Raw genomic sequence first — 112,084 nt, 5'->3', positions numbered from 1 at the left:
GGCTGGGCATGCTGGGCATGCACGGCACGCTGGAGGCCAACCTGGCCATGCACGAAGCCGACCTGGTGATCTGCGCCGGCGCGCGCTTCGACGACCGCGTCACCGGCAAGCTGGCGCACTTCTGCCCGCAGGCGCAGGTAATCCACGTCGACATCGATCCCGGCTCGATCGGCAAGGTGGTGCGGACCGACGTCCGCCTGGTGGGCGATTGCGGAGAAGTGCTGGGCGAGCTGGCGCGCCGCCTGGAGCGCCTGGCGCCGGACCCGGGACTCACCTTGCCGTGGTGGCGCCGCATCGCCGAGTGGCGCCGCGCGCACTGCCTGGCTTTCGGCGAGCAGGGCGAGGCCATCGTGCCGCAGCGCCTGATGCAGGCCCTGGCCGGGCCGCTGGCGTCGAGGAATGCGATCGTGGCGACCGACGTCGGCCAGCACCAGATGTGGGCGGCCCAGCACCTGAGGTTCGAGGCGCCGCGCCGCTGGCTGACCTCGGGCGGAGCGGGGACGATGGGCTATGGCCTGCCGGCCGCGATCGGCGCGCAGATCGCGCATCCCGAGGCCCTGGTGGCCTGCATCAGCGGCGACGCCTCGATCCTGATGAACATCCAGGAGCTGGCCACGGCGGTCCAGCACCGCTGCCCGGTGAAGGTCATCTTGTCCAACAACGGCTGCATGGGCATGGTGCGCCAGTGGCAGGAACTGCACCACGGCGCGCGCTACAGCCACAGCTATTCGGAAGCCTTGCCCGACTTCGTCGCGCTGGCGCGCGCCTTCGGCTGGCAGGCGCGCCGTGTCGAGCGCGCGAGTGAACTGGAGGGGGCGGTCGCCGAGTGCCTGGATTCCAGCGGCCCGTTCTTCCTGGACGTCGTCGTCGAGCAGGCGGAGAACTGCTTCCCCATGATCCCGGCCGGCTGCGGCCACCATCAGATCATGCTGGACAAGGATCGCTGGTACGACGAAGCTTCATAGCCGCGGGCGACCGACGCGGCCGACCGGGAAATCACTGCGCGGCCTCAAAGTCGAAAGCGATTGCGCGAACCCGAAGCCGGGCGTAATGTTCTTATGCTGAGTTGTCATCCGTCCAACCTGAAAGAGACCTTGAAGGAGCTAGCTATGACTGCAGGCAGCACGACCAAACCGATGGAAGAGGGCATGCACACCGTGACGGCGCACCTGGTGTGTGAGCGCGCCGTCGACGCAATCGATTTCTTTGTGCGCGCCTTCGGCGCCGAAGAAGTGATGCGGCTGCCCGACCCCGAGGGCAAGCTGGCCCACGCGGCGGTGCGCATTGGCGATTCGATGGTGATGCTGATGGATGAACACCCGAACTGGGACGCGCGTGGTCCCAAGTCGCTCGGCGGCACGTCGGTGACCCTGCACCTGTCGGTCCCTGACGTGGACAGCGCCTTCAGGCGCGCGATCGAGGCCGGGGCCGTATCGCGCATGGAGCCGGCCGACATGTTCTGGGGCGACCGCTACGGCGTGGTCGAGGACCCCTTCGGCCACCGCTGGTCGATGGCCACCCACATCCGCGACGTTCCGCCGGAGGAAATGCAGAAGGCCATGCGGCAGCAGAACTGTCCCGACGCCTGAAGCGGCCCCGGCAGGGCGCCGGCGGCCCCGCTATCATGGCGGTTTCTCACCACTAGAGGGACTGTCCATGAACGCGAATCTCCATCCGCAGCTCGAGCAGGTGCTGCGTATCGCCGCTTTCGACGATGCCGGCCAGGGCGGCAACCCGGCCGGTGTCTGGATCGGCGCGTCGCTGCCTCCGGCTGCCGAGATGCAGGCCCTGGCCCATGCAGTGGGCTTCTCGGAAACCGCCTTCGCCGCGCGCGAAGGCGAGGGCTGGCGCGTGCGCTATTTTTCGCCCGAGTCCGAAGTGCCGTTCTGCGGCCACGCCACCATCGCGCTGGGCGCGGCCCTGGCGCGCCAGGGCGGCGACGGCCGCTTCGCGCTGCAGCTGAATGCGGCCGCGATCACGGTCGAGGGGCATTGCGAAGCCAGGGGCGAGGGCGAGGGCGAGGGTGGGCGCATGTTCGCAGCCCTGCAATCGCCGCCCACGCGTTCGCGTCCGGCGCCAGAGGCGATGCTGGAGCAGGCCCTGGCCCTGTTCGGCTACTCGCGGGCCGATCTCGATCCGCGCCTTCCTCCCGCGCTGGCGCACGGCGGGGCCGATCACCTGGTGCTGGCCCTGAACAGCCGTGCGCGCCTGGCGGCCATGGCCTACGACCTGCAGGCCGGCCGCGCCTTCATGCTCGAACACGGCCTGGTGACCGTGGTGCTGGCCTGGGCGGAAACCGCGCAGCTGTTCCACGCACGTAATCCTTTCGCGTCGGGCGGCGTGTACGAAGACGCCGCCACCGGCGCCGGCACGGCCGCGCTGGCCGGCTATCTGCGCGACCTGGGCTGGCCACACGGCGGGCGCATCGATGTCGTGCAAGGCGAGGACATGGGCATGCGCTCGCGCCTGCGAGCAGAGTTCGGTCCGGAGCAGGGCGGGTCGATCCGCGTGTCCGGCTCGGCGCGAATGATGTAGCTATGTTAGGTGGCGCACAGAAGTTTTGCGTTAAATCAAATAGGGGGATAAAAGCACGCCTGCTCAGCAGTTAGATTAATGTATGCCGGATTGATAATTTGAACCAGACAAGTTTTGTTTCATTTAATCAATTAGGAGTACCGTCATGGAGCTGTTCCCTGCAGCCGTCTTCAACCCACCGAAAGCCTCCCGTGCACGCACCGCGCGCGAAGCGGCTGCGGGACGCATCATCGAACGCCTGCCGTTCACCGTCCGCCGCGTGGAGACCGAGGCGGACCTGCTCAAGGCGGTGCAGATCCGCCACGCCGCCTATGCGCGCCACGTTCCGGACTTCGCCCGCACCCTGGCCGAGCCGGAGGCGGCCGATTACGAGGACGACACCATCGTGCTGCTGGCCGAGTCCAAGCTCGACGGTTCTCCGCTCGGCAGCACCCGCATCCGCACCAATCTCTACCGTCCGCTGGGCGTCGAGGAATCGATCGTCCTGCCCGACTGGCTGCAAGGCAAGCGCCTGGTCGAGGCGACCCGCCTCGGCATCGACGAAGGCCGGGTCGGCCGCATGGTCAAGATTGCACTGATCAAGGCCTGCTTCATGTATTGCGAAGACAACGCGATTGACTATTCGGTCGCAACCGGCCGCCCGCCGGTGGATCGCCAATACGAGCAAATGATGTTCATCGATGTGTTCCCGGAGCAGGGTCCGGTCCCGCTGCGCCACGTCGGCAATATCCCGCATCGCATCATGGCCTTCGAGATCGCGACCTTCGAAGAACGCTGGACCCAGGCGCGCCATCCGATGTTGAATTTCTTCTTCAACACCCATCATCCGGACATCGACATCGGACCGAGCGCGCCGCCGCCGGCCCTGGCCCTGCCTGGCCGCTTTGATACTGAACGCCCGTCCGAACGTTGTGAATTGGCAGTCGCATGAGGTAATTAGACCCCGTCAGGGTATTTATTGCATGACGGCATCAAATTTACGCTGTATCCTTGCGCCTTGAGCCGCCGCGGCGACGCGGTGGCGATTTGTTCGCACTGATACCGCTTATGCCCAATTCCACACCCAAGCTCCGTACTTCTCTGCCGGCGGCCGCGCACGCGGCCGTGGAGCTGGTGTTAAAGCTGTTCGGGTACTACCTGATCCCGATCGGCATCGGCATCGTTTCGCTGATCGCGCTGATCTTCTTCCATGACGAGTACCGTGTCGCCGGCGAAGTGCCGCTGGCGATGCACGTGAGCGTGCAGGACGACACGCGGCAGCTCACGCCGGCCGAGGCCCTGGCCCGCACCGCGCCGCAACCGCTGATCAATACCCACGAAACCCACTTGTCCGAAGCGCCGGTCTGGTTCGCCTTCGAACCGATGCCGCGCAGCGGCGAACAAGTGATCGAATTCCCTTCGCGCCACTCGCTCGACGTCGCCTGCTGGGACGGCGCCACCCTGGCGCCGCTGGGCAGCGCCTCCCGTGCCGGCGCCGCCGGCGCCGTCGAGGCGGCCAAGGCCGGCTTCGTGCTGCGCGCCAGCCCGCTGCCGCGCCAGCTGCTGTGCCGTTCCGGTCTGTCCGGCCCGGCCCGCCTGTCGGTCCTGCAATGGCCGGCCGAGCAGTTCGACAAATCGGTCGAGCAATACCATCGCAAGTCGGGCCTGCTCGACGGCGGCATGATCGTGCTGGCGCTGTTCGTCCTGATCACCGCCCTGATCAACCGCCAGCCGCTGTACGTGCTGTTCGCCGGCTGGCTGATCCTGAACCTGCGCGTCGGCGCGCTGTCGGCCGGCTGGGACATCCAGTGGCTGGGCCAGACCATCCCTTCCGACTGGCTGCTGCGCAGCCGCTCGGTGACCATCACCCTGTACGGCATCGCCACGCTCACCCTGTACCAGGCGCTGCTGAAGGACCACCTGGCCGAGATGCGCTATGTGCTGCCGATGCGCGTCATGCAATGGCTGTGCATGCCGATGCTGGCCGCCGCCATCCTGCTGCCTTACCGCATGTACCTGCCGCTGATGTGGGTGATCGTGGTGTGCTGCTTCGCCATGATGACGATTGGCCTGTTCAAGATCATCGTCGAGTCGCGCAACCGCGTCGCCGCCTGGTTCGCGGCCTCGTTCGCGCTGACCTTCCTGGCCTCGATGGCGGAAGTCGCCGCCGCGGCCCTGGGCCTGCGCGAGCTGCTGGGCATCATCAACAGCGTCACCGCCGCCCTGGCCTCCAGCCTGCTGGCCGCGCTGGCGGTGGCGGAGCAGATGCGCAGCGAAACCGAAAAGCGCCAGGAAGCCCAGGAAGAGCTGGAGCATGCCTACAAGGCAATGCCGGTGGGCTTGTTCACGCTCGACATGTACGGCCACTTCCTGAGCGTCAACCCGGCGCTGCAGAAGATGCTCGGCATCCACGCCTTCGTGGCCGGGCGTACCGCCTGGCGCCAGTTCTTTACCGAAAGCAGCTGGACCGAGCTGCACGAGCAGGTGCATGCCAAGGCCGAGGCCGAGATGGAACTCACCAGCCGCGACGGCAGCCAGCGCTTCCTGGTCAGCGCCACCCTGGCGCGCTCGCGCATCGAAGGCGTGCTGCAGGACACGACCGAAAAGCACAAGGCCACCGAGCAGCTGCGCTTCATGGCCGACAACGATCCGCTGACCAAGGTCTACAACCGGCGCGGCCTCGAAAAGGAATTCGTGGCCGCCGCCGCCAGCCTGGCCGTGGGCCGCCCGATGGCGCTGGCCTACGTCGACCTCGACCGCTTCAAGCTGATCAACGACCTGTTCGGCCACGCCGCCGGCGACGAAGTGCTGCGCCAGGTGTGCGAGCGCATCGGCACCATGCTGGCCGGCGGCCAGCAGATCGGCCGCGTGGGCGGCGACGAATTCGTGATCGTGATGCCGGAGACGGCGATCCCGCTCGCATCCATCATCTGCCGCGGCATCGTCGATCGCCTGGGCAACACGCCCTACCGGGTGGGCGACAAGGCTTTCCATGTGCGCGGTTCGGTCGGCCTGATCGAAGTGGTGCCGGACATGGCCATGAAGGATGCGGTCTCGACCGCGGACCGCGCCTGCCGCGAAGCCAAGACCGGCGCCGGCGACGGCCTGGTGGTGTACGAGCGCGGGGCCGACGCCTTCCGCCAGCGCGCCGCCGAGCTCGACCTGGTGGCGCGCCTGTCGGGTCCGAACGCGACCGACAACCTGCTGCTGGAAATGCAGCCGATCATGTCGCTCAAGCACCCGGAAGAGTCGCTGAATTTCGAAGTGCTGCTGCGCATGCGCGAGTCGGACGGCCGCGTGGTGCCGGCCGGCCCGGTGATCGCCGCGGCCGAGAAGAGCGGACGCGCCAGCGTCATCGACCGCTGGGTGCTGTCGACCACCCTGGCCTGGATCGCCGAGCATGCCGACCAGCTGTGCAACACGCGCTTCGTCTGCATGAACTTGTCGGGCGCCTCGCTCAACGACGAGCGTTTCGTCCAGGACACCTTCGACATCCTGGGCCGCTATGTGCACGTGGCGAGCCGCCTGTGCCTGGAGATCACGGAAAGCGTGGCCCTGCACGACCTGGACAACACGCGCCGCTTCATCGACCAGGCGCGCAACTTCGGCGTCAAGGTGGCGCTGGACGACTTCGGCGCGGGCTACACCTCGTTCTCCTACCTGAAGGAACTGCCGGCCGATGTGCTCAAGATCGACGGCAACTTCATCGTCAACATCAACGCGCACCCGGCCAACGTGGCCATCGTCGAGGCGATCGTGAGCCTGGCGGTGAACCTGGGCATGAAGACGATTGCCGAGTGGGCCGAGGATGCGGCCACGGTGCAGACCCTGCACGAGATCGGCGTCGATTACGTCCAGGGCTGGGTGGTGGCGCGTTCGCAGCCGCCGGAGCGTATTCTGGAGGCCAGGTCGTCGGCCAGCTTCATCAAGGATGAGGATTTGCTGGAACTGCTGCGCGAACTGGCGGCGCCGGCGGTGCCGCATCTGGCGAGCGTGACGCGGCTGCACTAGCCGCTAACCGCAAGACCGTCGCCCCGGGACTCGGCGTCCCCCTCGGCCGGGGGTCAAGTTCGTGGCGCAGCGGTAGCGCGTGCAAACTTGGGTTCCGGCCTCCGCCGGAACGACGTATCGGGGCAGCGGGACTGCCCGATTACATCAATGTAGCGCAACCACCGTCGACTTGATGCTGCTATCCATCAGCAAGAACTGCGCACGCGCCTCCTTCAAGGTGGCAACATCACGCTGCATCGGCTTCGCCTTGTCGCGCTGCGGCGCCTTGCGCACGGCAGGGCGCGGCGGCGGCACGCTGGCGCGCTCGACGGTGAGCGGGTAGGGCTGGACGGTCGCGTCGCCCTCGGCAGCCGGCATCTTCGCCATCCGTACCGTGGTCGTGCCTTCGCCGCAAGGCTGGTCGGTGAGAGTCACGTGGCCGGTGCTGTCGATGCACTTGACGATCTCGGCTCCAGCGAAGGCCGCGGGTGCGGATGCCGCGGCCGCGGCGATCAGGCTGAGTTGGCACAGAAAACGCTTCATGGTCGGCTCCTTCTTGTGAGCCTTGATTCTGCGCGCCGGTCCCGGCTGCTTCTGTTCGTTGACTCACCGTGTGCGCGGTTTGCTTTTTTACAAGCGCCAAGTGCTTCGCTACAATGCAGGGCGACCCCTCTGACAAGGATGCTTCCATGAATCTGTTTTCGCTCCCCACTTACGATGATGTCGTCCAGGCCGCCGGCCGCATTGCCGGGGCCGCCAACCTCACGCCGGTGCTGACCTCGCGCACCGTCAACGAGGAGTTCGGCGCCCAGGTGTATTTCAAGTGCGAGAACATGCAGCGCATGGGCGCCTTCAAGTTCCGCGGCGCCTACAACGCGCTGTCGCGCTTCAGCCCCGAGCAGCGCAAGGCCGGCGTGGTCGCATTCTCCTCGGGCAACCACGCGCAGGCGGTGGCCTTGTCCGCACGCCTGCTGGGCATGCCGGCCACCATCGTGATGCCGCATGACGCACCGGCGGCCAAGGTCGCGGCCACCAAGGGTTATGGCGGCAATGTCGTGTTCTACGACCGCTATACCGAGGACCGCGAGCAGATCGGGCGCGAGCTGGCCGAGAAGCATGGCCTGACCCTGGTGCCGCCCTACGACCACGCCGACGTGATCGCGGGGCAGGGCACGGCGGCCAAGGAGCTGTTCGAGGAGACGGGGCCGCTGGACGCCTTTTTCGTGTGCCTGGGCGGCGGCGGCTTGCTGTCCGGCTCGGCCCTGGCCACGCGCGCGCTGGCGCCGAACTGCGATCTGTACGGCGTCGAGCCGGAGGCGGGGAACGATGGGCAGCAATCCTTCCGCTCGGGGGAGATCGTGCATATCGATACGCCCAAGACCATTGCGGATGGGGCGCAGACCCAGCACCTGGGCAAGCTCACCTTCCCGATCATCCAGCGGGATGTGGATGACATCCTGACGGTGTCGGATGATGAGCTGGTACAGTGCATGCGCTTCTTCGCGGAGCGCATGAAGATCGTGGTGGAGCCGACCGGGTGCCTGGGGTTCGCGGCGGCGCGGCGGATGAAGGAGAGCTTGAAAGGGAAGCGGGTCGGGATTCTGGTTAGTGGGGGGAATATTGATTTGGCGAGGTTTGCTGGGTTGATTGCTTGAGCAGGTGGCGGCGGTGCGAACTTGGGTCCCGGCGCAGGCCGGGACCCAAGTTTTGCGTGAGTAGCCGTCAGCCTTCGAGCTCACCCACCAAAATCAGCGACACAGGCTTTCCACTCTCCGGATGCACCGGCTCGCGCATCTCGACGATCCGCAATCCGTGAGCGGCGAATAAAGTCACCCAACTGCCCACCGTCCTGAAGTACCACGGCGGCGCATCCTTGAATTCACTGCTGAACCCCGCCCAGCTCCCCTCGCGCCAGCCATCCACATACGGCTGCTCCCCGCAGGCCGCCAGCGGATGCAGCGTTTGCACGATCAGCGCGCCGCCCTTGCGCAGATAGCTCGGCGCCGCCCGGAACAAGCCCTCGACGGCTTCTTTCCCGATCAGCGAGAAATTGCAGACCGCCACATCGGCCGCTAGCGCCAGCCGCCCCTGCGCGATCTCCTCGTAGGACATCACCCGGAACTCCCCGCCGCCGGCTTCGCGCGCCGACTCGACCAGTCCGGGAATCGCATCTACGCCCACCATCTCGACTTCCGGCAGCGCCCGCACCAGCCAGCCTTCGCCGCAGCCCAGGTCGACGCCGGACCGCGGCCGGCGCGCCCGTACCGTGTCCACGATGGCCGCATTGGTCACCAGCACGCGCGAGGCGATCTCGCCGCCGCGCACCGCGCCGACCCAGGGATCGGCATTGTGCGACCACGCATCCAGCACCTGGGCGTCGGATCGGATAGTCATGGTCAGCCCGCCAGCGGCAGTCCGATCTGCAGCAGCAGGCCGCCTTCGTCGCGGTTGCGCACCGTCAGCTGGGCGTTGTGGCGGGTCAGCACGCGTTCGACGATGGCCAGTCCCAGGCCGGCGCCGTTGGCCTGGCCGCGCGCGGTGTCGAGACGGGTGAAGGGCTTGAGCAGCTGCGCGATCTGGTCTTCCGGCACGCCCACGCCGTGGTCGCAGATGTCGACTACCGCGCAGCGGCCATGGGCGGTCGATTTCACGCGCAGCAGGATCGTGATCTCGGTGTAGTCCGCGCCCGGCGTCTTGCCGTAGCGGCGCGCGTTCTCGATGATGTTGTTGACCACGCGCCGCAGGTCGGTCGCGTTGCCCAGCACGTGCACGCCCGGCATCAGGTCGGTCTTCACGCGCAGGTCGCGGATGCGCGCCGCCTCGCGGCCCACGTCGGCCAGCATCTCCGACAGGTTCACGGACACGAAGGTGGAGGCGTCGGTCGGCTTGGCGTAGTCGAGGAACTGGCCGATGATGGCGTCCATCTGGTTGATGTCCGACTGCATGCCTTCGCGCGCGTCCTGCGACAGGTTGGCCATCTCGACCTCGAGCTGCATGCGCGCCAGCGGGGTGCGCAGGTCGTGCGAGATGCCGGCCAGGATCACGGCGCGGTCCTTTTCGACCTGGGCCAGGTCCTCGACCATCTGGTTGAAGCTGCGGTTGGCCTCGATGATCTCCTGCGAGCCTTTCTCGGGCAGCGGGGTGGGATGCTCGCCCTTGGCGATGGCGCGCGCGGCCGCCGTCAGGCGCGCCAGCGGCAGGTTCACCAGGCTGGAGATCAGGGCCGCGCCCACCAGCGACAGCAGGCCGACCAGGGTCGCCCAGCCCAGCCACTGCACGCGGGTCAGGCCGGCCAGGCGCTCGCGCTCCAGCATCAGCCAGTACTTGTCGTCCTCGATGGTAAAGCTGATCCAGAAGCCCGCCACGCCGTTCACGCGGCTCGAAAAGCGGGTGTCCTTGCCCAGCTTCTCGCGCACCTTGGCGGCGATCTCGGGCATCAGGGGATTGCTGGGCGGCGGCTCGACCACGTCGCTGTCCTCGAGCGTGAAGATGCGGATGCCTTCGTTCGAGACCAGCTCGAACAGCAGCTCGCGGCGCAGGTCCGGCGCAGAGTGGGTGAGGGCGGCCTTGGTGATGGTCACCACCGACACCACCAGCTCGGCGGTCTGCTCCACCTGCGGGCCGCGCTGGTAGACGTTGAGCATGCCGATCCACGAGCCCATCGACAGGGCCGTGAGCACCGACAGCAGGAAGAAGGTCCGCCAGAACAGGCCGCTCTTGTACCAGGCGAAGCGCGCCGCCCGGCGCGCCGCCGAGAATGGTGCGAACACTAGCGCGGCTGCCCTTCCGGAATGAACACGTAACCCAGGCCCCACACGGTCTGGATGTACAGCGGGCTCGAAGGATCAGGCTCGATCAGCTTGCGCAGACGCGAGATCTGCACGTCGAGCGAGCGGTCGAAGACTTCGTATTCGCGGCCGCGCGCCAGTTCCATCAGCTTCTCACGCGACAGCGGCTGGCGCGCATGGCGCGCGAACACCTTGAGCACCGAGAATTCGCCGGTGGTCAGCGGCACGGTCTCGCCGTTCTTCTTGAGGGTGCGGGTGCCCAGGTCGAGCACGAAGTCGCCGAACTCGAAGGTCTGCGGAGTCTCGCTCGGCGCGCCCGGGATCTCGTCCGGGCCCTTGCGGCGCAGGACCGCGCCGATGCGGGCCACCAGTTCGCGCGGATTGAAGGGCTTGGGCAGGTAGTCGTCCGCGCCCATCTCCAGGCCGACGATGCGGTCCACGTCCTCGCCCTTGGCGGTCAGCATGATGATCGGGGTCTGGTCGCCCGCGCCGCGCAGGCGGCGGCAGATCGACAGGCCGTCCTCGCCCGGCAGCATCAGGTCCAGGACCAGCAGGTCGTAGCGCTCGCGCAGCCACAGCTTGTTCATGGCCGGCGCGCTCTCCGCCGTGACCACCTGGAATCCCTGTTCGGTCAGGTAGCGGCGCAGCAGGTCGCGCAGGCGCACGTCGTCGTCGACGACCATGATCTTCGCGGAATGGCCGCCTTGCGCGCCCGGGGCCGCGCTGTTTCCGGTATTCGAAGTCGATGCACTCATTTGGCTTCCAAATTTGTCAGGAGAATGTCGCTATGGTAACGTCTTATGCCTAGGCATTTCGACAACATGCCTCATCCATTACAATGTGTTACAAACTTTACCCAATCAGGCTTACACCTCGGACGGTATGCACCTACACTGGCGGCAAGTGGTCATCACAGCTTATCTGTTTATAAGGCATCACGGAAGAGGAACACCCATGAAAGAAGCGCTCAACAAGACCCAAGCAGTAGCCGGCGGCAAAGGCCGTCTGGTCCGGCTCGTGCGCCACGGTGTGCTCGCCTGTGTGCTGGCTGGTGTCGGCGCCGGTGCGCTGGCCCAGAGCTACGACCGCGGCGCCCAGCGCCAGGAAGCCCAGCAGTACCGCGAGCGTTTCCAGATGCAGGGACAGGATCTGCGCGGCTTCGACGACCGCCAGCGCGCCTACGACGAAGCACGCCAGCGCGCCTTCGAAGACCAGCAGCGCCGCCAGATGCAGATGGACCGCGAACAGCGCGAGCCGCGCGGCGAGCGCCGCATGACGCCGGACGAGCGCAGCGACCTGCGCCGCCAGATCAACGAGGCGCGCAAGGACCTCTACCCCAACGCCCAGCGCCGTTGAACGTAGCAACGCTTCCGTGACCGATACGGCGCCTTCGGGCGCCGTTGTCGTTTACGCTATCGCCCGGCCGGTTTCATTCCAAAATTTCTTTACAGAAAGTTAGTTGCTATATATTTATTTATTATGCACAACGTGTTACGCTAGCCGTCGCTTTACCTTGGCGTCGATACCGATGCCGGCTTCCCTGAGTTGACTGGAGCGTGAACGTGACCGATCCCGCCGCACACCTTGCTGCGCCTGCCGCTGCGCCCGCACCCCGTTTTGCGGGAACCGGACCGGAACACTGCATCGCCAAACGTGCCGACGGCGTCTATGCCGATCCCCAAGTCCTGGGCACGACCCTGGTGGCCGCGATCGACGGCATCCTGCTCGCCAACAACTACTTCCTCGGGCTCGATTATCCGGTCCTGATCAAGGCCTTGTACGGCCACGGTCCCGAGCTGCCGCGCGATGCGCAGGGGCGGGCGCTGGTCCGGATCGCCGACGACATCGTGCCCTTCGACCCGGTGCGCCGCGCCCTGTACCGGGCCGTCAAGATCTCGGACGGCGAAGCCGGCTATTACTTCGAGCCGGTGTTCCTGCCGGACGAAGAGGGCAAGGAGGCGCCGACCCGGCTGAGCGTGGACGAATTCATCGCCGACATGTGGATGAAGGGTATCCGCTTCGGCATCGACGCCGACGCGATCGCCGAGGCCATCGACACCGGCGCGGCCGGCCGCATCGCGGTGGCGCGCCGTCTCGATCCGCGTCCCGGCATCGATGCGCGCGTGGTCGAGGTGTCCAGCGACCTGCACCGCAGCGACGCGCCGCGCCAGCTCGCCAACGGCAAGCTCGACCTGATGAGCTTCCAGAACCGCTTCCCGCAGATCCGCCAGGGCGAGCGCCTGCTGCAAAAGCTGCCGCGCGAAGCGGGCGAGCCGGGCTTCGACCTGTCCGGCATTCCGCTGGCGCCGGACCTGCCCAAGGACCTCGAGCTCGGCGCCTATGCGGGACCGGGCACCAAAGTCGAGCAAATGCTTGACGGCGAATTCCTGGTGGCGCAGCAGGACGGCTTCCTGAATGTCGATCCCAAGACCAGCCGCATCGCGGTGGACGACAAGATCGTCAGCCACGACGGCGTCAGCGCCAAGACCACGGGCAACCTGAACCTGACGGGCGACTACGAGGAATTCGGCGAGGTGCAGGAGCAGCGCATCCTGGAGGGCGAGGGCATCACCGTGCACGCCGACGTGTTCGGGCATGTGGTCTCGCGCGGCGGCGCGATTGTCCTGAACCGCAACCTGGTGGGCGGCAGCGCGCGCAACGCGGGCGGCTCGATCACGGTGCAGGGCGTGGCCTCGCGCGCCGTGATCCAGACCGCGAACGGCGAAGTGCGCATGACGCGCGCCGAGAACTGCATCATCTCCGGCACGCGGGTGGTGGTGGAACAGGCGATCAATTGCGAGATCCTGGCCGAGGAAGTCGAGGTGGAAGTCGCCGAGGGCAGCGCCATCGGCGGCCTCAAGGTGACGATCGGACGCGCCGGTCCGCGCCGCCAGAACGAGATGCTGGTGTTCGTGCTGCGGCCCGACTGCAGCCGCTTCACCGACGCCATGGCCCAGATCCGCGAGCGCGTCGGGGAGTTCGGCGAACTTGCGAGCCGCCGGCGCGCCGAGATCGAGGCACTCGGCGCGCGCGCCGACATGCGCAAGTACCTGCAGCTGGCGCCGCGCATCCGCAAGGGCGAACTGGTGCTCACCGCCGACCAGCAGACGCAGTTCGCCCGGCTGTCGCAAGCCGTGCTGCCGGCGCTGCGCGAGCTGGGCAAGCTGACGCAGGAACTCAAGTCGCTTGAGGCCGAGCAGCAGGGCGGCATGGCGATCCTGGCCCAGCTGGAAGCCCAGCGCAGCGCGCGTGCGGGCGCCTCCAGCGTCGCCGTGGGGCAGCTGGACGGCGACGTGCAGGTGCGTGCGCTGCCCTATGAACCCGACGCGGGCAGCGTGCACGACCTGCCGGCGCGCGACGTCAAGGCGCGCCTGCGCGAGTCGGTCGGCGCCGAGATCCTGTTCGCCGGTTCGAGCGGCGAGTACCGCTGGGACCATACGGCAGCCGAAGCCAGCGCATAGCGACGGGAACACTTGACTGCAGTCAACGGGTCAAGGGCGGTGCGGCCTTAGCATGGAGGTCGCTTCAAGAATCGCCGAAAGGACCGCCATGTATGCACATACCTCTGTGACGCCGCAGGAATTCCTGAGTTTCACCTTGGGTGGCCTCGAGTATGGGCTCGATTGCGCCAAGGTCCAGGAGCTCAAGCCGCTCAAGTCGCTCGAGCGCTTTGCCGCCGACGGCGAGATTATCGGCGGCGTCGCGCTCTCGCGCGGCGTGATCCTGCCGGTGGTGGACCTGCGAGCGGCCCTCGCGCCGGGCGTGGGAGCGCCGCATCCCGATACCGACGTCATGATCGTGCGCCTGGCATCCTGCCTGGCGGGGCTGGTGGTGGAGCAGGTCAAGGAGGTGGTGCAGCTGGCGCCGTCGCAGATCGTGCCGCTGCCGGGGGCGCATCATGCCGATTACCTGATCGGGATGGGGGTGCTGCAGGAGCGGCGGCTGGTGCTGGTGGATATCGACCGGCTCATGTCGCTGACGCCGAAGCAGCCGAAGCGGGCTGCCTGACGGACATTTGGCCAAGGTGTGAACAAGCGAGGATTTTTGGGGGCGGATTAGCGTTAAGCTGGCGGCACCCTTGATTCCCTATGGATGCCACGCATGTTCCGCTCCGGCCCGCTCGTTCTCCTTCCGCTCGTCCTCTCCCTGCTGTCCTTGCCGGCCCTCGGCCAGGCCGAGACCCCGTATCCGAATACCGCCACGTTCGGCGTGCCGTTCTCCGAGGACGAGGCGTGGTACCGGCAATGCAAGCGCGTCGAGCATCGTGGCGCGACCGATGCGGGCGCGAGGGCGGCTGGTGCGGCGCAGTGCGAGGCCAGTGGCTTGTATTACGACGCGCGCAGCCAGGCCAGGGCCTCGGCGGCGCAGTGGCAGGCGGTACGCGAGTGCGCGCTGGCCAGTGGCGACAGGCCGGTCCTGATGATGCTGTATGCGAATGGCTTTGGCGTGGAGCGCGACCTCGACGTCGCCATGCATTACGCTTGCAGCCTCGATTTTTCCGCCAAGGCCGAGATGGAAGCGCGCATCGCCCATCTGGCGTCCATGCGGCCCGGCAGCCCGGTATTCGACCAGTGCGACGATATCACCAGCGGCCACATGGGGACGATCTGCGCGGACATCCGCGAAACGCAGGCCGGCCGCGTGCGCGATGCCCGCCTGGCGCAAATGGTGCGCCAGCTTCCCAAGGCTGCGCGCGACCGGTTCGAAGCGCTGCGGACAGCCGCCGAGCGCTATGCCGGCGCCGGCTCCGCCGAAACCGACATGCAAGGCACCGCGGCGCCGGGTCTCGCCATTGCGCGCCACGGCAGGCTGCGCGAGCAATTCATGCAGGCGGCGCTGGATGCCGCCGCGGGCAAGCTGCCGCCATCGTCGGCGGAGCAGGTGGCGCAACTGGACCGTGAACTGAACCGGGTCTACGGGGAAGTCATGGCGCTGCCCTCGTCGCAGGCGGAGCAGCCGGAGCGGATTGGCGAATCGACCATCAGCCGTGCGGACGTGCGCGAAGCCGAGCGCCGCTGGATCGCCTACCGGAATGCTTTCCTGGCGTTCGGCGCGCAGCGCTCGAGTGGCTCGGATATCCACGCCATCCACGCGCACTTGCTGCGCCAGCGTATCGAGGCATTGCGGCGTATCGCGCGCTACCGGTAGCGTACGCAGCGGCTAGAATGTCGGCATGCCCAAAAAGTCTCCCATCTTTCCCGGTCCCCGAACCGCGCGCGGCGCCGTGCTGGCGGTGCTGCTGTCCAATGCCGACCAGGCGGGCGCCGAGCCGCTGCGCGGGCGCGTGACCCTGGCGGCGATCGTCAGGGCGCTCAAGCGCAAGTACAACTGGCCGATCGAGACGACCAGTTTTCCGTCGAATGCGGTGGATGGAAGGGCGACTTGGGCGACGGTGTATAGCTTGCCGCCGGAGGTGATCGCGGCGGCGATGGATGCGCGTGGGAGGGATTGGTTGAGGAGTGCCCAAGCAAGTAAAGTTTAATCGGTCTCCTCACCACGTCGTTCCGGGACTCGGCGTCCCCCTCGGCCGGAACGACGGTGTGTTTAGGCTGCCAATCCTTCAAGCTGTTCCTGCAGCTCCAGCCATTCCATCTCCAGCTGCTCCAGGTCGCGCGTCGCAAACGCCTGGTCCGCCACCAGGGTCTTGAGCTTGTCCTTGTTCTCCGCCTCGTAAATCACCGGATCGAGCAGCTGGGCGTCGATTTCCGCCTTCTTCGCATTCAGCTTCGCCATCTGTTCTTCCAGCCGCTTGATGCGGTTCTCGATCGGCTTGCGCAGGGCGGCCAGGCGCTGGCGCTCCCCGGCTTCGAGGCGCTTCTGCTCCTTGCGGTCGGCCGGCGCGGCGGCAGGCGCCGATGCGGCCGCAGCGGCTTTGGCCTGGCTCGGCGCCGGCAAGGTGTCGGTACCTTTTCCCAGCTTGGTCTGGAACAGCCATTCCTTGTAGTCGTCCAGGTCGCCGTCAAAGGGCTGCAGCTTGCCGTCGGCGACGATGATGAACTCTTCGGTGGTGGCGCGCAGCAGGTGGCGGTCGTGGGAGACCAGCACCAGGGTGCCCTCGAACTGCGCCAGCGCCATGGTCAGCGCCTCGCGGGTTTCCAGATCCAGGTGGTTGGTCGGTTCGTCCAGCAGCAGCAGGTTGGGGCGCTGCCACACGATCAGGGCCAGCGCCAGGCGCGCCTTTTCGCCGCCCGAGAAGGGCGCGATCTTGCTGGTCACCATGTCGCCCGGGAAGTTGAAGCTGCCCAGGAAGTTGCGCAGCTCCTGCTCGCGCACATTCGGCGCGATCTTCATCAGGTGCCACAGGGGCGATTCGTCGTGGCGCAGCATTTCCACCTGGTGCTGGGCGAAGTAGCCGATCGACAGGCCCTTGCCGAGCGTGGCGGTGCCGTTCAGGGGCGCCAGCTCGCCGGCGATGGTCTTCACCAGGGTGGATTTACCGGCGCCGTTCACGCCCAGCAGGCCGATGCGCTGGCCGATCTGCAGCGAGAAGTTCACGCGGTGCACGATGGTCTTGCCGTCCACCCGGTCGCCGTGGGCGTCGAGGATGGGATAGCCGGCGTCCACGTCTTCCATCACCAGCAGCGGATTGGGGGCCGACAGCGGCTCGCGGAATTCGAAGGAGAACTCCGCGGCGGCGCGCAGCGGGGCCAGTTCTTCCATCTTGGCCAGCGCCTTCATGCGGCTCTGGGCCTGGCGCGCCTTGGTGGCCTTGGCCTTGAAGCGGTCCACGAAGGATTGCAGGTGCGCGCGGGTGCGCTGCTGCTTCTCGTAGGCGGCGGCGGCCAGCACCAGGTGGGCGGCGCGCTGGCGCTCGAAGCTCGAATAGTTGCCGCCATAGCGCTTCAGCTTGCGCTCGTCGATGTGCACGATCACGTTCACGATCTCGTCGAGGAAATCGCGGTCGTGCGAGATGATGATCAGGGTGCCGGGATAGCGCTTGAGCCAGTCCTCGAGCCAGATGATGGCGTCCAGGTCCAGGTGGTTGGTCGGTTCGTCCAGCAGCAGCAGGTCGGAAGGGCACATCAGGGCCTGCGCCAGGTTCAGGCGCATGCGCCAGCCGCCCGAGAAGCTGGCCACCGGCTGCTGCATCTGCTCCAGCGAGAAGCCCAGGCCGATCAGCAGCTGCTCGGCGCGCGACTGCACCGTGTAGGCGTCGGCGTCGGCCAGCGCGCCGTGGATCTCGCCCAGGCGCATGCCGTGGGTGTCGAGGTCCGGATGGGCCTCCAGCTCTTCGAGTTCGGCCTGCAAACGGCGCAGGTTGACGTCGCCGTCGATCGCGTATTCCAGCGCCGGGCGGTCGAGCGCCGGGGTCTCCTGGGCCACGTAGGCCATGCGCCACTTGGCCGGGAAGTCGATCGCGCCCTGGTCCGGATGCAGCTCGCCGCGCAGCATGGCGAACAGGCTCGATTTGCCGGCGCCGTTGGCGCCGATCAAGCCGATCTTGTCGCCGGGGTTGAGGGTCAGGTCGGCGTCCTCGAGCAGCGGCTTGGTGCCGCGCATCAGGCTGACATTCTGGAATCGGATCATGACGGTACGGGAGGAAGCAGTGAGCGAAGAAGCGGTGGACGCGCGCCGCGGGACGGCGCGCGGAGGAGATGATTACTGTGCGTTCTGCAGCTGTTCGGCGGTCAGGAGGAACACGGCGTCGTCGCCGGTGCTGGTGGTCAGCCAGGTCAGGCCCAGGTCGCCGAAGGCGGCTTCGGCGTATTCGCGCTCGTTGCCGATTTCGACGATCAGGAATCCTTCCGGGGTCAGGCGCTCTGCCGCGCCGGAGACGATCTTGCGCACCAGGTCCATGCCGTCTTCGCCGCCCGCCAGCGCGATCTGCGGCTCGCGCAGGTATTCCGGCGGCAGCTTGCGCATCGAGTCCGAATTCACGTAGGGCGGGTTGGTGACGATGACGTCGTACTTCTTGAAGGGCACGTTCTCGTACAGGTCCGATTCGATCGGGTTGACGCGGCCTTCCAGCTTGTACTCGCGGATGTTGTGCTCGGCCACGGCCAGCGCATCCTTCGAGATGTCGACCGCGTCCACGACCGAATTCGGGAAGGCGTCGGCCATCATGATCGCCAGGCAGCCGCTGCCCGTGCACAGTTCCAGCACGTTCTCGACGCCGTCCGGATCGACGATCCAGGGGCTGAACTGCTGCGGAATCAGTTCGGCGATGAAGGAGCGCGGCACCAGCACGCGCTCGTCGACGTAGAAGTTATAGCTGCCCAGCCAGGCTTCCTTGGTGATGTAGGCGGCCGGCACACGCTCGGTGACGCGGCGCTCGATCACGGACAGCACCTGCAGCACTTCTTCCTGGAGCAGCTTGGCGTCCAGGAAGGGCTCCAGCTTGTCGAGCGGGAGCTTGAGGGTGTGCAGGATCAGGTAGGCGGCTTCGTCGAGGGCCTCGGCGCTGCCGTGGCCGAAGAACAGCTTGGCGCCGTTGAAGCGGGTGACGGCATAGCGCAGCAGGTCGCGCGGCGTGCTGAAGGAGGTCGTAGTCATGGCCTTGTTCTCGTGTTGGTGGGCTCAGGCAGCCAGCAGGCGTTCCAGCGTACGGCGGTAGATGTTCTTCAGGGGATCGATGTAGCGCATTTCGATGTGCTCGTCGATCTTGTGAATGCTGGCGTTCGGTGGGCCGAATTCTATCACCTGGGGGCAGATCCGGGCGATGAAGCGCCCGTCCGAGGTGCCGCCGGTGGTCGACAATTCGGTCTGCACGCCCAGTTCGTCGCGGATCGCGTCGCACAGCGTGTCCGACAGGGTGCCTTTCGGGGTCAGGAAAGGCTGGCCGGACAGGGTCCATTCCAGGTCGTAGTCCAGGCCGTGGCGGTCGAGGATGGCGTGCACGCGCGCTTCCAGGCCGTCGGCGGTGCTGGCGGTGGAGAAGCGGAAGTTGAAGTCCAGGGTCATGTGGCCCGGAATCACGTTGGTGGCGCCGGTGCCGGACTGGATATTCGAGATCTGCCAGCTGGTGGGGGCGTAGTATTCGTTGCCTTCGTCCCAGACTTCGGCGGCCAGTTCCGCCAGCGCCGGCGCGGCCTGGTGGATCGGGTTGCGCGCCAGGTGCGGGTAGGCGATGTGGCCCTGCACGCCCTTGATGACCAGGTGGCCGGACAGCGAGCCGCGGCGGCCGTTCTTGATCATGTCGCCCAGCACGTGGGCGGAGGTCGGTTCGCCGACTAGGCAATAGTCGAGCGTTTCGCCGCGCTCTTCCAGGCGCTCGCAGACGACCACGGTGCCGTCCACGGCCGGGCCTTCCTCGTCGCTGGTGATCAGGAAGGCGATCGAACCCTTGTGGTCTGGGTGCGCGACAACAAATTCTTCACAGGCAACGACCATGGCGGCGATCGAAGTCTTCATGTCCGAGGCGCCGCGGCCGTAGAGCTTGCCGTCGCGGCGGGTCGGTGCGAAAGGCTGCGAATGCCACTGGTCGAGCGGGCCGGCGGGGACCACGTCGGTGTGGCCGGCGAACACGAAGACGGGCGATTCGGTGCCCTTGCGGGCCCACAGGTTGGTCACGCCGTTCGATTCGATGGTCTCGCAGCGGAAGCCCAGCGGCGCCAGCAGCTCGATCAGGCGCTGCTGGCAGCCCTTGTCGTGCGGGGTGATCGAATCGAGGGCGATCAGCTCTTCGGTGAGGAGCAGGGTGCGCGAGGCTTTCATCATGCGTTCCCGAAGATGGCGCGGTACTGGTCGGCGGAGAAGCCGACGTTCAGCGGGCCGGCGCCTTCCAGGACCGGGCGCTTGATCACGGACGGGTTCTCCAGCATCAATTCAAGAGCGCTGGCCTTGTCGACGATCTGGGCCTTGCGCTCGTCGCTCAGGTTACGCCAGGTCATGCCCTTGCGGTTGACCAGGGTTTCCCAATCGAGCTGTTCCAGCCAGCCGTTCACCAGTTCACGGCTCAAGCCCTGCTTCTTGAAGTCGTGGAAGCTGAAGTCGTGGCCGTTGTCGGCCAGCCAGGTGCGGGCTTTCTTGACGGTGTCGCAGTTGGGAATGCCGTAGAGGGTGGTTTTCATGAGCGTAAATCGTTGCGTCCGCGCGGGCGCGCAGGATGATTGAATTTTGGAAACGCGGGAGGATAGCACAAGCTCCGCATTGGGAGATTGTACACAGGGATGGTTTTGGGAGGCGGTACGGTGGAGGGGGCGGGTGTGCGGGCGAACTTGGATTCCAGCCCGCGTCGGAACGACGTCCAAACGTAGCAGGCAGCCACCGCATTCGTCAGTCCGGTCTCCCTGCATGTCGTTCCGGCGACGGCCGGAACCCAAGTTCCTTGCCCAGCCGGCGGTCTGTTTCATCGAAGACGACAGCGTGAACTGGATGAAATGACACCTGTTGAGGTGTTTATTCAGAACTAGCAGCTCACCGTGCCAACACTGTCGCCCGTCCGCAGATCGATACCGATCCAGCAGCGATAAGGTCCTTCTTTGCTAGCCTTGTCCCGGACACTATACGAACAATAAACCCCTTTTTTGTCTCGAACGCGATCACCTTTCTCACCAGAGCAGCTCTCTGGCAAGTCGGGACCGATAGCATCGAACATTTCTTTTGCTGGGGGGCCATCCACCACAATAGATAGCTTACGGTCGCGAACCGTGGCAGGCTGACGATCTGCCAGCGAGCCCCCGTGAATCAGATAAATTGCTCCAGGAATCGATTTCCATCCATGAATTGGTTCAGCCGCAAGCGCCGGCGAAAGTGCGCTCGCACCAATCAGTCCCGCGGACAGCAAAGTAGCGGTACATAGCTTCAGCATGAGTCAGCCTCGCAGTTTCAGGTGGAAGTGGTCGTCGTGACGAACGGCTCTCCTTGCAAACACGATGTCCGGGTCGTTGAAAAACACAGTAACGACCGGCGCGAATGTTCTGAACAGATCGATCAGCTGTGCCGTACCTTCCTTGTCGTATTGCGATTCCCACCAGCGGACCGGTTGTTCGAGTCCGTCCTTGCGCAAGGGCCGGATGTCCACTTCAAGACCGCTGCGATGCGATTCATGGTCCGGCGTCCAAACACCATTTGCGAGACTGATGTCACCAATTCCGAAGCGCCGTTTGTCACGTGCCTGCCACTGCAAGGCGACGCGCAGAATGGCGGTCATCATGATCGGATGAGCATATTGGTACGCGCCTCGCGCAGGCCGCCCGAGGAGATTGCCATAAACATAATAGCCGGAATCTGCAGGTGCTTGCGGGAGCAGGAAAAAGCCCCGGGCGTCCTGAGGTGGGGCGGAACTCGGTTGTTGACAGCCATGACGACCCTCCGTTGATGACGGTGAGTCGCAATTGTTGTCGAGCTTAATGTGACGGCAGTTGCCAGCCGTCAAAACAGGGGGCTGCGCATCCTCAAGCGGAGGGTGCGCAGACTGCCATTCGGTCGAGGAGCTCAGGAGTTCAGCGTAAATTCCGTAAACGACGCCTCCTGCGTCTCCGCAGGCTTGTTCTGCTCATCCTGCTGCGCCTGGCTCTCCGGCCCATTGTTGAGCAGCCAGAGCAGATTGGTCGCCGAATCCGCATTCGCCAGCGCCTCGTCCTGCGTCACCAGCCCTTCGCGCACCAGGCGGAACAGGGCGGTCTCGAAGGACTGCGAGCCCGGCGACAGGCTCTTGTCCATCGCTTCCTTGATCTGGCTGATCTCGCCTTTCTCGATCAGGTCGCCGATGTAGCGGGTATTGAGCATGACTTCGACCGCCGCCTGGCGCTGACCGCCGGCGGCCGACTTGACCAGGCGCTGCGAGACGATGGCCTTGACGCTCGACGCCAGGTCCTGCAGGAGAGCAGGGCGGTTCTCGATCGGATAGAAGCTGATGATACGGTTTAGCGCGTTGTAGCTGTTGTTGGCGTGCAGGGTGGCCAGCACCAGGTGCCCAGATTGAGCGTAGGCGAGGGCGGCCGCCATCGTCTCGCGGTCGCGGATCTCGCCGATCAGGATGCAGTCCGGCGCCTGGCGCATCGAGTTCTTCAGCGCAGTATAAAAACTGGTGGCGTCGCTGCCGATCTCGCGCTGGTTGACGATCGATTTCTTGTTCTTGAACAGGTATTCGATCGGGTCTTCGAGCGTGAGGATGTGGCCGGTGCGCTGTTCGTTGCGGTGGTCCAGCATGGAGGCGATCGTGGTCGACTTGCCGGAGCCGGTGGCGCCGACCACCAGCAGCAGGCCGCGCTTTTCCATGATCAGCTCGGACAGCACGGGCGGCAGGCCCAGTTCGCCCAGCGGCGGGATGTTGGCAGGCACGAAGCGGAACACGGCCGAGATCGAGCCGCGCTGGCGGAAGGCCGACAGGCGGAAGCGGCCCAGGTTGGGCACCGACACGCCCATGTTCAATTCGTTCTCGCGTTCGAGTTCGGCCATCTGCTCGGGAGAGGCGATCTCGGACAGGAGAGAGTGGATGTTCTCGGGTTCGAGACGATGCTGGTTGATCGGGATGAGGTTTCCGTTGATCTTGATGTGGACCGGCGAATTCACCGCGAAGAACATGTCGGACGCGTTCTTCTCCTTCATCAATTGGAACAGGCGTTCCATGGCCATGGCATCGTCTCCAGCGTTATGGTGTTTTAAAGCCGGTTGAACGCGTGGACGGGGGACCCGTCCACCCTACGGCGCATCAGGTAGGGTGGACGGCTTGTCCGTCCACGCGTTCAACCATCCGATGCAATGCCGCGGAATCAGTCGCCGCGCAGCAGCTCGTTGATGCCGGTCTTGGCGCGGGTCTGCGCGTCGACGCGCTTGACGATCACGGCGCAGTACAGGCTGTACTTGCCGTCGGCGGACGGCAGGCTGCCCGAGACCACGACCGAACCCGAGGGCACGCGGCCGTAGGTGACTTCGCCGGTTTCGCGGTTGTAGATCTTGGTCGACTGGCCGATGTACACGCCCATCGAGATCACCGAGTTCTCTTCCACGATCACGCCTTCGACGATTTCCGAGCGCGCGCCGATGAAGCAGTTGTCTTCGATGATGGTCGGGTTGGCCTGCATCGGCTCCAGCACGCCGCCGATGCCCACGCCGCCCGACAGGTGCACGTTCTTGCCGATCTGGGCGCAGGAGCCGACGGTGGCCCAGGTGTCGACCATCGCGCCTTCGTCGACGTAGGCGCCGATGTTGACGTAGGACGGCATCAGCACGACGTTCTTGCCGATGAAGCTGCCGCGGCGGGCGACGGCCGGCGGCACCACGCGGAAGCCGCCCTTGGCGAAGTCTTCGGCGGTGTAGTCGGCGAACTTGGTCGGGACCTTGTCGTAGAACTGCATGCCTCCGCCCGCCGGGACCTGCACGTTGTTTTCGAGGCGGAAGGACAGCAGCACGGCTTTCTTGATCCACTGGTTGACGACCCAGCTGCCGGTGTCCTTCTGCGCCACGCGCAGGCTGCCGTTGTCGAGGCCGGCGAGGACGTGGGCGACGGCGTCGCGCACTTCGGCGCTGGCGTTCGACGGGCTGATCTCCGCGCGCTGTTCCCACGCGGTCTCGATGATGTTCTGGAGTTGTTGAGTCATGATGCTGGTCTGTTTTGGAGGAGGGGGGATTCAGGAAAGGCTCTTGCAGAACTGGACGATGCGGTTCGCGGCTTCCAGCCCTTCGTCGACGCCGGCCACGAGGGCCATGCGGATACGGTTGCGGCCCGGGTTGGCGCCGTGCGCTTCGCGCGCGAGATAGCTGCCCGGCAGGACCGTGACATTATAGTCGGCGTACAGACGGCGTGCGAACTCGGTGTCCGACAAACCGCTTCGGCGCACATCGGCCCACAGGTAGAAGCCGGCGTCGGGCAGCTCGACGTCCATCACTTCCTTGAGCAGCGGTGTGATGAGCTGGAACTTTTCCTTGTACAGCGTGCGGTTGTCCTGCACGTGGTGCTCGTCGTTCCAGGCCGCGATCGAAGCCGCCTGCACCGGCGGCGACATCGCGCCGCCGCAGTAGGTGCGGTAGAGCAGGAACTTCTTCATCGCTTGCGGGTCGCCCGCCACGAAGCCCGAGCGCATGCCCGGCACGTTGGAACGCTTCGACAGGCTCGAGAAGACGATCAGGTTGGCGTAGGGACGCTCGCCCTCGCTGCGGCCGAGCTGGTGGGCCGCTTCCAGCGCGCCCAGCGGCGGCGTCGAGCCGCAGTAGATCTCGGAATAGCACTCGTCCGCCGCGATCAGGAAGTTCCAGCGGTCGGCGAGCTCGAACAGCTGGCGCCAGTCGTCCAGCGTAAGCGTGGCGCCGGTCGGATTGCCCGGCGAGCACACGTAGAGCAGCTGCACGCGCGGCCAGACCTCGTCCGGCACGCTGGCGTAGTCGCAGGCGAAGTTGCGCGCCGGTTCCGAGTTGACGAACCAGGGCTCGGCGCCGGCCAGGTAGGCCGCGCCTTCGTAGATCTGGTAGAAGGGGTTCGGGCACATCACCAACGCGTTCGGCTTGCTGCCGTCGATCATGCACTGGGCGATGGCGAACAGCGCTTCACGCGAACCGTTCACCGGCAGCACCATGGTCGCCGGGTCCAGGGCCGGCACGCCGTAGCGGCGTTCCAGCCAGCCGGCGATCGCCGTGCGCAGCGGCTCGCCGCCGTGGGTGCTCGGGTAGCTCGACAGACCCGACATCGCATGCATCAGGGCTTTTTCGATGAAGGCCGGCGTCGGATGCTTCGGTTCGCCGATGCCGAGGCTGATCGGCGCATACGCCGGGTTCGGGGTAACGCCGGCAAACAGCTGGCGCAGTTTTTCGAACGGGTAGGGATGGAGTTTGTCGAGATGGGGATTCACGGCTTTATCCAATTGGTGCTTTGCAATAATCTTTTGATTATAACCGTGTTGAACAGCCGGGGTTGGACACTTCCTGAAAGCGTCTGCGGCCTGGGGCAAACGGAAAAACGGCCTGGTCGGTTACCCGACCAGGCCGGCGCTGCGTCAGCTAGAACCAGTCGATGACGAGTGTCTAGTTGGGTAGCAGTCCTGTCGAAGTCACGCTTAGTTGTTGCAGCCCATCGTGGCAATGCGGTCGTAAGCCGCCTTCGCCCTGACCAGGCCATAGCCATATTTGTCGTCGCGGCCTTCGGTGCCGAGATCTTCCGCCGACTTGACGAGCGTATTGCGGATCTGGGCAGCGTTACAATACGGGAAGTAGCTCCAGACCAAGGCGGCCACGGCTGCGGCGTGCGGCGTCGCCATCGAGGTGCCATTGAAGTAGGAGTAATTGCCGACCTTGACCGACAGGTTCGCCATTTGGCCAAGCTGTGCGAGCATCGCTGCGCCTTCCGCCTGCGATGCCGCGACCGAAGGGATCGTCGTGACGGTATCGCCCAGGGTTGGGCTCAGGCTGCCTGCCACGTTGTTGTACAGGATGGCTCCCACGCCGCCGCTGGCCTGGCAATTCGCAACCTTGACGCCGAAAGCCAGGCCCGCACCGCGCGAAATCAGGCAGATCTTGCCCGCCATCGCAGGATTGACCGCGCCGCCGAAGCCGAAGTCGGCCAATGGCGCATTCGCCGCCCCGCGTGGCGAGCCGGTGACCGAACCTACTTCATATGTGCTTGCGCCCACAGTCAGCGAGGATACCAGCGCGGTGCCCATTGGCACGGTCGAGAGAACGCGCACGCCGGGCGCCGACAGTTCGACCTTCGGATTGTAGTTCGAGAACGTTGCCCAGTTCTTGCTGCTGTCGAGCGCACCGACAGAGACGACGCTCTGGTAGCCTGCAGGCCAGCGCGGTGCGGTGGTGCCGGCATTGCTGGACGCGGCAAACGACAGGATGCCCTTGGCCGCAAGCGCGTCGAACACCGCCTGCTCGGTATCGCTCGGTTCCGGGCCGCTCAGCGACATGCTGATGATGTTCGCACCAGCGTCGGCGCAGCGGTTGGCGGCGTCGGCCAGCTCGGACGAATAGGCCCAGCCGTCGGCGCCGAAGACTTTGACGATATGCAGTTTCAGCTGGCGATTGGGGATGACGCCCACCACGCCGACGCCGTTGTTGTTGACCGCGGCAATGGTGCCGGCGACGTGGGTGCCATGACCGTTCTCGTCGGTGTGCCACCAGCCGGTGCCGGAATCGTATTCGCCGGTGACCACGCCATTGTTGTTCAGGTCCTCATGGCTGCGGTCGTAGCCCGAGTCGATAATGCAGATCTTGCGGTTGCCGGCCTTGGCTCCGCCATTCGGCAACTGGTCCGCCTGCGTCATCGTGATGCCGTAGGGGATGACCTGCCCCAGGTAATAGCTCTTTCCGGACGCCGGGTTCGCCGCAGCGCTGAGTTCGGTCGAGCTCTCATAGCCGGCTTTCATTTCCATCGACGGCAGATAGCGTGGCGGATCGGCCTCGACATACGAAACGTTCTTGTCGGCGCGCAGTGCTTCGACCTGGTCCGCGGCGACTTCGACCGACATCGCGTTCATCCCGTGGATCTTGCGCTTGACGTTACCCCGTGCGCGAACGACCGCGGCACTGACATTATTGTCCGCGCCTGCTTTGAAGCCGACGATATAGCGGGTTTGCGGTGCGGCGCTCGCAGTACTGGAAGCCAGGCTGAGCGCGGCAACCGAGCACAGCATTGCGAGGGCGCTCATCGGCAGCGCGGTAGTGTGACGATTCATGTATGTCCCCAATTTTGTATGGATGAAAAGGCAACTGAATATCGCGCCGGTCATTGCACGCCTGGTAAGCATGCCGGGCTCAGCGCTAACCGATCCTATGTGCATACATGTGGCATCGTCAACAACATTGTTGGCCGTTTTGGAATGACGAGTTTGAAAGCGACACTTATGCAAAGCGATTGACAACAAGTTTTATTCGGGTTACGCCTGCGAGCAGATGGCGCAGCGTGTCGAGCGGGATGGATGCTGGGGTTAGGGATTCACGGCTGGTCCACTTGGTGCATTGAAGTTATCTTTCGATGAACGCCGTGCTGAAACGCCGGGCCACATGCGGCCTGGACCTCACTCGTATAGATGTGCGGTAACATGAACGCAGAAATTCCTGGAGTTTTTCCGCCATGCCGATCCAGTATGCGCGCAGCCTCGCGGGGCACGACCGCACCCCATCCGCCAACCACCACCTGGGCGTGGCGCTCGCGTTCGTCGCGGGCGCGATCAACGCCGGCGGCTTTCTTGCCGTCGGCCAGTACACCTCGCATGTAACGGGCATCGTGTCCGGCGTGGCCGATCACCTGGTGCTGGGCGAGGTGATGTTGGCAATGGCCGGACTGGGCGCCGTGCTCAGCTTCCTGCTGGGGGCGGCCTGCACCGCGGTCATGATCAACTACGTGCGGCGCCGCGGACTGCGTTGCGAGTACGCGCTGCCGCTGCTGGCCGAAGCGGTGCTGCTGCTGGCATTCGGCGTGCTGGGTGCGCGCCTTGCCATCGCCGGCGCCGTGGCGATTCCGCTGACGGTGATGCTGCTGTGCTTCATGCTGGGGCTGCAGAATGCGGTCATCACCAAGGTTTCGCGCGCCGAGATCCGCACCACCCACATGACCGGCACCGTGACCGACATCGGCATCGAGCTCGGCAAGCTGCTGTACTGGAACGCCGACCGCGGCGCCGTGCAGCCGAAGGTGCTGGCCAACCGGCGGCGGCTGGCGCTGCTGGCATCCTTGCTGGTCGCCTTCCTGGCTGGCGGCATGGCGGGAGCGCTCGGCTTCAAGCACCTGGGCTACCTGTCGACCGTGCCGCTGGCGGCGCTGCTTGGCTTGCTGGCGATCGTTCCGACGGTCGACGAGGCGGTGCGCCTGTTTGCCCGGCATTCGCAAGGCTGACGCTACTATGTCATCCACAACATCCGGTAAATAACGCATATTTGCACATGCCATTCACTCCATTTCACCTCGGCCCGGGAGCGTTGTGCAAAGCCATCGGCGGCCGTCATTTCAGCTTCATGGTGTTCGGCGGAGCACAAGTCCTGATGGATATCGAGCCGCTGATCGGCTTGATACAGAACCGGCCTGTACTGCATGGCTACACGCATACCCTGGCGGGCGCCTTGCTGATCGGTTTGGTAGCCGCACTGACGGGACGCCCTGTCAGCGAGAGGGTATTGCGCGGCTTGTCGATCCCCCATTCCCCGTTGACATGGCGCGCGGCGTTTGCCGGCGCATTCATCGGCACCTATTCCCATGTCTTGCTGGACGCCGTGATGCATTCCGACATGAATCCGTGGTGGCCGCTGGCAGCCGGAAACGGGCTTCTTGGACTGATTCCGCTCGGCTTGCTGCATCAGGTGTGTGCAGGCGTCGGAGCCGTCAGCGCGGTGTTGATTGCATTGGCGGCGCGGCGCCGCGCTGGAAAAGCGCCCTGAGCCGACGCAGGGACCAGGTTGCGTATTGGCAGCGGGAAAGTAACCGCCCGCCGGCCTGCAGGTGTGCTAGCCTAGCCATGCATCGATACCGGATCCACAGGGAGCACCCATGGGAGATTCAGGACGGCATGTATGCCTCGGATTCACGGATGAGCCCTATCCGGAAGGGGCGCATCTCTGCTACCTCTACAACAGCGACGAGGAGCGCCGCCAGATCCTGCCGCTGTACGCGCGCGAGGCCCTGGCCGGGGGCGAAGGATTCAATTACGTGGCCGATGTGCCGAGCCAGGCGGACTTGCCGCGGGTGCTGGAACGGCTCGACCTTGCCTTTGCCCTGCGCGAACGGCCGGGCCAGGCGGAAGCCGTCATTTCGGCAGAAGGATATTTTCCGGATGGCCGCTTCGATCCCGACGACATGATCGCCCGGCTGCGCGAGGCCTACGTGCAATCCCAGGCCAACGGCCTGTCCGGCGCCCGCTTCGCCGGGGAGATGACCTGGGCCCTGCGCGGCATACCGGGCGCCGACCGCATCCTCGAGGCCGAGTCGCGCATCAATGAGCTGATCAAGGAGGCGCCGATGACCATCATGTGCCAGTACGACCTGAACCAGTTCGACGGCAGCCTGATATTCGACGTCCTGAACGTGCATCCGCTCGTCATCATCGGCGGCCACGTGCTGCGCAATCCCTTCTACCAGCGCTACGGGTAGACCGATGAGCACCGTCGAACAGCCGGAAACGGCAGCGCCGGAAGCCACTGTGCTGGGGCGCCTGCTCGTGATCCAGCAGGCGATCGACGCGATGCCGGACGAAAGCCATATCGCCAGTTTCGTCTCGCGCGCCTTGTCGACCTTGCCGGGCGTGGATGAGGCCTGGGTCGACCTCGAGGGTAGCCCGGTTGCGCCGAGCGCACGGATGGCGGCATTGAAGCAGCGTTGCGAACGCGAGATTTCACCGGTTCCGGTACTGAATTTCATGCGCCATCTCGGGTCCGGCGTGCAATGCTTTCCCATCGATGCGCCGGCGCGGCGGCTCGGCTGGCTGCTGCTCACGGTACACGACGAGGACGCGCTGCGGCCCTACGTCGCTTTCCTGGGCAATATCGCCGGCACGATGGCAAGAATTCTGTTGGGACGTCACTACCAGGCGCGCCTGGCCCAGGCCAACGAGGAACTGCGCGAGGCCCGCGACGGCCTGGAGCAGCGCGTGGCCGAGCGCACGCGCGAACTCGAATACCGGGCCACCCATGACCAGCTCACCGGCCTGGCGAACCGTGCGCTGCTGGTCGACCGCCTGCAGGCCGCGATCGGCAATGCGCAGCGCGAGGGGCGCCTGATCGCCGTCGTCTATCTCGACCTCGACAGCTTTACCTTCCTGAACACCGGCCTGGGCAATGCGCTCGGCGACGATTTCCTGCGCGAGACCGCCAGGCGGCTGCGGCGCCTGGTGCGCGACGGCGACACGGTCGCCCGCATCGGCTCCGACGAATTCGTGATCCTGCTTACCGGCCTCGACAGTGTCGAGCGCAGCAGCGTGCGCCTGAGCGCGATGCTGGCGGCCGTGCGCGAGCCGGTGCCGCTGGCGGGCAAGGAAACGGTGGTCACCTGCAGCATCGGGGCGGCGGTCTATCCGCTCGATGGAGAGGAGGGGGAGCTGCTGCTACGCCGCGCAAACTCAGCGATGCTGCGCGCCAAGAATTCCGGGAAGGACAGCATCCAGCTGTATGCAAGCACGCGGGATGCGGCGGTCGCCGAACGCATGGAACTGGAAACCGAGCTGCGCCGGGCCATTCCCGCCGGCGAGCTGGTCGCGCACTACCAGCCCAAGCTCGACCTGGCGACCGGCGAGCTTTCCGGCGCGGAGGCCCTGGTGCGCTGGAATCATCCCAGGCTGGGATTGCTTGCGCCGTCGCGCTTCATCCCCATCGCCGAGGATTCGGCCCTGATCGCCGCGCTGGGAGAGCGCGTGCTGCTGCAAGCCTGCCTGCAGGCCAGGATCTGGCAGGAGGCCGGCCTGGGCAACAAGACCGTGGCGGTGAACCTGGCCGCGCGCCAGCTGCGCGACGACAGCATCATCGCGACGGTCGGGCAGGCGCTGCATTCGACCGGCCTGATGCCGTCCATGCTGGAACTGGAGATCACCGAGAGTTCGATCGTGCACGACATCGGCCACGCGACCTATCTCCTGCATCAGCTGAAAGACCTGGGCGTGGCCATCTCGATCGACGACTTCGGCACCGGCTATTCCAGTCTCAGCACCCTGCGCAACTTCCCCGTGGATAAGCTGAAGATCGACCGCTCCTTCATCCACGAGATCGATACCGTCCCCAGCGCCGCGGCTGTCGTGCTGGCGGTGATTTCCTTCGCCAGGACCCTGGGGATGCGGGTCATCGCGGAAGGCGTGGAAACCGCCGACCAGGCGGCCTTCCTGCACCGCCATGGATGCGACGAGATCCAGGGCTACCTGGTGTCTCATCCGCTTCCGCCCGAGCAGCTCATGCTGCGGCTGCGCGAAGCGACGCCGATGCCGTGGGCGGCGCCGTGACCATCGGTGAGAATTGACCCCATCCCAGTCGATATACTGTTCCGCGCATCCGTTTCGCATGGCCCGGCCTGACGCCGCGCGCCGGCGAACGCGGCGACGAAGCGGCCGTATGCCGCACATAAGACGACTGGGGAAAACATGAAGGAATCGTGGTGCAAGGACGGCGGGGCTGGGAAGGTCCCGGTGACGCAGGCGGCATGGACGCCGGTCGGTGTGCAGGAAGAGTTCGCCAGTGTCGGCGCTGGCGGACAGGACGCTGTCTCGGCTCGAGCCGTGCTCGATTATCCGATGGCCACGCCCTGGAAGCGTTGGTGCGCGCGGCTGTTCGACTTGTGGTGGGAAAACGCCGTCATCGGCATTGTCGCCGTCTATGTGCTTTCCTGGATCTGGCCGGCGTTCCTGATCTGGATCGAGTCGACCTTCGCGAGCAAGCTGTTCGACATCGCCTGCCTTCCGCTGGCCTTGGTGCTGGACGCAGCCGTGCATGCGCTTGCCGGCAACACGCCGGGCAAGGCGATCCTCGGGCTGCGGGTTGGCCTGGTCGACGGACGCCGGCTCAGCTTCGTCCAGCACCTTCGGCGCAACCTGGGTGTATGGGTCAGCGGCCTCGGTTTCGCGATTCCGCTGGTCTGTCTGTTCACCATGGGACGCCAGCATGGCCGGCTGAACGAGGGACAGCCGGCCAGCTATGACGGCGAACGATACCGCGTGCGCGCCAAGTCGATAGGATGGGGCAGGCGCGCCGCATTCGGCGCCGTCTTCATTCTCCTGTTCGCCGCCTTGACGGGCGCGGAGATCGCCGACCGGGTCGAGAGCAGGAAAACCGCGGCGCGGCTGAAGGGGCCATCCTTCAGCTGGACCAATCCGGCGACCGGCCGCAGCGCGAGCGTCTCGCCGCATTGGGAACATACCGAGCAAACCAGCGAGGATGGACTGGTGCTGCACCAGTTCACCCAGCACAGCGACCACGCCGTGGTGATCATCGCGCCCGAAGACAGTGGCGGCATGAGCCTGCCGCAGTATGCCGGCGAATTCACGCGCAGCCGTTCAGCCGACTGGCGGATGCGGGAAGGCTTCCTGGAAGACTTCCGTGGACAAGCGTCGTGGACCGCCATCGGCGAGCAGGACGACGGCAAGCTGCGCCTTCAGGTGCGACTGGTGCAAAAGGGAGGCACGGTCTGGCGGGTGGTGGTAGTGCAGTCGGCGCCGATGGAGCATACCGACGAACTGGTGAACGAGTTGACCGGCAAGCTGTGGGATACAGTCGTCCCGGGCCAGGATCAGGCGCCTTAGAGCGCCTGCTCGCGCCAACTGCTGGGATTCATCCCGCTCCACTCGCGGAAGGCGTGCGTGAACGCGCTTTGTTCCTGGAAGCCGAGCAGGAAAGCGATATCCACCAGGCTCAGCTCGCGCTGGCGCAGGTAATCCCGGGCCAGCGTGTAGCGCGCCCCGTCCAGCACCTGCTGGAAGCTCGATCCCGCCTCGGCCAGCTTGCGCTGCAGGGTGCGCACCGACATGCCGAGATCCTCCGCCACCACCGCCAGGCGCACGCCGTTGTTGGGCAGCCGCCGCAGTACCGCGGCGCGTACCTGTTCCACCACGCCGCCGCCTTGCGCACGCTCGCCGAGCAGGCGCTCCGCGTGCTGGCGAAGCAGCGGATACAGGCTGACGTCGGCGTTCGGCACCGGCAGGGACAGGATCGCCGCATCGAAATGGGCCGCGTTGGAGGGCGCGCCGAACTCTGGCGCCACGCCCAGGATGCGCCGGTACTCGCCAAGACTGGCATTGCTCTCGTGCGCGAATGCGACGCGCGAGGGCGTCAGCGGCCGCCCGGCCAGCCAGCTCCCGAACACGCGGATGCCCGCGAACACGCTTTCCACCAGGTGCCGGCTGGCTTGCGGATAGTGGCTATCCCAGCCGTAGACCGCGTCCGCGCCATTCACCGTCACGCGCGTGCGCCCCAGGTCGTGGGCCAGCTGCTCGTAGCGCCGCGTCTGCGAAAGCGCCTGGCCGAAATCGCTGCAGGCCAGCAGCATCATGCCGTAGGCGCTGAAGGTGCCCGGCCTGACCTTTTCCCCGACGTGCAGGCCGAAATGCGGATCGTTGGCCAGGCGCGCGCCGGCGTCGAGCAGGGCGATGTAGTGGCGCGCGGGCAGGGTCTCGGGAAGCACGCCGAGCAGGCCCGGAGCGAGTCCGGCCCCGGCGGCCAGCTCCTCGGCGCCGACCTGGTGCTCGGCCGCGGTTTCCAGCAAGGGCTGGAGATAGGCGCCGGTCACCCGTCCGCTATCGGGCGGGGGCGCAGTGGCACGGGCGGCACGGGGGCGCGCTGGCGTCTTGGAACAAGGCTTTGTCATGAAAGCACAATACGGAGACGGACTTCGGTCTTAAGCTTGCACCATTGAGCTGGCAAGAATGGCAACAACGAGTATAACGGGAAAACAAGCATGCGGCGCTGGAATGGTTGGGGTGAAGAGTCGATAGAAATGGAGCTGGGCGCGGAGGCGCGCGCCTTCCTGGCGCAGCGCGTCGGCAAGGGTACGCCCCCAAGCGACGCCAGCTTCGAGCAGGCCTGCGCGGCGCTGCCGCCGGGACGCCTGCCTGCCCATCCCCTGATCGACGCGAGTGCGCCCACCCGCGTCCTGCACGCGCTCGGACAGAGCCTGCCGGACTGGCTGCGCCTGCGCCACGGGCGCATCGGCAAGGCGCCGGACGGGGTGGCGTTTCCGGAATCCGCCGAGCAGGTGCGCGAGCTGCTGGACTTCGCCGCGCTCTGCCGCGCCGACGTGATTCCCTATGGCGGCGGCACCAGCGTCGCCGGCCACCTGGAAGTGGGGGAGGCGACGCGCCCGGTCCTGAGCATCGACATGCGCCGCATGCGCGCCCTGCTCTCGCTCGACCGCGAGGCCCAGCTGGCCAGCTTCTGCGCCGGCGTGGCCGGGCCGGACCTGGAAGCCCAGCTGCGCGCCCACGGCTACACGCTCGGGCACTTCCCGCAATCCTTCGAATACTCGACCCTGGGCGGCTGGGTCGCCACCCGCTCTTCGGGCCAGCAATCGCTGCGCTACGGGCGCATCGAACAGCTGTTCGCGGGCGGCCGGGTGGAGACGCCGGTCGGCACGCTCGAAATCCCGACATTTCCCGCTTCCGCCGCCGGAATCGACCTGCGCGAGATGGTGCTGGGATCGGAGGGCCGGCTCGGCATCCTGACCCACGCCACGGTGCGCGTCAGTCCCTTGCCGGAGCACGAAGCCTTCCATGCGGTCTTCTTCCCGGACTGGACCCAGTCCGTGGCGGCGGTGCGCGGCATCGCGCAGGCGCGCCTGCCGCTGTCGATGCTGCGCCTGTCGAACGGTCTTGAAACCGCCACCATGCTCACGCTCGCAGGCCATCCGCGCCAGGTCGGAATCATGGAGCGCTACCTGCGCTGGCGCGGCTGCGGCGAGGGCAAGTGCATGATGCTGGTCGGCGTCAGCGGCGCGCGCAGGCAGTGCAGGCAGGCGCTGGACGCGGCACTGGCGCTGGCGCGCGTGCGTGGCGGGGTGCACATGGGACGGATGCTGGGCGAACGCTGGCGCCGCAACCGCTTCCGCAGCGTCTACCTGCGCAATGCGGCCTGGGCCCACGGCTATGCCATCGACACGGTGGAGACGGCGCTCGACTGGCCGCGCGTCACCCCGGCGATGGAGGCGATCGAGCAGGCGGCGGCGCATGCGCTCGAACCCTTCGGCGAAAAGGTGCACGCCTACACCCATTTGTCGCACCTGTATCCGCAGGGCGCCAGCGTGTACTCGACCTTCGTGTTCCGCCTGGACGGCGACTATGGCGTGAACCTGGCGCGCTGGCGCCAGCTCAAGGACCGCGTCTCCGACGCCATCGTGGCCAACGGCGGCACCATCAGCCACCAGCATGGCGTGGGCACGGACCACGCGCCCTGGCTGGCGGCGGAGAAGGGCGAACTGGGACTGAGCGCGATGGCGACCCTGTTCCGTCACTTCGACCCGGACCGCCGCATGAACCCCGGCAAGCTGGTGAACCGGTGAGCGCCCCAATTCTCGACGCTCGCACGCTGGCGGCGCGCGAGTGGGACCTGCTCGTGGTCGGCGGCGGCATCACCGGCGCCGGCATCCTGCTCGAGGCGGCGCGCCGCGGCCTGCGCGCGCTGCTGGTGGAGCAGCACGACTTCGCCTGGGGCACCTCGAGCCGCTCGTCCAAGCTGGTGCACGGCGGCCTGCGCTACCTGGCCGAGGGCCAGCTGCGCCTCACGCGCGAATCGGTGCGCGAGCGCGAGGCCCTGCTGCGCGAAGCGCCCGGACTGGTCGAGCCCCAGGGTTTCGCCTTCGCCGACCACGGCGCGGGCTGGGCGCAGCGCCTGGGCTTCCTGGCCGTGCTGCGCGTCTACGACCGCCTGGCCGGCCGCCGTGAGCCGCACTGGGAAAGCGCCGACGGCTTCGCCATGCTGGCGCCGAACGTCAGGCGCGAGGGACTGTTGGGCGGCGTGCGCTACACCGACGCCAAGACCGACGATGCGCGCCTGGTGCTGCGCGTCCTGGACGAGGCTCGCTCCCATGGTGCGGCGGCGCTCAACTACGTCGCGGTGCGCGGCCTGGTGCGCGAAGGCGCCCGCGTCATGGGCGCGCGGCTGCTGGACGAGCGCAGCGGCCAGGAGCACGCCGTGCGCGCCAGGGTGGTGGTCAATGCCTCCGGCGCCTGGGCAGGCGCGCTGGCCGGCGCGTTGACCGGGAACGGCGCCGGCCCGCGCCTGCGTCCCCTTCGCGGCAGCCACCTGATCCTGCCTTCGTGGCGCCTGCCGCTGGCGCAAGCCGTCAGCCTGCGGCATCCCGAGGACCGCAGGCCGGTGTTCGCCTTTCCCTGGGAAGGCGCCACCCTGGTGGGCACCACCGACGTCGACCACGGAGAAGGGCTGCACCTGGAAGCGCGCATCACGCGCGCCGAATTCGATTACCTGATGGCGGCGCTGCGGGCGGCGTTCCCGCAGCTGTCCTTGCACGACGAGGACGTGATCGCGACCTACGCCGGCGTGCGGCCGGTGATCGACGGCGGCAGCCACGGCGCGCCGTCGAAGGAAAAGCGCGAGCACGTGGTGTGGTCGGAGCCAGGCCTGGTGTCGGTCACCGGCGGCAAGCTGACCACCTTCCGCGCCATCGCCCTCGATACCCTGCGCCACGCGCTGCCCCAGCTGCCCGGCTGGCGGCCCGACCTGGCGCCGCAGCCCGTGTTCGCGCCGGTCCCGCTGCCGGTGAGCCGCCTGCTTCCGGCCGGCGTGCTGCGGCGCCTGGCCGGGCGCTACGGCGCGTCTGCCCAGGACCTGGTCGACGCCGCCGGCGAGGGCGAACTGGACCCGATTCCCGGCACCTGCACGCTGTGGGCGGAGCTGCGCTGGGCTGCCCGCGCCGAGCAGGTGCGCGCGCTGGGCGACCTGCTGCTGCGCCGCACCCGGCTCGGCATCCTGCTGCCCAAGGGCGGGGCCGCCCACCTCGAGCGCGTCCGCGCCATCTGCCAGCCGGAGCTCGGGTGGAGCGACGACGAATGGCTGGCGGAACAGGCCGCCTACATGGCATCATGGCGCGAGTGCCACGGCATCCCTGCCGCATCTTCATCACCAGAACATCGATGCCTGACCCGCTGATCCTCGCCATCGACAATGGCACCCAGAGCGTGCGCGCGCTCCTGTTCGACCTGCGCGGCGATATCGTCGCCAAGTCGCAGGTCCACCTGCAAGCCTATTTCTCCACCCATCCCGGCTGGGCCGAGCACGACGCCGACGGCTACTGGCAGGCGGTGTGCCAGGCCTGCCGCCAGCTGTGGGACATGCCCGGCGCGGACCGCGCACGCGTGGCCGGCGTGGCCGTGACGACCCAGCGCGGCACCGTGGTCAACCTGGACCGGGAAGGGCGGCCGCTGCGCCCCGCGATCACCTGGCTCGACCAGCGCCGCACCGAACAGGTGCCGCCCATCGGTCCCTTGTGGCGCACCGCCTTCAAGCTGGCGCGGGTGGCCGACACCATCGATTACTTTCGCGGCGAAGCCGAGATCAACTGGATCGCCGCCCACCAGCCCGAGGTCTGGCAGGCGACCGACAAGTTCCTGCTGCTGTCGGGCTGGCTGAACTACCGCCTGTGCGGGCGCTTCGTCGATTCGTCCGGTTCCCAGGTGGCTTACCTGCCTTTCGACTACAAGCGCCGGCGCTGGGCCGCGGCGCGCGACTGGAAGTGGCAGGCGCTGGCCGTCGCGCCGCACATGCTGCCGGAGCTGGCCGAGCCGGGCACGCGCATCGGCAGCGTCACGGCCGCCGCCGCGCAGGAGACGGGTATTCCCGAAGGCCTGCCGCTGCTGGCCGCCGCCGCCGACAAGGCCTGCGAGGTAATTGGCGCGGGCTGCCGCGAGCCGCACGTGGGCTGCCTGAGTTACGGCACCACCGCCACCATCAACACGACGAGCTCGCGCTATGTCGAGGTGACGCCCTTCGTGCCGCCGTATCCGGCCGCGATTCCCGGCGCCTACAGCACCGAGGTGCAGGTCTTCCGCGGCTACTGGATGGTCAACTGGTTCAAGGAGCAGTTCGGCCACCACGAGCAGGCGCGCGCCCTGCAGGAGGATGTGGCGCCGGAGCGGCTGTTCGACGAGCTGGCCAACGCCGTGCCGCCCGGCTCGATGGGCCTGATGCTGCAGCCCTACTGGACGCCCGGCATCCGCGTGCCGGGCAGGGAAGCGAAGGGCGCCATCATCGGCTTCGGCGACGTGCACACCCGCGCCCACGTCTACCGCGCCATCCTCGAAGGACTGGCGTATGCGCTGCGCGAAGGGAAGGAACGCATCGAAAAGCGCAGCGGGACGCCCATCACCGAGCTGCGCGTCTCGGGCGGCGGCTCGCAGAGCGACGCGGCGATGCAGCTCACGGCCGACATCTTCGGCCTGCCGACCTCGCGCCCGCACGTCTACGAGACCTCCGGCCTGGGGGCGGCCATCGATGCGGCGGTGGGACTGGGACTGCATCCGGATTTCACCAGAGCCGTGAACGCGATGACGCGAGTCGGCCGGGTGTTCGAACCGATTCCGGAGAACCGCGCGATCTACGAGCGGCTGTACCGGGAAGTCTATGTGAAGATGTATCGACGCCTGCAGCCGATGTACCGCGACATCGCGCGGATCACGGGCTATCCGCGCCAGGCTTGAGCGATCAGACGATCTTCATCCGGTCGGCCAGCAGGGCCTCGTAGGTCATGTTCTGCAGCATGGTGAAATGCACGGGATCGAGGTCCAGGAACTGCACGCCGTAGCTGTAGATCTCGCCCCGGCTCGCGGCCGACTTGTCGATCGTCACGTTGCGCACGATGGCCATGGTGTCGATCCGGGTCTCCTGGTTGGCGGCCGGGATCGCGATCGTGAACTGCATGCCGACCACTTCCTCGCCGTGCGGGAAGGGCAGGGGCGAATCGACCCTGGCGCCCGTGACCGAGACATTCGTGAGCGTGCAATCGATGGGGGCGGCGGCGGGCTGCGTCGTGCTCCTGACGCGCGCCGGCAGCTCGGTCTTGACGCGCATGGCGCCGCGCAGGCTGGTGCCCTGGATCGAGGTCGGGAAGGACAGGTGCACATAGAGCAGCGGACGTCCGAACACGCGTTCGACCGTACAGGCGAAGGAGCAGACGTTGACGCCGGAGAAAACGCGCACCGTGACCCTTTCGCCTTCGATCAGGCCGATGGGCGTTCCATTTTCGATCGGAATCTTGACGATGATGTACTCGTCCTTCACATAGCCGATCAGCGTCGAGAAGTGGGAAATCGGTTTGACGCTGCGATGCGTCACCACCTGCAGGCGTACGCCGACCTGCAGGTTGAGAGTCTCGAACTGGAATTCCTGGGACTTGAGTTCCTGGGTCGCTGCGCCGGTCATGTCTTTACAGAGAGCAAGTGTTGCAAAAAAGAAATTGCGGCCATGATAACACCGCTTGCATATGCATGGTGCACGCATTCGGGACGAATCCGCCGCTTGACGGGACGAGGGACGGCGGATGGCCGGCATTGCGCTGCTATACTCCGCGCACCATGAACCAAGCTCTTCCACGCGCGCCTCTTCCTCCGGTCGGCAAGACGATCGCGTGCGCCGTGCTCGTGTGGACGGCGATCAGCGCGCTCGGCGCCCTCCAGACCTTCAGCGACAACCTGCGTGCGGGCATGGACAGCCATTATCCCGCGCTGCTGGTCACCTGGTTCATCGAATACGCGGTGCCGCTGATCGTCCTGAGCGCGGGCCTGAGCATCGCCCTGGCGCGCTGGCCGGTCCTGGTGGCGCGCCCGCGCCAGGTGGTCGCCCTGTTCGTCGGCCTGATGGCGGTATTCCAGCCGCTGCAATGGATCTACATGGCCTGGCTGCGCGGCTACCTGCCCATCGCGACCCTGGAGGAAGCCAGGCAGCTGCTGATGAAGATGCTGCTGGTCGGCTGGTTTTCGACCACCGCCACCTTCGCCGCCATCCTGGCGATCCATTACTGGCGCCACGCCATGGAGCGCGAGCTGGCCTGGCAGCGCTCGCAGACCGATATGCTCAACCTGCGCCTGGCGCTGGAGGAGCAGCGCATGCAGGCGCTGCGCGCCCAGTTCGAGCCGCACTTCCTGTTCAATGCGCTGAGCGCGATCAGTGCGCTGGTCCGCGCCAACGACAAGGCATTGGCGCTGGGCGGCATCTGCCGCCTGAGCGACCTGCTGCGCTACGCGCTGTCGGCCAGTGCGCGCAATACCGCCACCGTGGCCGAGGAACTGCAGTTCGTCGAGGACTACCTTGGCCTGCAGCGCCTGCGCTACGAAGACCGGCTGCAGGTGAGCATCGAGGGCGCCGGCGGCTACCTGCACGAAGTCACCTGTCCACCCCTGATCCTCCAGCCGCTGCTCGAAAATGCGCTGCGCCACGACCTCGATTGCCGGGAAGGCCAGGGCGACATCCGCGTGCGCTTCGCGCGCGAGGACGGCGCGCTGTCGATCCGCGTGACCAATCCCGCCAGCGGCCAGGCCTCGCCGAACCGCGGCGCGGGCCTGGGCCTGGCCAACACGCGCGACCGGCTGCGCCTGATGCACCCGGCGGCATCGCTGGCGGCAGGGCTGTACGAAGGCCTGTTCGTGGCCGAGATCCGCCTGCCGCTGGCCGGGCAGGACTAGCGCGATGCCGGTGCGTTACCTGATCGTCGACGACGAAGCGCGCAGCCGCACCAACCTGCGCCTCGCGCTGCTGGATGCCTGCGACTGGGAGCTGGCGGCCGAGTGCGACAGCGCCGCCGGCGCGCGCGGCGCCATGCAGCTTCACGAGGTCGACGTCGTTTTCCTCGACATCCAGATGCCGGGCGAATCGGGGCTGGCGCTGGCGCGCGAGATCGCCGCCCGGCCCACGCCGCCCCTCGTCATCTTCGTGACCGCCTACAGCGAACACGCCATCGACGCCTTCGAGGTGTTCGCGCTCGACTACCTGCTCAAGCCGGTGGGCGACGCGCGCCTGGCGCAGGCGGTGGAGCGGGCCAGGGCCATGCTCGGGCAGCGCCAGCGCGACAGCTACGGCGCGGCCCTGCGCGACTACGCCGATGCCGATGCAGCGCAGCGCATGGACCACGTGAACGTGCGCTCGGTGGGCTCGATCGAACAGATCCGCTTTGCCGAGATCCTGTGGATGCAGGCGGCCAGCAACTACGTCGAGCTGCACCTCGAGGCGCGCACGGTGCTGCACCGGATCACGCTCAACCGCCTGGAGGCGCTGCTGCCGCCCGCGGACTACCTGCGCGTGCATCGCAGCACCATCGTCCGGCGCGACCAGATCGCGCGCCTGGCGACCAGCGGCGACGGCGCCTGGCGGCTGGGCTTGCGCTGCGGCGCCGAGGTGGCGGTCAGCGAACGCTATCTTCCCGCCCTCAAGTCGGCCATGTGACGAAATCCCGCGCGCCTGGGACGGCTGCGCTGTTCGCCTTCCGGGGCTCTCCCTATACTTTTTGGGTCAACCACCAACGGGAGAATTCCTTGCGCATGAAGTTCGCATCCCTGTCACGCATGGCGCTCGCCTGGGCCTGCCTCTTGCCATTTGCCGCTCATGCGGCCGACGATGCGGCCGTCCGCGCCGCCGCGGACCGGGCGATCCGTCCGCTGATGGACGAATACGGCGTGCCGGGCGTAGCGGTCGGCGTGACCGTCGACGGCCGCACCCTGTTCTTCAATTACGGCCTGGCCTCGAAGGAGGAGGGCAAGCCGGTCACGGAACATACTCTCTTCGAACTCGGTTCGATCAGCAAGACCTTCGCGGCGACGCTCGCGCTCTACGCCCAGGCCCAGGGCAGGCTGTCGCTCGGCGATCATCCCGGGAAGTACCTTGCCCAGCTCAAGGGCAGCGCCATCGACAAGGCCACGCTGCTCCATCTCGGCACCTACACGGCGGGCGGCCTGCCTTTGCAGTTCCCCGACGGGATAGCCGGCGAGCGCGGCATGCTGGGCTGGTTCGGCGCCTGGAAACCCGACGCGGCGCCGGGCATGCAGCGCCGCTATTCCAATCCCAGCATCGGCCTGCTCGGCCATGCGACGGCGGCCGCATTGGGTGTGGACTTCGGCGAAGCGGCCGACCGGCAGCTGTTCCCGGCGCTCGGCCTGAGCGAGACCTTTGCGCAGGTGCCGCAGCAGGCCATGGGCCGCTACGCCTGGGGCTACGACCAGCACAACGCGCCGGTCCGTGTCAGGCGCGATGTCGCCGACGTCCAGGCCTATGGCATCAAGTCGACTGCCGCCGACATGATCCGTTACCTGCAGGCGAACATCGAGCCCGCGCGCCTGGCGGGACCGGCGCGTCGTGCGGTAGAAGGAACCCAGCTCGGCTACTACCAGGTCGGCGAGATGGCGCAGGGGCTGGGATGGGAGCAGTACCGTCCGCCCGTGACGCTGGAGCGCCTGCTGGCCGGGAACGCCGCCGGCATCGTCTTCGAGCCGAATCCGGCCACGCCGCTGGCGCCGCAGGCCGCGCCGCCCGGCACCCTGTTCAACAAGACCGGATCGACCAGGGGCTTCGGCGCCTACGCGGCCTTCGCGCCGAGCCACAAGGTCGGCATCGTCATCCTGGCCAACAAGAACCTCCCGATCCCGGCCAGGATCAAGGCGGCCCAGGCGGTGCTGGCCGTGCTTGTGCCGGAGGCCGTGCAATGAGGATCGCGAAGCCCCTCGCCGCCTACCTGCTGCTTGCCCTGTGCGCCCTGGCTGGCGCCGCCGCTGCCCCCGCACCGGCCGGCTACGCCCTCGAGAATACCGAAGTGCGCGACATCCGTGCTCAGGCCCTGCGGCGCGATTACCAGCTCTATGTCGCCTTGCCCGACTCCTACAAGGACGGCGCCAGGCGCTATCCGGTGCTGTTCGTGGCCGACGCCAACTATGCGTTTCCGGTGGTGCGCAACATCGCCCAGCGCCTGCACAAGCATGCCGGCATGGAGGAGGTGATCGTGGTCGGCCTGTCGTATGCGAAGGGCGACAACGGCATGCACAGCCGGCGGCGCGACTACACGCCCAGCGTCCCGCGCAAGCAGTCCTACAGCCCGGTCATGCCCGGCCGTCCGCCGGAATTCGGCCAGGCGGCGGCCTATGGCAAGTTCCTGACCACGGAAGTGCTGCCGCTGGTCGCGCGCCACTATCGGGCCGACATGCGGCGCAAGGTCTTCGTCGGCCATTCCTACGGCAGCCTGCTGGGCCTGGAGATGCTGCTGGGCGAGCCGCGCAGCTTCGATCACTACATCCTCGGCAGTCCGTCGCTGTGGTTCGATGCGGGAGTGATGTTCGAGCGCGAGAAGGCCTACGCGGCCCGCCACAAGGACCTGCCGGCCTCGGTGTTCTTCGGCATCGGCGGGCTGGAACGGCTGGCGCCGGGGAAGCAGCGCTCGCGCAGCGAGGAAGACGCGGACATGGTCGAAGACCTGCGCGAGTTCGACGCTGTGCTCAGGACGCACCGCTATCCGAACCTGAAGACGCAGTTGCGCGTGTTCCACGAAGAGGACCATGCGAGCGTGTTCCCATCCGTGCTGACCCACGGCCTGCGCAGCTACCTCAGCTCGTCGAAGTAAGCGGGTGGCGATGCCGCCTCAGTGCGCGACCGCTTCGCGCACCGTATCCCAGGCCGCGCCCGCGCACACCGACACCACCCGGTTGCGGCCGGCCGACTTGGCCTCGTACATGGCGCGGTCGGCGGCGATGAAGAAGGAACGCAGGTCGTCGAACAGGGTCGGGACGATGGTCGCCACGCCCACGCTCACCGTCACCATCTCGGAGGTGGTGGAACGCGGGTTGGGGATCGCCAGGCGTTCGACGTGGGCGCGGATGGCTTCGGCCAGGCCGGCCGCGCCGTCGCCGGCGGTTTCCGCCAGCAGCACCACGAATTCCTCGCCGCCGTAGCGCGCCGCCAGGTCTGTGGGGCGCACCGCGTGCTCCTGCAGGACCTCGGCCACCATCTGCAGGCACTGGTCGCCGGCCGCGTGGCCCAGGCTGTCGTTGTAGCCCTTGAAGTGGTCGACGTCGAGCACGATCAGCGACAGCGGCTGGCCGCTGCGGATCGCGCGATGCCATTCCTTTTCCAGGGCGCTGTCGAAGTGGCGGCGGTTGGCGATGCGGGTCAGCGGATCGACCAGCGCCGCGCGCTGCAGCGCCGTTTCGGACTGCTTGTGGTGGGTGATGTCGTGCAGCAGGGCGACGTACAAGGGCTCGGTGCCGGCCATCGGCGTCAGGCTCAGGTCCATGGCCTTCAGCGCGCCGTCGCGCTGGCGCACCACCACTTCGCGTGTGCCGCGGCAGCGGGCGGCGAGTTCGGGATCGTCGCGGTCGGCGAAATAGGCCGCGTAGTATTCGTCGGAAGGCTCGGCCAGCAAGTCGGCCAGCGCCATGCCCGCCAGTTCCCTGATCGACCAGGCCGCGAAGCGCTCGCTGGCCGGGTTGGCGTAGACGATGCGGCCGTCGCCGTTCACCAGCATCAGGCCTTCCTCCATGCCGTCCAGGATCATCTGGAGGCGGTCGGTCTGCTGCTGCTGGCTCACGCTGTTGCTGCGGAAGCGCAGGTGAGCGCTGACGCGGGCGCAGACTTCGGCCAGGCGCACCGGTTTCGAGATGTAGTCGACCGCGCCCGTATCGAAGCCGGCCACGATGTCCTCGGTCTCGCCGCAGGCGCTGATGAAGATGACGGGAATGTGGGCGGTGTCCGGCTGGCGCTTGAGGCGGCGGCAGATCTCCAGGCCGTCGAGATCGGGCAGGATCACGTCGAGCAGGATCAGGTCGGGCTGGACGCGGGCCGCGATATCGAGGGCGCGCTTGCCGGTATTGGCGACGAAGGTCTGGTAACCCTGCTGGCGCATGATCTCCTGCAGCAGCCCGAGGCTGTCAGGGGCGTCATCGACGATCAGGATCGCGGACTGGCGCACGGGCGCGGAGAACGCGAGGGCAGGGGGAATCATGAGAGTGCTGGTCAAAACGGCATGGGCGACCAGACGATCATACAACTAAAATGAATCCGTGAGGCAACTTTTATTGCCGGTTATTCACGGGCAATGTTTAGTTATAGGCGGGTGTGTTGCAAATCTGCCACTTCAGTTGCAGATTTGCTACTCCAGGCAGGAGCGGCGGGATGCCGCGGGGGGGGGGGGGGGGCGGCCCCCCCCCCCCCCCCCCCCCCCGGCGCCCCCCCCCCCCCGCCCCCCCCCCCCCCCCCCCCCCCCCCCCCCCCCCCCCCCCCCCCCCGCGGCAAGCCGACCCTGATCGTCAAGGCCGGGCGCGGCAAGGACGCCGCACGCGCGGCCTTCAGCCATACCGGTGCGCTGGCCGGCTCGGACCTGGTCTACGACGCCGCGCTGCGCCGCGCCGGCATGCTGCGCGTGCTCACCACGGACGAACTGTTCGACGCGGTGGCAATGCTGGCGCGCACCCGGCCGCTGCGCGGCGAGCGCCTGGCGATCATGACCAATGGCGGCGGGCCCGGCGTCATGGCGACCGACGCGCTGGCGGACGCGGGCGGCGTACTGGCCCAGCTCGCGCCGCCCACGCTGGCCCGGCTCGGCGACGGCCTGCCGCCGCTGTGGTCGCACGCCAACCCGGTCGACATCGTGGGCGATGCCCCCGCCGAGCGCTACCGCCATGCGCTGGCCGTACTGCTGGACGCGCCGGAGACCGATGCAGTCCTGCTGATCCATGCGCCGACGGCGATCGTACCCAGCGCCGAGATCGCCCGCATCCTGCTGCCCCTGATGGCCGGCGCCGCCCGCCCGGTGCTGTGCTGCTGGCTGGGCGGCCCCAGCGTGGCCGAGGCCCGCCGCCTGTGCATCGAGGCCGGCGTCCCGGTTTTCGACACCCCGGAGGAAGCCGTCAAGGGATTCCAGCAGCTGGTCGATTACCGCCGCAACCAGGCCGCCCTGATGCAGGCGCCGGGACCGTGCGAACTGGGCGCTCCCGACCGCCCGGCCGCCCGCGCCCACATCGACCGGCTGCTGGCCGGCGGCACGGATCCGAACGGTGCGGTCGGGGAGCGCGCCACCAAGGCCCTGCTGGCAGCCTACGGCATTCCCGTGGTGGCAACCGAGTTCGCCGCCGACGCCGCCAGTGCGCTCGCCGCCGCCGGCCGCCTCGGCTATCCGGTGGCGCTCAAGATCGTGTCGCCGGACATCGTCCACAAGTCCGATGTCGGCGGGGTAGCGCTCGACCTGGCCACCCCGGAAGCGCTTGGCGCGGCGCTCGACGCCATGCTGGAGCGCGTGCGCGGCCGGCTTCCGCACGCGCGCGTGGACGGCTTCACGGTCCAGGCGATGGCGCGCCGGCCGCAGGCGCTGGAACTGATCGTCGGCCTCAGCACCGACCCCGTGTTCGGGCCGGTGGTGCTGTTCGGCCACGGCGGCATCGCCGTCGAGGTCACGGCCGACCAGGCGGTCGCACTCCCGCCGCTGAACCGGGTCCTGGCCGGCGAGCTCGTCAGCCGTACCCGGGTGGCACGCCTGCTGGCGGGCTACCGCGGCCGGCCGCCGGCCGACATGGAAGCCCTGTACGATGTGCTGGTCCGGGTGGGCCAGCTGGCGGCCGACCTGCCGGAACTGGCCGAGCTCGACATCAATCCTCTGCTGGCCGACGCCGGCGGCGTGATCGCGCTCGACGCCCGCATGCGGCTGCAGCCGGTTCCCGCCGGGTGCGACAGCCATGCGCGGCTGGCGATCCTGCCCTATCCGGAACAACTGGAACGCCAGGTGGACAGCGCGGCAGGCAGGCTGACGCTGCGTCCCATTCGTCCCGAGGACGCCGCCGCGCACGTGGCCTTCTTCCATGCACTCACGCCGCAGGACGTCCACATGCGCATGTTCGGCCTGATGCGGGAGCTTTCGCCCCAGCAGCTGGCGCGCTTCACCCAGATCGATTACGCGCGCGAGATGGCCTTCATCGCCACCCGCCCGGATCCGGCCGGGAATGGCGAAACGCTGGGCGTGGCGCGCGTCGTGATCGACCCGGACGACGTGCGCGGCGAGTTCGCGGTGACGGTGCGTTCCGACCTGAAGGGACGCGGTCTCGGGCGGCTGTTGATGGACTGCCTGCTCGACTACTGCGCGCAGCGCGGCGTGGCCGTCGTCGAAGGGGTCGCCCTGCCGGAGAATGCCGGCATGCATGGGCTGGCGCACGCGCTGGGTTTCGACGTCCATGCCGGCGCGGACGGGATGGTGACGATGCGGCGCATTCTCGATGCCGGCCGGGCCGCGTGATGAGCAAGCACATCCTGATCATCCAGGGGCACCCGGACGGCGCCCGCCAACACCTGTGCCACGCGCTTGCCCAAGCCTACGCCGACGGCGCACGCGCCGCCGGTCACGTCGTCGAGACCATCGAACCGGCGCGCCTCGATTTCAGCCTGCTTTCCGATGCGCAGCAGTGGCAGGATGGCGCGCCGCCGGCGGCGCTGCTGCCGGCGCAGGAAGCGATCGCCCGCGCCGCGCATATCGTGCTGGTCTATCCGCTGTGGCTGGGCGACATGCCTGCGCTCTTGAAAGGCTTCCTCGAACAGGTGCTGCGGCCCGGCTTCGCGCTGGCGCGCACTCCCGCGAATCCGCTCAAGGCCGGGCTGCTCGGCGGCCGCAGTGCGCGCGTGATCGTCACGATGGGGATGCCCTCGCTGTTGTACCGCTCGTTCTACCGTGCGCACAGCGTGCGCTCGCTGCGCCGCAATATCCTGCACTTCGTCGGCATCGCTCCGGTATCCACGACCATCGTCGGCGGCGCCGGCGCCATGACGCCCGAGCGGGCCGCCCGCTGGTGCGCGCGCCTGGGGCGCCTGGGCGAGCGCGCCGCCTGAGCAGCGGTTTCCCGCCGGCAGGCGCACGCTTGCCCGGCCGTTTAATCTGCAATTAATGTTCGCTGCATAGGCTTCTTCCAATGCAACAAAGAAATGGAAGAAGCCCTATGCCTCCCGCCCTCGCCGAGCCGGTCTTTCCGCGTGCGCAAGCGCCGCACGCCGCGCGCCCTCCCCGCTACCAGATCGAAACCGTCAGCCGCGGCGACAGCCGCCGCGCAGGCCTGGAAGCTTTTATCGCCCAGACCTTCCTCGCGAGTTACGGCTCGCGCGTACACCATTTCAGCACCACCCTGATCGGCTGCGCCGACGAGGATGGCAACTGGATCGCGGCGCTTGGCTACACCCCCGCCGCCGCGGGCCCGGTCTTCCTCGAGCAATACCTGGACGCGCCGCTGGAATGCGAGATCGCCGCCCGGACCGGACAGCCGGTCGACCGCGCCGGCGTGGTCGAAGTGGGCAACCTGGCCGCCATCCACGCGGGCGCGGCGCGCGCGCTGATCGTGCATACCACCCACTTGCTGCACGGGCTGGGCCTGCGCTGGGTCGCGTTCACGGCCACGCCCAGCCTCCTGAATTCCTTCCGGCGCCTGCGCCTGCAGCCGCAGTTGCTGGCGCAGGCCGACCCGGCGCGCCTGCCCGACGGCGGGCGCGACTGGGGAAGCTACTACGACACCCATCCTCAAGTAATGTTCGGCGACATCCGTTATGGCCATGACAAGCTTTCCTGAACCTTTCCCGCCCGGCCGCGCCCTGCTGAGCGACGGCGTCCGTACGCTCGACCGCGCCGCGCTGGCGCAGCGCATCGCCACCCTGCTGGAGGCATTGGCGGCGCGCACGGCGCCGCGAGCCCCGGTGGCGATCCTGGCCGACAACAGCCCGGAATGGCTGGCGATCGACCTGGCCACCCAGCGGGCCGGCCTGACCCTGGTGCCGCTGCCGCTGTTCTTCACCCCGGCCCAGTGGCAGCATGCGATCACCGCCAGCGGCGCGCAAGCCCTGTTCTGCGCCGATCCCGCCCAGGGAGCCGCGCTCGGCTTTACCGGGACCGTCGCCCTGGACGGCCCGCTGGCGCTGTGCCAGCGTCCGGGCGCGGCCTCCCCCGATCCCGCGCCGGAACTGGACGGCGTGCAGAAGATCACCTTCACCTCCGGCACCACCTCGGCGCCCAAGGGCGTCTGCCTTGATACGGCCCGCCAATGGGAAGTGGCCCAGGCGCTGCACGCCGCCGGGCTGGGCAGGCTGGGTGTCGAGCGCCACCTGTGCCTGCTGCCGTTCGCGGTACTGCTGGAGAACATCGCCGGCCCCTATACGGCCTTGCTGAGCGGCGCCACCACGATCTGCCCGCCGCTGGCGGAGGTCGGGCTGTCGGGCGCCAGCGGTTTCGATCCGCAGCGCTGCCTGGACGCGATCGCCCGCCACCAGGCGAACAGCGTGATCCTGTTGCCGCAGATGCTGGCCGCGCTGCTAGCCGCCAGCGCCCCTGGCGACCCGCGCCTCGCCAGCCTGCGCTTCGCCGCCGTGGGCGGCGCCAGGACGCCGGCGCGGATCCTGGCCACGGCCCGCGCGCGCGGGCTTCCCGTATACGAAGGCTATGGCCTGTCCGAATGCAGCTCGGTGGTCGCTCTGAACCTGCCGGGCGCGGCGCGCGACGGCAGCGTCGGCCGCCCGCTGGCGAACCGCAGCCTGCGCATCGCGCCGGACGGCGAAATCGAGGTGCGCGGAGCCCCCGCTCGCTACCTCGGGCAGCTGGACGGCGCGGCCGGCGCCGGCGAGTGGTTCGCGACGGGCGACCTCGGCCACCTCGACCCGGACGGCTACCTGTATATCGACGGGCGCAAGAAGGACATCCTGATCACCGGCTACGGCCGCAACGTGTCGCCCGAATGGCCGGAGTCGGCGCTGCTCGGCACCGGCAGCATCGCCCAGGCGCTGGTGGTGGGCGACGGCCAGCCCTGGCTGGCCGCCCTGCTGGTGCCGGCGGCCCCCGGCCTCACCGCGCAGCAGCTGCAGGAAGCGGTCGACCTGGCCAACCGCGAGCTGCCGGACTACGCGCAGATACGGCGCTGGGCGCCGGCGGCGCCGTTCACCCCGGCGAATGGCCTGGCCACCGCCAACGGCCGTCCGCGCCGCGCGCCGATCCAGCAGCAGTATGCGGACCGCATCGCATCCCTTTTCGACCAGACGGAGCACGCATCGTGAATTTTTTCGACAAGCTCAAGGCAGAGACCGAGCAGGAACGGCAGCAGCTGTTCTCCATCCCGATCATCCAGGACGCGCTGCAAGGCAGCGTGACGACCGGCCAGTACATCGCCTTCCTGACCCAGGCCTACCACCATGTCAGGCACACGGTGCCCCTCATGATGGCCTGCGGCAGCCGCCTGGACGAGCGGCACGAGTGGCTGCGCCAGGCGATCGCGGAATACATCGAGGAAGAGATCGGGCACCAGGAGTGGATCCTGAACGACATCGCCGCCTGCGGCGGCGACGCCGCGGCGGCGCGCGCCTCGCGCCCGCACGCCAGCACGGAACTGATGGTCGCCTACGCCTACCACCAGGTCGATCGTGGCAATCCGGTGGCCTTCTTCGGCATGGTGCATGTGCTGGAAGGCACCAGCACCGCGCTTGCCACCCACGCCGCCGACACCATCCGCGGCGCCCTGGCGCTGCCGCCGGAGGCGTTCAGCTATCTCAGCTCGCACGGCAGCCTCGATCTTGAACACGTGGCCTTCTTCGAGAAGCTGGTGAACCGTCTCGACGACCCGCGCGACCAGGATGCGGTGGTACATATGGCGCGCATGATGTACGGCCTGTACGGCGGCGTGTTCCGCAGCCTGCCGCGCGGCGCGGCCCTGTTCGCGGAGGCGCCGTGAGCGGCGCGCGCTACCGCGCCGTGATCACGGGCGCCGGCGGCGGCATCGGCGCGGCGATCGCACGCGCCATGGCGCCCACCGCCGACGCCATGGTGCTGGTCGGGCGCCGGCGCGAACCGCTGGACGCCCTCGCCTCCGGACTTGCTGCGCCGGTGCGGATCGTCTGCGGCGACCTGGGCGAGGAATCGACCCTGGCCGCCGTCGAAGCCGCCGGGCGCGCCGCAGGCGGCATCAACCTGCTGGTCAACAACGCCGGCATCAGCGACTTCCACGCCTTCGAGACCCAGTCTCCGGCACGGATCCGCGCCATGCTCGAGACCAACCTGCTCGCGCCGATGCTGCTGACGCGCCAGCTCTTGCCCCTGCTGAAGGAGGCGTCCGCGGCCCAGATCGTCAACGTCGGCTCGGTCTTCGGCCAGCTGGGCTATCCGGGCTTTGCCGCCTATGGCGCCAGCAAGGCCGGCATGCTGACGTTTTCCCAGGCGCTGCGGCGCGAGCTGCTCGATACCACGATCACGGTGCGCCATTTCGCGCCGCGCGCCACCCGCACCGCCATCAACAGCGGCGCGGTGGACGCCATGAACCGCGAGCTCGGCACCGCCGAGGATACGCCCGAGGCGGTAGCGGCCGCGTTCATGGCCTTCCTCGGCGGCAGCGCCTTCCAGCGTACGCTGGGCCGCAAGGAGAGCTTCTTCGTGCTCGTCAACAAGCTGCTGCCCGGCCTGCCGGACGGCGGGATCCGCAAGCAGCTGGCGGTCATCCGCAAGCATTTGCCCGGCTGAAAAGCCTCGCCCATCACCAGGAGTAAAACGCCATGAACCTATTCGCCCGATTCGCCATTGCCCTGCTGTCCGCCGTCGCGCTGTCGGCCGCGGCCGCGCCGCCGGAGGAAGTTTCCCGCCTGCAGGGCGCCTGGGAGCAGATCAAATACCAGACACCGGCCAACCAGCAGGAAAAGCAGTTCGAGCAATTGACCGGGCAGGCGCGCCAGGCCGCCCTCCAGAATCCCGCGAGCGCCGAGGTATTGATCTGGTATGCGATCATCGAGTCGACCTATGCAGGCGCCAAGGGCGGACTGGGGGCCCTGTCGCACGTGAAGAACGCCAAGAAGACGCTGGAGCAGGCGCTGGCGATCGACCCGCAGGCCCTGAACGGCTCGGCCTATACCAGCCTGGGCTCGTTGTATTATCAGGTGCCGGGCTGGCCGATCGGCTTCGGCGACGACAAAAAGGCGCTCGAGAACCTCAGGCGCGGGCTGGCGATCAATCCGGACGGCATCGACCCGAATTATTTCTATGGCGACTACTTGTTCCGCAAGGGCGACTACGAGGGCGCCGAACGCGCCCTGCGCAAGGCGCTGCAGGCGCCGGCGCGTCCTGGCCGCAAGCTGGCCGACGAAGGACGGCGCGGCGAGATCGCGCAGCTGCTCGAACAGATCGCTGCGAAGCGCCGGTAATTCAAGCAGGGGGAGAATGTGAGGCTGTTTCTGGTCGAAGATGATGAACTGCTGAGCAGCGGCCTGCAGGTCGCCCTGCGCCAGGCCCAATATACGGTCGAACACGTCGGCACCGGCGAGGCCGCTCTGTCGGCGCTGGCGCACAACGATTTCGACATGATGGTGCTCGACCTCGGCCTCCCCGGGATCGACGGCATCGCGGTGCTCAAGGCACTGCGCGCCGCCGGCAATCCGATCCCGGTGCTGATCCTGTCGGCGCGCGACGCCACCCGCGACCGCATCGCCGGCCTCGACCTGGGCGCCGACGACTACCTGATCAAGCCCTTCGAGCTGGACGAGCTGCTGGCGCGCTTGCGGGTGCTGGCGCGCCGTCGCAACGGGCGCCAGGTGAACCAGCTGACCCTGGGCGCGCTGGCCATGGACATGGGCAGCCTGAGCGTGCGCTGGCGGGGCGAGCCGGTCGAGCTGCAGCGCCTGGAATTCATGCTGCTCAAGCAGATGGCCGAGCACCCCCAGCGCGTGTTCAACCGCGCCCAGCTCGAGGAATCCCTGTATGGCTGGGGTGAAGGCAGCGAGAGCAATACCATCGACGTGTACGTGCACCACCTGCGCCGCAAGCTGGGGCCGGAGGCGATCAAGACCGTACGCGGAGTCGGCTACCGTATCGGCGACCTGGCCGCATGAGCGGGCGCCCGTATTCAGGCCGGCGCCGCCTGGTGCTCGGCACTCTGGCCTGCATCCTGCTGATCTTCGCCGGCATCGGCGTCGGCGCCCACAAGGTGGCGCGCCACGAATCGGTCGAGCTGTTCAGCGCGCGCCTGGCCACCTCGGCCCGGGTGCTGGAGGCGCTGGTGGCGCAGCAGCTGGCGTCGGCCACGGTCGGCCGGCCGATCGTGATCTCCTTGCCGCAGGAGCTGGAAACCAGCACCAGCGACTTGCCCGAGTTCTTCGGCCACCGCTACGAGACCAAGATCGCCTTCCAGGTCTGGCGCGATGGGGCGCTACTGGTGAAGTCGGCCGCCGCGCCGGAAGCGCCGCTGGCGCCGCTGCGGCCGGGATTTTCCGAGCATGACATCGGCGGCGTGCTGTGGGAGGTGTTCGTCCTGCGCTCGGGCGACGTCTGGATCATGGCCGCCGAGAAGGAGGAAGTGCGCGAAGAACTTTCGGAAGGCATCGGCATGTCGATCCTGGCGCCGCTGGCGCTGGGCGCCCTGTGCCTCCTGGCGGTGCTGAACTGGCTGATCCTGCGCAGCACCCGCCCGCTGTCGGAACTGGCTACCCTGATCGCGGCGCGCAAGCCCGAATCGCTCGATCCGGTCGAACTGCACGCCGCGCCCCTGGAGCTGATGCCGATCGTGACCGAGCTGAACAAGCTGATGGACCGAATCCGCGCCTCGATGGAACGCGAGCAGCGTTTCCTGAACGCGGCCGCCCACGAGATCCGCACGCCGATCGCGGCCGTGCAGCTGCACCTGGAAAATGCGCTGCGCGCGGGAGACGAAGGCCAGCGCACCGGATCGCTGGAGTCCGCGCTGGCGGCGGCGCGCCGGACCAGCCGGCTGACGGAACAGCTGCTCACCCTGAGCCGGATCAGTTCCGGCGGCGACGCCGCGCCGCTGGAGCGCCTGTCGCTGATGGCAGTCTGCTGCGACGTGATCGGCACCCTCGAACCGCTTCTCGACCAGCGCGGCCAGAGCATCGGCCTGGAAGCCTTGCAGGACTGCCACGTGCTGGGCGAACCGGCCCAGCTGCGGCGCATGCTGCAGAACCTGATCGACAACGCGTCGGTGCACGGCGCCGCCGGCGGCGACATCCAGGTCACCCTGGCGCGGCGCGGGCAAGCCGCCGTCCTGACGGTATCGAACGACGGCGTGCCGATCCCGGAGGCCGAGATCGCCAAACTGTTCACGCCATATTATCGCGTGCAGGGCGCTCCCGCAGGCGGTTTCGGCCTCGGGCTGGCGATCGTGAAGGAAATCGTCGACCAGCACGGCGGCCAGGTCCGCATCAGGCGCAAGCCGGACGGCCAGGGCACGGTCGCGGAAATCAGCTTGCGGATCACCTGAGCCGCGTGCCCTCCCACAGCGCCTCGGCCCGCATGCCGGTACGGCAGAAGCCGAGGACCGGCTTGGGCGCGCTTGCATAGCAGGCGGCAAAGGCGTCGAGGTCGGCCTGCGTGATCCTGCCCGGCGTGACAGGCAGGTGCAGCGCCCGCATGCCGTGTTTCATCGCTTCCGCCTCGATCTCGGCGAAGGAGGGCTGGCCGGGGCCTTCGCCGTCCGGCCGGTTGCAGACCAGGGTGGCGAAGCCCTGCTCCTTCAGCCGCCCGACGTCCGCGGGCGTGATTTGCAGCGCCACTGCGTAGTGCGTGCCGAGATAACGGATCGTCATGTTGCTCTCCTGTGCGTCGATAAATTACATTATATTGAAAAATAGATTGTTTGTCGATATAATGTAATTCAATAGATTGACGGAGAACCTTATGCGCGACACACAACAACTCGACTTGCAGCAGATGCGCGCCGCCGCCGCCCAGGCCTGCGCCCTCCTCAAGGTCCTGGGCAATCCGGACCGGCTGATGCTGCTGTGCCAGCTGAGCCAGGGCGAACACGCCGTCGGCGAGCTGGAGTCCCTGCTGGGGATCGGCCAGCCGACCTTGTCGCAGCAGCTCACCGTGCTGCGCAAAGAACAGCTGGTCGGCACGCGGCGCGAAGGAAAGCAGATCTTCTACCGAATCGACAGCAATGAAGCGCTGGCGCTCATGCAGGTGCTGTACCAGCAGTTCTGCCTGCCATCCCAAGGAGTCACACCATGAACATCGACTGGATCCACTTCACCCCCTGGAGCTCGCTCGCCGGCGGGCTCATCATCGGCGCGGCGGCCGCCGCCTTCATCCTGCTCAACGGCAGGATCGCCGGCATCAGCGGCATCCTGGGCGGGCTGCTCCGTCCCGCGCGCGGCGACATCGGCTGGCGCCTGGCCTTCCTGCTCGGCCTGGTAAGTGCGCCGCTCGCCTACGCGCTGCTGGCGGCGCCGCCCGCCGTCACCGTGGAGGCCGATGGGCCGACCCTGGTCGCCGCCGGCCTGCTGGTCGGCGTGGGCACCCGCTATGGCGCCGGCTGCACCAGCGGGCATGGCGTGTGCGGCATCTCGCGCCTGTCGCCGCGCTCGCTGGTGGCTACCGCCGCCTTCATGCTGGCCGGCTTCGCCACCGTATTCCTCACGCGCCACCTGTTCACCTGAGACTGGAGACACCGCCATGCACATCCTTAGCGCACTCATCGTCGGACTGGTGTTCGGCATCGGCCTGATCGTCTCGGGCATGACCGACCCGTCCAAGGTGCTCGGTTTCCTCGACCTGGCCGGGAACTGGGACCCCTCGCTCGCCTTCGTGATGGGCGGGGCGATCCTGGTCGGGCTGCTTGCCTTCCGCGTGGCCGGCAGGCGCGAACGCTCGCTGCTGGGCGAGGCCATGCGCCTGCCGAGCGCGACCCGGATCGACCGCCGCCTCGTGCTGGGCTCGCTCGCCTTCGGGGCCGGCTGGGGCCTGGCGGGCTACTGCCCCGGCCCGGCGCTGGCCTCGCTGGCGAGCGGCAGCGCCAAGCCGCTCGTGTTCACGGCCGCGATGGTCGCCGGCATGGGGGTGTTCGAACTGCTCGAACGGCTGGGCGCCGCCCGCGCCGCCGCCAAGGCCTGAGGCGGACGCCATGATCCCTGCCCTGCTCGGCCTCGCGGTCGGCCTGGTCCTGGCGCTGACCGGCGCAGGCGGCGGCATCCTCGCCGTGCCCCTGCTGGTGTTCGGCACCGGCATCGGGGTCGCCCAGGCCGGTCCGATCGGCCTGCTGGCGGTCGGGATGGCGGCCACGCTGGGCGCCATCCTCGGGCTGCGCGCCGGGCAGGTGCGCTACCGCGCCGCCCTTCTGGTCGCGGCAGCCGGCATGCTGCTGGCGCCGGCCGGGCTGTGGGCGGCGCGCCTGGCCGACGCCCGCTGGCTGGGCCTGCTGTTCGCCCTCACCTTGCTGTATGTGGCGGCCAGGACCTGGCGCCAGGCCGCCCTACCCGTCCCGGGCCAGTCCGCGGCTGCGCCGGTATGCCTGCGCGGCGAACAGACCGGCCGCTTCGTCTGGACCCGCCCCTGTGCGCGGGCGCTGGGCCTGTCCGGCGCGCTTGCCGGTTTCTTGTCCGGCCTGCTCGGAGTGGGCGGCGGCTTCGTCATGGTGCCCGCCCTGCAGCGCTATACCGACCTGCCCATCAAATCGGCGGTCGCGACCTCGCTGGCCGTGATCGCCATCATTTCCGCCGCCGGGGTCGCGGCGTCGGCGGCCCAGGGCGGCATCGATTGGCCGATGGCGGTCCCGTTTGCCGGCGGCGCCCTGGCCGGCATGCTGGGCGGCCGGTCGCTCGCCGCCAGGGTGGCGGGACCAGCCTTGCAAAAGGCCTTCGCCGCGGTCTCGGCCCTGGTAGCCGCCGGCATGATCGCAAAGGCCCTGCTCGCCTGAAATGCAGCCTCCCTTCCTTTTGGAGAACGATATGAACCTGAATCCCATCCAGCTGTTCGACACCGAATCCTCGACCTTCACCTACATCCTGGCCGCACCCGGCGAGACGGAGGCCGTCATCATCGATCCCGTGGAGCGCCACTGGGAGCGCGACCTGCGGCACCTCGAGCGCCTGGGCCTGAAGCTGCGCTACGTGCTCGAGACGCACGCCCATGCCGACCACGTGACCTCGGCAGGCCGGCTGCGCGAACTGACCGGCGCCGCCGCCGCGGTGCCGGCGGGCTGCGGCATCGCACCCGCCGAGCTGCAACTCAAGGACGGCGACGTGCTCCGCTTCGGCGCCGGCGAGGAGATCGCCGTCCTCCATACCCCGGGCCACACCGCCGGCAGCATGAGCTATGTCTGGCGCGGCAACGTCTTCACCGGCGACACCCTCCTGATCGACGGCTGCGGGCGCACCGACTTCCAGAGCGGCAGCGCCGACGCGCTGTACGACAGCGTCAACGCCAAGCTGTTTACATTGCCGGACGACACGCGCGTGTGGCCGGGCCACGACTACAAAGGCCAGGCGGTATCGACAATCGGCTGGGAAAAGCGCCATAACGCGCGCCTGGCCGGCCGCAGCCGCGCGGATTTCGTCAAGCTCATGGGCGAACTGAACCTGCCGAAGCCGAAGCTGATCGACGTGGCCGTGCCCGCCAACCAGAACCTGGGCCTGCCGCACGGGGCCTGATTCGCCTAGGATGTCAAGGCATGGTAGAGCTCTTCCTCCTGGGCGAAATGCAATCTCAGGATGGAGTCGAGTGCATACAGGGTCCGGCGCAACTCGCGCCTGGACTCGCCGGCTTCGCCGTCCTGCGGCGTGGCGCTGGCGAGCCGCTCGATGACACGGCTCAGGTGAAAGATCGCCCGATGCGTACTGCTCATGGATGCCATCGGGTCCTCGCCGCCCAGCATCCGCGCCAGCTGCGGGTACAGCGCGGCGTCATCGTTCGACTCATGGGGAAGTATGCGGTCACGAAGCGCTGCATTCACCTGCGAGATTTCGCTTCGCAGCACCTCGGCCGGCATGCCGTCCACCCGGTCGGCCAGCCAGCCCACGTGATCGATGACCGGCATCAGTCGCTGATGTTCCTCCTTCAAGCGGCTGGCTTCGCGGGGCGGCATCTGTCGTCCGGCGTCTCCCGTGTCCAGGCGCAGGACGCGCAGCGCGTTCAGGATGACGGCGACGTCGATCAATTCCTGCAGGAGTGCGCCGGCGACCGGGGGCAGATAGCCGAAAGCCGCAACGATCATGGCGATGATCGACAGGCCCATGCCTCCAATGACACTCTGCAGCGCAATGCTGCGGGTCCGCTGGGCGATACGGATCGCAAACACCAGGCGGTCGAGACGGTCGACCAGCAGCACCACCTGCGCCGACTCGGCCGCAGCGGCGGCGCCGCGCGCTCCCATGGCGACGCCGATGTCGGCGGCGGCCAGCGCCGGGGCATCGTTGATGCCATCGCCGACCATCATCGTCACCCCGTCGATCCGCGCCGCGGAGATGGCGGCAAGCTTCGATGCCGGCGTCTGCTCAGGCAAGATGGTATCGATCCCCAGTGACGCCGCGATCGTCGCGGCGACGTCGCTACGGTCGCCGGTCAGCATTGCGATCCGGGTGACGCCCGAGGCCCGCAAGAGGCGCAATGCCCGGGGTGAATCGAGCCGGATCTCATCGGCCATCAGCAAGACGCCGCTCAAGCGCCCGCCGATGGCGACGCAGACCACGGCAGCGCCCTCATACCTGGCGCGTTCGAGGACGCTGGCGGCCCAGCCCGGTTTCTCCGCATCCCCCGAGACGTAGCGATAGGTGCCGACGCGCACCAGCGCTCCGTCCACGAACCCGGAAAGTCCCGCGCCGGCCTCCTCGCTCACCTCTTCGGGGAGCGACAGGACCGCTCCCCGTTCGAGCGCCGCGCCGACCACCGCTTGGGCAATCGCATGGCCGGACATCTGTTCCAGGGATGCCGCCAGCCTGAACACGTGCTCCGGCTGCAGCAACGGATCGGCCGCGATAGCGGCCAGCCGGGCCTTGCCGCCGGTAAGCGTCCCCGTCTTGTCAAAGAAGATAGTGTTCACCTGCGCCAGCTTTTCCAGCGCACCGCCGTGCTTGATCAGGATGCCCCGTTGGGCGCAGCGCGACATCGCGCTGACGATCGCGACGGGCACGGCAAGGATCAGGGGGCACGGCGTGGCGACCACGACCACGGCCAGGGCCCGGTTCGGGTCCCCCGTCGCGAGCCATGCGATCGCGGCGATCCCGAGTGCCAGGGGAACAAACAACAGCGCATACCGGTCCGCCAGGCGTGCCGCAGGCGCCCTGGATTCCTGGGCCGCGCGCACGAGACGGATGATGCCGGCAAAGCTGCTGTCCTCCGCCGTGGTCGTGGCAAGCAAGTCAAAGGCATTGCCGGCATTGACGACACCGCTGCCTACCGTGTTTCCAGGCCCGTAAGTCACCGGCAGGGCCTCGCCTGTGAGGCTCGATTCATCGACCGTGGCGCCAGTGAGCAGCGTACCGTCCACCGGCACGGTCTCGCCCGGCCTTACCAGGAGCCTGTCGCCCGGCTGTACCGCGGCAAGCGCCACTTGCACCACCGAGCCATGTTCATAACGGTTGGCCAGCTTCGGCGCCCGGCTCAGCAGTGCGGACATCTCGTCCTGCGCCCGCTTTTCCGCGTAGTCCTCCAGCGCGCGCCCGCTCGCAAACATCAAGGCGATGACCGCCGCGGTCAGGGCCTCCTGGAGCGCCACGGCGCCGACGATCGATACCAGCGCGATGAGGTCGAGACCGAATTTCTTCTGCCACAAGAACAGTTCGCACTTCCGCCCCTCGCGGCGCTGGCGGAGCTGGCGTCGGGAGGCAGGCCCGCGAACGCCGCCGAGATCATCTGGATGTCAGCTTTTCTGCAGGGCGATATGCCTGCCATGCTGGCGGAACACCGGGCGATTGCGCAGGCCCTGGACCGGCTGCGCGCCGCCGGCCGAAAAGAAGGAAAGAAGGAAGCTGTGGCGTTCGCCGCACACTTGAAGGCGCATGCGCGGCAGGAGGAGGAAATCCTCTATCCGACTGCAATCCTTGTCGGCCGGTATCTGAAGCTCCAACAACAATAGCCGCCCTGTTGTCGCTGACAAGCCCTTTACCGCCTGCGCGCGAGGCGGAGCTTGCGCAGCTCGAGACCCGCCAGCGCGAGCATTGCGGTCAGCCCGGCGACGCCCAGCATGGCCGGTGCCGGCGGCGCCAGCAGCAGCATGGACGCCGCCGGAGGCGTGAATACGGCAAGTGCCAGCAACAGCAGCGCCACCCCGGCAATCGTCCAGAACACCGGATTGGCTGTGCGCAGCGTCCCTCGGACGCCGCCTTGCTGGCGGTTCGACAACAGCAGGGCAAGGCTGCACAGGATCAGCCCCGCGAAGGCGACCGCGCGTGCTTCGGCTTCCGGCAGCTGCGACAGCGCCCAGGCGTACAGGAGGGTCAACAAAGCCAGTACCCACGTGCCCTGCGCCACTGCGCCGAGAATCGCTTCACGCCCGAACAGCGCATCGTCGAGCGCCCGCGGCGGCCGCCGCATCATGTCGGGTTCCGCCGGTTCGTTCTCGAAGGCCAGCGAGCAGGCGGGATCGATCACCAGTTCGAGGAACACGATGTGCAAGGGATAGAGGAGGACGGGCCAGCCCAGCAGGACCGGCAGCAAGGCCATGCCCGCGATCGGCACATGCATCGCCATCACGTAGCACATCGACTTGCGCATGTTGCCGAATATCCGGCGCCCCGAGGCGATCGCCTCGACCAGCGAGGCGAACCGGTCGTCGAGCAGGGTCAGCTCGGCCGCCTCGCGCGCGACGTCGGTGCCGCGCCGCCCCATCGCGACGCCGACGTTGGCCGCGCGCAGCGCCGGCGCGTCGTTGACGCCGTCTCCCGTCATCGCCACCACGGCGCCATTGCGCTGCAGCGCCTGCACGATGCGCAGCTTCTGCTGCGGCGCGATGCGTGCGCAGACGTCGACGCCATCGAGCCGGCGCGCCAGCGCCTCGCCGTCGAGGCTTTCGATCTGCGCGCCGGTCAGCACCTCGCCGCCGCCGAGGCCGGCCTGGCGCGCGATCGCACTGGCAGTCTGCGGGTGGTCGCCCGTGATCATGACGATGCGCAGCCCCGCTTCGCGGCAGGCCGCGACCGCGTCCGGTATATCCTGGCGCAGGGGGTCGGCCAGCGCCGCCAGGCCGAGAAGCTCGAAGCCGAAGCCGGCGGGATCGTCCGGCCATGGCCCGCCCCCGGCTGGCGCGCGGGCGACGGCCAGAACCCGCAGTCCCGCGCCCGCCATCCGCGCCGCCGCGCCGAGGACAGCGTTCCTGCGGGCCTCGTCCGTGCGGCACATCGCGGCGATCGCCTCCGGCGCTCCCTTGGCGGCCGCCAGTCCGGTACCGTCGCCCCGGTCCCAGATGTGGACCAGCGCCGGCCGCTGCGGGGTCAGGCCGTACTCGTGCACCAGGGACCAGCCGCGCGGCGTCGCGCCGCCGTCCGGGAGCGCGTCGGCAGCCAGGCGCCAGAACGCCGCCTCCATTGGATCGCTGCCGAGCTCCCGGCTGGCGCGCAGCGCGTACGCCAGCAGTTCCCGGTGCAGCGCCGGCATCGGAACGCCGGCGGCCGGCTCATGGGGGACTCCGTCGCGCCACAGCGCCGCCACCGCCATCCGGTTCTCGGTCAGCGTGCCCGTCTTGTCCACGCACAGGACCGAGGTCGAGCCGAGGATCTCGATAGCGGCCAGGCGCCGCGTCAGGACCTGCTGCCGGGCCAGCCGCCAGGCACCGATGGCCGGAAACACCGTGAGGATGACAGGAAATTCCTCCGGAAGCATCGACATCGAGAGCGCAATCCCTGCCAACAGGGCTTGCAGCCAGTCGCCGCCGCGCGCGACCAGCAGCAGCACCAGCGAGAGGCTGACGACCGCGCCCAGCAGCGCAAAACGGCGGGCCAACAGCGTGGTCTCGCGCTGCAGGCGCCCGCGCGGCGGTTCGATATGGCCGAGGGCTGCGCCAATGCGCCCGATCTCGCTGCGGATACCGGTGGCGCTGATCCGCGCCAGGCCATGGCCTTGCACCACCAGGGTGCCCGAATAGACCCAGGGCAGATCGGCGCCACCCGGGGCGGCCGGGGCACTCCCCTGCGGCGCCGCCAGCTTGCCGACCGGGACCGACTCCCCGGTGAGCAGGGATTCGTCGACCAGCAATCCGGCCGCGGACAGCAGCAGGCCGTCGGCAGGAACCCTGTCCCCCTCGCCCAGCTCGACCACGTCGCCTTCGACCAGGGCAGTGGCCGGCACGCGCTGCACCCGCCCATCGCGCCACACCAGGGCGTTCGGCGAACTCAAGTCGCGCAGTGCCTGCAACGCGCGTTCGGTACGTCCTTCCTGGAACAAGGTCATGCATAGCATCAGGCACACCATGCCCAGCAGGAAGGCGCCTTCGCGCGGCTCGCCGAGCAGCAGGTAGAGTACGGCCGCACCCGCAAGCAGCAGGTACATGGGCTCGCGCGCCGCGTCAGCAGCGATGCGCCGCCACCGCCGTCGCCCCGCATCCGGCAGGCGGTTGGGCCCGTCTCGCGCCAGGCGCCGCGCCGCATCTTCGCTGCTCAGCCCCTCGGGTGCCGCGGCGGCGTCAGCCTCCATGGATGCCCAGCCACGGCCGGAGCCCGCTTGCAATGTAGGGGCGTGTGCCCGCGCAGATCCGAACCAATTCACGCATTGCTTTCTCGCTGTCGCATTCAACCGACGTGGTCGGATCGACTGTAAATCCTCCGCGCGCGGAAGTCATGCATCTGAATTGACCGAGATCAAATTGCGCATAGATAAAGGGAGCCGTTTCCTGAGCTCACCATACGCTGCCCGCGGGGAAACTCATCCGTATTTCCGCTTGCCCCTTCGGGGACTTTGCCAGATACTGGTCAAGCGTGGCCTTCGTGGTCCTTCAAGGGGGAACGGATGAATCACATGAGCATTCCTCGCGTCCTGCGTACGCCCGTCCCGGTTCCGCAGTCCGCCCATTGTCCTCGCTGTATCGTCCGCGATGCATGCGCGCCTGCGGGTGCCGATGCCAGCGGGGCCGGGGCATTCGATGTGCTCGCCGGCTATCGCCGCCGCCTGGAACGCGACGAAACCCTGTTGCGCAGGGCCCAGCCTTTGGTGGCGCTCTATGTGGTGCGCCTGGGACACCTGAAGGCCACGCGTCCCGACCGCCACGGCCAGCCACACGTTACCGCATTCCATATGGCTGGAGACCTGATCGGACTGGACGCCATCTGCGCCGGGCATCACGCATGCACCGTGGTGGCGCTGGAAGACAGCGAAGTATGTGCGATCCCCTATCCCGAATTTCAGGATGCCTTGCGGGCATCATCGCAGTTGATGCAGCGCTTCCACTGCGCCATGAGCCATGAAATCGTCCGCGAGCAGGCCGCGCTCATACAGGCGAATACCCCGGCGGCCGAACGGCTGGCAGGCTTCCTGCTGAGTCTCTCGGCAAGATATGCCGAACGTGGCTTGTCCCCGAACCGGTTTCGCCTGCACATGTCGCGCGCGGATATCGGCAACCACCTTGGACTGGCGCTGGAAAGCGTCAGCCGGCTGCTGACCCGTTTTCGCGACCTGGGGTGGATCGAGCTCGACAAGCGTGAACTCGTCCTGCGCGACCCGGACAAACTCGAGGCGCTGCTGACCGCCGTCCCCGCTTAGCTGCCAGGGTTAGTATCCAGGGCCAGTTCGATGCGGTTCCGCCCGCCCGACTTGGCCCGGTAGAGGGCGGCGTCGGCCTCGGCCAGCAAGGCGTCGAAATGCGCATGGCCGGGCCCGAGCGCCGCGACGCCGATGCTGATCGTGCACGCGACGCTGCCCTGGGGGAGTGCGAGCCGGATGGCCGCCACAGCCTCGCGCATCCTCTCGGCGCAAGCGAGCGCATCTTCCACTTGCGTCTCGGGCATGACGCAGACAAACTCTTCGCCTCCGACGCGGCCGAAGTAGTCGCTGGCGCGCAGTTCGGCCGAACATGCCTTGCCGACCGCGCGGATCAGTGCGTCGCCCGCCGCATGGCCGAAGGTGTCGTTGATGCGCTTGAAGTAGTCGATATCGAGCATGCTGATCGTCAACGGCCTGTTGTACCGCCGCGCCAGCGCGAGATCATGGGTGGCGAGCTCGATCAGGTAGCCGCGCGCCAGCAGTCCGCTCAGGCTGTCGTGGCGGGCGGCATACTCGAGCGCATGCTCCGCCGCGAAGGCGCCGCGCCGCAGGCGGCCATGCGCGACGGCGATGGCCACCGCCAGCCCAAGCGTGAGCAGGTAGAGCAGGAGGCTGCTGGTGAAGAGCTGCTGTGGCAGGACGGCGGCAGCCAGCACGGCAAACAGCAGCGAAGGGAACGGGAACAGGTACAACAAGCGATGCAGGCGCGGCTCGACCAGGGCCGCCAGGAACATGGCCCCGGTAATCGCCGGCAGTGCGAGCACCAGGCCGCCGGGGAGGAGTGCCGAACTCAGGATCATGGCGCCCGTATGCGTGCCGTACACGAAGCCGCAGCGCCAGGCGACGGGGATGGCAGGGTGCCACTCGGCGTAGCCTGCCGCTCCGGCCAGCACCAGCGCCAGGCGCACGAGGCAAGTGGCGCCTGCGCGCTCCGGATCGAGCCAATAGTCCCAGGCGCTGAACAGGATCACGGCGATGCCGAACACGGCCCCGAGCGCGGGCAGCATGCCGGATATGCTGCGGTCGAGGGCGACGCCGAACTCGCGCTCGAGGGGCGGGTCGAGCGTGCCCAGGATGCGCGTCCGTGCAGCGCGCCAGCGCTGCCCCAGACCAGGACGAGCACCGGCCTGCACCTCGCCCCTGCCGGCAAGCTTCGCGTGGCTTGCAAGCATGCGCCATGCCTGCCACTGTGGATGGAAACGCACTGGCTGTCCCTATCGCGTGGAATGCTCGGCAGGGCACGGACGCGCGAACCCCTGCGCACGTTCGTCGTCCGGAACCGGACGCAACACCATGACCGGGACCGGTGCATACGCGAGAACGGCCTGCGTGACGCTGCCCGCCAGCAGGCGGCTCAGCCCGCGCCGGCCATGCGAGCCCATGAAGATCAGGTCGCACGCCTGCTCGCGAGCAGTACCGACGATCACCTTACCGGGATCCATGGACAGTTCGACGCGCTCGGTACACGTCACGCCCGCTTTCCGCGCGCGTGCGCAGACGGCCGCGACCTGGGCTTTCGCCTCCTCGAGCAGGACGTCGACCTCCAGCCCCGCATCGACCACCATCGCGGCCTCGGCCGACTGGATCGCCGGCTGGGGCATGGCGACGGAGAGCGCCACGATCTCGCCGCCGCAGGCGCGGGCAAAGTCGATCGCGGCGGCGACGGCGTTCTCGGAGACGGCAGAGCCGTCGGTAGGAACGAGGATACGCTTGTACATGGCTGTCGTCCTTTCTGGCGCGGCGGCGCCCTAGCGGTGCACCATCACGGGGATCGCGCTGTGGACGAGCACCTTCTGGGTCTCGCTGCCCAGAAGCAGTCCCTTGATGCCCCTGCGTCCGTGGGAAGCCATCACGATGAGATCGCAGTGCTGCGCCCGCGCGGTGGCAATGATGGCCTCGTAGGGAGTATCGGATACCACTTGCAGGCAGGTGCAGGGCACACCCGCATCGCGCGCGGCCTCGGCGACCTCGTCCAGCAGACGCCCCGCCCGCGCCTTGCTGGCCTCCGCATACTGGGGCGCGGTTTGCTCCAGCATTTCCGCGTCCGTGGTGAAGGTATGGAACTCGGGTACCGCGGTCATGGCGACCAGTTCGGCCCCGACGCTCCTGGCGAAGCCGACGGCGGCCAGGGCGGCTCGTCCCGAAGCTTCGGAACCGTCGGTCGGAAACAGAATTCGCTTGTACATGTCCACTCCTGGATGAAGTTGTGGAAGGGGCCGCCTGCCGGTTTTGTTAAGCGGGTTCGACGCTCCCCCGGTACAGCATGACCGGCAAGGGGGAATAGGCGAGCACCAGTTGAGGCACCCGCGCGGCGATCAGCTTGGTCAGGCCTCCCTGTCCATGTGTCGCCATGAAAATCAGGTCGCAATGTCGTTCAAGGGCGATTCGGATGATTTCCTCGTACTCCGGCGATCCGGCGGAGGTGAGCTCGCTATGCGGCACCCCCGCGTCCCCGGCCAGGCGGGCGATTCTAGCGGCGCGGCGCGCAGCCAGGTCAAGCGCCCGCTCGCGCCCCGTCGGGGAGCCTGGCTCGGCGATAGACAAGGCGACGATTTCAGCGCCACAACCGCGCGCGAGCGACACCGCAGCCTTACCCGCGGTGTCGGACAAGGGCGAGCCATCGGTAGGAACCAGGATTTTGCGGAACATGATCGCCTTTCCTGTCCGTCTGCGTTGAAGGACTTTTAGCGCAAGTCTGTACGGCTCAATCAAAAAAATATTTGATGCAGGTCAAGAGACAAGTAATTTCGCAGGTGTTGATCGCCGCCGGGCCAAATGCCGGCCCAGCCCAAGGACCAACAGCCCTGCCGCCATGAGGGCGAGCGGTGCCGGCTCCGGCACCACACCCACCTGGACGGACAGCCTCGCATCGGTGGTGGAGGACATCTGCCAGTGGAGTGGCACATCCGGATTGCTCGGAAAAACATCGATCGCGTAATACCCATAGATGCCATCGCTCGAGTCAGCCTGGAGCGGGCTCAATGGTCCAGTTGATTCCGGGTTGTGCGGCAGGTAGGTCAGCGTATGAGAGAAACGGACCGTGTAGTTGGCGTCCGGCGGACCTGGAGTGTTAAACAGGATCGTGTGGCTGTACGCGTCGAAGCTGGGGGACTGGCCGGTCCGATTGACCGAGCTGTTGGCGCTGCCGCCGTAGTGGTAGATCTGGTCTCCGATCCGGAAGTCGATCGCCACCGCGCCTCCGTTGTTGTCGGCCCGGTTGGAAGGCATGGCGTCCGGCTCGAACGCCGACGTGAGTGTCAGTTCAAAAGGAAGCAAGGGCGCCGGCGTGGCGCTGTTCAAGCCGAGTGCGAACAGGACGGTGCTGTCGACATCGCTGGTACCGGCAGAATGCGTGGTGACGACGACCGGATCGGCCAAGGCCACGACCGGCAGTCCTAGCAGGATCATGCAACTACGCTTCATCAGGGCTCTCCGCAGGATTGTCATCGAACTCGGCATGTGATCGGCAACATCAGGCCCGTTCGAGGCTGCTCAGGGAAGGGATGCGGGCCACGTTGCCTAGGGCGAACGATCCCCACACCGGGCCTCTCTGTAGAAATCGATGCGGTTTCACCCATGGCATCCAATGGAGCACTGTTCACCGGAAAGTCTGCGGGGACATCCAGGTCTACCGCCGATGCATACTTTTCGCTGTCAATAGAGTGTCGCCATTAGCCGGTGACCGCGTCTGTGGCCAAGCCTGGCAAGCAGCGCTCAATGGCTCGCCACAGCCAGCTTTCCGGGAAGTGCCAGGCCGGGGCCCACCGTTGCGTCATCCCGATGCTTCTTCGCTTGGCCTTCCATCGGCGCAGCCTCCGAAACCGCCTGTGTCGATATCACCTTAGTCCGCGCCCATCTTTCGATCAAGAGCATTTTGGGCGTTTTCGAGGCCCTCATCTCGTGATGCTGCTAATCGAAATACGAAGATACTAACAACGGCCTGCTGGGCCGCTCGTGGAGCGATGGAACGTCGGACCGCCCTTGCCAAATAAGATATGCCGAAGATGGAAACCGAAAAAACGAAACGGGCCTCATTTTGAGGCCCGTTCGTATTTTTATTTGGAGGCGAGGACGGGAGTCGAACCCGTCTAGACGGCTTTGCAGGACGCATTATACTCAACAATTTCAAAGACTTAGTTGAGAACCACAGTATTTCACCACCTGAGCTCGCTCAAGCTTGGGCCCAGGTCCGGCGGGAACAGTCATCGAAGTGTGCCTTTCCGGTGTAAGGTCGGCCGTCATCCATTGCCCGGGGTCTCGAAGATAGATAATGCGCTGTCGTGCCGCGTTATCGGCCGAGCCCAGTATCGTCAAGCGGAAGTTACAAGTTCCACTTCAGCATCAGCATTGGTGAGTTGCGTGAATAATTCGCACCGTTGATCTTGTAGCGATGGATCTCGTACCGCAGGCCGAGTTGTACCCTTCCCTTCGGGTCCATCTCCAACAAGAGCTCCGGCCTGAGGAACACCTCGGTCCCATTGCTTCCCGCACCGTTGACCAAGGAGAGAAGGTTGAAGTGCAGCTGTTGCCCGGCAATCGGCCATGGCTTGGACATCAGCACCGAACGCCACAGCCATTCACCGCGGTAGAAATTCGTATTCCGACGAAGGAGTCCACTTTCGAAATACGCGAACCCGGGAACTGAGAAATTCAACGAGACCCCATGGTTGTAGGAGCGGAAATCGGCATAGCTGGCCCTTTCATACCTCGCGATCAAGGAAACATCGATGATCGGACCGAGCGAAAGCTGGCGGCCGCTGAGTTTCCCCAGGCTCAGGCGAGGATTGAAGACCATCAGGTTCTGGAAGCTGCTGCTTCCACCGAATGAGCCAGCACCAGCCCCGCCCACATGATCACCATGAAAAACCTCGGCATCCACGTACACGTCACCGTATTTAAAGCCGGCGAAATACTCGAACTGGTAGGTCTTGAGATGTTCGTCGTCAGTGCCGGTGCCGAGCACCGGATCCGCTTTCGACCGCGTGGTGTAGAGGGCATTCAGGTTCGCCACCTGAAATTCGGCGGCAACGCTCGTTCCGGCCATCGTCAAGCCTGCAGCGGCCAGGGCAACCCGGGCCACATGGTGCATCTTACTCATCTTGTCTCCATGATCTTGTGATTGTTGGCCGGGACATGATCTAGCCCCAGCCGGATGCTTCATCAAGCCGGGATGGCTTCCTGGACGCCCTTGTCGCGCAAGGGGTTTTCACTGTCGGGAATGTGCAGTGCAGCTTCGCGCGGGCTGCTGTCATGGAGGTTCTTGTGAACGACACCGTCCTGCATGACCATGGCGATGCGCGACGGTTCGGTCAGAATGCGCAGATCCTGGAGCGGATCTCCATCGACCATCACCAGGTCCGCTATATAGCCGGGCTGGATCTGGCCCAACTCATCGGCGCGCATCATGAGTTCGCCGCCCAGACGGGTGGCCGCCAACAGCGCTTCTTTCGAGCTCATGCCGATATAGTCGACGAAATACTGCAGGTCGTTTGCATTCGTACCGTGCGGCATCCATGCAAATCCATAGTCGCCGCCCGGCAGGACGCGGACACCGCGTTTGTGCATCTTGCTCAGGGTTTCGGATGCCGCTTCCAGTTCGCGCCGGTAACCCATCTTTTCCGCCACTTCCGTCGTGATGCCGTATTCCGACGCATTGAAGCAGGTGCGCACCAGCCAGCCGATGCCCGGCGCCACGAAGTGCTTGTCCTTGTTTGCTTCGAGCAGGTCGAGCGCTTCCTCGTCTGCAAAACTCGCGTGGAAGATCAGCTCGAGACCGTGCCGGACGCACTGCTTCACCGATTCGCTCGACCGGGCATGGGCCGCCACCCGCTTGCCATAGCGTTTGGCTTCGGCGGCAAGCATGGCGACTTCTTCGTCGGAGAATGGCGACAGCTCCGCTGCGATGCCTGCGATATATTCGCCGGACAGATTGATCTTGAGATGGTCGACGCCATATTTGATGAACATCCGCGCCGCCTTGCGGATCTCTTCAGGACCGCTGACGATATGGCCAAAGCTGAGTTCCTGGAACGGCAGGTGCGGCAGGGTCATGTCGCCGAGGCCGCCCAAGGTCGTGATCTCCTGGCTCCCCGCCAGATAGCGGGGACCGACACATTGGCCGGCAGTGATGGCATTGCGCAGTACCACGTCGAGCCGCGCTTTGGCCGCTGCCGCACCAAGCGCCGAGGTCCATCCCATGTCGAGGTAGCGCTTGGCCACCTGAACGCACCAGAGAATGTGCTCTTCAGGCGGCATCATCTGGATGGCCGCAAGGCTTGGCTGGTCGTTCCACGAGAAGTGCGTGTGCGCTTCCGTCATGCCCGGCATCAGGAACTTGCCTTTGCCGTCGATGACCTGATCGGCACGGCCGGCGAGCTTGTTGGGAAAATGCGCGACCTCGACGATGCGGTTTCCTTCGATGAGAATATCGCCGTTGAACACCTCTCCGCCGCTTCCATCGAAAATCGCAACGTTCGTAATTGCTGTCTTTTTCATTTCTGTCTCCTCCACCCTCGACACAAGGAAGGCGTTAATTGGCTTGGTTCAAGAAGTCGTTGAGCTCGTCCATGCATTCTTGCGGACGCTCGAATGTGGTCCAGTGGCCGCAAGCTTTGAACACGACCATTCGGCTGTTCGTTATACGTGCGGCCATTTCCTCGACTGCGGCGGCGGGCGCCACGCCATCCTGATCTCCGGTCACAAGCAAGGTCGGCACCTTAATCTGTTCGACGGCAGCCGCTCGCGCCTTGGCCAGGGCGATACAGCATTGCGCATAGCCTTCCGGGGTCTGCCGCATCAGGCTCTCGCGCACCATGGCGAGCACGACCGGTTCGTTCTCCTTGGTTTCACGTCCGGTAGCCCCTGAAACGATCGCATCCGCAATCTCTTGCATCGCCGCGATGCCACCCGTAGCCGCTTTGTCCGCACGCGCCAGGATGCCCGGGCGGCCGGCGTCAGGCGGACACAGCAGCGGACCAAACAGGGCCAGGCGCTGCACCAGGGCCGGGTTGCGCGTGGCAAGATGCTGGCAGACGATGGTTCCCATCGAATGTCCGAGAAAAGTCGCCCGACTCACCTCCAGTTCATCGCAAACAGCTTCGACGGCGCTAACCATGGTGTCGATGCTGACCGGGTCGCTCGGAATCGCGGAACGCCCGCTGGCGGGCAAGTCGATTCGGACAATACGGTAGCCCTGCATTGCGGGGAGCAGGGGCGTCCACGTATTGCTCGTCCCGCCCAAGCCGTGGATGCAGACGACAACCGGTCCCTCGCCTTCGACCTCGACGGCGATGCCTTGAATGACGTGGCTAGTCATGTCCGTTCCTTAAACGAATTTGTTTTCGATGGCGCCGATACCGTCGATCTCGACCCGTACCACATCGCCCGCCGCCAGGAAACGCGGCGGCGTCATGCCCAGGCCGACGCCTGCCGGCGTTCCGGTCGCGATCACATCGCCCGGATAAAGGGTGATTCCGCGCGAGATAGTCTCGATCAGCGTGGGAATGTCGAAGATGAGGTTTTCGGTCGGACCGTCCTGGCGCAGCTCGCCGTTGACCCAGCAACGCACGCGGGTATTGGTGCCGTCGAGCTGGTCGGCCGTGACGATCCATGGTCCCATCGGGCAGAAGGTGTCGAACGATTTGCCCATGTCCCACTGCTGGTGACGCATCTGGACGTCGCGTGCGGTAATGTCGTTGACCACCGTGTAGCCGAACACGTGATCCATCGCGTTGTCGCGGGTGATGTTCTTGCCACCTTTGCCGATGACAACCGCCAACTCGGCTTCATAGTCGATCTGTTCGGAGATCGCCGCACCTGGCAAGATGATATTGGCGGTCGGGCCAACCACGCATTCCGGAACCTTGGTAAACACAATCGGCCACGACTCCGGGTTCTTGTCGTTGTCCTTGAACACCGAGGTCTGCAATTCCTTTGCGTGGGCGTGGTAATTGCGGCCGACACACCAGAGATTGCGGCGCGGCTGGGGCAGCGGCGCCTCCAGGTTCACGGACGCGACCGACACAGCCTGGCCCGCCGCCGCCGGCAGTGCTTCGCCTTTCGCCAGCAGTTCGATCACGGCGAGGACGCCCTTTGCAGCGACGGCTTGCGGCAGGTCCAGCGGCATGACGCTCTGACCGTCGGCGCTGACGATTCCCACAAAGCGGCGGCCGTCGTATTGATAAGTAGCGAGTTGCATTCCTTGTTTCTCCTAGATGCGGTCTGTTCCAACCGGTGCGGAACGATCAACCGTGCAGGGAGTGTAGGAAGGATGAAAAAGCCGCGCTTATCGGGGAATGCCGGGCCTTATCCAGCTGTCGGATAACTTATCAAGGAGTCTGATATCTTTTCGCTGAATGCTCGTTATCAGGAGGGAGGCGTTAAAATCCAGCTACAAATCGACCAGAAAAACTGGCAAGGAGACATTCAATGACAGCGGCGTACGCGTTCCGTGAAGGGGCGTTCGGCCAAGCGATCGTGCTTGAGGCCAGTAGTGATCTTGTTGCGCATTCACATTCGGAATCGCAGATCGTGTTCTGGCTAGGTGGTTCGCGGGCACGGGCCAAGGTTGGCGCGGACGAGGTGGAATACTGCGAGAACGTTGGGCTGGCGACGAACGCGAACCAATCGCATGACATGTCGCTGCTGGATCAGCATGGGCCTGCCGTGTTCCTGGTCTTCATGATTTCACGAAGCTGGTTGAACGAGCGCCGCAAGGTGACCGGACGGCCTTTTGTGTTCCCCTCCCCCCGGATTCCAATCGATGCCGCCCTGCGCCAGGCCTGCTGGCAGATCCTTGACCTCATCCTCTACTCGCGGGATTCAGAAGAAAAGCTGGATGAACTGGTCGAGCAGCTCATTATCGCGAGCATCGATGCAGTCACCCGGGAGCGCTTCGGGGATACGAAATGGCTGCTTCCGCCCTTGCTCGATCACCGCTTGCGTACCGCGATTGCGCTGATGCGCGAAAACGTCAGCGAAAAGTTTGCAGTGGATGAGATAGCGAGCCGGGTTGGCGTTTCGAGAGCGCACCTGTTTACGCTATTCCGCGATCAGCTCAATACGACGCCTCAGGTGTTCTGGAGTGCAGTACGGGTGGAGGAAGCAATGCGCCGGCTCATCAGCCAGGGAGAATCCTTGACCTCAGTGGCTTTGGATCTTGGATTCTCGGCACCGGGCAACTTCTCGAGATTTTTTAAAGACCACACCGGTGTCTCGCCATCAACGTTTCGTCGCGCGGCAAGTGGCGCGACACCGTCGACCGTGACGGGTCTAGCTGTGTAGGTCGCACATACCTGCGAGCAGCCTTCAAGCCGCGAGCGCATGATGATGACGCAAAAGCAAATCGCCGGCTGAGCCGGCGATTTGCTTTGGTCTGACTTGAATCAATATCCAGATCTGGATAAAGAATAAACTGGAGGCGAGGACGGGAGTCGAACCCGTCTAGACGGCTTTGCAGGGCGTATTTCGCTCAGCGATATCAATCGTTTAGTCGAGAACCGCAGGTTATGCCACATCGCCCTGCTCGTCAGGGGCGATAAGGCCTCAAGGCCATGTCAACCCCTATGGCGGCGGCCGACGCGCCTCACGGCCTGCTTTGCGAACTCAGTAGGAATTCTAGCTGCAAGATACTCGTCATTGCTGGCGCATTTTCTCCGCCTTCTTAATTTTTTTGTCTGCCTTTTTTTCCTTCGGCGTCCTGGCCGGTTCTTTTTTCGTGGCTCTCTTCGAATCGTGATTCTTGCTCATTATCGTTCCTTTTAACGTGGGCTATTGCGATGTGCCGGCGTACATTCAGTGGAAGATCATCGATGGCCTGTTCCGCCAGAGACAAATGCGCGCGCCGTTTCCTCGATGACGTGGCCAAACACGCTACTGCAAATGAAGGCGACGGCGACACCGCGTGGTCGGCGGCGTCCCAACACCTCGCTGTCGGGGCCAGGACGCCCAAGGTCAGCGCGCCGGGGACGGGATCTTGTTGCCGGCCTGGTTGTTGCCGCCTTGCGCGTTGCCGGAACCACTGGACGGACGCGCTTGGCCGTCGGGCTTCACGCCCGCGCCGTCGGCGCCGCTTTGCAGGTTGCCTGAGAATTGGGCGCCGGCCCTGGCGCCGCGCTCAGCATCCTGCCGAAAGGCGTCACGCGAATTCTTCATCGCATCCGCTTGTTGACGCAAGCTTTTGTCGATGTCTTCACCCGAGACGCGCGTCACCTCGTCGGCCAGGGCGTGCGCGGTACGGGACGTTTCCTGGACATGCTGCTCGGTCACGCGGGTCAGGTCGACCTGGGTGCTGGCGGCAAGCTGCGACAACTGCTGCTGGTACGAACGCAACTTGTCGGCAGCGGGCTGGGCGCGCGATGCCGCCGCCGACAGCGCGTCGGTCGGACTTCCGGTGGCCAGCATGCGTCGGACGGTGCTGGCGCTTTCCTCGAACAGGGTCTGGCCCAGCTGCATGTTCATCTGAAATACCTGCTGCAGGGAGCCGGAGATCGTTTGCGATAGTTCGTTGTAGAACGCGCTCTGTGCATCGATATGCGAACGCAACGCGGGATTGACGGATTGGGGGAATGGATACATGAAGTACCTTTCAAAAGTTATAACAAATTGGACATGCAGGTGCGCCTGACGCAATGCGTGGACAGGTCCGGCGGGAATGGCAGCACAGCAAATGCCGTCTGGGAGAGGACGATCGCTGAGATCGCGTATGACCATCACACTATGCGCTCATTTCCGCGTGCGTGCGGCCAATTTGCAAATCTATTTTTGTGGAATAGCAAGCGGCAACATATTGCTCCGGAAGGCGCCCGCCTTGGCAGCGCGCGCGGCCGGGCCTCAGACAACATCGAACGGGACGACGATCTAGTGGCACATGCCGCCGGCCAGGACCAACAGATGCCGGATCCCCTGGCCGTCACGCACCATGTCGTTGGTCGCATAAAAGGCCATGCCGGCAGTTCAAAAACAGCCCGCCGGCAGCCAGCCAGCCGAAGTCACCCACCTGCATGCAGCATCGCCCGCATCCGGTCGGCGTCGACAGGCTTGCTGAAAAAATAGCCCTGTCCCTCGCCACAGCCGTGCAGCTTGAGAAAGGCTAGTTGGACCGCATTCTCGATGCCTTCGGCGATGACACGCTGGTGCAGGCTCCTTCCCATGCCGATCACGGCGCTCACGATGGCGCCGTTTCTTTCCGCACTACCATCGATCGCCCTGACGAAGGACTGGTCGATCTTGAGCACATCGATCGGAAACTGGTTCAGGTAACTGAGGCTGGAATAGCCGGTGCCGAAGTCATCGACGGCAATCTGCACGCCCATCGCCTTGAACTTCGCGAGCAAGCCGGCACTGGCCGCGACGTCGCGCATCAGCACGCTCTCGGTCAGTTCCAGCTGCAGCCAGACCGGGTCGGCCCCGGTTGCCTTGAAGATGGCAAGCGCGTGGTCGAAATAGTCGCGGTGGCGGAACTCCATGGCAGAGACATGGGAAGAGATCAGGGCGGCCTTGCACCACGGCTGGGACAGCATGAAGGACTGACCGGGCTGGACATGCCGGGTATCCCTTTCCCAAGCTGAATCCGACCTCCGGCGAGGGAAAGGATGCACTAGAGGCGAAAACGCGCCTCGTCCTGCCTGGACAGCCTTGCATGGCCTATCGCGTTCCATAGCAGTGCCGGTCGGCACGGAAGAGAGAAGAATGGAACTGACAAATGAAGTCACGCTCAACGGTGGCGTGTACTGCTTTGAGGAGCTCGGACGGGTCGCAGAAGCGCGTGCGTGGATCGATGCGGGCGGCAGCGACATCGCGCAATTCCGAAACCTGTTTCCCGATGCGCGCCCTGTAATCACACATCCATACGGCTCGGGCAGCCAGCGCGGTGACTAGCGCGCGGGCCTGCTGCAATTACCGACTGGCCATGGATTGCCAATTAGCGCCGCGACACCTGGATGCGCATGGTCGTGCACAGGCCATTCTGCCCGCGTCGGGCCCGGTAGGCGGCCACGCGGCTTCCCAACGCAGTGTGCGCCGCTGCTCACATCGCGCGCGTATATGTGCGAAACATCTGCGGACAAAAAAATGGCCTCCATTTTGGAGGCCATTCATCTGATCTAGATCAGCACCTATTCCTAGGTGTGCGATATTCTGGAGGCGAGGACGGGAGTCGAACCCGTCTAGACGGCTTTGCAGGCCGCTGCATAACCGCTTTGCTACCTCGCCAGAAGATAGTGTAGATCTGCTGAGCCGGCGGGTTATGTGCCGCATCAACAGGAGAAGGGAAAGTCTTCTCGGAATTCTGGAGCGGGAGAAGAGTCTCGAACTCTCGACCTCAACCTTGGCAAGGTTGCGCTCTACCAACTGAGCTACTCCCGCTTAGGAGTACAACGTGTTTTTCGTAAAACCTTTGGAGCGGGAGAAGAGTCTCGAACTCTCGACCTCAACCTTGGCAAGGTTGCGCTCTACCAACTGAGCTACTCCCGCATTGGAGTCTTACATATTTGCCGCGCCAGCTTTAACTGGAGCGGGAGAAGAGTCTCGAACTCTCGACCTCAACCTTGGCAAGGTTGCGCTCTACCAACTGAGCTACTCCCGCGTACAAGACATCGATTATCGCAGAACTTTGACGTTTTTCCAAGACTGCTGCCATTTCTGCAATCTTGGAGCGGGAGAAGAGTCTCGAACTCTCGACCTCAACCTTGGCAAGGTTGCGCTCTACCAACTGAGCTACTCCCGCTTCGTCTTACTCTGCTGCGATGTCGTCGCAACAGGCAGGCATTATAGAGATTCTATTCTGTACGTCAAGGATGCCACAGAACAAATTACATCGTCCCCGCTTTTTCCTTGATGAGGGGCCAGGCGCGGCGCAGGTAGTACAGCATCGACCACACTGTCAGCACGCCCGCGATCCACAGCAGGTACTCGCCCCAGTAGTGGGTGTCGAGCACGCCCAGCAGGCGGTCGTGGAACAGCAGCATGGGGATGGCGGTCATCTGGGCGGCGGTCTTGATCTTGCCGAGCGAGCTGACCGCTACTGATTTCCTGGCGCCGATCTCGGCCATCCATTCGCGCAGGGCCGAGATGGTGATCTCGCGGCCGATGATGATGAAGGCGATGATGGCGTTGACACGGTCCAGCTGGACCAGCACCAGCAGGGCGCCGGCCACCATCAGCTTGTCGGCCACGGGGTCGAGGAAGGCGCCGAAGGCGGAGACCTGGTTCCAGCGGCGCGCCAGGTAGCCGTCGAACCAGTCGGTGACGGCGGCGACGATGAAGACGAGGGTCGCGGCCAGGTTGCGGTCGGCCAGCGGCAGCCAATGGGTGGGCAGGTAGTAGACACCGACAACCAGGGGAATGAGCGCTACGCGTAACCAGGTCAGGAGAATCGGGATGTTGAAAGGCATAAGGTAACGGCTAAATTCCGCGAAAAGTGCTTGCGCCGCTAGTCTACATGGGTATTGGGGATTGGAACAGGTAGCTCATCTGTATGGAGCGAGTGTATGAGCTTTGGGTGTGCGGGCAAACTTGGATCCCGGCCAAGGGGGACGCCGAGTCCCGGGATGACGGTTTTAAAGGCGCGTGTCGAAGTCGCTATTGCGGCCCGCTGCTTTAGTACGTCGTTCCGGCGAAGGCCGGAACAATGCCACTGGCATTGTTCCGCCCAAGTTCGAAGCACACCTCTAAAAACAAAACCGGGGCATCGCCCCGGTTCCGTTAGTGCAGCTGCCGATAAATCTCCTCCGCCAGCGTGCTCGAGATGCCCTCCACGGTCATCAAGTCCTCCACGCTGGCGTCGATCACCCCGCGCAGCCCGCCGAAGCGCGCCAGCAGCTTCTGGCGGCGCTTGGCGCCGATGCCCTCGATCTCCTCCAGGCGCGAGGCCTGGCGGGCCTTGGCGCGCTTGGCGCGCATGCCGGTGATCGCGAAGCGGTGCGCCTCGTCGCGGATCATCGCCACCAGCATCAGGGCCGCCGACTCCTTGCCCAGCTCCTTGGGCGCGCGGCCGTCGGCGAAGATCAGGGTCTCCAGGCCCACCCGGCGCCCCTCCCCTTTCGCCACGCCCACGATCAGCGAGATATCCAGCCCCAGTTCCTCGAACACCTGGCGCGCCATCTCGACCTGGCCCTTGCCGCCGTCCACCAGCACGATGTCCGGCACGACGCCCTCGCCGTTCGCCACCCGCTCGTAGCGGCGGGTCAGCACCTGGCGCATCGCCGCGTAGTCGTCGCCCGGCGTGATGCCGTTGATGTTGAAGCGCCGGTACTCGCCGTTCTGCATCTGGTGATGGTGGAACACCACGCACGAGGCCTGGGTCGCCTCGCCCGCCGTGTGGCTGATGTCGAAGCACTCGATGCGCAGGGACTCGAGATCATCGTTGTCCAGCTCCAGCACATCGGCCAGCGCCTGGGTGCGCGCCTGCTGCGATCCCTGCTCGGACAGCAGGCGCGCCAGCGCGATCTCGGCGCCCTTGCAGGCCATCTCCAGCCACTGACGGCGCTGCCCCTGCGGCTGGAACACCAGGTTGATGCGGTGTCCGCACTGCTCGGCGAGCGCCATGATCAGCTCCGGCTGGTCGAACTCGATGTTCAGGATCAGCGTGCCCGGAATGAACTGGCCGCTGTAGTGCTGGGCCAGGAAGGCGCACAGCACCTCGACCTCGATCGGACATTCTCCCAGCGATTCGCCCACGTGGGTCGGGAAGTAGGCGCGGTCGCCCAGGTGGCGGCCGCCGCGCACCATGGCCAGGTTGACGCAGGCGCGCCCGCCCTGCACCACCACGGCGATCACGTCGACATCGGCGTCGCCGGTGGTCTCCATGCTCTGCGCGTGCAGCACTTTCGACAGCGCCTGGATCTGGTTGCGCACCGAGGCCGCCCGCTCGAACTTGAGCTCCATGGCATAGCCCTGCATCTTGGCCTGCAGGTCGTCCAGCACCTCGGTCTGGCGTCCGCGCAGGAAGCGCGCGGCGTTGTCGACGTCGCGCTTGTAGTCCTCCGGCGCGATCAGGTTCACGCAGGGCGCGCTGCAGCGGCCGATCTGGTGCAGCAGGCAGGGACGCGTGCGGTTGCTGTAGACGCTGTCCTCGCAGGTGCGCAGCATGAAGACCTTCTGCAGCAGCTGCATCGATTCCTTGGCCGCCCAGCCGCTCGGGAAAGGCCCGAAGTACTGGTTCTTCTTGTCCAGCGAGCCGCGGTAGTAGGACATGCGGGGCGCTTCGCCGCTGGAGATCTTGATGTAGGGGTAGGACTTGTCGTCGCGGAACAGGATGTTGTAGCGGGGCTTGAGCGACTTGATCAGGTTGTTTTCCAGGATCAGGGCCTCGGCCTCGCTGCTGGTCACCGTGGTTTCCAGGTTCGCGATCTGCGACACCATCATCGCGATGCGCGGGCTCGACAAGGTCTTCTGGAAGTAGCTCGACACGCGCTTCTTGAGGTTGCGCGCCTTGCCGACGTACAGCACCCCGCCGTTGGCGTCGAGGTAGCGGTAGACGCCCGGCAGGTCGGGCAGCTTGGCCACCGTCGCCAGCACCTGGTCGCGCGCCGAGGCGCTGGGCTGCACGCCTCCCTCGGCGTCCTTGCTCAGGGTCGCCGCCATCTCTTCCTTCCTGGCCTGCCAGGCGTCCGGACGCACGCGCAGTTCAGGGGGTTGGGGCGCCGCGGCCTTCGGTTTGCGGGTGCGTGCAGGCTTCGAAGGCGCGGCCGGCATCGCGGCGCCTGCCGACGCCGCATAGCTCGCGGGCGCCTCCGCCACTTCGTTGGTGGGCGCCGGCAGGCCCGGCTGCGCTGGGGGTTGTACTTCCTTGGTCACTGGCGAATCGCTATAGGGTGGACTGGCTGAGGTCCTGGGTCACGATCACGAAGGCGACACCATAGTCGGCTTCGTCGCTGATCGACACCTGGGCGCTGAGCCGGTTGGCGCGCATGAATTGTTCGAGATCGCCGCTGCAGACGATGACGGGCTTGCCGCTCGGGGCATTCAGCATCTGCATCGACCGCCAGGTCATGGGCATGCGCATGCCCAGGCCGATGGCTTTCGAGAACGCTTCCTTGGCCGAAAAGCGGGTCGCCAGGAAGCGCAGGCCGCGCACGGCGTTCTTGGCGCTGCGCGCGTGGTATTTTTCCAGCTCCTGCGGGCCGAGGATCTTCTCGGCGAAGCGCGGGCCGCTGCGTGCGAGGGCGGCCTCGACACGCGAGATCTGGACGATGTCGGTGCCGATGCCGTAGATCACGTCAGCCCCCGACTTTTCCGTTCGCATACGATACGCCCAGGCGCGCCGCGACCATGATCGCCTTCATCTCGCGCACCGCGTTTTCCCAGCCCGCGAACAGCGCATGGGCGACGATCGCATGGCCGATGTTCAGCTCGTGGATGTCGCGGATCGCGGCCACCGGCTGCACATTGGTGTAATGCAGCCCGTGGCCCGCGTTCACGCGCAGGCCGCGCGTCACGCCGGCATGCACGCCGGCTTTGATGCGCTCCAGCTCGCGCAGCGCTTCCTCGCCTTCCGCTTCCGCGTAGGCGCCGGTGTGCAGCTCGATCACGGTGGCGCCGACGGCGCGCGAGGCTTCGATCTGCTGTTCGTCCGCATCGATGAACAGCGACACGCGGATGCCTTCCTGCTTGAGCTGCTGCACGGCGGCCTCGACTTCCTTGTAGTGGCGCACCACGTCCAGGCCGCCCTCGGTGGTCACCTCTTCGCGGCGCTCGGGCACCAGGCACACGTCCTGGGGCTTCACCCGGCAGGCGAAGTCGATCATCTCGCGCGTCACCGCCGCTTCCAGGTTCATGCGGGTGGCCAGCTGCGGGCGCAGCGCCAGCACGTCGGCATCCTTGATGTGGCGGCGGTCCTCGCGCAGGTGCAGGGTGATCAGGTCGGCGCCCGCCTGCTCGGCCAGCAGCGCCGCGCGGATCGGGTCCGGATACACGGTGCCGCGGGCATTGCGCACGGTGGCGATGTGGTCGATGTTCACGCCCAGGTCGATCACCGGGCCGGCAGGTTGCAGGAAGCTCATGGTCTTATTCGTGGTTATAACTGCATTAAATCGATCAAAATCTGGCGCGTGTTGAGCGGCTGGCCGCCCAGGTGGTGCGCCAGCAGGAAGCGCATCAGCTGCTTGCTCTGCGCCAGGGTGGCCGGATCGGCGTAGTCGTCGCGCTCCATGTCGATCAAACACTTGCCGCTGACCACGGGCCAAACGTCGCTGACGACCGCCTGGCGCGGGCCGCGCTCGGGGTCGACCACATAGCTGGCCTCCGGCTCCACCGGCGCGCGCGTCGTCGTGCAGCGGCCGAGGTCGGCGGCGACGCCCGTTTCCTTAAGTAAGGCCCTTTCGAACTTTCGCAAGACGATTTGCGCAGGTTCGCCGTGGGCCAGCTGGTTCAGGGTCGAGACGTAGTGATCGAACAAGGCCGGATGCTTGTCGTCGCGGGCCAGCAGCTTGACCAGCAATTCGTTGAGGTAGAAGCCGCACAGCAGCGCGGTCTTTTCCAGGGGCAGCATGCCGCCCACCCATTCGGCATCGATCAGGGTGCGCAGCTCGGACTTGCCGCTGAAGGAGACGGACAAGGGCTGGAAGGTCTGCAGCACCCCGCGCAGCTTCGACAGCGGGCGCTTGGCGCCCTTGGCGACCAGGCCCACGCGGCCGTGGTCGCGCGTGAACATGTCGACGATGAGGCTGGTTTCCTTGTAGGGGTAGCTGTGCAGCACGAAGCCCGGCTGGCCCACCACCCTGCCCTCGCGCTGGGTCGTGCGCGGACGGATGCGCCGCTCGGGCGCGGGCGCGCTCGCAGGCGCACTGGACGCGATCAGCGCTTGGGCATCGTCGAGGTCGTCGTGGCTGGGCATGCGTTCCTGGGGATCCCCCTGCGCCGCTTACTCGTAGCCGTAGGCGCGCAGGCCCGCTTCGTTGTCGGCCCAGCCGGATTTGACCTTGACCCAGATTTCCAGGTACACGGGGCCGCCGAACAGCTTTTCCATGTCCAGGCGCGACTGGGTCGAGATTTCCTTCAACCTGGCGCCCTTGTTACCGATGATCATGGACTTGTGCGTATCGCGCTCGACCAGGATGGCGGCGAAGATGCGGCGCAAATTGCCTTCCTGCTCGAACTGCTCGATCACGACGGTGCTGGTATAGGGCAGCTCGTCGCCCAGCAGGCGGAACACCTTTTCGCGCACGATCTCGGCGGCCAGGAATTTCTCGCTGCGGTCGGTGATGTCGTCCGGCCCGAAGATGGGCTCGTTTTCCGGCAGGTGGCGCTTGATCTCGTTTTCCAGGGCGTCGACCTGGAAGCGCAGCTTGGCCGAGACCGGCACCACGGCGGCGAAGTCGCGCAGCGCGGCGATCTTTTGCGCGAAAGGCATCAGCACCGCCTTGTCCTTGACGCGGTCGGCCTTGTTGATCACCAGGACCACAGGCACGTTCTTGGGCAGCAGGTTCAGCACCTGCTCGTCGGCCGGGCCGAAGGTGCCGGCTTCCACCAGGAACAGGATCACGTCCGACGAGGTCAGCGTGTTCGAGACGGTCTTGTTGAGCGTCTTGTTCAGGGCGTTGGCGTGGCGGGTCTGGAAGCCCGGGGTGTCGACATAGATGAACTGGGCGTCGTCGCGGGTCTGGATGCCGGTGATGCGGTGGCGCGTGGTCTGGGCCTTGCGCGAGGTGATCGACACCTTGGCGCCGATCAGCACGTTCATCAGGGTCGACTTGCCGACGTTGGGGCGGCCGACGATGGCGATGTAGCCACAGCGGAAGGCTTCTTGGGTGCTGCTCATGATGGGGTGGTTCCTGGTTGTTCTGCTTGCGCAGCGGGCGCGTCGCTCTGGATGGTGGCGATGCCCGCCAGCTTGAGCTGGGCGGCGCGCGGTTTGGTCTTGCGTCCTGCCGGCTTGGTCAGGGCCTGCTGCGCGACTTCGAGGGCGAGCCTGGCCGCGGCCTGCTCGCCGGCGCGGCGGCTGCCGCCGCGGCCGAAGACCTGGATGTTCAGCTTGGGCACCAGGCATTCGACTTCGAATTCCTGGCTGTGGGCGGCGCCATGGGTGGCCACCACGTTATAGGTCGGCAGCGAGATCTTCTTGCTCTGCAGGAATTCCTGCAGCAGGGTCTTGGCGTCCTTGCCCAGGGTGGCCGGGTCGACCGTGTCCAGCAGGGGCAGGTAGAAGGCGCGGATCACGGCGCGCGCGGCCTCGAAGCCGGTGTCCAGGAAGATCGCGCCCAGCAGCGCTTCGAGGGTGTCGGCCAGGATCGAGGGACGGCGGAAGCCGCCCGACTTGAGCTCGCCCTCGCCCAGGCGCAGGAACTGCGACAGCTCCAGCTTCTGGGCGATCTCGAACAGCGACTGCTGCTTCACCAGGTTGGCGCGCAGGCGCGACAAATCGCCTTCGTCGAGGTTCGTGAAGCGTTCGTACAGGATCGAGGCCACGACGCAGTTCAGGATCGAGTCGCCCAGGAATTCCAGGCGCTCGTTATGCAAACTGCTGTGGCTACGGTGGGTCAGGGCTTGCTGAAGCAGCCCGGCATCCCGAAACGTATACCCCAAGCGTGTTTGCAATAACTGAAGATTCATTGTCGATGCCGTCTCTCGCCCGGCGCCAGGCCGGGTACTGTGTGTTGTTACTGGGCTGTGTCGGCAGCCGGCGCCGCCGCGTTCGGGTCGGTGCTGCCGGCGAAGTCGATCACGAAGCTGACGTTGCCCATCAGCGGAACCCGCTTTTCGTAGGCGAAGCTGATTTCCGGTTCGCCGCCGTCGCGCGAGATCACCAGGTCGCGGCCGCGCAGGGCTTCCACGTTGTTGATCTCGGCGTTGCGGTCGTAGGCCGCGATCATCTCGCGCGGCGTGCCGCCCGCTTCCTTGGCCTTGGCGACCGCGTCCTTGATCGTGTTGTATTCGAGATAAGCCGGAATCAGCTTGATGGCGAATAGCGCCATGACACAGAGGACCGCCAGTACGGCGATCAGGCCGGTCAGCGACATGCCTTTTTCGGCGCCCACGAAATAGTGCTTCTTATTGCCTTGCATTGCTTGCGCTCCCCGCGTTACCGGATGCCGCCAATCCGCTTGGGATTGCCGAAGTTCATCCAAACGACGATCGCCTTGCCAACGATGTTCTTGTCCGGGACGAAACCCCAATAGCGGCTGTCCTGGCTGTTGTCTCGGTTATCGCCTAACATGAAATAGTTGCCCTCCGGTACGATACAGGTAAATTTATCGTACGAATAGTCGCAAGCTTCACGGTTCGGGAAGTTCTCGACATTGCCGAGATCGAAGGTGGGGCGGCCGTCGGTATTCAGGATGCGGTGAGCGACCTCGCTATCCTTGCCCGGGAGCTTTTCCACCAGCTGCTTGTGGTAGACGGGGTGCTGGTCGTCGAGGTAGTCGTCCAGGGGCGTGTACTCGACCGGCTTGCCGTTCACCATCAGGCGCTTGTTCTCGTAGGTGATTTTATCACCCGGCACACCAATGACGCGTTTGATGTAGTCCTGGCTCATGTCCTTCGGGTACTTGAACACCATCACGTCGCCGCGCTGGGGATCGTTCACCTGGATGATCTTTTTGTTAATGATCGGCAGGCGGATACCGTAGGTGTACTTGTTTACCAGGATGAAGTCGCCCACCAGCAGGGTCGGCACCATCGACGAGGACGGGATCTTGAACGGCTCCCACAGGAAGGAGCGCAGCACGAAGACCAGGGCGATCACCGGGAAGAAGCTGCCCGAGTACTCGATCCAGGTCGGCTGGCGCAGGTGGGCCTGCTCGATCGCCGCGCGGTTGCCGTTGTTGTCGACCTTGATCCCGTCCGCCACCAGCTTGGCGGTGCGGGCGTCGTACTCGGCCAGGGCGGCGTCGGCCTTGCGGCGGCGCTCCTTGGCCAGGTAGAACACATCCAGGCACCAGATGACACCGGTGATCACCATGGCGACGAACAGGATCAGGGCAAAGTTGCCCAAGATGGGTTGCAGGTTCATTTATTTTTCTTCCACCTGGAGGATGGCGAGGAAGGCTTCCTGCGGAATCTCCACGGAACCGACCTGCTTCATGCGCTTCTTACCGGCTTTCTGTTTTTCCAGCAGTTTCTTCTTGCGGCTGATGTCGCCGCCGTAGCACTTGGCCAGCACGTTCTTGCGCAGCGCCTTGACGTTCTCGCGCGAGATGATGGTGGCGCCGATGGCGGCCTGGATCGCCACGTCGAACATCTGGCGCGGGATCAGTTCGCGCATCTTGGCGGCGACCTGGCGGCCGCGGTAAGGCGCGTTAGCGCGGTGCACGATGATCGCCAGCGCATCGACCTTCTCGCTGTTGATCAGCATGTCGACCTTGACCACGTCGGCGGCGCGGTATTCCTTGAACTCGTAGTCCATCGAGGCATAGCCGCGCGAGGTCGACTTCAGGCGGTCGAAGAAGTCCAGCACGATCTCGGCCATCGGGATCTCGTAGTGCAGCTTGACCTGGCGGCCGTGGTAGGCCATGTCCATCTGGACGCCGCGCTTGCCGTTACACAGGGTCATCACCGCGCCCACGTATTCCTGGGGCATGTACAGGTTGACGTCGACGATCGGCTCGCGCACTTCGTTGATCTTGGACGGCTCCGGCATCTTCGACGGGTTGTCGACGCGGACCATGGAGCCGTCGCGCATCTCGACCTCGTACACGACGGTCGGGGCGGTGGTGATCAGGTCCATGTCGAATTCGCGCTCGAGGCGTTCCTGCACGATCTCCATGTGCAGCAGGCCCAGGAAGCCGCAGCGGAAGCCGAAGCCCAGCGCCTGCGAGACTTCCGGCTCGTACATCAGGGCGGCGTCGTTCAGCTTCAGCTTTTCCAGCGAGTCGCGCAGCGCGTCGTACTGGTTCGCTTCCACCGGGAACAGGCCGGCGAACACCTGCGGCTGGACTTCCTTGAAGCCCGGCAGCGGGGCCAAGGCCGGCTTGCTCGCCAGGGTGACGGTGTCGCCCACCTTGGCGGCGGTCAGTTCCTTGATGCCGGCGATGATGAAGCCCACCTGCCCTGCGGACAGTTCCGGCAGCGAGACCGAACGCGGGGTGAACACGCCGACGCTCTCGACCAGGTTCACCGAACCGGTCGCCATCAGCAGGATCTTTTCTTTCGGGCGCAGGACGCCGTTGACCACGCGCACCAGCATCACGACGCCCACGTAAGGGTCGTACCAGGAGTCGACGATCAGGGCCTGCAGCGGCGCCTCCGGGTCGCCCTTGGGCGGCGGGACCTTGGCGATCAGGGTCTCGAGCACGTCTTCCACGCCCAGGCCGGTCTTGGCCGAGCAGGTGGTCGCGTCCGAGGCGTCGATGCCGATCACGTCCTCGATTTCCTTCTTGGCGTTGTCCGGGTCGGCGTGCGGCAGGTCGATCTTGTTCAGGATCGGCACCACTTCCACGCCCAGGTCGAGCGCGGTGTAGCAGTTGGCCACGGTCTGGGCTTCCACGCCCTGGGACGCGTCGACCACCAGCAGCGCGCCTTCGCAGGCGGACAGCGAGCGCGAGACTTCATAGCTGAAGTCGACGTGGCCGGGGGTGTCGATCAGGTTCAGGTTGTAGGTCTGGCCGTCGCGCGCCTTGTACTGCAGCGCCGCGGTCTGGGCCTTGATGGTGATGCCGCGCTCGCGCTCCAGATCCATCGAGTCGAGCACCTGCGCGTCCATCTCGCGCTCCGACAGGCCGCCGCACAGCTGGATGATGCGGTCCGCGAGGGTCGATTTGCCGTGGTCGATGTGGGCGATGATGGAAAAGTTACGTATGTTGTTCATTAACAAAGCTCAAAACCAAAAGGGCCGCACAAGGCCGGCATCCGGGCGCCGCACAGCACGGTGGCAGGCAGCGGAAATACGAAAAAAGCGCCGCATCCGGGGCCGCGAGGGTCCCCAGGCAGCGCCTGGTCAACAGCGGGAAAAACGTTTATGCGGCGATCATCACAGCGATAGAAGCTTTCCGACCCGGCATTTTACCGGATTTCGAGGCAGAAAGCCCGGTTTCCGGGGCGCCGGCAGGCATATCTGCGGGCCAAAACAGCCGAAACAAGGCTTGGCCTGTCCCGGAGCAGGCGCGGACGGGCGTGCGCGCTCAGGCCGCGGCGGTGCTGAAGCTGGCCACGTAGGTCCGCACCGCCGCTTCATCCAGGAAGTAATGGCAGAGCTCCGGGCCGTCCGGGTCGCCGTACAGCACCGGCACCAGCTCGTTGAAGCGCGCTTCCAGGGCCGGGTCGGCGTCCACGTCGAGAACCGTGATCGCGAACGGCCGGCCGGGCTCCTCCAGGGCCTGGAGGGCCGCCAGCATGTCCTCGCACAGGTGGCACCAGACGCGCGAATACAGGGTGAAAGGAATCGCCCCCATCATTGGCGCGGCTTGATCACGACATATTGGGTGACGTTCTCGCGCCGCACCAGCAGGGCCACCGGCTTCTTGGGATCGAGCTTGCCGATCAGCCCATTGAACTGGGCCTCGTCGGTCACCGGGGCATTGTTCACCTGCAGGATGAGGTCGCCCGGCCGGATGCCGGCGGTGGCCGCATTGCCCTGGGCGTTCTCGACCAGCACCCCGCCCTCGATCCCGAGTTCGCGGTGCTGCTGGGCGCTCAGGCCCGATACGTTGAGCCCGAGGACGTTGGGCGCGGCGCTCGGCGCCGGCTTCTTGGGCTGCGGCTTGGCCGGGGTGGTCTTTTCGTCCTGCAGTTCGACGATGGTGACCGGCACGTCGAGCTGGGTGCCGCGGCGCCACACGGTGACGGTCGCGCGGCTGCCGACCTTGGACGCGCCCACCAGGCGCGGCAGGTCGCGGGTGGTCTCGATCGGCTGGCCGTTGAACTTGAGGATGATGTCGCCGACCTTGATGCCGCCCTTCTCCGCCGGGCCGCCCTGCTCGACCATCGAGACTTCGGCGCCGCGCGCCTTGCCCAGGCCGAGCGACTCGGCCACGTCGCGCGTGACTTCGCTGATCTGCACGCCCAGGCGGCCGCGGGTGACGCGTCCGGTCTTCTTGAGCTGGTCGGCCACGCGGATCACTTCGTCGATCGGCACGGCGAAGGAAATCCCGTTGTAGGCGCCGGACAGGGTGGCGATCTGGGAGTTAATGCCGATCACCTCGCCGCGCATGTTGATCAGGGGGCCGCCCGAGTTGCCGGGATTGACCGCCACGTCGCTCTGGATCAGCGGCAGGTATTCGCCGGTATCGCGCGACTTGGCCGAGATGATGCCGGCGGTCACGGTGTTGTCGAGGTTGAAGGGCGAGCCGATCGCGACCACCCATTCGCCGACCCGGATCTTGCTGGAGTCGCCGGTGCGCAGGTAAGGCAGGCCGGTCGCGGCCAGCTTGAGCAGGGCCACGTCCGAGCGGCGGTCGGCGCCCAGCACCTTGGCCTTGAATTCGCGGCGGTCGTTGAGGGTCACGGTGACTTCGTCGGCGCCCTCGACCACGTGGGCGTTGGTGAGCACGAAGCCGTCGTCGGAAATGATGAAGCCCGAGCCCACGCCGCGCTGCACTTCCTGCTCCTCGGGCTGCTGCTGGGGACCGCGGCGCCCGCCGCCGCCGCGCGGGATCTGGCCGCCGAAGAAGCGGCGCAGGAATTCCTGCATCTCTTCCTCGCCCGGCATGCCGCTGCCGGCGCGCACGCGCTCGGTGGTGCGGATGTTGACCACGGCCGGGCTGACCTTGTCGACCAGGTCGGTGAAGTCCGGCAAGCCGGTGACGAGCGGGGTCGGGACGGGTGCGGCGCCGGTGGCGGCTGGGGAAGCGAGCAATGCGGAAGAGCCGGACACGAGCAGTGCCGACAGGATCAGGGTGGCGGTTTTGCTAGGCATGGGGTGGCGATGGACTGGGCTGAGATTGACTGAATGGTAAGGCAAAATCAGCGCTTTGTCGCGGCGCGCGGCATAGCCGGGCCGTGCGGCGATCGTAGGGTTGGCGGCTCTGCCGCCACGCGGTGGCGGTTTGCAGCAAGATCATCCGGCACGACATCGGCGCCGCAAACAATCGCCGCGTCGGCGGCGTAGCCGCCAACCCTACGATGACGCGGGATTCGTCAGCGCAGGCGCGGAGGATGGCGCCTCCGCCTCGGTCGTGCCGACCGGCGCACGCTTCACGGACATCGGCTCGGCCGCCAGCCGGGCCGCCAGCCTGGCCGCGAACCCGGGCGACAGATCCGGCACAGGCTGCGCGCGCAGCACGTCGCCGATGCGGTGGTACAGGTCCCAGGCCTCGCGCCCGCCGGGTTCCTGCAACGCGGCGAACGCCAGCTCCAGCTCGGCTTCCGGCAGCTCGCCGTCGCCCAGGGCGGAGATGTGTTCGCGGATTTTTTTGTTGGTGTCCATCGGTGTATCTGTCGGTATGTTCAAGATGTGCTGCGCCTGTCTACGATCTCGCTACCTACCGACGTTTGTCAACCGGGAAATCGAGCAAAGGGCGCAATTTCTCGGCGATGACTTCGCGCGCGCGGAAGATCCGGCTGCGCACGGTGCCTATGGGACAGGCCATCACTTCGGATATCTCTTCGTAGCTCAGTCCCTCGATCTCGCGCAGGACGATCGCCGTGCGCAGTTCGAGGGGCAGCGCTTCCATGGCCGCGTTGACCGTGTGGGCGATCTGCTTGCTGGCAAGCATAGATTCCGGTGTGTTGATGTCGCGCAGGCTGTCTGCGTCGTCGAACCCCTCGGCACGCTCGGCATCCGTCTCGGTCGAGGTCGGCGCCCGGCGGCCTTGGGTTACAAGAAAGTTTTTTGCAGTGTTGATTCCTATTCGGTAAAGCCAAGTATAGAACGCCGAGTCGCCCCGAAAATGCCGCAGTGCCCGGAACGCTTTAATAAACGTCTCCTGCACAACATCTTCGGCCTCGGCCGGGTCGTGCACCAGCCGCGACACCAGCCGCATCAGGCGGCGCTGGTACTTGGCCACAAGCAGGTCGAACGCCTGCCGGTCCCCGGCCTGGACGCGCTCCACCAGCAGCTGATCACACTCGCGTTCTGTCGTCACGGACCATGCCCCATCGGCTGCAGCCGGCCCTCCTTGCTTAAGAGTTGGCCCACTGCAATAAGTTCAAAGTATTTTTGCGCTGACTCCGGCACCCGCGGCGCCCCCCGCGGCGTCCGCCACAGCACCCCCATGCCGCAAGGCCACCGCCAGCTCGCGGTAGGCGCTGGGGCCCAGGCTGTCGGGCAGCAGCACGAGGCGCCAGGCGTCGCCGGACTCCCCGGCGCGCAGGCGCAGCAGCATGCAGCAGGGCCAGACAGTGGCGCCGGGCAGCAAGCTCGCGCTGGTCGCCGTCGGCAGGTGCACATTCCGTTGTACCGTCAGGCGTAGTGTTCCGACTCCAGAAAAATCAATCCGGCGCACGGCTGCGTTGCCGCTGCCTAAAGCGTGGGCGACGGCTATCGCGGCAAGCAACAGCGGCAGCCAGGCGCCGGTCAGGAAACGCCCGGGCAATAGCAGGCCGACGGCGACGGACGCCGCGAACAGGGACGCGCAGAAGGCGGCCAGCAGCACGCGCAGGCGGCGCGACGGCGCGACGACGGCAGTCACCGTGATCGGCATGATGTAGGGAAGGAAAACAGCGCCGGCGGAAAGCGGAGGCCAGGATGGCCGAGCCGGATGAGGCAGGCGCCCACCCCTTAGACAAGGGATGGGCGTGGTGAGTTCAGCTTAGACTTTAGCGAACACGAGGGTACCGTTGGTACCGCCGAAACCGAACGAGTTCTTGACCGCGTAGTTGATCTGCATCTCGCGCGCCGTGTTGGCGCAGAAGTCCAGGTCGCATTCCGGATCCTGGTTGAAGATGTTGATCGTCGGCGGCGAGACCTGGTTGTGGATGGCCAGGACGGTGAACACCGATTCCAGGCCGCCCGCGCCACCCAGCAGGTGACCGGTCATCGACTTGGTCGAGTTCACGACCATGTTTTTCGCCTGGTCGCCGAAGACGCGCTTGATGCCGCGCACTTCAGCCACGTCGCCCAGCGGCGTCGAGGTGCCGTGCGCGTTCACGTACTGCACCTGGTCCGGGTTGATCTCGGCGTTCTTCAGCGCCGTGACCATGCAGCGCGCCGCGCCACTGCCATCCTCGACCGGCGAGGTGATGTGGTTGGCGTCCGCGCTCATGCCGAAGCCGATGACTTCCGCATAGATCCTGGCGCCGCGCTTGACGGCGTGCTCGTACTCTTCCAGCACCATGACGCCGGCGCCCTCGCCCAGCACGAAGCCGTCGCGGTCCTTGTCCCACGGACGGGACGCGGTGGTCGGATCTTCGTTGCGGGTCGACAGCGCGCGCGCCGAGGCGAAACCGCCAAGGCCCAGCGGCGAGACGGTCGACTCGGCGCCGCCGGCGATCATCACGTCGGCGTCGCCGTACTCGATCAGGCGGGCCGCCGCGCCGATGCAGTGCAGGCCGGTGGTGCAGGCGGTGACGATCGCCAGGTTCGGGCCGCGCAGGCCGAATTTGATCGAGAGATCGCCCGAGATCATGTTGATGATCGAGGCCGGCACGAAGAACGGCGAGATGCGGCGCGGGCCCTTGGCCGTGTACTCTTCCTTGGTGGCTTCGATCATCGGCAGGCCGCCGATACCCGAACCGATGGTCACGCCGATACGGTCCGCGTTCTCCTCGGTGACTTCCAGTCCCGAATCCTGCAGGGCCTGGATGCCGGCTGCCATGCCGTAATGGATAAAGCTATCCATGTGACGGCCTTCCTTGCCCGGCAGGTAGTCCTCGACAACGAAGTTCTTCACTTCGCCCGCGAAACGGGTGCTGAACTGCGACGCGTCGAACTTGGTGATGTTGGCAATGCCCGACTTACCTGCCAGGGCCGCGCTCCACGCCTCGGCAATGGTGTTGCCGATCGGTGAAATACAGCCCAGGCCAGTAACGACGACACGGCGGTTGCGTGAACGGCTCAAGCGATTCTCCCAAAAACTTTAAAGCAGCAGCTTAGGCCTTGACGTGCGCGGTTGCGTAGTCGATTGCCTGCTTGACGGTGGTGATCTTCTCAGCCTGTTCGTCAGGGATTTCCATTTCGAACTCGTCTTCCAGTGCCATCACCAGTTCCACGGTGTCCAGCGAGTCAGCGCCGAGGTCGTCAACGAACGAGGATTCGATTTTGATGTCTGCTTCGGCAACGCCCAGTTGCTCAGCGACGATTTTTTTAACGCGTTGTTCGATATCCGACATGTTTTGGCTCCATTAAGGTATGTGTTGCGGAAAGTGCGCGCATTTTATCAGGTTTGCGCCTTGAAAAACTATTTTCGGCGATTGCTGCTAATTCGTCCGAATTTCCTGCTAAAAGATGGGAATGAACCGGCTTTTTGCAAGCGAATCCTCAAAAGCCGGACATTAGCACATCAATTCATGTACATGCCGCCATTCACGTGCAGCTCGGTACCGGTGATATAAGCGGCTTGCGGACCGGCCAGGAAGGCGACCGCATGGGCGATGTCTTCCGGCTTGCCCAGGCGGCCCAGCGGGATCTGGCCCAGCAGCGCGGCGTGCTGGTCGTCGCCCAGCGCCTTGGTCATGTCGGTGTCGATGAAGCCCGGCGCGACGCAGTTGACGGTGATGTTGCGGCTGCCGATCTCGCGCGCCAGGGCGCGGGTCATGCCGGCCACGCCGGCCTTGGCGGCGGCGTAGTTCATCTGGCCCGGGTTGCCGGACGCGCCGACCACCGAGGTGATGTTGATGATGCGGCCGTGCTTGGCCTTCATCATCCCGCGCAGCACCAGGCGCGACAGGCGGCCGACCGAGGTCAGGTTGGTGGCGACCACGCTGTCCCACTCCTCGTCCTTCATGCGCATGGCCAGGTTGTCCTGGGTGATGCCGGCGTTGTTGACCAGGATCGACAGGCTGCCGAAGCTCTTCTGCACTTCGTCCACGACTTCGCCGCAGCGCGCCGCATCGGTCACGTTCAGGACCACGCCCTTGCCGCCGAATTCGCCCAGGTATTCGGTGATGGCCTGTGCGCCGGATTCGGTGGTGGCGGTGCCGACCACTTTCGCGCCCTGGCGCGCCAGTTCCAGCGCGATGGCCTTGCCGATGCCGCGCGATGCGCCGGTCACGAGGGCGACTTGGTTCTCCAGATTCATCTCTTTCATCCTCTTCTTATGAAATAGGGTTTATGCCTGCTGCAGGGAGGCCAGCACGCGCTCGAGCGAGGCCTGGTCGACCAGGGCTTCGCCCACCAGCACCGGGTCGATGCGCTTGGCCATGCCGATCAGGGTCTTGCTCGGGGCGCATTCGATGACCTGGGTGACACCCTCGGCAGCCATCTTCTGCATGGTCTCGACCCAGCGCACCGGGCCGGCGGCCTGGCGCACCAGGGCGTCCTTGATCTGTTCCGGGTCCTTCAGCACGGCGACGTCGACGTTGTTGATGACCTCGATCTGCGGCGCCGAGAAGCTCAGCTTGCCCATGTACTCGCGCAGGCGGTCCGATGCGGGCTTGAGCAGCGACGAGTGGAACGGCGCCGACACGGCCAGCTTCATGGCGCGCTTGGCGCCCTTGGCCTTGGCGATCTCGCAGGCGCGCTCGACGGCCGCGGTGTGGCCGGCGATGACAATCTGGGTCGGCTCGTTGAAGTTGACGGCTTCGACCACTTCACCTTGCGCCGCCTCGGCGCAGACAGCGCGCACGTCGTCGGCCAGCAGGCCGAGGATGACGGCCATGCCGCCCTGCCCCACCGGCACCGCGTCCTGCATCGATTGCGCGCGGAAGCGCACCAGCGGCACGGCGTCCTTGAACGGGATCACGCCGGCGGCCACCAGGGCCGAGTATTCGCCCAGGCTGTGGCCTGCCACGACCGCGGGGGCCGGGCCGCCGGCCGCGATCCAGGCGCGGTAGACGGCGACGGCGGCGGTCAGCATGACCGGCTGGGTATTGGTGGTGAGGTCGAGGTCTTCCTTCGGGCCTTCGGCGATCAGGCGGCCAAGGTCGAAGCCCAGGGCGTCCGATGCTTCGGCCACGGTCTGCTCGACGACCGGGTTGCCGGCGAAGCCGTTCAGCATGCCGACTGCCTGGGCGCCCTGGCCCGTGAACAGGAATGCGAATTTGCTCATCTTCTTATTGTCCTTATCGATTTGGTTACATGCGCACCAGGGCCGCGCCCCAGGTGAAGCCGCCGCCCACGCCTTCCATGAGGACGTTCTGGCCCGGCTTGATGCGGCCGTCGCGCACGGCCTGGTCCAGCGCCAGCGGGATCGAGGCGGCCGAGGTGTTGCCATGTTCGCCGACCGTCACGACCATCTTTTCCATGGGCAGGTCGAGCTTCTTGGCGGTGCCCTTCATGATGCGCAGGTTGGCCTGGTGCGGCACCAGCCAGTCGATGTCCGAAGGACGCATCTGCGCCTGCTCCAGCACTTCGTGGGCCACTTCCTCGAGCACGGTAACGGCCAGCTTGAACACCGCCGGGCCGTCCATGTACAGGAAGCCGCTGCCGGCGATCGCGCCCTGGGCCAGGTTGCCCGGGACCGACAGGATATGCGAGTGGCGGCCGTCGGCGTGCAGCTTGGAGGCCAGCACGCCCGGTTCGCTCGAGGCTTCCATCACGATGGCGCCGGCGCCATCGCCGAACAGCACGCAGGTGGTGCGGTCCGAGAAGTCGAGGATGCGCGAGAAGATCTCGGCGCCGATCACCAGCACGGTCTTGTGCATGCCCGAGCGGATGAAGGCGTCGGCGGTCGAGACCGCGTAGACGAAACCGCTGCACACGGCCTGCACGTCGAAGGCGGCGCTGTTGTTCTCCATGCCGAGCTTCTGCTGCACGATGCAGGCGGTGCTGGGGAAGCTGCCGTGGAAGTCGGGGGTGGAGCTGGCGACGATCACCAGGTCGACGTCGGACGGCTGCTTGCCGGCCATCTCGAGCGCCTTGCGCGCGGCCTTGACGGCCAGGTCGGACGAGTTCTCGGTGGCGTCCGCATAGTGGCGCGCCTCGATGCCGCTGCGGGTCACGATCCACTCGTGCGAGGTCTCGATGCCCTTCTCGGCCAGCTGGGCCGCGAGTTCGTCGTTCGTGACGCGCTTGGCCGGCAGATAGCTGCCGGTGCCGGTGATTTTGCTGAATACGGTCATTGCTCCACCATCCTGCTAGTTGAGTGAACGCGGCTGGTCAAGCCTGGCGTTCAGGGTCCTGAGAGGGCATCAGTTCGGCGATCAGGGCCGACAGCTGCTCTTGTACGTTGTGCGCGGCGGCCTCGTAGGCACGCTTGAGCGCCCATTCGAAAGCATAGGCGTTGGCGCCGCCATGGCTCTTGAACACCAGGCCCTTGAGGCCCAGCAGCCCGGCGCCGTTGTAGCGCTCGGGATTCAGCTTCTTGAGCGCGCCGCGCGCCAGCACCGCGCCGGCCATCGACAACACGCTCTGCTTGAAGACCGACTTGACGAAGCGCGACATGCCTTCGATGGCCTTCAGGGTGACATTGCCGACGAAACCGTCGCAGACTACCACGTCCGTGGTGCCCTTGAAGATATCGTTGCCTTCGACATTGCCGTAGAAATTGAGTTTACCGCGCTCGTGGTCGGCGCGCAGCAGCGCACCGGTGGCCTTGACCACGTCGTTGCCCTTGATGTCCTCGGTGCCGACGTTGAGCAGGCCGATGGTCGGGCGCTCGATGCCTTCGATGGCCGAGCACAGCACCGAGCCCATGATGGCGAACTGGTGCAGGTGGTCCGGCTCGCAGTCGACGTTGGCGCCGAGGTCGAGCATGTAGGTGGGGCCGTTCTTCTGGTTCGGCACGATCGAGCAGATCGCCGGGCGGTCGACGCCGGCCATGGTCTTGAGCACGTAGCGCGAGACGGCCATCAGGGCGCCGGTATTGCCGGCCGAGACGCAGGCATTGGCGCTGCCGTCCTTGACCAGCTCGATCGCCACGCGCATCGACGAATCCTTCTTGCGGCGCAGCGCCACTTCGACCGGATCGTCCATGGCGACCACTTCGGTCGCGTGCTTGAGCGAGATGCGCGGATGGGTGTCCGCACCGGATTTCTTGAGCTCCTGGCGCAGCAGGTCTTCGTTGCCGACCAGGATGAGTTCGGCGTCAGCTTGCTTTTTTAGAAAGGAGATGGCTGCCGGGATCGTCACAGAGGGGCCGTGATCGCCGCCCATGCAGTCAATGGAAATTTTAATTGTCATTTGTCGGGAAGTTGCCGCGAATTACGCACAGCGAGCGGCAAGATGGGATCGGGGCGTGGCGCTGGGCCGGCCGGAGTCCGCGCGATAGTAAATGACGGTGTGCAAGCTTGGATTGCAGCCGATTACTGGATGAGTCATAAAGAAAAAGCGGCGCCACGCAAATAACATACGTTGCACCGCTTTCATGGTACTGAAAGACAAGACGTCGATTACTCGTCGTTCTTGGTCTTCAGGACTTTGCGACCACGGTAGAAGCCGTTCGGGCTGATGTGGTGACGCAGGTGGGTCTCGCCGGTGGTCGGCTCGACTGCCAGGTTCGGCGCGGTCAGGAAATCGTGCGAACGGTGCATGCCGCGCTTCGAAGGGGACTTCTTATTCTGTTGAACTGCCATGATGACTCCTAATACATAAGTTCTAAAATTCTAACACATTCGACTTGCAAATACATGCGCATCGAGTATCCCACCGGCAATTCTTAGGAATAATTCTCCGTGAATGCCGACATGTTTTAACGCTGCCTACATCTACTGCCTACTGCCATACTCGACTGCTGCACGCGTTTGACACGTTCTTTCGTCGTACTGCCTTTTACTGCGGTACTACAAATTCTGTACTGATCACTCTGACTTGAGATTCTTGAGGCCGGCGAACGGCGAAACCTTTTCGGTCTTCAGGCTGTCCAGGAGCTTGGTGTCCGGACAGACATCGTGTTTCGGTGCCTGCGGCAGGGCCAGCAGGGCTTCATCTTCGAGCAGCTCGCGCACGTCGCAGGCGTGGCTGCCGACGATCACGTCGATACTCTCGTCGTCGAGGATTTCCTCGATCTGGTCGGCTTCCTCGTCGTCCTTGCCGAGCACCAGCATGGTGGACGAATCGATCTCGTAGCTAAAGGGCTGCAGGCAACGCTGGCACACCAGCTGCACCGGACCAGCCACCGACAGGGTCATCGAGGGGTAGCCCTGGCGGGTCTGGCCTCCCTGGATGGACCAGCGGATCTCGCCACTCTTGTCGGCGCAATCGGCTGCCAGACGGGGCATGTCCGCCACGGGCGTCACGCCTTCGCGCTGCCCGCTATTCCGACAAAACTCAAAAGCGTCGATGACAAAAGCGCTCATTTGGAAGGTTCCCCGGAAAACCTGCGATAATAACAGGCTTCTCGCTGCAGAGTCAAAAACTTGCACAGTTTTTTGCCTGTTTCGGAGGCAGCTGTTGCAGCGAGCTCGGCATTCATCAGATTTGCTTGTCGGGAACTAGCTATCTATCTGTTTTACTTATGATTTTCCCTTCAAGGCCGACATGATACCAAGTTCTGCGCCCGCGCGCCTCATTCTTGCTTCGAGCTCCGCCTACCGGCGCGAATTGCTGTCCCGCCTGGGCCTGCCTTTCGAGGCCATCGCGCCGCAACTCGACGAGACGCCTCTGCCCGGCGAAGCGCCGCAGGAGACCGCCCTGCGCCTGGCGCGCGAGAAGGCGGCCGCGGTGGCGGCCCTTCATCCGGGCGCGCTGGTGATCGGTTCGGACCAGGTGGCGACCCTCGACGGGCTGCAGATCGGCAAGCCGGGCGACCATGCGCGCGCCCTGGCCCAGCTGCAGCTGATGCGCGGGCGCCAGGTGGTGTTTCATACGGCGTTGTGCCTGTGGGATGGCCGGGCGGACGAGCCCGCCCAGGTCGAGAATGTGCAGGTGTTCGTCACCTTCCGCGACCTGCCGGACGAGGAGCTGGACGCCTACCTGCGCATCGAGCAGCCCTACGACTGCGCCGGCAGCGCCAAGAACGAAGGCCTGGGCATCGCCCTGCTCGAACGCATCGATTCCACCGACCCGACCGCCCTCACCGGCCTGCCCCTGATCGCCCTGACCGGCATGCTGCGCCGCGCCGGCGTGCGTTTCTTCGGCACCTGACCTCTCTATATAGTGTATTTATGGCTGGCACGCTTTTTCTGATTCCCAATACCCTCGGCCCGGTCGACGCCGCTCCCGGCGCCTTGGCCACCCTGCTTCCGACCCAGGTGCAGGCCGTCACGTCCCGTCTCGACTATTTCGTGGCCGAGAACGCCAAGACGGCGCGCGCCTTCCTCAAGCTGGTGGCGATCGATCATCCGCTCGCCCGGCCGCTGCAGGAGATCCAGATCGCCGAGCTGAACGTGAACACGCCGGCGCAGGCCCTAAACCAGCTGCTGGCGCCGCTGCTGGCAGGGCGCGATGCGGGGCTGGTGTCCGAAGCCGGGGTGCCGGCGGTGGCCGATCCGGGAGCGGACCTGGTGCGCCTGGCGCACCAGCACGGGATTCCGGTGCGGCCGCTGGTCGGGCCGTCCTCGCTGCTGCTGGCCGTGATGGCCAGCGGGCTGAATGGGCAGAGCTTCGCGTTCAATGGCTATCTGCCGACCGACGCCGCGCAGCGCACCAAGCGGATCCAGCAGCTGGAGCAGCGCTCGCGCAGCGAGAAGCAGACCCAGTTGTTTATCGAGACGCCGTACCGGAATGGGCAGATGCTGGAGGCGCTGGTGACGACGTGCCAGCCGGGGACGCTCGTTTGCGTGGCGACGGATCTGACGCTTGCCAGCGAGTCGGTGAAGACACTGACGGCGGCGAAGTGGAAGGCGCAGCTGGCTAGTGGGAAGGCGCCGGAGTTTCATAAGAAGCCGACGGTGTTTTTGCTGCTGGGGCAATAAAGCTTGAGCTAGGGGCTGCTCAACGAACTGAGGTTCCGGCCTCCGCCGGAACGACGGCTCAAGCTTAAGTGGCAAGCTCAGGCACGTCGTTCCGGCGAAGGCCGGAACCCAAGTTTGCCTGCAGGCCGATAACTAGTGCACCTCGTGGGTCAGCTCGCGCACCCAGTTAAACGCCGCCAGCTCGATCTCCCGAATCTCGGGCACCGTCAGTCCCACGCGCCTGAGCGCCGCCGCCAGCTTGCGCCCGCAATCGGCCGCCTCCAGCAACTCGGCCACGCGCAGCATGGTCCCGAAATCCCCTTCCCGGTCCAGCAGCGCCGCGCGCACGTCGTCGGCCACCTCGACATTGTCGAGAATATCCGCCATCGGCACCGAGAACAGCGCATCCGCCAGCGACATGATGCCCACCGTGAACGCCCGGTCCGCGCTGGCCGTGTCGCCCGGCCGCACATGCAGGGTCATCATCTCCAGCAGCTTGCCGCGCGTGGTCGCCAGCAGCAGCAGCGGCGAATCCAGGTCCACCTGCCCGGCCGAGGTATAGACCAGGATCTGCAGCCAGCGCGACAGCTGGCGCCGCCCCAGCTGGCTGAGCGCCTGCGACAGCGACTCGATCTGGGGCCCCGGGGCCGCGCGGCTGTTCACCAGGCGCAGCAGGTTCAGGCTGATCAGCGCGTCGCGCTTCACCGCCGCTTCGATGGCCTGGCTGTCCGCATTCGAATTGACCAGCTCCAGCAGGCGCAGGATGCCCATCTCCGAAGGGGTGATCTTCTTGCCGGTCAGGATAGCCGGACGGGCGAAGTAATAGCCCTGGAAGTATTCGAAGCCCAGCTCCATGCACAGGCGGAACTCGTCCAGGGTCTCGACTTTTTCCGCCAGCAGTTTCTTGCCCGTGCCCTTGAGCGAATCCGCCAGGCGCGCCAGCTCTTCGGGCGCGAGGCCCTTGACGTCGACCTTGATCACGTCCACCAGGGCGACCAGCTTGTCTAGCTCGGCCGAGTGCTCGACCACGTCGTCGACCGCGAACTTGAAACCCAGCTCCTTCAGCTCGGCGACCCGCGCCAGCAGCTGCTCGGTGGGCTCCACCGTTTCGAGAATCTCGAGAATGACTTTATGGGCCGGCAGGAAGCGCACGAAGTCGCTCATCAGGACGACTTCGTCGACGTTGACGAAGGCCAGCTGCTCGCCCACCACCTGCTCCATGCCGAGCTGGGAGGCGTGCGAGATCACCGCGGCGGTCGCGGCGGCGCCATCGGTCAGCTTGGCATCGTCGTCCTCGCCGGCTGCACGGAACAGCAGCTCGAAGGCGACCAGGTGCTGGTCGCGGCCGAGAATGGGTTGGCGGGCGAGGAAAAAATCGTTGGACGGCACGGAAACCGCTGCCGTCGGGTCGGCATGCATCAAATACTCCTGGGTAACTACTAGATCACCAATGCGACACGATGCGCCGCATGGGGCGGAGGTCGGACTCTCCGCCCATCTTGACTATACTACAAAAATGTCGACGTTAGCATTTCGACATCGTATCAAGATGTTACCGCTAGCTGCGCCCGCCCTGGCGCGGACCTTTGCGAGGGCCGGGGGACGGACCGCGCGGCGCATCGCCCCTGGCGGGACGCGCACCAGCGCCCTGGGGCCGGCGGCCTTCGGTCGACGGACGGCCTTCGGTGGATGGGCCGCGTTCGCCCGCGGCGCGCGGCGGGCGGGCGGCGCCCTCCTCGCGGCCCGGCATGCTCTGGCCCGGCAGGCGCAAGCTGCCCTTGCCCGACAGCGGGCTGGCGCGGCGCGCATTGCCTACCGGCGCGCGCGGTGCGTCACCCACCAGGCGGCCGGCGGCGGCGCCCGTCACTTGCGTGCCTTTTTCGATGGTGAAGCGGGCGCCGGCATCCTTGCCCAGCACGCGCACCAGATAGGGCATCACTTCGCGCAGCATCGGCTCCAGCGTATAGGGCGGATTCAGGATGAACATGCCGCTGCTGTGCAGGCCAGTTCCGTCCGGGGTCGGGGTGCGGGTGGTCAGGGTGACGTTCAGCCACTCCTTGGCCGGCAGGCGCTTGAGGCGGTCGGCGAACTGGCGCGATTCCATGCGCTGCAGCACCGGGTACCAGATCGCGTAGATACCGCTCGGGAACTTGCCCAGCGCTTCGTCGAGGGCGTCGCGTACGCGCCGGTAGTCGTCCTTGATCTCGTAGGGCGGATCGATCAGCACCAGGGCGCGGCGCGAAGGCGGCGGCAGCAGCGCCTTGAGGCTGTTGAAACCGTCGCCGTGCTCGATGATCACGCGCCGGCCGCGCGCACGCTCGCCCTGCTCCGCCTTGTGCGCTTCCAGGCGGCGGAAATTCTCGCTCAGGATCCTGTGGTCGGAAGGATGCAGCTCGAACAGGCGCAGGCGGTCCTGCTCGCGCGCCACCTGCTCGGCCACATAGGGCGAGCCCGGGTAGTAGCGCATCTTGCCGCTCGGGTTCATGCCTTTCACCAGGTCGAGATAGGCCGCCAGCGGGGCCGGCACGTCGGTGCAGGACCACAGCGGGCCGATGCCGGTCTCGTATTCGCTGCTCTTGGTGGCCTGCGCGCTGTCGAGCGCGTACACGCCGGCGCCCGAGTGGGTGTCGATATAGGTGTAGGCGGCGTCCTTCTGGTTCATGTACAGGTGGAGCTGGACCTGGACGAAATGCTTCAGGACGTCGGCGTGATTGCCCGCATGGAAGGCGTGGCGGTAGCTCAGCATGGGCTGGAATTCCTCGAGAAAATGGTTGCCGCATTAAGGACAGCGGCGCGATGGGCGCCATTATCCACTACAAACGGGGTGGGCACGGAAATGGATGAGGTCTAAGCCGCCCTGCGGACAAATAAAAAGGCCGCGGCAGTGAGCCGCGGCCTTGTACTTCCCCGAAGGGAAACGGTCCTGTCAGGCGACCGAGTAATGCATCAGGCGGCGCACCAGCGAACGCACGGCGCGGTCGATGGCGGCCTGGTTGCCCAGGTTGTCCACCGGCAGGCGCACGTTGGCGGTCAGGTCGCCGTTATGGATGTCCTTGAGGACGCCCACCAGCTCCCACTGGCCGTTCAGCACCAGCAGTTCGACTTCGAACACGAAGCGCGCCGACTTCTTGAGCGAGGCGTACTCGATGTCGCCGCCGCGGCCGCTGGCCGACTCTTTACGGTGCAGGACCTTGCCGTCCAGCACGCGCAGGCTCTGGCGCTTCAGTTCCGCTTCCAGCGCGTTCTGGAACAGCTGGGCGAACTGCGACACCGGGCGCGCGGCCTGGGCCGTGTTGCGCTCGAAGCCGACGGTCAGCTTGCGGTTTTCTTCCTTGCCCTGGGCCTTGGTGGTCTCTTCGACCAGCAGGCGTTCACGGCCTTGCCAGCCCGGCGGCAGCTGGTCCAGCTTGCGGTCGAAATAGACCACCATGGCCGGACGGCGCTGGCCGACATACCACTGCTGGAAGCTGCCCGCGCCCGGGGTGTCCGCGATCACGGCGGTTTCGGCCGGATCGGTGTAGCCCTGCACGGCGGCGCCGGCCGGGGCCAGCGCGTTCGGCGCGGTCAGGTTCTGCGCGCCGGCGCCGGCGGCGATGCCGATCAGCGCGGCAAACATCAGACGGCGCATCAGCGGGCCTCCCGCACTTCGACGTAGTAGTGCGCAACCTGGGCGGCGCCGATCGACGACTCCTGGTAGCTGCCGATGCCGTTGCCGTCCAGGTGGACGCGGGTCCAGGCCGACGGCTTCTCGGTCGGCGCGAAGCCGTTGTCGAAGAAGCTGGTGCGCGCCTCGATCACTTGCGGGTGGTCGGTGCGGTTGCGGATCTGGACGATCACGTTCAGGGTGCCGGTCGGATTGCGGCGCGCGCCCTGGCGTTCGATGGCGATCTTGCCGTTCTTGGTGTTCTGCAGGACCTTGTCGATGATGACGACCTGGTCGTACATCACGGTCGCGGTCGGCGCCATGGCGTCGTTGACGCGCGCGCCCAGCTGGGCGCCTTCCGGCGACACGGTCGGGCAGCCGGTCAGGAGCACTGCGGCCAGGCCGGCAGCGGCGATGTTGAGGGTGTTTTTCATTTAATTGTTCCTAGTCTTGATCCAGACCACGCCGTTGCCCTTCTTGTCGATCCATTTCTGGATGCGCAGGGAATCGGCGGGGACTTGCTGGCCGTTCTCGTCGAACAGCTTGATGGTCACGTTCTCGGGCAGGCCCTGGTGCTGGACGGCGCCGATGTGCAGCGTTTCCGGCAGGTTGTTCCAGTAGCGCACGTCGGCACGCGGCTTGACGTTGACCGCGACCAGCGAGGCGATCGCGCCCACTGCCGCGACCGCGCCCAGCGCACGGCCGCCGCCGCCGCCGTTGGCCGCCGCGATCACGCTGCCTTCCGAGGCGATGGCGCCGAAGGTCTCGCCGATCGCGCTGGCGGTGTTCTGGAACGCCACCTTGCCTTCGATCAGGCGGTCGACCGGGCGTCCGCCGCGGGTGCTGGCCTGGAAGAACACGTCCTCGGCCAGCGCTACTTGCTGCGGCTTGCCGTCGAACTCGATCTTGAGGCTGCGTTCCGGCATGCGCTTGGCCTTGCGGTACACGATCTCGTGGTTGCCGACGCCGTCGCCGACCTTGCGCGGCGCGCCGCCGAGCTCGGCGACCACCAGCAGGTTGGCGCCGGCGGCCGGCGCAGCGAACTGCGGACGCAGGCGCGCCACCTCGGCGTAGGTGTCCTTCGCCATGCCGGCTTCGCCGTTCGCCTGGCTGCTCCAGCCTTCCAGGATCATCAGCGCCGCGAAGTCGCTGCGGTGCTGCTGTTCCTCGGCGAAGGCATCCTGCAGGATGCCGCCGCGGAAGGATGCGCGCGCGTTCTCGTAGTCGCCCTCGGCCAGGTACAGCATGCCGCGGTAGTAGTAGGCCATGGCGCGCTCGTAGGGCTCGCCCTTGTAGTCCTTGGCGCCCTCTTCGTACCACAGCGAGCGCGCCTTGGCGGCGTTCTCGGTGTTGGCGAACATGCCTTCGATGCTCGCCAGCGCGCCGTCGAACAGCTCGGACGCTTCCGCGGTCTTGCCTTCGGACATGGCGGCCACGCCGGCCTGCAGGGTGTGCAGGGTCGCGTCCTTGGCCGGCGCGCTTTTCAGGCGCGCTGCCTCGGACGCGTAATCGGCCTGGGCGGCGCCCGGCACACCGAGTGCCAGGGCCACTGCCAGGACGATGCTGCTCCGCTTAGCGGTACAGGACGTCATCCTGGGCTTCCTTCTTGAACTCGAACATGCCGCTCCAGGCGATGGTCTCGTACTCCAGGTCGATCAGCTCGAAGCTGATCTGGTGGTAGCGCGACAGGGTGCCGGTACGGGCCGAGTTGGCATCCAGCGAGGTGATGCGGCCGCCGAGACGGAAGTCCGCGCCAGCCTTGGCCTTGGTGCTGCGGATGGTGCCGCGGTCGGTTTCGCCGCTGCGCTTGGCTTCGCGTTCCTTCGAAACCATGTCGCCGTAGTGACGGGCGACGAACACCAGGCGGCCCTGGGCAGCGCGGTTCAGTTCGATGCGCAGGCGGTCGGTGATCAGGTTCTTGTTCACGCGCGACGAGCTGTCGTTGGCGAAGTATTCCGAATCGATGATGATGCGCGGCGGCGTGGTGCGGCCGGCGATGGCCGGGTTCGACAGGATGTCGCGCACCATCTTGTCGGTGCTCGACACGATGTCCTGCGCTTCCATGCCGACGCCGGCGACCTGGGTCGAGGTGGTGCTCACGTCCTGGTAGACCACGCGGCTGCCCGCGCTGTTGTTCAGGTTCGAGGTGGCGCAGCCGCTCAGGGCCAGCACGGCGGCCAGGGCCGCGATGTACGTCGTTTTCATCGGTGTTTCCTTACTTGCCGCGCGAGGCGTTGATGATCGCCTGGTAGTAGGTGGTCTTCAGTTCCGGGTAGATTTCCTGGGTCAGCTTCAGGGCTTCGGCGAAATCCTTGTGGGTCGAGTTCTTGGCGTACATGTAGACGGCCAGGTCGTTGACCGAGTTGAACGAGATGTCCGAGTTGGCGCGGATGAACTCTTCGCCGCCGACCATCTTCAGGGCGATCGCACGGCCGGCGCTTTCGCCGACAGCCTGGCCCAGGAAGCCGCCGATGAACGGGATGTTTTCAGCCACTTTCTGGCCGGCCTGGGCGCCCAGGAAGCCGCCGATGCTGGCGCCGGCGCTGGCGTTGCGGCCCTTCTCCACCCAGGCGGCCACGGTGCCGTCTTCGGTGAACGGCGACATGTACTTGCCGCTGTTGCCCACGATCGGGGTCGGTGCGGTGATCAGGTTCGGTGCGGCGATGCGCGGAGCACTCGCGCAAGCGGTGAGGACGAGTGCGAACAGCAGGGCGGAGATTTTTTTCATGATTTTCAGGACCTTGGTGGTTTTGGAATCCGGCCCCGTCGTTGCAGGGCCATGTTTATGAAGTGGTGCGGATCACCAGTTAGTGAAGTGGTATTACAAACAGACAATTGCTTGCAGAGACGAAATTTACAGGTGCGTAGCATGAAAATCAACAGCTGTTGCCCGATTGACACACACAAAAAAACGCGCGCCGAAGCACGCGTTGCTACAGAGCATGAACGTTCTAGAAACTAGAATTTACGCAACCTTTTTTTCGTCGAAGAATTGTTCGTCTTCGGTCGATCCGTGCAGCGCGGTGGTCGAGCTCTGGTTCTGCTGGATGGTCTGGGTGACCGCGTCGAAGTAGCCGGTGCCGACCTCGCGCTGGTGCTTGACCGCGGTGAAGCCGCGTTCGGCGGCGGCGAATTCCGCTTCCTGCAGCTCCACGAAGGCCGACATGCCGCGCCGCGCATAGCCGTGGGCCAGGTTGAACATGCCATAATTCAGGGCGTGGAAGCCGGCCAGGGTGATGAACTGGAACTTGTAGCCCATGGCGCCCAGTTCGCGCTGGAACTTGGCGATGGTGGCGTCGTCCAGATTCTTCTTCCAGTTGAAGGACGGCGAGCAGTTATAGGCCAGCATCTTGCCCGGGAACCTGGCGTGGATGGCTTCGGCGAACTGCTTGGCGTAGTTCAGGTCCGGCTTGCCGGTTTCGCACCACACCAGGTCGGCGTAAGGCGCGTAGGCCAGGCCGCGCGAGATGGCCTGCTCCAGGCCCGGGCGCACGCGGAAGAAGCCCTCGACGGTACGCTCGCCGGTGCAGAACGGGCGGTCGTTGTCGTCGACGTCCGAGGTCAAGAGGTCGGCCGCTTCGGCGTCGGTGCGGGCGATGACCAGGGTCGGGGCGCCCATCACGTCGGCGGCCAGGCGCGCGGCGTTGAGCTTTTCGACGGCTTCGCGGGTCGGGACCAGCACCTTGCCGCCCATGTGGCCGCATTTCTTGACCGAGGCCAGCTGGTCTTCGAAGTGCACGCCGGCGGCGCCCGCCTCGATCATGGATTTCATCAGCTCGAAGGCGTTCAGCACGCCGCCGAAACCGGCTTCGGCGTCGGCCACGATCGGGGCGAAGTAATCGATCTCGTCCTTGCCTTCGGACCACTGGATCTGGTCGGCGCGCTGGAAAGTGTTGTTGATGCGGCGGACCACGTTCGGCACCGAGTTGGCCGGGTACAGCGACTGGTCCGGATACATTTCGCCGGCCAGGTTGGCGTCGCCCGCCACCTGCCAGCCGGACAGGTAGATAGCTTTCAGGCCAGCCTTCACCTGCTGCATCGCCTGGTTGCCGGTCAGTGCGCCCAGGGCGTGCACATAGGCTTCGTTGTTGACCAAGTCCCAGAGCTTTTCCGCGCCGCGCTTGGCCAGGGTGTGTTCGATCTGCAGCGAGCCGCGCAGGCGCACGACGTCGGCCGCGGTGTAATTGCGGGTCACGCCTTTCCAGCGCGGATTGCTGTCCCAGTCCTGCTGCAATTGGCTGATCTGCTGTTCACGGGTTGCCATGCTAGTTCTCCTCAAGATAAACACCATTCGATTGCTGAAAGCGAGTCCGTTGGAGAAATCATAGAGCGGTTTGTGCGCAGCACAATCACTCTTATATAAGACATGAAGCCAAAATTTTTTCCAGCGATATCAAACACTTGGGACGCACATATCATGATGCGGAATAAAATTTCTCCCCATGAGAACTAAAGCGAGCTCGGCTTTCATGAGTATCCCGCCATACGAAACGTCATATCTGCATCATGAAATAACGACTTTAATTTCTAATTGGAAATTGATTTGTGGCATAGGGATTTCCTGCGAACATTCTTCCAGTAAATATTTGTTGTATTTGGGTATTTTATGTTGACTGTATGAACTTAAACCCTCAGCATCTCGCTTGCAGTCTTAACAACGAGAAACGCCAACAGGCCAATAAGCATCATGATTTCTACCACCCTGCGCTGGACGGCGCTTTCCCTCTTCCTCGCCTCCGGCATGAGCGCAGCCGGCGCCAGCGTCATCACGACCGACATGGGGGTCACCTTTACGAGCACCTATAGCGGCAATGTGCTGAAGATCGAAATCGATGCGAAGAACCGCAGCGGCGGCTGGCAGGACGCGGTCGTCATCGATGCGCTAGCCATCAAGGGCATCGGCAACGTGTCGAGTGCGAGCCTGGAAACGCCTACCGGGATCGCATGGAACATGAACCGCGCCGAGCTGAAGGCCGCCGGCTGCCCGGCGTCGAACGGCCGCGGCCGCCGCGCCTCCGCCTCGCTCGACAAGCTGTGCTTCGAAGGTGAAGGCATTGCACTGACCGACAACATGGTCTTCACCTTCAACCTGGCCGGCAGCGCGCTCAATCTCGATACGCCGCACCTGAAAGTGCGCTTCCTCGATGCCCGCGGCAAGAAGGAAGGCAGCCTGCTGTCGGATACCTTCGTGTTCAGTGCGGATTCGAATACCGCGTCAGACACGGGCAGCGGTACGGGCACGGGCTCGGGCGCGGATACGAGCGCAGGCGATGGCAAAGCCACTCCTGGCGCGGTGGACGAGGGCCTGCATCCGGGCTCTATCGACGGCGGCAACACGCTGCCGGTCGACACCGGCTCCGGCTCGGGGGAACAGTCCGGCGAACAAGCGCATGCCGAGGTGCCGGAGCCCGCAGCGCTAGGCCTGCTGGGCCTGGGCCTGGCCGCGATGGGCCTGGCATCACGCCGCCGCAAGCCGCGCGCATGAGCCAGGGCGGCACGCCGCCCCTCCACGAAACGGACCCGCCATGGGTCCGTTTTCCTTTGTGCCCTCCTCCACCGGCCCGGTTCGCCGCAACGGCTGAACTGAGCCATCCGTGATTCAGCTAACAGAACCCCCTTCCCAAACGCAATAGGCTGAGCCCAGCGTACTCAACAGTGCGCCGGTCCAGGCCGTTCGCAGGACGCGAAGGCGGGGACTGTCACCTTTACGAGGAGAGCAAGTTGAAAACCACACTCATCAAAGCAGCTGCCGTCCTGCTGGCCGCAGGCGCCATCCTGCCGGCCAGCGCCGGATCCCTCACCTACCAGGGCGTCACCTTCACGTCCTCCTGGACCGACAATGTGCTGACCCTGGAAATCGACGCCGCCAATCCGACCGGCGACTGGGCCAGTGCGACCTCGCTCGGCGCCCTGCAGCTGAAGGACATCGGCAGCTTCTCGAACGTGAGCCTGACTTCGGCGCCGGGCGCGGCGGGCGACTGGACCCTGTCGTCGAAGGAGCTGAATGCCAACGGCTGCGCGGGCGGCGGCCATGCCGGCTTTGGCCTGTGCTATTCGGGCGACCGCATCGCCCTGAGCGACGACATGGTGTTCCAGTTCACCTTCGCCGGCGGCGCGCAGGACCTGGAGTCGCCGCACCTGAAGGTGAACTTCTTCGGCGAGGGCGATCGCAAGGTGGGCAGCCTGCTGTCGCAGGCGATCGCGCCGGTGCCGGAGCCGCAGACCTATGCGATGCTGGGCGGCGGCCTGGCGCTGCTGGGCTTCATGGCGCGCCGCCGCAAGCAGACGCAGGCCTGAGCCAGGACCGCGCAATGAAAAAGGCGCCTTGCGGCGCCTTTCCTTATTTTGCCAGCTCGACCGCCGGCTGCTCCCCGAACACCAGCTGCCCGCCGCGCACGCGCACGGGGATGGTGTCCTTCGGCCCGAACTTGCCGGCCAGGATAGCCTTGGACAGCGGGTTCTCGATCTGCTGCTGGATCGCGCGCTTGAGCGGACGCGCGCCATACACCGGGTCGTAACCTGCTTCCGCGATCTTCTGCAGCGCTTCGTCGTCGATGTCGAGCGCCATCTCCATCTTGGCCAGGCGCTCTTCCAGGTTGTGCAGCTGGATCTTGGCGATCGCGCCGATGTTCTTCTCGTCGAGCGCATGGAACACCACGATCTCGTCGATCCGGTTGATGAACTCCGGTCGGAAGTGCCCGCGCACCTCGGCCATCACGGCCAACTTCACCACCGCCGGATCGTCGCTGTCCATCGACTGGATCTTGTGCGAACCCAGGTTCGAGGTCATCACGATCACCGTGTTCTTGAAGTCGACGGTGCGGCCCTGGCCGTCGGTCATGCGGCCGTCGTCGAGCGCCTGCAGCAGGACGTTGAACACGTCCGGGTGCGCCTTCTCGATCTCGTCCAGCAGGATCACGCTATAGGGCTTGCGGCGCACGGCTTCGGTGAGATAGCCGCCCTCCTCGTAGCCCACATAGCCCGGCGGCGCGCCGATCAGGCGTGCCACCGAATGCTTCTCCATGAACTCGCTCATGTCGATGCGGATCAGCGCTTCCTCGGTATCGAACAGGAAGGCGGCCAGCGCCTTGCACAGCTCGGTCTTGCCGACGCCGGTCGGGCCCAGGAACATGAAGGAACCATAGGGCTTGTTCGGATCGGCCAGGCCGGCGCGCGAACGGCGGATGGCGTCGGACACGGCTTCGATCGCCTCGTCCTGGCCCACCACGCGCTCGTGCAGCTTCTCTTCGATGTGCAGCAGCTTGTCGCGCTCGCCCTGCATCATGCGCGACACCGGGATGCCGGTCGCGCGCGAGACCACCTCGGCGATTTCCTCGGCCCCGACCTGGGTGCGCAGCAGCTTGGGCTGCGCGCTCTCGGCTTCGGCGCCGGCGGCTTCCTCGGCCTTCTTCAGCTGGGCTTCCAGTTCCGGCAGGCGGCCGTACTGGAGCTCGGAGACCTGCTGCCAGTTGCTCTGGCGCTTGGCCTCTTCCATCTGGTGGCGGATGCGCTCGATCTCTTCCTTGATGTGGGTGGTGCCCTGCACCGCCGCTTTCTCGGCCTTGAGGATCTCCTCGTAGTCGTTGTACTCGCGTTCCAGGCGCGCGATCTCTTCGTCCAGCAGCTCGAGGCGGCGCATCGAGGCCTCGTCGGTCTCCTTGCGCACGGCTTCGCGCTCGATCTTCAGCTGGATCAGGCGGCGCTCGAGGCGGTCCATGACTTCCGGCTTGGAGTCGATCTCGATCTTGATCTTGGCCGCCGCCTCGTCGATCAGGTCGATCGCCTTGTCGGGCAGGAAGCGGTCGCTGATGTAGCGGTGCGAGAGCTCGGCCGCGGCGATGATGGCCGGGTCGGTGATCTCGACCTTGTGGTGCAGCTCGTACTTCTCCTGCAGGCCGCGCAGGATGGCGATGGTCGCCTCCACGCTCGGCTCGTCGACCATGATCTTCTGGAACCGGCGCTCCAGCGCTGCGTCCTTCTCGACGTACTTGCGGTACTCGTCGAGGGTGGTCGCGCCCACGCAATGCAGCTCGCCGCGCGCCAGCGCGGGCTTGAGCATATTGCCCGCGTCCATCGCGCCCTCGGCCTTGCCGGCGCCGACCATGGTGTGGATCTCGTCGATGAAGACGATGGTCTGGCCCTCGTCCTGGGCCAGCTCCTTCAGCACTGACTTCAGGCGCTCTTCGAACTCGCCGCGGTACTTGGCGCCCGCCAGCAGGGCCGCCATGTCGAGCGAGAGCACGCGCTTGCCCTTGAGCGAATCGGGCACCTCGCCATTGACGATGCGCTGCGCCAGGCCTTCGACGATGGCGGTCTTGCCCACGCCAGGCTCGCCGATCAGCACCGGGTTGTTCTTGCTGCGGCGCTGCAGGACCTGGATCGCGCGGCGGATCTCGTCGTCGCGGCCGATCACCGGGTCGAGCTTGCCCATGCGGGCGCGCTCGGTCAGGTCGAGGGTGTATTTTTTCAGCGCTTCGCGCTGGCCTTCGGCATCCTGCGAATTCACGGATTCGCCGCCGCGCACGGCCTGGATCGCCGATTCGAGCGCCTTCTTCGCCAGGCCGTGCTCGCGCGCCAGGCGGCCGGCGTCCGACTTGTCTTCCGTCAGCGCCAGCAGCACCATCTCCGACGAGAGGAACTGGTCGCCGCGCTTCTGCGATTCGCGGTCCGCGAGGTTGAGCAGGGACACCAGCTCGCGCCCGACCTGCACGTCGCCGCCGGTGCCCGAGACCTTGGGCAGGCGTTCGAAGGCGGACTTCAGCGCGTTGGTCAGGGCGCCGACGTTGACGCCGGCGCGCTGCAGCAGCGAGCGCGCGCCGCCGTCGTCCTGGTTCAGCAGGGCCGCCAGCAGGTGGAGAGGTTCGATGTACTGGTTATCGTTGCCGACCGCCAGGCTCTGGGCATCCGCCAGCGCTTCCTGAAGCTTGGTCGTCAGTTTGTCTTGCCGCATGGTATTGCTCCCTAGTGGTGTTCTTTGACTAAGGAGAAAAATAGGGACGGCTGACTACTTTTCAAGATGCACAACGCTCAGCCGTTTGGGGCATGAGGCTTCAGGACTGGACGGGCATGGCGTCGGCCGTCGGCCGGACGGCTTTCAGGTCGCGCACGTTCTTCTGGACCGCGATGACGGCGAACAGCGCCATCACATAGGCGATCGCGTAGAAGCCTTTTTCACTGCGCGCCAAGGTGGCATTCCACAACCCGACCGTCGTCAGGAGCGCCGCACTGATCAGGGACAGCCAGCACAGGCCGACGTACAAGCCGGTGACGGGCATACTCTCCGCCTTGTCGCGCAGGGTCTTCTGCAAGGAAATGGCGGCGAACAGACCGTATAACAGCAAGGTCAGGTAATAGCCTTTTTCGTTAAGCTGCATGTCGGCGTTCCACAAACCCGTCAGGTAGCCTGCGGCGCCGATCAGCAAGGCGCCCCAGGAGGCGCCGACGAAAGCAGGGGTTGGTCGTTGTGCGTGGTACATGGTGAACTCCGGAAGTTGTCCCGCCCAGACTGTGCCACGCTGGCAGCCCGTTGAAATTGATGCGCCACAGAAATATCTGGTTGGCTGAGTCAAATCATCCGCTGAGCGCCTCCAGGTCACAAAGCCGGCCGGCACATGATTAGCGAGCCGAACAAGTACCATTTGGTCGAGCGGGTTCCCGGAACCGATGCCATGGTGTGCGACGGCGAGTGAAACGGCGCGTTTGCCTTAGCAAATACTCCCTCGAATGCCCTTCCCTGTTCTGAGGTCGAAACCGAAATTGCATTCGTACTCGCCTTCTTTCGAACGGCTGCATAACAGGTTTCGTTTATCCTGCCAACGCATGCGAATGCCACTACCTTCAGTGCAGACGTCGTGCTTGTCAGGACCGATTGCGTCGAACAGCTCTTTAGCGAGCTGGCCGTTGATGGAAAAGGCGATCTTCTTGTCCCCCATGGTCGGTGGTCGTGGCTCGCTGAGTTCGCCCCCATAGATCCAATACGTCCCAGAAAACTTCTTGTACGGTTCCTCCTGATCGCCGGCGAACGCCAGACTGGAGGTCAGGAATTGAAGAAACAGCATTGCAAGCAATTGCCGCATGGAAGACCCTATCGGATGAGTTCTACGTGGAAATGATTGTCGTGGTCGGGAGCGCGACGGAGGTTCGGAATGGTCGGGTCATTGAATAACACGCGGTTGACCAACGGGTGCCGGACAAAGAGGGAGATGAGTCTTGTTGTGGCCGCACGGTCGTAGCCAGGGTCGAGATATTTGCAAGCGAGCTCCTTCCCGTCGACACGAAGGGGCCTGACGTCGACTTCAAGACCAAGTCTGTGGGAATGATGCGGCTTGAACTGCGGTCCATTCGCTTTGCTGAAATTTCCAATGCCAAACTTTCGCTTGTCTATCTGGCACCATTCCGTCGCGATAGCCAGCAGGAGAGTAATCATCTTCGGATGGGCGTACTGTCCGCGTCCTCCTGAGGGCTGCCATAGGTATAGTAGCCGCCACCTTCGAACCGCTGAGGAAGAATAAAGAACCCCCGGTCGTCTTTGACAGGAATATTCGCCATGTAAGCCCCTTCACTAGAAACGGTCCATCCTACGATCCTCTTCCGAAACCAAGAAGAGTGACCTGCGGCCGCACAGTAAATATTCGATGAAATATCAAAAGCCACCGGCTGTCATCGGGGGCAGGCGAAAGGAAA

General features: G+C 65.9%; 110 protein-coding genes, 5 tRNA genes and 1 pseudogene (1 of these 116 cut by a window edge). 45 read left to right on the top strand and 71 right to left on the bottom strand.

Annotated features, from left to right (window positions below; genetic code table 11):
* From ilvB to J8847_RS03000, 5 genes are all read left to right on the top strand, one after another.
* Window positions 1–965, top strand: the 3' portion of a protein-coding gene (gene ilvB / locus J8847_RS03020; protein ID WP_211523200.1) for a biosynthetic-type acetolactate synthase large subunit. 796 nt of this gene lie to the left of the window's left edge; 965 of the gene's 1,761 nt are visible here — the last part of the coding sequence; the start codon falls outside the window, past its left edge; the stop codon is at window positions 963–965.
* Between the two features lie 144 nt (window positions 966–1,109).
* On the top strand, window positions 1,110–1,589 hold the full coding sequence (locus tag J8847_RS03015; protein ID WP_229512467.1) for a VOC family protein: 480 nt from the start codon (window positions 1,110–1,112) through the stop codon (window positions 1,587–1,589).
* Window positions 1,590–1,656: 67 nt separating this feature from the next.
* A complete protein-coding gene (locus J8847_RS03010) occupies window positions 1,657–2,535 on the top strand; it encodes a PhzF family phenazine biosynthesis protein (RefSeq protein ID WP_211523199.1) in 879 nt (292 codons plus the stop codon).
* 145 nt (window positions 2,536–2,680) lie between these two features.
* Window positions 2,681–3,466, top strand: a complete 786-nt coding sequence (locus J8847_RS03005; RefSeq protein ID WP_211523198.1) for a hypothetical protein — start codon at window positions 2,681–2,683, stop codon at window positions 3,464–3,466.
* 116 nt (window positions 3,467–3,582) lie between these two features.
* Window positions 3,583–6,525: a bifunctional diguanylate cyclase/phosphodiesterase gene (locus J8847_RS03000; protein WP_211523197.1), complete on the top strand. Its 2,943-nt coding sequence runs from the start codon at window positions 3,583–3,585 to the stop codon at window positions 6,523–6,525.
* Window positions 6,526–6,669: 144 nt separating this feature from the next.
* Here the strand turns inward: J8847_RS03000 and J8847_RS02995 are convergent, their stop codons facing one another.
* Entirely contained in the window at window positions 6,670–7,047 is a 378-nt protein-coding gene (locus J8847_RS02995) for a DUF4124 domain-containing protein (protein ID WP_211523196.1), read from the bottom strand.
* A gap of 146 nt (window positions 7,048–7,193) precedes the next feature.
* Between J8847_RS02995 and J8847_RS02990 the strand changes: the two genes are divergently transcribed.
* Window positions 7,194–8,159 (top strand): threo-3-hydroxy-L-aspartate ammonia-lyase, encoded by a 966-nt coding sequence (locus tag J8847_RS02990; RefSeq protein ID WP_211523195.1) that lies wholly within the window; start codon window positions 7,194–7,196, stop codon window positions 8,157–8,159.
* A gap of 67 nt (window positions 8,160–8,226) precedes the next feature.
* On the opposite strand, the gene J8847_RS02985 is transcribed toward J8847_RS02990, so the two are convergent.
* Genes J8847_RS02985 through ompR form a run of 3 tightly spaced genes read right to left on the bottom strand, consistent with a single transcriptional unit; the run spans window position 8,227 to window position 10,975 of the window.
* Entirely contained in the window at window positions 8,227–8,898 is a 672-nt protein-coding gene (locus J8847_RS02985; protein WP_211523194.1) for a bifunctional 2-polyprenyl-6-hydroxyphenol methylase/3-demethylubiquinol 3-O-methyltransferase UbiG, read from the bottom strand.
* Window positions 8,899–8,900: 2 nt separating this feature from the next.
* Window positions 8,901–10,274, bottom strand: a complete 1,374-nt coding sequence (locus J8847_RS02980; RefSeq protein WP_211523193.1) for an ATP-binding protein — start codon at window positions 10,272–10,274, stop codon at window positions 8,901–8,903.
* Window positions 10,274–10,975 (bottom strand): two-component system response regulator OmpR, encoded by a 702-nt coding sequence (ompR, locus tag J8847_RS02975; RefSeq protein WP_051306146.1) that lies wholly within the window; start codon window positions 10,973–10,975, stop codon window positions 10,274–10,276. The genes J8847_RS02980 and ompR overlap by 1 nt, the downstream gene beginning before the upstream one ends.
* Window positions 10,976–11,246: 271 nt before the next feature.
* On the opposite strand from ompR, the gene J8847_RS02970 reads away from it, so the two are divergent.
* The 5 genes from J8847_RS02970 to J8847_RS02950 all read left to right on the top strand — a co-directional run bounded on the left by J8847_RS02970 (window position 11,247) and on the right by J8847_RS02950 (window position 15,774).
* Entirely contained in the window at window positions 11,247–11,648 is a 402-nt protein-coding gene (locus J8847_RS02970) for a hypothetical protein (protein ID WP_211523191.1), read from the top strand.
* A 206-nt stretch (window positions 11,649–11,854) separates the two neighbouring features.
* Window positions 11,855–13,753, top strand: a complete 1,899-nt coding sequence (locus J8847_RS02965) for a flagellar assembly protein A (protein ID WP_211523190.1) — start codon at window positions 11,855–11,857, stop codon at window positions 13,751–13,753.
* A gap of 88 nt (window positions 13,754–13,841) precedes the next feature.
* Window positions 13,842–14,300 (top strand): chemotaxis protein CheW, encoded by a 459-nt coding sequence (locus J8847_RS02960; RefSeq protein WP_211523189.1) that lies wholly within the window; start codon window positions 13,842–13,844, stop codon window positions 14,298–14,300.
* A gap of 93 nt (window positions 14,301–14,393) precedes the next feature.
* The gene (locus tag J8847_RS02955) at window positions 14,394–15,440 is read left to right on the top strand and encodes a lysozyme inhibitor LprI family protein (protein ID WP_211523188.1); all 1,047 of its coding nucleotides are present in this window, start codon (window positions 14,394–14,396) and stop codon (window positions 15,438–15,440) included.
* A 25-nt stretch (window positions 15,441–15,465) separates the two neighbouring features.
* Window positions 15,466–15,774 carry a hypothetical protein gene (locus tag J8847_RS02950; protein ID WP_211523187.1) on the top strand — a complete coding sequence of 103 codons (309 nt, stop codon included), beginning with the start codon at window positions 15,466–15,468 and terminating at the stop codon, window positions 15,772–15,774.
* A 62-nt stretch (window positions 15,775–15,836) separates the two neighbouring features.
* Here J8847_RS02950 and J8847_RS02945 read toward each other — a convergent pair whose 3' ends face one another.
* The 10 genes from J8847_RS02945 to J8847_RS02900 form a co-directional block, all read right to left on the bottom strand.
* Window positions 15,837–17,819 carry an ATP-binding cassette domain-containing protein gene (locus tag J8847_RS02945; RefSeq protein WP_211523186.1) on the bottom strand — a complete coding sequence of 661 codons (1,983 nt, stop codon included), beginning with the start codon at window positions 17,817–17,819 and terminating at the stop codon, window positions 15,837–15,839.
* A gap of 72 nt (window positions 17,820–17,891) precedes the next feature.
* Window positions 17,892–18,785, bottom strand: coding sequence for a 50S ribosomal protein L3 N(5)-glutamine methyltransferase (gene prmB / locus J8847_RS02940; RefSeq protein WP_211523185.1), 894 nt, complete (start codon window positions 18,783–18,785; stop codon window positions 17,892–17,894).
* Window positions 18,786–18,809: 24 nt separating this feature from the next.
* Window positions 18,810–19,946 (bottom strand): succinyl-diaminopimelate desuccinylase, encoded by a 1,137-nt coding sequence (dapE, locus tag J8847_RS02935; RefSeq protein WP_211523312.1) that lies wholly within the window; start codon window positions 19,944–19,946, stop codon window positions 18,810–18,812.
* Window positions 19,946–20,302: an ArsC family reductase gene (locus J8847_RS02930; RefSeq protein ID WP_211523184.1), complete on the bottom strand. Its 357-nt coding sequence runs from the start codon at window positions 20,300–20,302 to the stop codon at window positions 19,946–19,948. The genes dapE and J8847_RS02930 overlap by 1 nt, the downstream gene beginning before the upstream one ends.
* A 338-nt stretch (window positions 20,303–20,640) precedes the next feature.
* The gene (locus J8847_RS02925; protein ID WP_229429568.1) at window positions 20,641–21,042 is read right to left on the bottom strand and encodes a hypothetical protein; all 402 of its coding nucleotides are present in this window, start codon (window positions 21,040–21,042) and stop codon (window positions 20,641–20,643) included.
* Window positions 21,043–21,045: 3 nt separating this feature from the next.
* Window positions 21,046–21,609 carry a penicillin-insensitive murein endopeptidase gene (locus J8847_RS24310; protein ID WP_267875416.1) on the bottom strand — a complete coding sequence of 188 codons (564 nt, stop codon included), beginning with the start codon at window positions 21,607–21,609 and terminating at the stop codon, window positions 21,046–21,048.
* Between the two features lie 59 nt (window positions 21,610–21,668).
* A complete protein-coding gene (locus J8847_RS02915) occupies window positions 21,669–22,811 on the bottom strand; it encodes a PilT/PilU family type 4a pilus ATPase (RefSeq protein WP_211523182.1) in 1,143 nt (380 codons plus the stop codon).
* A gap of 137 nt (window positions 22,812–22,948) precedes the next feature.
* Window positions 22,949–23,776 carry a 2,3,4,5-tetrahydropyridine-2,6-dicarboxylate N-succinyltransferase gene (gene dapD, locus J8847_RS02910; RefSeq protein WP_211523181.1) on the bottom strand — a complete coding sequence of 276 codons (828 nt, stop codon included), beginning with the start codon at window positions 23,774–23,776 and terminating at the stop codon, window positions 22,949–22,951.
* A 30-nt stretch (window positions 23,777–23,806) separates the two neighbouring features.
* The gene (gene dapC, locus J8847_RS02905; protein WP_211523180.1) at window positions 23,807–25,021 is read right to left on the bottom strand and encodes a succinyldiaminopimelate transaminase; all 1,215 of its coding nucleotides are present in this window, start codon (window positions 25,019–25,021) and stop codon (window positions 23,807–23,809) included.
* Between the two features lie 204 nt (window positions 25,022–25,225).
* On the bottom strand, window positions 25,226–26,899 hold the full coding sequence (locus tag J8847_RS02900; protein ID WP_229512466.1) for a S8 family serine peptidase: 1,674 nt from the start codon (window positions 26,897–26,899) through the stop codon (window positions 25,226–25,228).
* Window positions 26,900–27,243: 344 nt separating this feature from the next.
* Between J8847_RS02900 and J8847_RS02895 the strand changes: the two genes are divergently transcribed.
* From J8847_RS02895 to J8847_RS02875, 5 genes are all read left to right on the top strand, one after another.
* Window positions 27,244–28,005: a YoaK family protein gene (locus J8847_RS02895; protein WP_211523179.1), complete on the top strand. Its 762-nt coding sequence runs from the start codon at window positions 27,244–27,246 to the stop codon at window positions 28,003–28,005.
* A 47-nt stretch (window positions 28,006–28,052) separates the two neighbouring features.
* A complete protein-coding gene (locus J8847_RS02890) occupies window positions 28,053–28,544 on the top strand; it encodes a metal-dependent hydrolase (RefSeq protein WP_211523178.1) in 492 nt (163 codons plus the stop codon).
* A 109-nt stretch (window positions 28,545–28,653) separates the two neighbouring features.
* Window positions 28,654–29,253 (top strand): MEDS domain-containing protein, encoded by a 600-nt coding sequence (locus J8847_RS02885; RefSeq protein ID WP_211523177.1) that lies wholly within the window; start codon window positions 28,654–28,656, stop codon window positions 29,251–29,253.
* A gap of 4 nt (window positions 29,254–29,257) precedes the next feature.
* A complete protein-coding gene (locus tag J8847_RS02880) occupies window positions 29,258–31,087 on the top strand; it encodes a bifunctional diguanylate cyclase/phosphodiesterase (protein WP_211523176.1) in 1,830 nt (609 codons plus the stop codon).
* Window positions 31,088–31,225: 138 nt separating this feature from the next.
* Window positions 31,226–32,380, top strand: a complete 1,155-nt coding sequence (locus J8847_RS02875) for an RDD family protein (RefSeq protein ID WP_211523175.1) — start codon at window positions 31,226–31,228, stop codon at window positions 32,378–32,380.
* Here the strand turns inward: J8847_RS02875 and J8847_RS02870 are convergent.
* Window positions 32,377–33,363 (bottom strand): AraC family transcriptional regulator ligand-binding domain-containing protein, encoded by a 987-nt coding sequence (locus tag J8847_RS02870; protein ID WP_373999819.1) that lies wholly within the window; start codon window positions 33,361–33,363, stop codon window positions 32,377–32,379. The two genes, J8847_RS02875 and J8847_RS02870, sit on opposite strands and share 4 nt — an antisense overlap.
* A gap of 168 nt (window positions 33,364–33,531) precedes the next feature.
* Between J8847_RS02870 and J8847_RS02865 the strand changes: the two genes are divergently transcribed.
* From J8847_RS02865 to J8847_RS02855, 3 genes are read left to right on the top strand one after another with little or no spacing between them, the layout of a single operon-like run.
* Window positions 33,532–35,127: an FAD-binding oxidoreductase gene (locus tag J8847_RS02865; RefSeq protein WP_211523173.1), complete on the top strand. Its 1,596-nt coding sequence runs from the start codon at window positions 33,532–33,534 to the stop codon at window positions 35,125–35,127.
* Window positions 35,124–36,734: a glycerol-3-phosphate dehydrogenase/oxidase gene (locus J8847_RS02860; RefSeq protein ID WP_211523172.1), complete on the top strand. Its 1,611-nt coding sequence runs from the start codon at window positions 35,124–35,126 to the stop codon at window positions 36,732–36,734. The genes J8847_RS02865 and J8847_RS02860 overlap by 4 nt, the downstream gene beginning before the upstream one ends.
* Complete coding sequence (locus J8847_RS02855; RefSeq protein ID WP_211523171.1) at window positions 36,719–38,281, top strand: FGGY-family carbohydrate kinase; 1,563 nt, start codon at window positions 36,719–36,721, stop codon at window positions 38,279–38,281. Before J8847_RS02860 ends, J8847_RS02855 begins: the two co-directional genes overlap by 16 nt.
* Before the next feature lie 4 nt (window positions 38,282–38,285).
* On the opposite strand, the gene J8847_RS02850 is transcribed toward J8847_RS02855, so the two are convergent.
* Window positions 38,286–39,002 carry a flagellar brake protein gene (locus J8847_RS02850; protein WP_211523170.1) on the bottom strand — a complete coding sequence of 239 codons (717 nt, stop codon included), beginning with the start codon at window positions 39,000–39,002 and terminating at the stop codon, window positions 38,286–38,288.
* A 152-nt stretch (window positions 39,003–39,154) separates the two neighbouring features.
* Between J8847_RS02850 and J8847_RS02845 the strand changes: the two genes are divergently transcribed.
* The 4 genes from J8847_RS02845 to J8847_RS02830 all read left to right on the top strand — a co-directional run bounded on the left by J8847_RS02845 (window position 39,155) and on the right by J8847_RS02830 (window position 43,179).
* Window positions 39,155–40,261 carry a sensor histidine kinase gene (locus J8847_RS02845; protein WP_211523169.1) on the top strand — a complete coding sequence of 369 codons (1,107 nt, stop codon included), beginning with the start codon at window positions 39,155–39,157 and terminating at the stop codon, window positions 40,259–40,261.
* A gap of 4 nt (window positions 40,262–40,265) precedes the next feature.
* A complete protein-coding gene (locus J8847_RS02840; RefSeq protein WP_211523168.1) occupies window positions 40,266–41,018 on the top strand; it encodes a LytTR family DNA-binding domain-containing protein in 753 nt (250 codons plus the stop codon).
* A 95-nt stretch (window positions 41,019–41,113) separates the two neighbouring features.
* A complete protein-coding gene (ampC, locus tag J8847_RS02835; protein WP_211523167.1) occupies window positions 41,114–42,274 on the top strand; it encodes a class C beta-lactamase in 1,161 nt (386 codons plus the stop codon).
* Window positions 42,271–43,179: an alpha/beta hydrolase gene (locus J8847_RS02830; RefSeq protein WP_211523166.1), complete on the top strand. Its 909-nt coding sequence runs from the start codon at window positions 42,271–42,273 to the stop codon at window positions 43,177–43,179. The genes ampC and J8847_RS02830 overlap by 4 nt, the downstream gene beginning before the upstream one ends.
* 18 nt (window positions 43,180–43,197) lie before the next feature.
* Here the strand turns inward: J8847_RS02830 and J8847_RS02825 are convergent, their stop codons facing one another.
* Window positions 43,198–44,556, bottom strand: coding sequence for a diguanylate cyclase (locus J8847_RS02825; protein ID WP_211523165.1), 1,359 nt, complete (start codon window positions 44,554–44,556; stop codon window positions 43,198–43,200).
* Window positions 44,557–44,700: 144 nt separating this feature from the next.
* Here J8847_RS02825 and J8847_RS02820 point away from each other — a divergent pair, with 144 nt between their 5' ends.
* The 9 genes from J8847_RS02820 to J8847_RS02780 all read left to right on the top strand — a co-directional run bounded on the left by J8847_RS02820 (window position 44,701) and on the right by J8847_RS02780 (window position 53,815).
* Window positions 44,701–46,836 carry a GNAT family N-acetyltransferase gene (locus J8847_RS02820; protein WP_229512465.1) on the top strand — a complete coding sequence of 712 codons (2,136 nt, stop codon included), beginning with the start codon at window positions 44,701–44,703 and terminating at the stop codon, window positions 46,834–46,836.
* Window positions 46,836–47,423, top strand: coding sequence for an NAD(P)H-dependent oxidoreductase (locus tag J8847_RS02815; RefSeq protein WP_229429512.1), 588 nt, complete (start codon window positions 46,836–46,838; stop codon window positions 47,421–47,423). Before J8847_RS02820 ends, J8847_RS02815 begins: the two co-directional genes overlap by 1 nt.
* Before the next feature lie 107 nt (window positions 47,424–47,530).
* Window positions 47,531–48,151 (top strand): thermostable hemolysin, encoded by a 621-nt coding sequence (locus J8847_RS02810; RefSeq protein WP_211523163.1) that lies wholly within the window; start codon window positions 47,531–47,533, stop codon window positions 48,149–48,151.
* Entirely contained in the window at window positions 48,135–49,622 is a 1,488-nt protein-coding gene (locus J8847_RS02805) for an AMP-binding protein (RefSeq protein ID WP_211523162.1), read from the top strand. The genes J8847_RS02810 and J8847_RS02805 overlap by 17 nt, the downstream gene beginning before the upstream one ends.
* The gene (locus J8847_RS02800; RefSeq protein WP_211523161.1) at window positions 49,619–50,293 is read left to right on the top strand and encodes an iron-containing redox enzyme family protein; all 675 of its coding nucleotides are present in this window, start codon (window positions 49,619–49,621) and stop codon (window positions 50,291–50,293) included. Before J8847_RS02805 ends, J8847_RS02800 begins: the two co-directional genes overlap by 4 nt.
* The gene (locus tag J8847_RS02795; protein ID WP_211523160.1) at window positions 50,290–51,075 is read left to right on the top strand and encodes an SDR family oxidoreductase; all 786 of its coding nucleotides are present in this window, start codon (window positions 50,290–50,292) and stop codon (window positions 51,073–51,075) included. The genes J8847_RS02800 and J8847_RS02795 overlap by 4 nt, the downstream gene beginning before the upstream one ends.
* A gap of 32 nt (window positions 51,076–51,107) precedes the next feature.
* Window positions 51,108–51,749 carry a hypothetical protein gene (locus J8847_RS02790; RefSeq protein ID WP_211523159.1) on the top strand — a complete coding sequence of 214 codons (642 nt, stop codon included), beginning with the start codon at window positions 51,108–51,110 and terminating at the stop codon, window positions 51,747–51,749.
* 18 nt (window positions 51,750–51,767) lie between these two features.
* Complete coding sequence (locus tag J8847_RS02785; protein ID WP_211523158.1) at window positions 51,768–52,433, top strand: response regulator transcription factor; 666 nt, start codon at window positions 51,768–51,770, stop codon at window positions 52,431–52,433.
* Window positions 52,430–53,815: an ATP-binding protein gene (locus J8847_RS02780; protein WP_211523157.1), complete on the top strand. Its 1,386-nt coding sequence runs from the start codon at window positions 52,430–52,432 to the stop codon at window positions 53,813–53,815. Before J8847_RS02785 ends, J8847_RS02780 begins: the two co-directional genes overlap by 4 nt.
* Here J8847_RS02780 and J8847_RS02775 read toward each other — a convergent pair.
* Complete coding sequence (locus tag J8847_RS02775) at window positions 53,808–54,140, bottom strand: TIGR01244 family sulfur transferase (protein WP_211523156.1); 333 nt, start codon at window positions 54,138–54,140, stop codon at window positions 53,808–53,810. The two genes, J8847_RS02780 and J8847_RS02775, sit on opposite strands and share 8 nt — an antisense overlap.
* 91 nt (window positions 54,141–54,231) lie before the next feature.
* On the opposite strand from J8847_RS02775, the gene J8847_RS02770 reads away from it, so the two are divergent.
* Genes J8847_RS02770 through J8847_RS02750 form a run of 5 tightly spaced genes read left to right on the top strand, consistent with a single transcriptional unit; the run spans window position 54,232 to window position 56,981 of the window.
* A complete protein-coding gene (locus J8847_RS02770; RefSeq protein ID WP_211523155.1) occupies window positions 54,232–54,564 on the top strand; it encodes a metalloregulator ArsR/SmtB family transcription factor in 333 nt (110 codons plus the stop codon).
* On the top strand, window positions 54,561–54,992 hold the full coding sequence (locus J8847_RS02765; RefSeq protein WP_211523154.1) for a YeeE/YedE family protein: 432 nt from the start codon (window positions 54,561–54,563) through the stop codon (window positions 54,990–54,992). The genes J8847_RS02770 and J8847_RS02765 overlap by 4 nt, the downstream gene beginning before the upstream one ends.
* Window positions 54,993–55,008: 16 nt before the next feature.
* Window positions 55,009–55,446 carry a DUF6691 family protein gene (locus J8847_RS02760; protein ID WP_211523153.1) on the top strand — a complete coding sequence of 146 codons (438 nt, stop codon included), beginning with the start codon at window positions 55,009–55,011 and terminating at the stop codon, window positions 55,444–55,446.
* A gap of 10 nt (window positions 55,447–55,456) precedes the next feature.
* Window positions 55,457–56,248: a sulfite exporter TauE/SafE family protein gene (locus J8847_RS02755; protein WP_211523152.1), complete on the top strand. Its 792-nt coding sequence runs from the start codon at window positions 55,457–55,459 to the stop codon at window positions 56,246–56,248.
* A gap of 31 nt (window positions 56,249–56,279) precedes the next feature.
* Complete coding sequence (locus tag J8847_RS02750) at window positions 56,280–56,981, top strand: MBL fold metallo-hydrolase (protein WP_307727490.1); 702 nt, start codon at window positions 56,280–56,282, stop codon at window positions 56,979–56,981.
* 5 nt (window positions 56,982–56,986) lie between these two features.
* On the opposite strand, the gene J8847_RS02745 is transcribed toward J8847_RS02750, so the two are convergent.
* Window positions 56,987–59,101, bottom strand: a complete 2,115-nt coding sequence (locus J8847_RS02745) for a heavy metal translocating P-type ATPase (RefSeq protein ID WP_229512464.1) — start codon at window positions 59,099–59,101, stop codon at window positions 56,987–56,989.
* A gap of 84 nt (window positions 59,102–59,185) precedes the next feature.
* Between J8847_RS02745 and J8847_RS02740 the strand changes: the two genes are divergently transcribed.
* Window positions 59,186–59,404 (top strand): hemerythrin domain-containing protein, encoded by a 219-nt coding sequence (locus J8847_RS02740; RefSeq protein WP_211523151.1) that lies wholly within the window; start codon window positions 59,186–59,188, stop codon window positions 59,402–59,404.
* A 26-nt stretch (window positions 59,405–59,430) separates the two neighbouring features.
* On the opposite strand, the gene J8847_RS02735 is transcribed toward J8847_RS02740, so the two are convergent.
* The gene (locus J8847_RS02735; RefSeq protein ID WP_211523150.1) at window positions 59,431–61,956 is read right to left on the bottom strand and encodes a cation-translocating P-type ATPase; all 2,526 of its coding nucleotides are present in this window, start codon (window positions 61,954–61,956) and stop codon (window positions 59,431–59,433) included.
* A 321-nt stretch (window positions 61,957–62,277) separates the two neighbouring features.
* Between J8847_RS02735 and J8847_RS02730 the strand changes: the two genes are divergently transcribed.
* Window positions 62,278–63,018 carry a helix-turn-helix domain-containing protein gene (locus J8847_RS02730; RefSeq protein ID WP_211523149.1) on the top strand — a complete coding sequence of 247 codons (741 nt, stop codon included), beginning with the start codon at window positions 62,278–62,280 and terminating at the stop codon, window positions 63,016–63,018.
* On the opposite strand, the gene J8847_RS02725 is transcribed toward J8847_RS02730, so the two are convergent.
* The 9 genes from J8847_RS02725 to J8847_RS02685 form a co-directional block, all read right to left on the bottom strand.
* Window positions 63,015–64,190 (bottom strand): GGDEF domain-containing protein, encoded by a 1,176-nt coding sequence (locus J8847_RS02725; RefSeq protein WP_211523148.1) that lies wholly within the window; start codon window positions 64,188–64,190, stop codon window positions 63,015–63,017. The genes J8847_RS02730 and J8847_RS02725 overlap by 4 nt on opposite strands.
* A 42-nt stretch (window positions 64,191–64,232) precedes the next feature.
* A complete protein-coding gene (locus J8847_RS02720; RefSeq protein WP_211523147.1) occupies window positions 64,233–64,736 on the bottom strand; it encodes a universal stress protein in 504 nt (167 codons plus the stop codon).
* A gap of 30 nt (window positions 64,737–64,766) precedes the next feature.
* Complete coding sequence (locus J8847_RS02715; protein ID WP_211523146.1) at window positions 64,767–65,204, bottom strand: universal stress protein; 438 nt, start codon at window positions 65,202–65,204, stop codon at window positions 64,767–64,769.
* 46 nt (window positions 65,205–65,250) lie between these two features.
* Complete coding sequence (locus tag J8847_RS02710) at window positions 65,251–65,667, bottom strand: universal stress protein (protein WP_211523145.1); 417 nt, start codon at window positions 65,665–65,667, stop codon at window positions 65,251–65,253.
* An 81-nt stretch (window positions 65,668–65,748) separates the two neighbouring features.
* The gene (locus J8847_RS02705) at window positions 65,749–66,441 is read right to left on the bottom strand and encodes a hypothetical protein (RefSeq protein ID WP_211523144.1); all 693 of its coding nucleotides are present in this window, start codon (window positions 66,439–66,441) and stop codon (window positions 65,749–65,751) included.
* An 898-nt stretch (window positions 66,442–67,339) separates the two neighbouring features.
* Window positions 67,340–68,116 carry a hypothetical protein gene (locus J8847_RS02700; RefSeq protein ID WP_211523143.1) on the bottom strand — a complete coding sequence of 259 codons (777 nt, stop codon included), beginning with the start codon at window positions 68,114–68,116 and terminating at the stop codon, window positions 67,340–67,342.
* A 62-nt stretch (window positions 68,117–68,178) separates the two neighbouring features.
* A complete protein-coding gene (locus tag J8847_RS02695) occupies window positions 68,179–69,513 on the bottom strand; it encodes an amidohydrolase family protein (RefSeq protein ID WP_211523142.1) in 1,335 nt (444 codons plus the stop codon).
* Window positions 69,514–69,547: 34 nt separating this feature from the next.
* Window positions 69,548–70,333: an alpha/beta fold hydrolase gene (locus tag J8847_RS02690; protein ID WP_211523141.1), complete on the bottom strand. Its 786-nt coding sequence runs from the start codon at window positions 70,331–70,333 to the stop codon at window positions 69,548–69,550.
* Between the two features lie 9 nt (window positions 70,334–70,342).
* Window positions 70,343–71,215: a fumarylacetoacetate hydrolase family protein gene (locus tag J8847_RS02685; protein WP_211523140.1), complete on the bottom strand. Its 873-nt coding sequence runs from the start codon at window positions 71,213–71,215 to the stop codon at window positions 70,343–70,345.
* A 230-nt stretch (window positions 71,216–71,445) separates the two neighbouring features.
* On the opposite strand from J8847_RS02685, the gene J8847_RS02680 reads away from it, so the two are divergent.
* A complete protein-coding gene (locus tag J8847_RS02680) occupies window positions 71,446–72,300 on the top strand; it encodes a helix-turn-helix domain-containing protein (protein WP_211523139.1) in 855 nt (284 codons plus the stop codon).
* A gap of 669 nt (window positions 72,301–72,969) precedes the next feature.
* Here the strand turns inward: J8847_RS02680 and phaP are convergent.
* The gene (phaP, locus tag J8847_RS02675) at window positions 72,970–73,593 is read right to left on the bottom strand and encodes a TIGR01841 family phasin (protein ID WP_267876265.1); all 624 of its coding nucleotides are present in this window, start codon (window positions 73,591–73,593) and stop codon (window positions 72,970–72,972) included.
* A gap of 413 nt (window positions 73,594–74,006) precedes the next feature.
* Complete coding sequence (locus J8847_RS02670) at window positions 74,007–74,537, bottom strand: EAL domain-containing protein (protein ID WP_229512462.1); 531 nt, start codon at window positions 74,535–74,537, stop codon at window positions 74,007–74,009.
* Window positions 74,538–74,706: 169 nt separating this feature from the next.
* Here J8847_RS02670 and J8847_RS24030 point away from each other — a divergent pair, with 169 nt between their 5' ends.
* On the top strand, window positions 74,707–74,895 hold the full coding sequence (locus J8847_RS24030; RefSeq protein ID WP_211527443.1) for a hypothetical protein: 189 nt from the start codon (window positions 74,707–74,709) through the stop codon (window positions 74,893–74,895).
* Window positions 74,896–75,154: 259 nt separating this feature from the next.
* Here J8847_RS24030 and J8847_RS02665 read toward each other — a convergent pair.
* From J8847_RS02665 to J8847_RS02530, 28 genes are all read right to left on the bottom strand, one after another.
* A tRNA-Cys gene (locus J8847_RS02665) sits at window positions 75,155–75,228 on the bottom strand.
* A gap of 77 nt (window positions 75,229–75,305) precedes the next feature.
* Window positions 75,306–75,381 (bottom strand) — tRNA-Gly (locus tag J8847_RS02660).
* A 32-nt stretch (window positions 75,382–75,413) separates the two neighbouring features.
* Window positions 75,414–75,489: transfer RNA gene (locus tag J8847_RS02655), tRNA-Gly, on the bottom strand.
* Between the two features lie 36 nt (window positions 75,490–75,525).
* Window positions 75,526–75,601, bottom strand: a tRNA-Gly gene (locus J8847_RS02650).
* A 65-nt stretch (window positions 75,602–75,666) separates the two neighbouring features.
* Window positions 75,667–75,742 (bottom strand) — tRNA-Gly (locus tag J8847_RS02645).
* Window positions 75,743–75,827: 85 nt separating this feature from the next.
* Window positions 75,828–76,409: a CDP-diacylglycerol--glycerol-3-phosphate 3-phosphatidyltransferase gene (gene pgsA, locus J8847_RS02640; RefSeq protein WP_211523136.1), complete on the bottom strand. Its 582-nt coding sequence runs from the start codon at window positions 76,407–76,409 to the stop codon at window positions 75,828–75,830.
* A 310-nt stretch (window positions 76,410–76,719) separates the two neighbouring features.
* On the bottom strand, window positions 76,720–78,600 hold the full coding sequence (uvrC, locus tag J8847_RS02635; RefSeq protein WP_229429524.1) for an excinuclease ABC subunit UvrC: 1,881 nt from the start codon (window positions 78,598–78,600) through the stop codon (window positions 76,720–76,722).
* 223 nt (window positions 78,601–78,823) lie between these two features.
* Complete coding sequence (gene acpS, locus J8847_RS02630) at window positions 78,824–79,234, bottom strand: holo-ACP synthase (protein ID WP_211523305.1); 411 nt, start codon at window positions 79,232–79,234, stop codon at window positions 78,824–78,826.
* A 1-nt stretch (window position 79,235) separates the two neighbouring features.
* On the bottom strand, window positions 79,236–80,018 hold the full coding sequence (locus tag J8847_RS02625; protein WP_211523135.1) for a pyridoxine 5'-phosphate synthase: 783 nt from the start codon (window positions 80,016–80,018) through the stop codon (window positions 79,236–79,238).
* A gap of 14 nt (window positions 80,019–80,032) precedes the next feature.
* Window positions 80,033–80,851, bottom strand: coding sequence for a DNA repair protein RecO (recO, locus tag J8847_RS02620; protein WP_211523134.1), 819 nt, complete (start codon window positions 80,849–80,851; stop codon window positions 80,033–80,035).
* A gap of 27 nt (window positions 80,852–80,878) precedes the next feature.
* Window positions 80,879–81,775 carry a GTPase Era gene (gene era, locus J8847_RS02615; RefSeq protein ID WP_211523133.1) on the bottom strand — a complete coding sequence of 299 codons (897 nt, stop codon included), beginning with the start codon at window positions 81,773–81,775 and terminating at the stop codon, window positions 80,879–80,881.
* A complete protein-coding gene (rnc, locus tag J8847_RS02610) occupies window positions 81,772–82,539 on the bottom strand; it encodes a ribonuclease III (RefSeq protein ID WP_229429508.1) in 768 nt (255 codons plus the stop codon). Before rnc ends, era begins: the two co-directional genes overlap by 4 nt.
* 74 nt (window positions 82,540–82,613) lie before the next feature.
* Window positions 82,614–83,018: a DUF4845 domain-containing protein gene (locus tag J8847_RS02605; RefSeq protein WP_211523131.1), complete on the bottom strand. Its 405-nt coding sequence runs from the start codon at window positions 83,016–83,018 to the stop codon at window positions 82,614–82,616.
* Window positions 83,019–83,035: 17 nt separating this feature from the next.
* Window positions 83,036–83,965: a signal peptidase I gene (lepB, locus tag J8847_RS02600; protein ID WP_211523130.1), complete on the bottom strand. Its 930-nt coding sequence runs from the start codon at window positions 83,963–83,965 to the stop codon at window positions 83,036–83,038.
* Window positions 83,966–85,759 (bottom strand): translation elongation factor 4, encoded by a 1,794-nt coding sequence (gene lepA, locus J8847_RS02595; RefSeq protein WP_211523129.1) that lies wholly within the window; start codon window positions 85,757–85,759, stop codon window positions 83,966–83,968.
* A gap of 313 nt (window positions 85,760–86,072) precedes the next feature.
* Window positions 86,073–86,345, bottom strand: coding sequence for a glutaredoxin family protein (locus tag J8847_RS02590; protein WP_229512461.1), 273 nt, complete (start codon window positions 86,343–86,345; stop codon window positions 86,073–86,075).
* On the bottom strand, window positions 86,342–87,805 hold the full coding sequence (locus J8847_RS02585) for a Do family serine endopeptidase (protein ID WP_211523128.1): 1,464 nt from the start codon (window positions 87,803–87,805) through the stop codon (window positions 86,342–86,344). The genes J8847_RS02590 and J8847_RS02585 overlap by 4 nt, the downstream gene beginning before the upstream one ends.
* Before the next feature lie 201 nt (window positions 87,806–88,006).
* Window positions 88,007–88,339 (bottom strand): sigma-E factor negative regulatory protein, encoded by a 333-nt coding sequence (locus J8847_RS02580; RefSeq protein ID WP_229429506.1) that lies wholly within the window; start codon window positions 88,337–88,339, stop codon window positions 88,007–88,009.
* A gap of 31 nt (window positions 88,340–88,370) precedes the next feature.
* Window positions 88,371–88,973, bottom strand: coding sequence for an RNA polymerase sigma factor RpoE (gene rpoE / locus J8847_RS02575; RefSeq protein WP_211523127.1), 603 nt, complete (start codon window positions 88,971–88,973; stop codon window positions 88,371–88,373).
* Window positions 88,974–89,036: 63 nt separating this feature from the next.
* A complete protein-coding gene (locus J8847_RS02570; RefSeq protein ID WP_211523126.1) occupies window positions 89,037–89,531 on the bottom strand; it encodes a protein YgfX in 495 nt (164 codons plus the stop codon).
* A gap of 108 nt (window positions 89,532–89,639) precedes the next feature.
* Window positions 89,640–90,887, bottom strand: coding sequence for a beta-ketoacyl-ACP synthase II (gene fabF / locus J8847_RS02565; RefSeq protein ID WP_211523125.1), 1,248 nt, complete (start codon window positions 90,885–90,887; stop codon window positions 89,640–89,642).
* A 31-nt stretch (window positions 90,888–90,918) separates the two neighbouring features.
* Entirely contained in the window at window positions 90,919–91,158 is a 240-nt protein-coding gene (gene acpP / locus J8847_RS02560) for an acyl carrier protein (protein ID WP_020653257.1), read from the bottom strand.
* Window positions 91,159–91,328: 170 nt separating this feature from the next.
* On the bottom strand, window positions 91,329–92,066 hold the full coding sequence (gene fabG / locus J8847_RS02555; RefSeq protein WP_373888751.1) for a 3-oxoacyl-ACP reductase FabG: 738 nt from the start codon (window positions 92,064–92,066) through the stop codon (window positions 91,329–91,331).
* Window positions 92,067–92,096: 30 nt separating this feature from the next.
* Window positions 92,097–93,035 (bottom strand): ACP S-malonyltransferase, encoded by a 939-nt coding sequence (fabD, locus tag J8847_RS02550; protein WP_211523123.1) that lies wholly within the window; start codon window positions 93,033–93,035, stop codon window positions 92,097–92,099.
* A 25-nt stretch (window positions 93,036–93,060) separates the two neighbouring features.
* Complete coding sequence (locus tag J8847_RS02545) at window positions 93,061–94,047, bottom strand: beta-ketoacyl-ACP synthase III (RefSeq protein WP_211523122.1); 987 nt, start codon at window positions 94,045–94,047, stop codon at window positions 93,061–93,063.
* Between the two features lie 37 nt (window positions 94,048–94,084).
* The gene (gene plsX, locus J8847_RS02540; protein WP_211523121.1) at window positions 94,085–95,107 is read right to left on the bottom strand and encodes a phosphate acyltransferase PlsX; all 1,023 of its coding nucleotides are present in this window, start codon (window positions 95,105–95,107) and stop codon (window positions 94,085–94,087) included.
* A gap of 209 nt (window positions 95,108–95,316) precedes the next feature.
* A complete protein-coding gene (gene rpmF / locus J8847_RS02535; protein WP_005666806.1) occupies window positions 95,317–95,499 on the bottom strand; it encodes a 50S ribosomal protein L32 in 183 nt (60 codons plus the stop codon).
* 225 nt (window positions 95,500–95,724) lie between these two features.
* Window positions 95,725–96,222 (bottom strand): DUF177 domain-containing protein, encoded by a 498-nt coding sequence (locus J8847_RS02530; RefSeq protein WP_211523120.1) that lies wholly within the window; start codon window positions 96,220–96,222, stop codon window positions 95,725–95,727.
* Between the two features lie 181 nt (window positions 96,223–96,403).
* Between J8847_RS02530 and J8847_RS02525 the strand changes: the two genes are divergently transcribed.
* Together J8847_RS02525 and J8847_RS02520 are read left to right on the top strand one after the other, a co-directional pair.
* Window positions 96,404–97,009, top strand: coding sequence for a Maf-like protein (locus J8847_RS02525; protein ID WP_211523119.1), 606 nt, complete (start codon window positions 96,404–96,406; stop codon window positions 97,007–97,009).
* 20 nt (window positions 97,010–97,029) lie between these two features.
* Window positions 97,030–97,779 (top strand): SAM-dependent methyltransferase, encoded by a 750-nt coding sequence (locus J8847_RS02520; protein WP_211523118.1) that lies wholly within the window; start codon window positions 97,030–97,032, stop codon window positions 97,777–97,779.
* A gap of 132 nt (window positions 97,780–97,911) precedes the next feature.
* Here J8847_RS02520 and J8847_RS02515 read toward each other — a convergent pair whose 3' ends face one another.
* The 8 genes from J8847_RS02515 to aceA form a co-directional block, all read right to left on the bottom strand.
* Entirely contained in the window at window positions 97,912–99,177 is a 1,266-nt protein-coding gene (locus tag J8847_RS02515) for an EAL and HDOD domain-containing protein (RefSeq protein WP_211523117.1), read from the bottom strand.
* A 139-nt stretch (window positions 99,178–99,316) separates the two neighbouring features.
* Window positions 99,317–100,504: a 23S rRNA (adenine(2030)-N(6))-methyltransferase RlmJ gene (gene rlmJ / locus J8847_RS02510; RefSeq protein WP_229429505.1), complete on the bottom strand. Its 1,188-nt coding sequence runs from the start codon at window positions 100,502–100,504 to the stop codon at window positions 99,317–99,319.
* A gap of 180 nt (window positions 100,505–100,684) precedes the next feature.
* A complete protein-coding gene (locus J8847_RS02505) occupies window positions 100,685–101,386 on the bottom strand; it encodes a hypothetical protein (RefSeq protein WP_211523116.1) in 702 nt (233 codons plus the stop codon).
* Complete coding sequence (locus J8847_RS02500; RefSeq protein WP_211523115.1) at window positions 101,386–101,835, bottom strand: hypothetical protein; 450 nt, start codon at window positions 101,833–101,835, stop codon at window positions 101,386–101,388. The genes J8847_RS02505 and J8847_RS02500 overlap by 1 nt, the downstream gene beginning before the upstream one ends.
* On the bottom strand, window positions 101,836–102,993 hold the full coding sequence (locus J8847_RS02495; protein ID WP_211523114.1) for a hypothetical protein: 1,158 nt from the start codon (window positions 102,991–102,993) through the stop codon (window positions 101,836–101,838).
* Entirely contained in the window at window positions 102,974–103,606 is a 633-nt protein-coding gene (locus tag J8847_RS02490; RefSeq protein ID WP_211523113.1) for a penicillin-binding protein activator LpoB, read from the bottom strand. Before J8847_RS02490 ends, J8847_RS02495 begins: the two co-directional genes overlap by 20 nt.
* A 10-nt stretch (window positions 103,607–103,616) precedes the next feature.
* Complete coding sequence (locus tag J8847_RS02485; protein ID WP_211523112.1) at window positions 103,617–104,129, bottom strand: hypothetical protein; 513 nt, start codon at window positions 104,127–104,129, stop codon at window positions 103,617–103,619.
* 237 nt (window positions 104,130–104,366) lie between these two features.
* Window positions 104,367–105,665: an isocitrate lyase gene (gene aceA, locus J8847_RS02480; RefSeq protein WP_211523111.1), complete on the bottom strand. Its 1,299-nt coding sequence runs from the start codon at window positions 105,663–105,665 to the stop codon at window positions 104,367–104,369.
* Window positions 105,666–106,088: 423 nt separating this feature from the next.
* On the opposite strand from aceA, the gene J8847_RS02475 reads away from it, so the two are divergent.
* Window positions 106,089–106,886 (top strand): PEP-CTERM sorting domain-containing protein, encoded by a 798-nt coding sequence (locus J8847_RS02475; RefSeq protein ID WP_211523110.1) that lies wholly within the window; start codon window positions 106,089–106,091, stop codon window positions 106,884–106,886.
* A gap of 236 nt (window positions 106,887–107,122) precedes the next feature.
* On the top strand, window positions 107,123–107,698 hold the full coding sequence (locus J8847_RS24025) for a PEP-CTERM sorting domain-containing protein (RefSeq protein ID WP_229429504.1): 576 nt from the start codon (window positions 107,123–107,125) through the stop codon (window positions 107,696–107,698).
* Window positions 107,699–107,741: 43 nt separating this feature from the next.
* On the opposite strand, the gene clpB is transcribed toward J8847_RS24025, so the two are convergent.
* The 4 genes and pseudogenes from clpB to J8847_RS24480 all read right to left on the bottom strand — a co-directional run.
* On the bottom strand, window positions 107,742–110,351 hold the full coding sequence (gene clpB, locus J8847_RS02465) for an ATP-dependent chaperone ClpB (RefSeq protein WP_211523109.1): 2,610 nt from the start codon (window positions 110,349–110,351) through the stop codon (window positions 107,742–107,744).
* Between the two features lie 100 nt (window positions 110,352–110,451).
* Entirely contained in the window at window positions 110,452–110,877 is a 426-nt protein-coding gene (yiaA, locus tag J8847_RS02460) for an inner membrane protein YiaA (protein WP_211523108.1), read from the bottom strand.
* A gap of 228 nt (window positions 110,878–111,105) precedes the next feature.
* Window positions 111,106–111,477, bottom strand: a complete 372-nt coding sequence (locus J8847_RS02455; RefSeq protein WP_211523107.1) for a hypothetical protein — start codon at window positions 111,475–111,477, stop codon at window positions 111,106–111,108.
* A gap of 8 nt (window positions 111,478–111,485) precedes the next feature.
* Window positions 111,486–111,833 (bottom strand): annotated as a pseudogene (locus J8847_RS24480) (hypothetical protein); the annotation flags it as partial.
* Window positions 111,834–112,084: the final 251 nt, after the last annotated feature.

This window comes from Massilia sp. AB1, from assembly GCF_018119385.1.
GTDB lineage: Bacteria > Pseudomonadota > Gammaproteobacteria > Burkholderiales > Burkholderiaceae_D > Telluria.
Note: the sequence above shows the minus strand (reverse complement) of the source record. Positions and strands in the feature narration are given on the sequence as shown.

Bases quoted from the DNA above. Each gene is read 5' to 3' on its own strand.
- J8847_RS03015 (WP_229512467.1), top strand. From the start codon at position 1,110: ATGACTGCAGGCAGCACGACCAAACCGATGGAAGAGGGCATGCACACC.
- J8847_RS03010 (WP_211523199.1), top strand. From the start codon at position 1,657: ATGAACGCGAATCTCCATCCGCAGCTCGAGCAGGTGCTGCGTATCGCC.
- J8847_RS03005 (WP_211523198.1), top strand. From the start codon at position 2,681: ATGGAGCTGTTCCCTGCAGCCGTCTTCAACCCACCGAAAGCCTCCCGT.
- J8847_RS03000 (WP_211523197.1), top strand. From the start codon at position 3,583: ATGCCCAATTCCACACCCAAGCTCCGTACTTCTCTGCCGGCGGCCGCG.
- J8847_RS02995 (WP_211523196.1), bottom strand. From the start codon at position 7,047: ATGAAGCGTTTTCTGTGCCAACTCAGCCTGATCGCCGCGGCCGCGGCA.
- J8847_RS02990 (WP_211523195.1), top strand. From the start codon at position 7,194: ATGAATCTGTTTTCGCTCCCCACTTACGATGATGTCGTCCAGGCCGCC.
- J8847_RS02985 (WP_211523194.1), bottom strand. From the start codon at position 8,898: ATGACTATCCGATCCGACGCCCAGGTGCTGGATGCGTGGTCGCACAAT.
- ompR (WP_051306146.1), bottom strand. From the start codon at position 10,975: ATGGTCGTCGACGACGACGTGCGCCTGCGCGACCTGCTGCGCCGCTAC.
- J8847_RS02970 (WP_211523191.1), top strand. From the start codon at position 11,247: ATGAAAGAAGCGCTCAACAAGACCCAAGCAGTAGCCGGCGGCAAAGGC.
- J8847_RS02960 (WP_211523189.1), top strand. From the start codon at position 13,842: ATGTATGCACATACCTCTGTGACGCCGCAGGAATTCCTGAGTTTCACC.
- J8847_RS02955 (WP_211523188.1), top strand. From the start codon at position 14,394: ATGTTCCGCTCCGGCCCGCTCGTTCTCCTTCCGCTCGTCCTCTCCCTG.
- J8847_RS02950 (WP_211523187.1), top strand. From the start codon at position 15,466: ATGCCCAAAAAGTCTCCCATCTTTCCCGGTCCCCGAACCGCGCGCGGC.
- J8847_RS02945 (WP_211523186.1), bottom strand. From the start codon at position 17,819: ATGATCCGATTCCAGAATGTCAGCCTGATGCGCGGCACCAAGCCGCTG.
- prmB (WP_211523185.1), bottom strand. From the start codon at position 18,785: ATGACTACGACCTCCTTCAGCACGCCGCGCGACCTGCTGCGCTATGCC.
- dapE (WP_211523312.1), bottom strand. From the start codon at position 19,946: ATGAAAGCCTCGCGCACCCTGCTCCTCACCGAAGAGCTGATCGCCCTC.
- J8847_RS02930 (WP_211523184.1), bottom strand. From the start codon at position 20,302: ATGAAAACCACCCTCTACGGCATTCCCAACTGCGACACCGTCAAGAAA.
- J8847_RS02925 (WP_229429568.1), bottom strand. From the start codon at position 21,042: ATGCTGAAGCTATGTACCGCTACTTTGCTGTCCGCGGGACTGATTGGT.
- J8847_RS02915 (WP_211523182.1), bottom strand. From the start codon at position 22,811: ATGGCCATGGAACGCCTGTTCCAATTGATGAAGGAGAAGAACGCGTCC.
- dapD (WP_211523181.1), bottom strand. From the start codon at position 23,776: ATGACTCAACAACTCCAGAACATCATCGAGACCGCGTGGGAACAGCGC.
- J8847_RS02900 (WP_229512466.1), bottom strand. From the start codon at position 26,899: ATGACCGGCGCGATATTCAGTTGCCTTTTCATCCATACAAAATTGGGG.
- J8847_RS02895 (WP_211523179.1), top strand. From the start codon at position 27,244: ATGCCGATCCAGTATGCGCGCAGCCTCGCGGGGCACGACCGCACCCCA.
- J8847_RS02890 (WP_211523178.1), top strand. From the start codon at position 28,053: ATGCCATTCACTCCATTTCACCTCGGCCCGGGAGCGTTGTGCAAAGCC.
- J8847_RS02885 (WP_211523177.1), top strand. From the start codon at position 28,654: ATGGGAGATTCAGGACGGCATGTATGCCTCGGATTCACGGATGAGCCC.
- J8847_RS02880 (WP_211523176.1), top strand. From the start codon at position 29,258: ATGAGCACCGTCGAACAGCCGGAAACGGCAGCGCCGGAAGCCACTGTG.
- J8847_RS02875 (WP_211523175.1), top strand. From the start codon at position 31,226: ATGAAGGAATCGTGGTGCAAGGACGGCGGGGCTGGGAAGGTCCCGGTG.
- J8847_RS02865 (WP_211523173.1), top strand. From the start codon at position 33,532: ATGCGGCGCTGGAATGGTTGGGGTGAAGAGTCGATAGAAATGGAGCTG.
- J8847_RS02855 (WP_211523171.1), top strand. From the start codon at position 36,719: ATGCCTGACCCGCTGATCCTCGCCATCGACAATGGCACCCAGAGCGTG.
- J8847_RS02850 (WP_211523170.1), bottom strand. From the start codon at position 39,002: ATGACCGGCGCAGCGACCCAGGAACTCAAGTCCCAGGAATTCCAGTTC.
- J8847_RS02845 (WP_211523169.1), top strand. From the start codon at position 39,155: ATGAACCAAGCTCTTCCACGCGCGCCTCTTCCTCCGGTCGGCAAGACG.
- J8847_RS02840 (WP_211523168.1), top strand. From the start codon at position 40,266: ATGCCGGTGCGTTACCTGATCGTCGACGACGAAGCGCGCAGCCGCACC.
- ampC (WP_211523167.1), top strand. From the start codon at position 41,114: ATGAAGTTCGCATCCCTGTCACGCATGGCGCTCGCCTGGGCCTGCCTC.
- J8847_RS02830 (WP_211523166.1), top strand. From the start codon at position 42,271: ATGAGGATCGCGAAGCCCCTCGCCGCCTACCTGCTGCTTGCCCTGTGC.
- J8847_RS02825 (WP_211523165.1), bottom strand. From the start codon at position 44,556: ATGATTCCCCCTGCCCTCGCGTTCTCCGCGCCCGTGCGCCAGTCCGCG.
- J8847_RS02815 (WP_229429512.1), top strand. From the start codon at position 46,836: ATGAGCAAGCACATCCTGATCATCCAGGGGCACCCGGACGGCGCCCGC.
- J8847_RS02810 (WP_211523163.1), top strand. From the start codon at position 47,531: ATGCCTCCCGCCCTCGCCGAGCCGGTCTTTCCGCGTGCGCAAGCGCCG.
- J8847_RS02805 (WP_211523162.1), top strand. From the start codon at position 48,135: ATGACAAGCTTTCCTGAACCTTTCCCGCCCGGCCGCGCCCTGCTGAGC.
- J8847_RS02790 (WP_211523159.1), top strand. From the start codon at position 51,108: ATGAACCTATTCGCCCGATTCGCCATTGCCCTGCTGTCCGCCGTCGCG.
- J8847_RS02780 (WP_211523157.1), top strand. From the start codon at position 52,430: ATGAGCGGGCGCCCGTATTCAGGCCGGCGCCGCCTGGTGCTCGGCACT.
- J8847_RS02775 (WP_211523156.1), bottom strand. From the start codon at position 54,140: ATGACGATCCGTTATCTCGGCACGCACTACGCAGTGGCGCTGCAAATC.
- J8847_RS02770 (WP_211523155.1), top strand. From the start codon at position 54,232: ATGCGCGACACACAACAACTCGACTTGCAGCAGATGCGCGCCGCCGCC.
- J8847_RS02765 (WP_211523154.1), top strand. From the start codon at position 54,561: ATGAACATCGACTGGATCCACTTCACCCCCTGGAGCTCGCTCGCCGGC.
- J8847_RS02760 (WP_211523153.1), top strand. From the start codon at position 55,009: ATGCACATCCTTAGCGCACTCATCGTCGGACTGGTGTTCGGCATCGGC.
- J8847_RS02755 (WP_211523152.1), top strand. From the start codon at position 55,457: ATGATCCCTGCCCTGCTCGGCCTCGCGGTCGGCCTGGTCCTGGCGCTG.
- J8847_RS02750 (WP_307727490.1), top strand. From the start codon at position 56,280: ATGAACCTGAATCCCATCCAGCTGTTCGACACCGAATCCTCGACCTTC.
- J8847_RS02740 (WP_211523151.1), top strand. From the start codon at position 59,186: ATGTCAGCTTTTCTGCAGGGCGATATGCCTGCCATGCTGGCGGAACAC.
- J8847_RS02735 (WP_211523150.1), bottom strand. From the start codon at position 61,956: ATGGAGGCTGACGCCGCCGCGGCACCCGAGGGGCTGAGCAGCGAAGAT.
- J8847_RS02730 (WP_211523149.1), top strand. From the start codon at position 62,278: ATGAGCATTCCTCGCGTCCTGCGTACGCCCGTCCCGGTTCCGCAGTCC.
- J8847_RS02725 (WP_211523148.1), bottom strand. From the start codon at position 64,190: ATGCTTGCAAGCCACGCGAAGCTTGCCGGCAGGGGCGAGGTGCAGGCC.
- J8847_RS02720 (WP_211523147.1), bottom strand. From the start codon at position 64,736: ATGTACAAGCGTATCCTCGTTCCTACCGACGGCTCTGCCGTCTCCGAG.
- J8847_RS02715 (WP_211523146.1), bottom strand. From the start codon at position 65,204: ATGTACAAGCGAATTCTGTTTCCGACCGACGGTTCCGAAGCTTCGGGA.
- J8847_RS02710 (WP_211523145.1), bottom strand. From the start codon at position 65,667: ATGTTCCGCAAAATCCTGGTTCCTACCGATGGCTCGCCCTTGTCCGAC.
- J8847_RS02705 (WP_211523144.1), bottom strand. From the start codon at position 66,441: ATGAAGCGTAGTTGCATGATCCTGCTAGGACTGCCGGTCGTGGCCTTG.
- J8847_RS02700 (WP_211523143.1), bottom strand. From the start codon at position 68,116: ATGAGTAAGATGCACCATGTGGCCCGGGTTGCCCTGGCCGCTGCAGGC.
- J8847_RS02695 (WP_211523142.1), bottom strand. From the start codon at position 69,513: ATGAAAAAGACAGCAATTACGAACGTTGCGATTTTCGATGGAAGCGGC.
- J8847_RS02690 (WP_211523141.1), bottom strand. From the start codon at position 70,333: ATGACTAGCCACGTCATTCAAGGCATCGCCGTCGAGGTCGAAGGCGAG.
- J8847_RS02685 (WP_211523140.1), bottom strand. From the start codon at position 71,215: ATGCAACTCGCTACTTATCAATACGACGGCCGCCGCTTTGTGGGAATC.
- J8847_RS02680 (WP_211523139.1), top strand. From the start codon at position 71,446: ATGACAGCGGCGTACGCGTTCCGTGAAGGGGCGTTCGGCCAAGCGATC.
- phaP (WP_267876265.1), bottom strand. From the start codon at position 73,593: ATGTATCCATTCCCCCAATCCGTCAATCCCGCGTTGCGTTCGCATATC.
- J8847_RS02670 (WP_229512462.1), bottom strand. From the start codon at position 74,537: ATGCTGTCCCAGCCGTGGTGCAAGGCCGCCCTGATCTCTTCCCATGTC.
- J8847_RS24030 (WP_211527443.1), top strand. From the start codon at position 74,707: ATGGAACTGACAAATGAAGTCACGCTCAACGGTGGCGTGTACTGCTTT.
- pgsA (WP_211523136.1), bottom strand. From the start codon at position 76,409: ATGCCTTTCAACATCCCGATTCTCCTGACCTGGTTACGCGTAGCGCTC.
- uvrC (WP_229429524.1), bottom strand. From the start codon at position 78,600: ATGGCGGCGACCCTGAGCAAGGACGCCGAGGGAGGCGTGCAGCCCAGC.
- J8847_RS02625 (WP_211523135.1), bottom strand. From the start codon at position 80,018: ATGAGCTTCCTGCAACCTGCCGGCCCGGTGATCGACCTGGGCGTGAAC.
- recO (WP_211523134.1), bottom strand. From the start codon at position 80,851: ATGCCCAGCCACGACGACCTCGACGATGCCCAAGCGCTGATCGCGTCC.
- era (WP_211523133.1), bottom strand. From the start codon at position 81,775: ATGAGCAGCACCCAAGAAGCCTTCCGCTGTGGCTACATCGCCATCGTC.
- J8847_RS02605 (WP_211523131.1), bottom strand. From the start codon at position 83,018: ATGCAAGGCAATAAGAAGCACTATTTCGTGGGCGCCGAAAAAGGCATG.
- lepB (WP_211523130.1), bottom strand. From the start codon at position 83,965: ATGAACCTGCAACCCATCTTGGGCAACTTTGCCCTGATCCTGTTCGTC.
- lepA (WP_211523129.1), bottom strand. From the start codon at position 85,759: ATGAACAACATACGTAACTTTTCCATCATCGCCCACATCGACCACGGC.
- J8847_RS02590 (WP_229512461.1), bottom strand. From the start codon at position 86,345: ATGATGGGGGCGATTCCTTTCACCCTGTATTCGCGCGTCTGGTGCCAC.
- J8847_RS02585 (WP_211523128.1), bottom strand. From the start codon at position 87,805: ATGCCTAGCAAAACCGCCACCCTGATCCTGTCGGCACTGCTCGTGTCC.
- J8847_RS02570 (WP_211523126.1), bottom strand. From the start codon at position 89,531: ATGCCGATCACGGTGACTGCCGTCGTCGCGCCGTCGCGCCGCCTGCGC.
- acpP (WP_020653257.1), bottom strand. From the start codon at position 91,158: ATGTCGGATATCGAACAACGCGTTAAAAAAATCGTCGCTGAGCAACTG.
- fabG (WP_373888751.1), bottom strand. From the start codon at position 92,066: ATGAATCTGGAGAACCAAGTCGCCCTCGTGACCGGCGCATCGCGCGGC.
- fabD (WP_211523123.1), bottom strand. From the start codon at position 93,035: ATGAGCAAATTCGCATTCCTGTTCACGGGCCAGGGCGCCCAGGCAGTC.
- J8847_RS02545 (WP_211523122.1), bottom strand. From the start codon at position 94,047: ATGACCGTATTCAGCAAAATCACCGGCACCGGCAGCTATCTGCCGGCC.
- plsX (WP_211523121.1), bottom strand. From the start codon at position 95,107: ATGACAATTAAAATTTCCATTGACTGCATGGGCGGCGATCACGGCCCC.
- rpmF (WP_005666806.1), bottom strand. From the start codon at position 95,499: ATGGCAGTTCAACAGAATAAGAAGTCCCCTTCGAAGCGCGGCATGCAC.
- J8847_RS02530 (WP_211523120.1), bottom strand. From the start codon at position 96,222: ATGAGCGCTTTTGTCATCGACGCTTTTGAGTTTTGTCGGAATAGCGGG.
- J8847_RS02525 (WP_211523119.1), top strand. From the start codon at position 96,404: ATGATACCAAGTTCTGCGCCCGCGCGCCTCATTCTTGCTTCGAGCTCC.
- J8847_RS02520 (WP_211523118.1), top strand. From the start codon at position 97,030: ATGGCTGGCACGCTTTTTCTGATTCCCAATACCCTCGGCCCGGTCGAC.
- J8847_RS02515 (WP_211523117.1), bottom strand. From the start codon at position 99,177: ATGCATGCCGACCCGACGGCAGCGGTTTCCGTGCCGTCCAACGATTTT.
- rlmJ (WP_229429505.1), bottom strand. From the start codon at position 100,504: ATGCTGAGCTACCGCCACGCCTTCCATGCGGGCAATCACGCCGACGTC.
- J8847_RS02505 (WP_211523116.1), bottom strand. From the start codon at position 101,386: ATGCGCCGTCTGATGTTTGCCGCGCTGATCGGCATCGCCGCCGGCGCC.
- J8847_RS02500 (WP_211523115.1), bottom strand. From the start codon at position 101,835: ATGAAAAACACCCTCAACATCGCCGCTGCCGGCCTGGCCGCAGTGCTC.
- J8847_RS02495 (WP_211523114.1), bottom strand. From the start codon at position 102,993: ATGACGTCCTGTACCGCTAAGCGGAGCAGCATCGTCCTGGCAGTGGCC.
- J8847_RS02490 (WP_211523113.1), bottom strand. From the start codon at position 103,606: ATGAAAACGACGTACATCGCGGCCCTGGCCGCCGTGCTGGCCCTGAGC.
- J8847_RS02485 (WP_211523112.1), bottom strand. From the start codon at position 104,129: ATGAAAAAAATCTCCGCCCTGCTGTTCGCACTCGTCCTCACCGCTTGC.
- aceA (WP_211523111.1), bottom strand. From the start codon at position 105,665: ATGGCAACCCGTGAACAGCAGATCAGCCAATTGCAGCAGGACTGGGAC.
- J8847_RS02475 (WP_211523110.1), top strand. From the start codon at position 106,089: ATGATTTCTACCACCCTGCGCTGGACGGCGCTTTCCCTCTTCCTCGCC.
- clpB (WP_211523109.1), bottom strand. From the start codon at position 110,351: ATGCGGCAAGACAAACTGACGACCAAGCTTCAGGAAGCGCTGGCGGAT.
- yiaA (WP_211523108.1), bottom strand. From the start codon at position 110,877: ATGTACCACGCACAACGACCAACCCCTGCTTTCGTCGGCGCCTCCTGG.
- J8847_RS02455 (WP_211523107.1), bottom strand. From the start codon at position 111,477: ATGCGGCAATTGCTTGCAATGCTGTTTCTTCAATTCCTGACCTCCAGT.